Genomic DNA, 114,126 nt, shown 5'->3' on the forward strand with positions numbered 1-114,126 from the left:
ACTTCTGTTCCTGCCCCCGGTAGCGGCCTTTCCAGATGTTGGGCACCAGTTCATGGGGCAGATCATAGGGCAGCCAGCTTGTCGTCTCGGCTTCGATCCGCACCAGATTGCTGGGGATGCCGGTCTCTTCCTCCAATTCACGCAGGGCCGCATCGCGCGCGGCCTCGCCCTTGTCGACCCCGCCTTGGGGCATCTGCCAAGCGTCCTGATCCCGGTCGCGCCGCTGGCCGACAAAGATCTCGCCCTCGGCATTCACCAGCATCACGCCGACGCAAGGGCGGTAGGGCAGTTTGGCAATCTCTTCGGGGGTCATGTCAGTATCTTCTCCATTTCAAAGCGGTCCAGATATTCACCCGACCGTGCGATGCGCTCTGCCGCGATAACACGAAAGCCCATAGCCTCAAAGGCGGGCCGCGCCATCACGCTGGCATGGGTGTGCAACCGGCTCTCGCCCGCTGTGATCGCTGCCTGTTCGACCCGCCCATAAAGCGCGCGAAAGATACCCTGCCCCTGCGCCGCCGCGGCGATGAAAGCCAGATCGATATAGCCCCGCTCCCGCGTCATGAAACCGATCACCTGCCCCGCCCGTTCGGCCAGCACCACCTGCTGCCCGCCCAACTTGGCCGACCACTGCGGCCCCCGTGGTGGAGCGGGGAGCCACGCGGCACGCTCTGCTGCGCTATAGGCGCTTGTCCCATGGTGGATCGCGTCAAACATCACCCGCCCCAAAGCATCATGATCCGCCATCACCGCATCACGCAACGCCACCTCTGCCCGCACCATCCCGCACCCCGTCTTGACCTGCCGTGAGCCGCGCGGATGACGCGGCGTTTCGCGTGACTTGCCCTGCCGTTTCCGATGGTGTCACAGTGACCCAGCCCACCCAGAAAGGTAAAGCCATGTCCGACTATCCCCACCTGCTTGCCCCGCTCGACCTTGGTTTCACCACGCTGAAGAACCGGCTGTTGATGGGCTCGATGCACACCGGGTTGGAGGAGACGGGCGACTGGAACCGCGTGGCGGAGTTCTATGCGGCACGGGCGCGGGGCGATGTGGGGCTGATGGTCACGGGCGGCATCGGGCCGAACAGCGAAGGCGCGGTGGCCCATGGCGCGGCGATGATGGTCAGCCAGAAGGACGTGGACAACCACAGCATCATCACCCAGCGGGTGCATGAAGCGGGCGGCAAGATCGCCATGCAGATTCTCCACGCGGGCCGCTATGCCTTTACCCCCGAGTGCGTGGCCCCGAGCGCGGTGAAATCCCCGATCTCGATGTTCGCGCCCAAGGAGTTGGACGAGGAAGGCATCGAGAAACAGATCAGCGACATCGCCGCCTGCGCCCTGCGCGCCCGCGAGGCGGGCTATGACGGGGTCGAGATCATGGGCTCCGAGGGGTATTTCCTGAACCAGTTCCTCGTCACCCATACCAACAAGCGCGAAGACCGCTGGGGCGGCTCCTACGAGAACCGCATGCGCCTGCCGCTAGAGGTCGTGCGCCGCGTGCGCGAGACGGTGGGCGAGGATTTCATCCTGATCTACCGCCTGTCGATGATCGACCTCATCCCCAACGGCTCAACCTTTGAGGAGGTCGTGCAACTGGCCCAAGAGGTCGAGAAGGCGGGCGCCAATATCATCAACACCGGCATCGGCTGGCACGAGGCGCGCATCCCCACGATCGCCACCTCGGTGCCGCGCGCGGCCTTTGCATGGGTCACGAAAAAGCTGATGGGCAAGGTGGGCATCCCGCTGATCACCTCGAACCGGATCAACACGCCGGAAGTGGCCGAAGAGGTGCTGGCGGAGGGCTGCGCCGACATGGTCAGCCTCGCGCGTCCGATGCTGGCGGATGCCGATTTCCTCGCCAAGGCGAAGGCCGGTCAGGCCGAGCGCATCGCCCCCTGTATCGCCTGCAACCAAGCCTGCCTCGACCATACCTTCGGCGGCAAGATCTCGACCTGTCTTGTGAATCCGCGGGCCTGTTACGAGACGGAGTTGCGGATCGAACCCGCCGCAAGCCCGAAATCCATCGCCGTGGTCGGCGCCGGGCCTGCCGGCCTCTCGGCTGCCATCACGGCGGCGGAGCGCGGCCACAAGGTGACGCTCATGGACCGCGCAAGCGAGATCGGCGGGCAACTCAACCTCGCCAAACAGGTAGCCGGCAAGGAGGAGTTCTGGGGCCTCGTCGACTGGTACCGCACCATGCTGGACGTGCACGGCGTGACCGTTCAGCTTGAGACCGAAGCCACGAGCGAGGCGCTCTCAGGCTTCGACGAGGTCATCATCGCCACCGGCGTCGTGCCGCGCGACCCGCAGATTCCCGGTCAGAACCGCGACAACGTAGTGAGCTACATCGACGTGCTGAACGGCTCGGCGAAGGTGGGCCAGCGGGTCGCCGTCATCGGCGCAGGCGGCATCGGCTTCGACGTGTCCGAACATCTGGTGCATGACGGCGAGAGCAGCACGATGAACCTGCCCGAATGGATGCGCGAATGGGGCGTCACGGACCCGGGCGAACACCGCAGCGGCCTTGCCCCCGAAGGCCCGCAGCCCCCGGCGCCCGCGCGCCAGATCACCATGCTGCAACGCAAGACCAGCAAGCCCGGCAAGGGTCTGGGCAAGACCACGGGCTGGATTCACCGTGCCTCACTCACCATGCGCGACGTGAAGATGATCGCGGGCGTGAACTACGAACAGATCGAGGACGCGGGCCTGCACATCACCTTCGGCGAGGCGCGCGAGAACCCGACGCTGATCGAGGCCGACACCATCGTGCTCTGCGCCGGGCAATTGTCCGAACGCAGCCTCGCCGATGCGCTGGAGGCGCGGGGGCAGACCTGCCACGTGATCGGCGGCGCGGATGTGGCGGCGGAACTGGACGCGAAACGCGCCATCAACCAAGGCACACGTCTGGCCGCCGGGCTGTAAGTGACGGGCGGGCGCTTGGCCCCCTTGCGCCCCGCCCTAGATCGCCGCAGGATTGCCAAAACGATCCAAGGTCTCCATGCCCCTCTGCGTCTTCGACATCTATGAGGACGGCACCGCGCAGGTGCCTTCCGATGACAACCTCACCGGGCCGGGGCGCTACCGCTGGTGGCACTACGACATGGCCGATCCGGCGCTGGCACCGTGGCTGGCCGAACACCTGCCCGAGATCCCGGCGGGCGCCTTGCTGCAACCCGAAACCCGCCCGCGCTGTGACGAATATGACGACGGGCTGATCCTGAACCTGCGCGGCATCAACCTCAACGAAGGTCAACAGGCCGACCAGATGGTCTCGGTCCGGATGTGGGTGACAGATGCGGTGGTGATCACCGTGCGGATGCGCCGGGTCTTTGCCATAGATGAGCTGCGCGCGCTGGCCGCCGAGAACAACGCGCCACCCCGGCCTTCGGCCTTTGTCGAGGCGCTGGTCTCTCGCCTGACCGCGCGGGTGCAGGTCGAAGTGGCGCGGCTGGCGGATCGGACGGCCTTCTACGAGGCCGATCTAGAGGACCACAGCACCCCGCCACCGAAGGAACTGCCGGTGACCCGCCGCAGCGCGATCCGGCTGGAGCGCTACCTCGCCCCGCAGCGCCATGCGCTGGAGCGGCTAGCCACGCTGAACCTGCCGCTGGTGCCGGACGTGGACGCGATGAAGCTGCGTGAACTGGCCAACCGCACCGCCATCGTGGTCGAGGAATTGGACGCCCTGCAAGAACGCATCGTCACCGTACAGGACGAACACGACAACCAAGTCGCGCAGCGACAGGCGCGGCATGGCTACGTATTGTCCATCGCTGCCGCCGTGTTCCTGCCGCTGGGGTTCCTAACGGGGCTCTTCGGTGTAAACGTCGGTGGGATGCCGGGGGTGGACGATCCGCGCGCCTTCGCGATCCTTTGCCTTGCCATGGTCGGCCTCGCCGCCATCATGCTGGCCGTGCTGAAATGGCTGCGCTGGCTGTGACAGGCGGGGAAACGGATTGTTCTGCCGTTTCCATGCCATGAACGATCCCCGCAAAGACCACGGGACTGTCTTGCCACCGCCCCGATCCTGCCCGAATTGGCGCCCATACCTGACCGCAACAAGATCAATGCGAAGGGACAGGCAATGGACCGCCTTACGGAAATGGAAGCGTTTGCCACTGTGGTGGATCAAGGCGGCTTTACAGATGCTGCCAAGAAGATGGGGATCTCGAAATCCGCCGTTTCAAAGCATGTCTCCTCGCTTGAGGCACGTTTGGGCGCACGATTGCTGAACCGCACCACCCGCCGCGTCTCGCCCACCGAGATTGGCCTTGCCTATTACGACCGCGCCCGCCGGGTGCTGAACGACGCGGGCGAGGCTGATGCCTTGGTCACCTCGATGCAATCCGCGCCCTCGGGGCTGCTGCGGATCTCGGTCGCGACGGACTTTGGGGTGAACCACCTCTCCCCCGCGCTGTCGGAGTTCTTGCAGGACTTCCCCGATATCACCGTGAACATGGTGCTGAACAACCGCTACGTCGAGCTTATCTCGGAAGGCTTCGACATGGCCGTGCGGATCGGGGAGCTGGAAGACAGCACCCTGCGCGCGCGCAAATTGACCGAGACCACCAAACGCATGATCGCCAGCCCGAAGTATTTCGAGCAATACGGGCGGCCGGAAAAGATCGACGATCTGAACAATCACAAGCTGCTGCATTACTCGAACCAGTCTTCGGGCAACGTGTGGAAACTCACCGCCCCCTCGGGCGAGAAGCGGCAGGTGCGCACGGCGGGCTGGCTGTCGGTCAACGACGGGCAGAGCCTTTTGAACGCCGCGATCTCGGGCCTCGGGATCGCCTATCTGCCAAGCTTCCTCTACGCCGAGGCGATGGAGAAAGGTCTCGTCGAAGACGCGATCCCCGATCTGCCGCTGGAGACGCAGGGTATCTATGCCGTCTACCCGCCGGGCCGGTTCACCCAGCCCAAAGTGCGGGCGTTCATCGACTTTCTGGTGCATGAGTTTGCCGAGAAGGGGCCGGCGGACTGGTAAGGGTCGCGATTGCCACTTGGCCCGGAATCAAGCCGTAGGCGCCGGGCCATCGCCTGCCCGCCCCCCGGGTAGGCGATTTAGCGAGGCTTGGCGCGACTTCGCGAACACACACCATGGTTGAGCCATAAAGTGGCAACGCCATACCGTCGGATCGCCGACCCGCGGGCAGGCGATGACCCTTCCACAAGACCACCTTTCCTCTCCCCCACCAGCACGTTATCTCTCCCGCCATGAGCAACATGCGCGAAACCTACGCCCGGCTTGTCGCCGAGGGCAAACTGCAGGCCGACCCGGCCCAAGAAACCGTCATGGCCGAGTTCGACCGCATTCGCGATGCGCTGGCCAACCCGCCGAAGAAAAGCTTTTTCCGCAAAGCCCCAGAGCCCCCCAAGGGCCTGTACCTATGGGGCGGCGTCGGGCGCGGCAAATCCATGCTGATGGACATGTTCGTGGCGCATCTGCCAGACGTGCCTGCGCGGCGCGTGCATTTCCACGCCTTCATGCAGGAAATCCACAACGCCATGCATGAGGTCCGCAAGACCGGCGTGGATGACGCCATTGCGCCCGTGGCCCGCGACGTCGCGGAAAGCGTCCGCCTGCTGGCCTTCGACGAAATGCAGATCACCGACATCACCGACGCGATGATCGTGGGCCGCCTGTTCGAAGCACTCTTCGCCGCGGGCGTCGTGGTGGTCACCACCTCGAACCGCCTGCCTGATGACCTCTACAAAAACGGCATCAACCGCGAGGTTTTCGTGCCCTTCATTGACCTCATCAAAGAGCGGATGGTGGTCCATGAACTGGCCAGCCCGACCGACTACCGTCAAGACCGGCTGGCAGGGTCGCAGGTCTATTTCACCCCCGTCAACGCCGAAAGCCGGGCCGCGATGGACGCGGTCTGGGACGATCTTGCAGGGGCCGAGGGCGAACCGCTGACCCTACACGTCAAGGGCCGCGAAGTGACCATTCCGCAATATCACAACGGCATGGCCCGCGCCGGTTTTCACGCGCTCTGCGGCCAGCCCTTGGGCGCGGCGGATTACCTCGCGCTGGCGCAGGCGGTGCGCGTGCTGCTGCTGGACAACATCCCCTCCCTTGGCCGGTCGAACTTTAACGAGGCCAAGCGTTTCGTCACCCTGATCGACGCGCTTTACGAGGCGAAGGTGCGGCTGATCTGCTCCGCCGCCGCCGCGCCGGAAATGCTCTACCTCGAAGGTGAAGGCACCTTTGAATTCGAGCGTACAGCCTCCCGCCTGCGGGAGATGCAGGGGGAAGACTGGGGGCGCTGACCGCCCCCGACCAACCGATCAGGAATCACTGATAGGCTGCATATGCAGGTCATTGCCCTGCAGGAAAGGGTGGTAAGGCCGTTCGACCTCATAAAGCCACCACAGGCCGCCCGCGATAATTGCGAGACCTACGGCCATGAAGATAAATTGAAATTTCCGTGCATCGTCCTGATCGTGACGCGCGGACCGGCTGAAATTGCGCATGGGGACACCTCGGTCAAATTCGAAAGGGGAGACTTCCGTGGACCAAGATATACCACATCTGCACCTCGCAGCAGCGGTACACCCAAATATGGTTAATCAGACGTTTTCACGCAACACGCTACCGGCAAGGTAGAGCGAGCCGCAGATCAGCACACGCGCATGGGGTTCGCGGGCGATGATCGCCTTGAGCGCCCCGGTGACGGTCTCGGCCTCGGCGGTCTCGAACCCTACATCGCGCGCCACCTTCGCCGTCGTCTCGACAGGCAGGGACGCCGCCTCGCCGGGGATCGACACGGCGGTGAGGCTTGCAGCCTCTGCCGCCAGCGGGCGCAGGTACCCGGCAATGTCCTTTGTGTTCAACATGCCGCAAATCAGATGCGTCGGGCGTTTCGGCAGGGCCGCCAGCGTGGCCGCCAATGCCGCCCCCGCCGCGGGATTATGGCCACCGTCGAGCCACAACTCGCCCTCGGGCGCCATACGGGCAAGCGGCCCGTCTGACAGCCGCTGCATCCGTGCGGGCCACTGCGCCTGCGTCACGGCAGCCTCGCAGGCCTCTGCATCGACGCCAAGTTGGCGCAGCGCGGCCAGCGCGGCCCCGGCGTTCATGATCTGGTGGTCGCCGGGCAGATTGGGGCGCGGCAGATCAAGCAGGCCGCGCTCATCCTGATAGACCATGCGCCCGGCTTCGGGTGCGGCATGCCACTGCTGACCATAGGCCAAGAGCGGTGCCCCGAGTTTCGCGGCGTGGTCTTCGATCACCTCAAGCGCAGGATCTTCCTGCGGGCCGACCACGCAAGGGACAAGCCGCTTGATGATACCCGCCTTTTCGCCCGCGATCTCAGCCAGTGTTTCGCCCAGATATTGCTGGTGGTCGACCGACACCGGGGTGATCACGGTCAGGGCGGGATCGACCACATTCGTCGCGTCGAGCCGTCCGCCAAGCCCCACCTCAAGCAGCGTATAATCGGCAGGCACCCGCGAAAAGGCGAGGATCGCGGCGCAGGTCGTGATCTCAAAATAGGTGATCTCTTCGCCGCCATTGGCAGCATGGCATTCGTCCAGCACGGCGGCGAGGTCCGGCTCCGAGATCAACTCGCCAGCCACCCGAATACGCTCGTGAAACCGCGCCAGATGCGGCGAGGTATAGGCGTGCACCGTCTTTCCCGCCCCCTCCAGGCCTGCGCGGATCATCGCTTGGGTCGAGCCTTTGCCATTGGTGCCCGCGATATGGATCACCGCCGGCAGGTCGTTCTGCGGATTGCCCAAAGCATCAAGCAGCCGCCACATCCGGTCGAGCGTCAGGTCGATGATCTTGGGGTGCAGCGCCATCATCCGTTCAAGGATGACGTCGGATGAAGGCGTGCTCATTTCTTCTCTGGCGTGTCGGCGGGCAGATCCGCTGCGGCCTGAACAGCGGCGGCGGCCTCGGCCACCTCAAGCTCTTCGGGGGCGGGCAGGTCGCCGCGCACGGCAGGGGGCAGGCCCATCAGCATGCGGGTGATGGTGATCAACTCATCGCGCATCTCGGTCCGTTTGGTCACCCGGTCGAGCATCCCGTGGTCGAGCAGGTATTCCGCGCGCTGGAACCCTTCGGGCAGTTTCTCGCGGATGGTCTGTTCGATCACGCGCGGCCCGGCAAAACAGATCAGCGCGTTCGGCTCGGCGATCTGCACATCGCCCAGCATTGCGTAGGACGCGGTGACCCCGCCGGTGGTGGGATGGGTCAGCACGACGATGTAAGGAAGCCCCGCCTCTTTCAGCATTTGCACGGCGACGGTGGTGCGCGGCATCTGCATCAGGCTCAGGATGCCCTCCTGCATGCGCGCGCCACCGGCGGCGGAGAACAGCACCAGCGGGCGCTTCAGCTTCACGGCTTCCTCGGCGGCGGCAATGATCGCATTGCCGACATACATGCCCATCGACCCACCCATGAAGGAAAAGTCCTGCGCGCAGGCGACGATCGGCGTGCGCCCGATCTCGCCGGTCACGACCAGCATCGCCTCATGCTCACCGGTCTGCTTTTGCGCGGCCTTCATCCGGTCGGGATAACGTTTCTGGTCTTTGAAATGCAGCGGGTCGGGCGTGGGCGCCGGGACCTTCACCTCGGTAAAGATGCCACCGTCGAACAGCGCTTTGAAGCGCGCGCGGGGGCTGATGTGCATGTGATGGCCGCAGTTGGTGCAGACGTTCAGATTGTCCGCCAACTCGCGGTGAAACAGCATGGTGCCGCATTCGTTGCACTTGGTCCACAGATTGTCCGGCGTCTCGCGGCGCGAGAAGATCGAGTTGATTCGCGGGCGGACGTAGTTCGTGATCCAGTTCATTGGCAGGCCTCTGCTGTGGTTCCGTCCCAGATAATCCCCGCATGGGGAAATTGCAATCAGCGGCGTATCGCCAGCCGCGCCGCCAGCCATGAGACCAGCATCAAGGCGAAATCAACCGGCAGCCATGAACGCAACGCCGCCGCGTCATCCATCGAAAAGGGCGTGAGATAAAGCGCCAGCCCTGAAAGATCATCCGGCAGAGAGACAATGAGAATGGCCGAGACATTGTTCCACAGATGCACCGCGATGGCGGGCCCAAGCGAGCCGGAGCGCGCGGTGAGGTCCGCCATCAGGATGCCGAAAACCCCGGCCCAAAGCGCCACCATCAGCGCATTTTCCCCCGCCTCGGCAGGCAGGTAATGGCCCGCTGCGAACAGCGCCGACGGCAGCACCATCCAGACCAGCGGCGAGTTGAACCGCGCCGCGAGTTGCTGCTGCACATAGCCGCGAAAGACGATCTCTTCGGCGCTGACCTGCACCAGCACGGCCAGCAGCGACAGCGGCAAAAGCAGCAACCAGCGGCTTAGGGGCAGGTTCGGCGTCAACTCACCGCCCATGTCCCACGGGGGCAGGACCGCCAGTGCGACGCCCAGCAGCAACATCGCCCCCGAAACCGCGCGAAAACTGGGCCAGAGCCGCCCCGGCAGGCCAAAAAGGCTCCCCGCGCTGCGCCGGTGCACGATCCGCACGGTCACGGCGACGGCCATCGCCATGGTGCCAAAGCTGAACAGTAGCAGATACATCGCCTGCGGCGTGGCCCCTTTCAGAAGATCGCCATGCAGCGGGGGGGCCGCCGATCCCGCCAGCCCATAGACCGTTTGAAAGTAAAGCTCGTTCAGCGCGACATAGGCCACCACGGCCACGAACAGCCCCAAGAAAAACCGCCACAGTGCCGAGGTGCTGCGCGCGGGTGCGACAAAGGCCGCATGGGCGCTATAATCGGGCCGCCAGTTCATCAGTGGCGCCGTTCAAATCGGGGGTGGTGCTTGCAGAGCATATGCCGGGCCTTCACGCTTGCGGGCGGGCCGAACCGACCGCGCCAGAAGGTCAGAACCTATGCCCTAACACGCTGCAATACAACAGTTCCCCCGCCTCATACGCGCCAAAGCCTTGCAGCATAGCCGCCGCCCGACTATTCCATTCAAGACGTTTCAAGGAGCCCACCGATGTCCACCACGCCCCGCTTCGACAAATCCCGGCTGCCCAGCCGCCATGTGACCGAAGGCCCGGCCCGCGCGCCGCACCGGTCCTACTACTATGCCATGGGCATGACCGAAGAAGAGATTCACCAGCCGCTGGTCGGCGTCGCCACCTGCTGGAACGAAGCCGCCCCCTGCAACATCGCGCTGAACCGTCAGGCGCAGGCGGTGAAGGTTGGCGTGCATTCCGAACAGGGCACCCCGCGCGAGTTCACCACCATCACCGTCACAGACGGCATCGCCATGGGGCATGAGGGCATGCGCTCCTCGCTGGCCTCGCGTGAGGCGATTGCCGACACGGTGGAACTGACCATGCGCGGCCATTGCTATGACGCCATCGTCGGGCTGGCGGGCTGCGACAAGTCCCTGCCGGGGATGATGATGGCGATGCTGCGGCTGAACGTGCCGTCGGTCTTCCTCTACGGCGGCTCGATCCTGCCGGGCAAGGCGCCCGCTGGCGCCGACGTTCCCGAAGATTTCGCCACCCGTGACCTGACCGTGCAGGACATGTTCGAGGCCGTGGGCCGCTTCCAGAACGGCTCCATGTCGCAGGCAGCACTCGACGTTTTGGAGCGCGTCGCCTGCCCCTCCGCCGGTGCCTGCGGTGGCCAGTTCACCGCCAACACCATGGCCTGCGTGTCCGAGGCGATCGGCCTTGCGCTGCCGAACTCCTCCGGCATGCCCGCGCCCTACGAGAGCCGCGACGCCTATGCCGAAGCCTCAGGTGCTGCGGTGATGAACCTGATCGAGAAGAACATCCGCGCACGCGACATCTGCACCCGCGAAGCCTTCGAGAACGCCGCGCGCATCGTAGCCTGCACCGGCGGGTCGACCAACGCGGGCCTGCACCTTCCGGCGATGGCCCATGAGGCCGGGATCGAATTCTACCTCGAAGACGTCTGCGAGATCTTCCGCGACACACCTTACTTCGTCGACATGAAGCCGGGCGGTCAATACGTCGCTAAGGACCTCTACGACGCCGGCGGCGTGCCGGTGGTGATGAAGGAGCTGCGCAAGGCGGGGCTGCTTCACACCGACTGTCTGACCGCCACGGGCCGTTCCATCGGCGAGGAGTTGGATCGCATCGACCGCGAGGCCGACGGTAAGGTGATCCACTCGGTCGCCACCCCGATCAGCAAGACCGGCGGCGTCGTGGGCCTGAAAGGCAACCTCGCCCCTGAAGGCGCCATCGTGAAAATCGCGGGCATGGCCGAGGAAGACATCGTCTTCACCGGGCCGGCGCTGGTGTTCGAATGCGAACAGGACGCCTTCGAGGCGGTGCAGAACCGCGCCTATAAGGAAGGCGACGTTTTCGTGATCCGCAACGAAGGCCCCGCTGGCGGCCCCGGCATGCGCGAGATGCTGGCGACCACCGCCGCGCTCTCGGGTCAGGGCATGGGCAAGAAGGTGGCGCTGATCACCGACGGGCGCTTCTCGGGCGCGACGCGCGGTTTCTGCGTTGGCCACGTCGGCCCCGAGGCGGCGCATGGCGGCCCGATCGCGCTGCTGAAGAACGGCGACATGATCACCCTCGACGCAGTCAAGGGCAGCATCACCGTGGACCTGTCGGACGAGGAACTGGCCGAGCGCCGCAAGGCTTGGGCTGGCCCGCGTGCCACCAACTATGAAAGCGGCGCGCTGTGGAAATATGCGAAACTCGTCGGCCCCACCTACCTTGGCGCGGTAACACATCCCGGCGCCAAGGCCGAGACCCATGATTACATGGACCTCTAAAAGCCCCCTCGCGGCGCTTGCAATGCTTACCCTGTCCGCCTGCGAAGGCGGTCAGGGTTTTTCCTTTGGCGGCAGGCCCGCCACGCCTGAGAAACCGCTCCTGCAAACCGCTTTGGCCGGGGGCGCGGTGCAGGTGGTGTCGCCGCAGGGCTATTGCATCGATCCCAAAAGCCTCAAACGTCGCTTTGCGCTGATGGCGCGTTGCGATGCGCTTGGTCTGCCTGATGTGGTCAGCGCCGCGCCGCGCGGCATTCTCACCCTCGCGCTGATCGAAGCCGAGGCCGACGCGCCCCTGCCCACCCCGCAACAGGTTGCCGAGGCGGCAGGGCTAAGCCAGTTGCAAGAGGCCGGTAGCATCGAAGGGGCGTCGATCTTTGTGGCTCAAGGGCCGGTGCCCGCCGAGGGCATGTCCCCCCGCCATTGGCGCGGCACGGCGCGGATCGGCGGCCATGTCGCCAGTGTCACCCTCTACGGCGCGCCGCAAAGCCGCGCCATTTCCGAAGAGGGCCGCGCGCTGGTGGCAGAGCTGATCCAGCAAAGCCGCAGCAAAAGCGCAACGCCCACCGCCCCCGGCAGTTGACCGGCCTTTGTTTCCAAATCGGCAACACTGCCCGGGGACGGAAACAATCACGGGGGCTATTCATTTGAACGAAATCCCCGCCTTGCATAGACTGCGAGCAAACGAGAGGCGCAGGGCCATGGTCAACTTCCGCAGCGGTTATCTTGAGGGCAAGCTCTTTGCCCGCGCGCTGCAACGCTGGGCGGTTGCAGCCCGCAAAGCGGCCACGGCTGACCCTGCCACCCTGCGCCGCCAACGCGGCCGCGCCCGGCTGCTGCGTGCCGAACTGAACCGGCTGATCCACCGCGCCGAAGACCGTCTTGCCCTGCCCGCCATCGGGGCCAGCGGCTTCCCGAAACCACATAACGCCGATTGGGCATGGCGGCCCGAGTTGTGGCGCGGCCCGCTTGCCACGCCGGGGCTATCCTCGGTCGCGACCAAATCCAAACTGGGCAAAGAGGTAACCCTGTTCCACGATTGCGCGCAGTCGGAACTGACCCTGCGCCAATTGCGCAACCTGCGCGAGGCCGATCTGGCCCCCTTTGGCCTGCAACTCGACGTGTTCAAATTCGACGGGTCATTCCTGTCGCTGGTGGTCGATCTGCCGCCCGAGGCCATCACCGGATTGAAACGCCGCCACCTGTTCCGCATGGACACGATTGTGGAATTGGAGCACCCGCTGGAGATCTTTGCCCGGCTCAACATCCGCCACGGGCCGAACACCGAACAGATCGTCCGCGAACTGCCTGTCGGTCAGGAAAGCATCAGCGTCGAATTCGATCTGGCCTATAGCAAGCTCAACGAAAAGCGGATCGAGGCGGCATGGGTCGACCTGATCTTTGAAGGGCCGGAGATGAACCAAGTCGTGCTGCGCGACCTCACTTTTTCCCGCTCCCCCCGCGCCCAGATCTAGGACCCCGTGATGAGCCCATATGACCTGACCAAAACCGTGCTGCGCCAAGGCGTCTGGCAGGGCGTGCTAACCGCCGAAGAGGGCGCAGACACGCCGCAGATCAGCGTGACCCATGAGGGCAAGGAGGTGACGGATATCACGTTAGAGGCCGAAGGGTCCGAGGGGCGCTGGTATCTTTCCTTCCCCGTCCCGGCGGAGGCGATTGCCGATGGTGTCCAGACCCTCGTCATCACCGAAAAGGCCAGCGGGGCGCTCTTGGGTCATGTGACCCTGATCGCGGATGAAGCGCTCGGCGATGACATACGGGCCGAGATGGACCTGCTGCGCGCCGAACTCGACATGCTGAAACGCGCCTTTCGGCGGCATTGCCGCGAGACGGAATAAGCGAAACGCCGCCCCGCAGAACCGCGCCCAACAAAAAAGCCCCGCTGTCTCCAGCGGGGCTTGGTGCATCTATGTGAAAGAGATCACTCGTTCGGACCCAGAGCCGACAGACCTTTGAGGATGTCGATGGCATAGGCCAGCTGGTAATCCTCTTCGCGCAGCTCTGCCGCTTTGCGGGCCTTTTCGCGGTCGTCTTCGATCTGTTTGATCTGATCGTCGGTCAGGCTGTCATTGTTCAACCGGCCCCGCAGATCGGCTTCAGAGCGGAGGGGGCGTGCCGACAATGCGTCGTCGTCTTCCTCGGTCTCTGGCGTGACCGGAGGCTGGGCCACGACGATATCGGGCGATACGCCAAGCGCTTGGATCGACCGGCCCGAGGGCGTGTAATAGCGCGCCGTGGTCAGGCGCATGGCCCCGTCCCCGCGCAGCGGCATCACGGTCTGGACCGAGCCTTTGCCAAAGCTCTTGGTGCCGATGACGATGGCGCGGCGGTGGTCTTGCAAAGCGCCCGCGACAATCTCGGAAGCCGAGGCCGAACCGCCGTTGATTAGCACGACGATCGGCTTGCCCATCGCCAGATCACCCGGCGTGGCGTTCACCCGGTCGCCGTCTTCGATGTCGCGGCCCCGGGTACTGACGATCTCACCTTCCTCAAGAAAGGCATCCGAGACGGCAATCGCCTGATTGAGCAGGCCACCGGGGTTGTTGCGCATGTCGATGACGATGCCGTTGAGATTCTCGATGCCGCCCGCCTCTTCGATCTGCTGCTCCAGCCCTTCCTTCATCTTCGGATAGGTCTGCTCGTTAAAGGTGGTCAGGCGCAGCACGGCGGTATCGCCCACGGTACGGGCCCGCACGGCGGTCAATTGGATCGTGTCACGTACGATGGAGACGTCAAAAGGCTCCGGCTCCCCTTCCCGCACCACGGTGATCAGGATCTCGGACCCCACCGGCCCGCGCATCATCTCGACCGCGTCGTCGAGGCCAAGACCCAGCAGGCTTTCGCCATCAACATGGGTGATGAAATCCCCCGCTTCGATCCCGGCCTCAGCAGCCGGCGTGCCGTCGATGGGGGAGACGACTTTGACAAAACCCTCTTCTTGGGTGACCTCGATGCCAAGACCGCCGAACTCGCCGCGCGTCTGTTCGCGCATCTTCTCGGCGTCTTTCGGCGAGAGGTAGGACGAATGCGGATCAAGCGAGGTGAGCATGCCGTTGATGGCCGCCTCAATCAGATCGCCGGGATCGACATCTTCGACATATTGGGCGCGGATGCGTTCGAAAATATCACCGAAAAGATCAAGCTGTTCGTAAACATTGGTCGTCTTCTCGGCCTCTTGCGCCAGCAGCGGCCCGGCGATCTGAGTGGTGGCGACCACCCCCGCCACCGTGCCTGCAACGGCTGCCATCACGAATTTCTTCATCTGCTATCCATCCTTGTCGGTGCGGAACCAGTCTGCCGGATCCTGAGGTGTGTTGTCTTGCCTGACTTCTATATAGAGCGTTTCCGTCCGGTCAGTGCCAGTGGCTTCACCATTTGGTGACATCTGAGAAGTTGTGCCGCTTTCCGGCCCGCCCATCAACCCGATGGGGGTGCCACCGGCAATCACCTGCCCGGCTTGGCCGTAAACCACATCCAGCCCCGCCAGCACGAAAAGCGTGTCGACCTGCGGCTCAAGGATCACGACATTGCCCAGGTCAAGCAGCGGCCCGACATAGCGGATCGTCGCCGCCGAGGGGCTGGTGACGATGGCACGCGGGCGGGTGGCGAGGATCATGCCGGGCCGCGTCACGCCCGCCGAATCCGTCTCTCCGGCCTTGCGGATCACCAGCCCCTGCGCGGGTAAGGGCAGATCGCCCACCTGCCCGTCGAGGTTCACCGGCGCAGGCTCAACCGCGCCGGTGGTGATCTCGGACAGGCCGCTGGCAAAGCCGTCCAGCGTCTCGGTCGAGGCGATGAGGATCGCAGTGCGCACCGGATCTTCGGTAAAGCGCATCGGCAGATCGGTGCGGTTGGCCATCGCCTGATTGAGCGCGGTGCGCGCGGCCTGAAGCTCGGTCAGCCCGTCTTGCAGGCGCTGCGCCGCATCGGTTTGCAACGCGCGCAGGGTCTTGATGTCCTCATAGTCCTGCCGCAGCGCATCGGCGCGGGCGTTCAGCGCAGGCGTCAATTCAGCCAGCAACATGCCTGCGCGGGCGGTGCCCATCGGGCCGTCGGGGTGCAGCAGCACCACGGGCGACGGGTCACCGCCGATGCTTTGCAAGACGCCTAGGAACTGCGCCACCTCACCCTCACGCGCCTGAAGCTTGCGGCTGAGCTGCGCCTCGTTGATCGCGGCCTGCCGCAGCCCGGCCCGCATCGCCGCCAGCCCCGCCTCAAACGCCTGAATCGTCTCGGTCAGCGCCTTCACCCGGTCGCGCGCCCCATCGGCTTGGTCCAGCCGCGCCGATGCCGCCTCCAAGGCGGTCGCGGCCGCGCGTGCCTCCGCGGCGGCCTCATCGGCCTGCGCCTGTGCCATCAGGGGCAGACAGGCAAAAAGGACAGCCGCGGCAAGATGTTTCATGAAAGCAGGCTTTTCCCGGTCATTTCTTCGGGCTGCGGCAGGCCCATCAAATCAAGCACCGTGGGCGCCAGATCGGCCAACCGCCCGTCGCGCAGCGCCGCCCCTTCGGGCGCGCCCACCGCCACCACCGGCACGGGGTTGAGCGTATGGGCCGTATGCGCGCCGCCGGTCTCGGGGTCGATCATCATCTCGCAATTGCCGTGATCCGCGGTGACGATCATCGCGCCGCCTGCGGCCTCCAGCGCCTTCAGCACCCGGCCCAGCCCCGCATCCACCGCCTCACAAGCCGCAATCGCCGCCTCCAGATCGCCGGTATGGCCGACCATATCGGGATTGGCGTAGTTCACCACGATCAGGTCATAGCCTGCCTCGATCGCCTGCACGAATTGATCCGTCACCTCGGCAGAGGACATTTCCGGCTGCATGTCATAGGTCGCCACATTGGGCGATTTGGGCATGTTGCGGTCCTCCCCCGTGGCCGGAGTCTCAACCCCGCCGTTGAGGAAGAAGGTCACATGGGGATATTTCTCGGTCTCGGCCAGCCGGAACTGCCGCAGCCCCTGCTGCGCCACCCAATCGCCCAGCGTGTTCTTGATGTCCGGCTTGGGGTACATCGTGGTCATATAGGCGGCGTGGTCCTTGGAATATTCCGCCATGCCCATCAGCGCCGCCCATTCGGGGCGCGGGCCGGTGTCATAGGCGTCAAAGCCCGGATCGCCCAAAGCCGCCATGATTTCCCGCGCGCGGTCGGCGCGGAAGTTGAGGCAGAAGAATCCGTCGCCAGAAGCCGCCCCCGCGTAGCCCTCGATCACGCTGGCGATGATGAATTCATCCGTCTCGCCCCGCCCATAGGCCGCTTCAACCGCCGCGCGGGGATCGGAGTACCTCTCCCCTTCGCCATGCAGGATCGCCGCCGAAGCCTTGCCGACCCGGTCCCAACGGTTGTCGCGGTCCATCGCGAAATAGCGCCCCGTCACGGTGACGACCTTCACGGCCTCGGGCAGCGCTGCCTCCAGCGTCTCGAAATAGCCAAGGGCAGAGGACGGCGCCACGTCGCGCCCATCGGTCACCGCATGGATCACCACCGGCAGCCCCGCCGCATCCAGCGCGCGGGCGGCGGCGATCATATGGCTGAGATGCCCATGCACCCCCCCGTCCGAGACGACGCCCATCAGATGCGCGGTGCCGCCGGTTTCCTTGAGCTTGGCGATGAAACCCCGCAGCCGCTCATTCTCGGCAAAGCTGCCTTCTTCGATCGCCAAATCAATCTGTCCCAGATCCATCGCCACCACCCGGCCCGCGCCGATATTGGTGTGGCCGACCTCGGAATTGCCCATTTGCCCGCGCGGCAGACCCACATCGGGGCCATGGGTGATCAACTGCGCCTTCGGCCCCGCCTGCATGATCCGGTCGAAATTTGGCGTCTTGGCCAGCAGGGGCGCGTTGCCTTCCCGCACCTCGCTCAGGCCCCAACCGTCAAGGATGCACAATACGACAGGTTTGGGGGCGCTCATCAGACTGCTTGCTCCGGCTTGGTGGCTGTTCTGCGTCTTTTACCCCTTGTGGGCTGGCACTTGAACCACTTTGTGCACGAGCCCCCCTATTCCCGCGCAGAGCCCTTGCCCCGCGCGCCTGCTTTGGTCATAACGAGTGGCAACTTTCGCCTGAGCCGAGGACCAACTCCATGACCCTGCAAGCGCCCGAAACCCGCATCGTGAACACTTGGCGCGTGGCCTGCGACGGCAGCGAAGGCGCGCTTGGCCACCCGCGCGTCTGGCTGCAAATCCCCCAAGATCGCGGCTGGGTCGAATGCGGCTATTGCGACTGCAAATTCGTGCACACGGATTTCGAAGGCAAAGTCTGAGCCTTTCCGACCACCCCCTGAACACCTGAACCGACGGCACGAACCTGCCTGCGCGGCGCATTGGCGTCTGGCCGTGGGCCATGCTTCGTGGCAAAAGGGTCGCCAATCCAGCGGAGCATTCATATGACATTCGGCAAAGGCCACCACCTGCATCTGATCGACGGCTCTGCCTTCATCTTTCGCGCCTATCACGCCCTGCCACCGCTGACGCGCAAATCCGATGGCTTGCCGATTGGCGCCGTGGCGGGCTTCTGCAACATGCTGCACCGCTATGTCGAGGGCAACACCGGCCCCAACGCGCCCACCCATGTCGCCGTGATCTTTGACAAGGGCAGCCACACCTTCCGCAACGACATGTACGACCAGTACAAGGCCAACCGCGATGCGATGCCCGAAGACCTGCGCCCGCAGATCCCGCTGACCCGCACCGCGACCGAGGCGTTCAACATCGCCTGCAAAGAGCTTGAGGGCTATGAGGCCGATGACATCATCGCCACCCTCGCCGTGCAGGCCCGCGCCGCCGGGGGGCGTTGCACGATCATCAGCTCCGACAAGGATCTGATGCAGCTTGTGGGCGACGGGGTGGAAATGCTCGACGCGATGAAGAACAAGACCATCGACCGCGATGGGGTGTTTGAGAAATTCGGCGTCTACCCTGACCGCGTGGTGGATGTGCAGGCGCTGGCGGGCGATTCGGTCGACAACGTGCCCGGCGCGCCCGGCATCGGCATCAAGACAGCGGCGCTGTTGATCAACGAATACGGCGATCTGGATGCGCTGCTAGAGCGCGCGAGCGAGATCAAACAGCCCAAGCGCCGCCAGACCCTGATCGACCATGCCGAGCAAATCCGCCTGAGCCGCAATCTTGTCCTGCTGGACGAGAACACGCCACTCGACTTCACCATCGACGATCTCGAAGTGCGCGACCCCGATGCGGACCGCCTGCTGGGGTTCTTGTCCGAGATGGAATTCCGCACCCTGTCGAAACGCGTGGCCGAGGTGCTGGGCCGCGAGGCCCCGGCCATCCCCGAAGCGCCAGCGCCTGCTGTGGCGGACGCACCGCAGGTCGCGGATGTGCCCTTCGACCACAGCAAGTATGAGCAGGTCAGCGACGCCGAGGCGCTGCGCGTCTGGCTCGACCGGATTTACGAGCGGGGCTATGTCGCGGTGGACACCGAGACCACCGGCCTCAATGAGATGACCGCGGAACTGGTCGGCGTTTCGCTGGCCGTGGAGCCCGGGCAGGCCTGCTACATTCCTCTGACCCACAAAGCCAGCCGCGACGATGACCTCTTCGGCGGAGAGGGGCTGGCCCCCGGTCAGATGCCGGTCGAAGAAGCGCTGCAACTGCTGACCCCGATGCTTGAGGATCCGGCGATCCTCAAGATCGGGCAGAACATGAAATACGACAGCAAGATTTTCGCCCAACTGGGCATCGCGGTCGCGCCCATCGACGACACCATGCTGATGTCCTACGCGATGCACGCGGGCCTGCATGGCCACGGCATGGACACGCTTTCCGAGCGCTACCTCGGTCACACACCGATGCCGATCAAACCGCTTTTGGGCAGCGGCAAATCCGCCGTGACCTTCGATAAGGTACCGCTGGCCGATGCCGTACCCTACGCCGCTGAGGATGCCGATGTCACCCTGCGCCTATGGCAGCTCTTCAAGCCACAGCTGCACCGCGCCGAGGTCACCAAGGTCTACGAAACGCTAGAGCGCCCGCTGGTGCCGGTCTTGGCGCAGATGGAGCGGTCGGGCATCGAGGTCGACCGCGATACGCTCAGCCGCATGTCCAACGCCTTTGCCCAGAAAATGGCCGGGCTGGAGGCGGATATTCACGAGTTGGCGGGCGAGAGCTTCAACGTCGGCTCCCCTGCCCAGCTTGGCGAAATCCTCTTTGGCAAAATGGGGCTGCCCGGCGGCAAGAAGGGCAAAACCGGGAAATACTCCACCGGCGCGGATGTGCTGGAGGATCTGGCGACCGAACATGACCTCGCCCGCCGGGTGCTGGACTGGCGGCAGCTGTCCAAGCTGAAATCGACCTATACCGACGCGCTGCAAGACCATGTGAACGCCGACACGGGCCGGGTGCACACCTGTTATTCCATCGCCGGTGCCGCGACGGGGCGACTGGCTTCCACCGATCCGAACCTGCAAAACATCCCGATCCGCTCCGAGGAAGGCCGCCGCATCCGCGAGGCTTTCGTCGCCCCCAAGGGCAAGGTGCTGGTGGCGCTGGACTACAGCCAGATCGAGCTGCGGATTCTGGCGCATATCGCCCAGATCGACGCGCTCAAGGAAGCCTTCCACCGCGGCGACGACATCCACGCCATGACCGCGTCCGAGATGTTTGACGTGCCGATGGATCAGATGACCCCTGAGATTCGCCGCAACGCCAAGGCGATCAATTTCGGCGTGATCTACGGCATCTCGGGCTTCGGCCTTGCGCGCAACCTCCGCATTCCGCGGGCCGAGGCGCAGGGTTTCATCGACCGCTATTTCGAGCGTTTCCCCGGCATCCGGACCTACATGGACGACACCAAGGCCTTTGCGAAAGAGCACGGCTATGTACAAACGCTCTTTGGCCGCAAGATCAACACGCCCAACATCGGCGCCAAGGGGCCGCAGGCGGGCTTCGCCGCCCGCGCCGCGATCAACGCGCCGATCCAAGGCACCGCTGCCGATGTGATCCGCCGCGCCATGGTGCGGATGCCCGAGGCCATCGCCGATCTGCCCGCGACGATGCTGTTGCAGGTGCACGATGAACTGCTGTTCGAAGTGGAAAAAGGGGCCGAAGACGCGCTGATCGCCGCCGCGCGTGAGGTGATGGAGAATGCCAATGACCCGGTGGTGAAGCTTGACGTGAAGCTGATCGTCGACGCCGGTGTGGGTGCCAATTGGGCGGAGGCGCATTGATGGAAGACACACCCCTTCCCGAAGACCTCGCCCAAGCGCTCGAAGAGACCGGCGCGCAGGCCGGTTGGGACAGCTACAGCGACGCGCTGCGTGCCGATGCGCTGGCGTGGATCGACGCGGCACGGACCACGACGGCGCGGTCAAAGCGGGTGGATGACGTGGCGCGTTTTGCCGGCAAGGGGCTGCCGCCGACGCCGTTTCAGTAGGATGGAGGGCCATCGCCTGCCCGCGGGTTGGCGATCCAAGCTCAGTTCCTGCCACTTTATCTCTCAGCCATGATGTGCGGCCTCAAGGTTGCGCCCGGCCCCACCAAATCGCCTACCCGGCGGGGCGGGCAGGCGATGGCCCGGCGCCTGCGGCTTGATTCCGGGCCGGCCCCATTCTCGGGCGATGGCCCTTTGTACAAGCGTCCCCCATGCGCTAGATCATGCAGCATGACCCCAATCCTCTACTCCTTCCGCCGCTGCCCCTACGCCATGCGCGCGCGTCTCGCCCTCGCGGCCGCGCAAACACCCGTCCACCTGCGCGAAGTCGTCCTGCGCGACAAACCGCAAGCCTTCCTCGACGCCTCACCCACCGCCACCGTGCCCTGCCTCGTCACCGAAACCGGCCCCATCGACGAAAGCCTCGACATCATGAAATGGGCGCTGGCCCAGAACGATCCCGAGGGCTGGCGCGACATGCCGTCCGAAGGTCACGACTGGATCGCCCGCGCCGACGGCCCGTTCAAAGACGCGCTGGACCGCACCAAATACGCCACCCGCTACCCCGAGGCGGACCCCGAAGAGCAACGCGCCAAGGCGGCAACCTTCCTCCATGACCTCGACGCGCAACTGGGGGACTGGATCTTTGACCGCCCCACGCTGGCGGATTACGCAATCCTGCCCTTCGTGCGGCAGTTCGCCTTTATCGACCGCGCTTGGTTCGACGCGCAGGATTGGCCCGCGCTGCGCGACTGGCTCGACCGTTTCCTCGCCTCGCCCCGCTTTGAAAGCGTGATGGATAAATACCCCCAGTGGCAGCCCGGAGATACGCCGGTGTCATTCCCCTAAGGCGGTCACCCAGCCCAAGGACCGCTCCGTCGGGCCGCCCGGAAAATACTCCCCGCTGACAAAACCGTCATAGCCCGCCCGCAGCGCGGCAAAGAGCCCGTCGAAATCGACATCACCGCTGCCCGGCGCCCCGCGCTCTGGCGTGTCACCTAGCTGCACATGGCGGATCAGGGGGCGATATTCCTCGAAAACAGCCACGGCATCGCCATGGATCATCTGCGCGTGAAAACTGTCGAATTGCAGCGCCACATTGGGCGCATCTACCGCCGCCAGCAGCTCCGCCGCCTGCGCGTAATCGTTCAAGAAATACCCCGGTTTGACCTGCGGGCAGAGCGGTTCGATCATCAGGGTGACCCCCGGCGGCGCCTCTGCTGCGGCATGGCGCAGGTTCGCCACAAAAGCCTTTGCCGCCGCTGGCCCCTCGGCCTCCCCGGCCATGACATGCACCATCTGGGGCCGCAGCGCCTCCACATAGCGCCAGACCCGGCGCATATCATGGGCGAAACGCGCCTCCCCTCCCGGCAGGGCGGCGAAACCGGGCGGACCGCCCGTGTAATTCGGCGGCGGCGCGTTAATCAGGGCGAGCGTTAATCCATTGCGCAGCAAGGCGCGCTGCGTCTCTTTCGCGGGCATGTCATAGGGGAACAAGACCTCAACCGCGCCAAACCCCGCCTCTGCCGCTGCGTCGAACCGGTCCAGATAGGGCAGTTCGGACCAAAGCAGCGATAGGTTGGCGGCGGGGGTGATCGGCATTCGGGTCTTTCGGTGAGCTTACGGCAGGTCTTCCGATGGGATGATGCCAAAGAATTCCCCACCCGACCAGACACCAAACCAGCCATCGCGGTGCTGGCCCAGATCGACCAGACGGTAAAAGCTCTTGCGGTCGATCAGCGCCTCAAGATTGCGGCGCACCAGCACATAGGGCGCAGGTTCGCCCGTCTCTTCATCGCGGACCACGCGGATCGGATGGGCTGCCCCCGCCTCGGCCACATCGCCCAGATTGGTCAAAAACCGCAACTGCTGCGCCTCGCCCTCGCCCTCGGCCTCGAAATCCACGGCGACGAATGGTGCGTCTTCGACGGTGATGCCGACCTTTTCCACCGGGGTTTTGAGGAAATAGTCATCCCCTTCGCGCCAGAGAATCGATGCGAACAATTTGACCATTTCGATCCGGCCAATGGGTGTGCCTTGATAGAACCACGTCCCGTCGCGTTTGATCTGCATGTCCAGATCGCCGCAAAATTCCGGGTTCCACTTCTCAAGCGGCGGGGTTCCGCGCGCTTTTGCGGCCTTGGCGGCTTCGATCAAACTGTCTGCCGTGGGTGTCACGGTATTTTGTCCGCTCATTGGTTTTGCCATTCCCTTTGGTCGCGATACACTTACACCTGAAAGATATAACTCCGGGGAAAGAAATGTCATGGCCGAAGCGGATGATCTGATCGCGCAAATCGAAGCGCTGACCGAAAAGCTCGCCGCGGCGAAACAGTCGATCACCGGGCGGTTCGTCGGGCAGGAGCAGGTCGTCGACCTTGCGCTGACGGCGCTGCTCTGCGGTGGTCACGGGCTGCTGATCGGCCTGCCGGGCTTGGGCAAAACGCGGCTGGTTGAGACCCTCAGCACCGTCATGGGGCTGCACGGCAACCGCGTGCAATTCACCCCCGATCTGATGCCCGCCGATATTCTGGGCTCCGAAGTGCTCGACACCGCGCCAGACGGCAGCCGGGCCTTTCGCTTTGTCGAAGGGCCGATCTTTTGCCAACTTCTGATGGCCGATGAGATCAACCGCGCCAGCCCCCGCACGCAATCCGCCCTGTTGCAGGCGATGCAAGAGAAGACCGTGACCGTCGCGGGGCAGGACCGCGCGCTTGGCCAACCCTTCCATGTGCTGGCCACGCAAAACCCGATCGAACAAGAAGGCACCTACCCCCTGCCCGAAGCGCAGCTTGACCGTTTCCTCGTGCAGATCGACGTGGCCTACCCCGACCGCGCGACAGAGCGGGACATTCTGCTGGCCACCACCGGCGTCGAAGAGGGCGCGGTGCGCCCGGTCTTCACCACCGAAGATCTGCTTTCTGCCCAGACCCTGCTGCGGCGGATGCCGGTGGGCGATAGCGTGGTGGAACTGATCCTCGACCTTGTCCGCGCCTTCCGCCCCGATGAGCCTGAGGCCACCCAGCCCGTGCGCGACAGCGTCGCTTGGGGCCCCGGCCCCCGTGCCGCGCAGGCGCTGATGCTGACCGTGCGCGCCCGCGCGCTGCTGGAGGGGCGGTTGGCCCCCTCTGCCGAAGATGTGCTCGCCATGGCCCGCCCGGTGCTGAGCCACCGGATGGCGCTGAACTTCGCCGCCCGCGCAAGGGGCGAAAGCCTGCAAGGGCTGATCGACGCCACCGCCGGTCAATTGATCGGGAAAAAGGCCGCCGCGTGACCCATAGCCCCCTGTCCCTCAGAGCCAGCGCCGAGGGCGAAGCGGCCCGGCTGCCCGCCCTGCTGGCGCGGGCCGAGCATTTGGCCGGTGCCGTTCTGCCCGGTGCCCATGGCCGCCGCCGCGCAGGGACGGGGGATGATTTCTGGCAATACCGGCCGGCGCAAATCGGTGACAGCCGCCGCATGGTCGACCACCGCCGCTCGGCCCGTGGCGATCAGGAGTTCGTGCGCGAGCGCGAGTGGCAGATTGCGCAATCCGTCATGCTCTGGGTTGATCAGGGGGCCTCGATGCGCTTTGCCTCGGACAAGGCGCTGCCTGACAAAGCCGACCGCGCCCGCCTTTTGGGCCTTGCGCTGGCGATCCTGCTGTTGCGCGGGGGGGAGCGTGTGGGCCTGACCGGCACCGCCCTGCCCCCACGGCGCGGCAATCCGCAGGTGCTGCGACTGGCCGAATTGCTCTGCCAAGACGATGGCCAAGACTACGCCCCGCCCGAACATCGCGGCATGATCCCTCATGCGCGGGCGGTCTTCATCTCGGATTTCATGGGCGATCTCGACCCGGTACAGACCGCGCTGACCAAGGCCGCCGACCGTGGCGTGCGTGGCGTGCTCTATCACCTACTAGACCCGGCGGAGGAGGCTTTCCCCTTCGCGGGTCGAACAACTTTCGAAAGCGTCGGCGGCAGTCTGCGGCATGAGACGCTCAAAGCGAATGACCTGCGCGACCGCTACCTCGACCGGCTGGCGGCGCGCAAAGACGCCTTGCAGCAACTCTGTGCCCGGACCGGCTGGCGCTATGGGCTGCACCACACCGATGCCACGGCGCAGTCGGCGCTGCTTTGGCTCTATGGCGCGTTGGACGCGCGGCAGGGGAGTGCGGCATGAGCGTTTTCGGCGGCATCGGTTTCACCGCGCCTTGGCTGCTGCTGGCCCTGCTGGCGCTGCCGATCCTTTGGCTAATCCTGCGGGCAGTACCGCCCGCGCCGGTTCGCCGCCGTTTTCCCGGTGTGGCGCTGCTTTTGGGGTTGGCAGATGACGACAGCACCAGCGACCGCACCCCGTGGTGGCTACTTTTGCTGCGGATGCTGGCCGTGGCCGCGATCATCATCGGCCTTGCCGGGCCGGTGCTGAACCCGCAGGCCGAGGCGGAAGAGGGCAGCGGCCCCTTGCTGATCCTGCTCGACGGCTCATGGGCCGGGGCCAGCGGTTGGGACAGACAGATGGCCGCCGTTGACGCGCAACTCACCCGCGCCAGACGGGCCGAGCGGACGGTGGGCATCCTCAGCCTCACCGACCCGCAGGTGCCAACCTTCCAATCCGCTGATGCGTGGCGCAGCCGCCTTGCAGGGCTTTCCCCCGCGCCGTGGCAACCGGCCCCGGCAGAGCTGACCCGCGCGACCGAGATCATGGCGGCCCTGCCCGCTTTCGACACCCTGTGGTTCAGCGACGGGCTAGACTATCTCGGCCGCGATGAGTTGCTTGCCGCGCTGCAATCCAAAGGCGCGGTCGAGGTGCATCATTCCGCAGGCAATGTCATCGGCATCGCGCCCGCAGTCTACCAAGACGGCGCGATCGACCTGACCCTGCGCCGCGCCGCGCCCGGGCCGGAACGCGCGGCGGTGGTGCAGGCCCATGGCCGCGATCCGGCGGGCAAAGCCCGCGTGCTCGCCACCGCTAATGCGACGTTCGAGGCGGGCGCGACCGAGGCCAGCACCTCCCTCTCGCTGCCTGCCGAAATGCGCGCGCGGCTCACCTCTTTCGGCATCGCAGGCCAGCGCTCCGCCGGGGCGCGCAGCTTGGTCGATGACGGGCTGCGCCGCCGCGAAGTCGCCCTGATCCGGGGACGCGGGGCGCAGGAGGGGCTGCAACTGCTCTCGCCGCTGCATTACATCGAACAGGCGCTGGCCCCGAATGCTGATCTGATCGACGGCACCCTGACCGAGGTGCTGCCCGCCAACCCCGATGTGATCGTGCTGGCGGATGTGGCCACCCTCGCCCCCGCCGAGGCCGAGCCGCTGCAAGAGTGGATCGACGCGGGCGGCATGCTCATCCGTTTCGCCGGGCCGCGCGTGGCGGCGAGCGATGTCAGTCGCATCGACGAAGACCCGCTGATGCCCGTGCGCCTGCGCGCCGGGGGCCGCAGTGTCGGCGGCGCGATGTCTTGGGGGGAGCCCAAGGCGCTTGCCCCCTTCCGCAATGGGTCGCCATTCTTCGGGCTGACGGTGCCCGAAGATGTGACCGTTTCGGCCCAAGTCGTGGCGCAACCCGACCCGACGTTGGCCGACCGGGTGATCGCCGCGCTGAGCGATGGCACCCCGCTGGTCACGCGCAAAGCCGTGGGTCAGGGGCAGATCGTGCTGTTCCACGTCACCGCCACGGCGGAATGGTCGACCCTGCCGCTTTCGGGTCTTTTCGTGCAGATGATGGAACGGCTGGCCGTCTCCTCGGGTGCCAGCGCCCCCGAGGCCGAGAGCCTTGAGGGCACCACATGGACCCCGCTGCGGGTGTTGGACGGTTTCGGCAGCTTGTCGGACGCGGGCAACCTGCCGGGCGTTGCGGGGCCTGACCTGATCTCGGCCCCCGCAGGCCCGGCCCTGCCGCCCGGCATCTACGGCGCCGAAGACCGGCGGCTGGCGCGCAATGTGCTGACCGGCGAGACCGCCCTCACCCCCGCAACATGGCCCGCCGATGTGCCGCTGCGCGGCCTTGCCCTGCCGCCGGAACAGCCACTCGCCGGGGCGCTTCTGAGCCTCGCCATCCTGCTGTTGGTGGCCGATGTACTTGCTTCCCTCGCCCTTTCGGGGCTGCTGCTGCGCCGCTCTACCGGCAGCTTGGCGCTGGCTTTGGGGCTGGCCATCGCCCCGCAAATGGGCGACGCGCAAGAGAATGACCCCGAAAGCTTTGCCATACGCTCGGCCTCGGAGGTGACGCTGGCCCATGTGCTGACCGGCAACAGCGACGTTGACGAGATCGCCCGCGCCGGGCTGATCGGCCTGTCGGACACGCTCTATTTCCGCACCACGGTGGAGCCCGACCTGCCCACCGGCGTTGATCTTGAGCAGGACGAACTGGCCTTCTTTCCGATCCTCTATTGGCCGGTGACCCCCGACCAACCGCAGCCCTCGTCCGAGGCTTATGGCAAGCTGAACGACTACCTCCGCTCGGGCGGGCTGATCCTGTTTGATACGCGGGACGCGGATATCGCCAGCTACGGTGCCGCCAGCCCGAATGGGCGCAAGTTGCAGGAACTGGCCGCACCGCTCGACATTCCGCCGTTGGAGCCGCTGCCCGGCGATCATGTGCTGACGCGCACCTTCTATCTGCTGCAAGACTACCCCGGTCGCTACAGCAGCCGCGATGTCTGGGTCGAGGCTGCGCCGCCCGATGCCGAACGGATTGAGGGGATGCCGTTTCGCAACCTCAATGACGGGGTGACGCCGGTGGTGATCGGGGGCAACGACTGGGCCGCCGCTTGGGCTGTGCGCCGCGATGGCGCGCCGCTTTTGCCCATCGGGCGCGGCTTTGCCGGAGAGCGGCAGCGCGAACTGGCCTACCGCTTTGGCGTGAACCTTGTCATGCATGTGCTGACCGGCAACTACAAATCCGATCAGGTCCATGTGCCTGCGCTGCTGGATAGGTTGGGCCAATGACCGGAACCGTGCTTTTCGACCCGCTGATCCCCCTGCCGCTGCTGATCGGCCTTGCGGTGCTGGCCGCGCTCGGCCTTTTGCTGGCGCTGTGGCGCGGCCTGTCGGGCTGGGCCCTGCGGGGCTTGGCGGCAGCAGTCGTTTTGGCCGCGCTCGCCGGGCCGTCCTACCAGACCGAAGACCGCGCGCCGCTGTCGGACATCGTGTTGCTCTTGGAAGACGAAAGCGCCAGCCAACGGCTTTCCGACCGTGCCGCACAGACCGACGCGGCGGCAGAGGCGCTCTCTGCCCGCATCACCGCCCGCCCCAATACCGAGCTGCGCCGGATCACCGTCCCCGATGGGGCCGAGGATGCCGGCACCCGACTGATGACCACGCTGGCCGATGCGCTGGCCGAAGAGCCACGCGCGCGGATCGCGGGCATTCTGGCGCTCAGCGATGGCCGGGTGCATGACGCCGATCTGCCGCTCGACCTGCCCGCGCCGCTGCATCTGCTGCAAACCGGCCGGGCCGAGGACTGGGACCGCCGCCTAACCGTGCGCAACGCCCCGGCCTTTGCCATCATCGGAGAGCCGGTGACCCTGACCCTGCGCATCGACGATCTGGGGGCCGCGCCCGAGGGCGGCGGGCTGACCCAGCTTGATATCTCTGTCGACGGGGAAGAACCGCAGAGTTTCAACGTGCCGATTGGCCAAGACCTCGAACTGCCCGTCGCCCTGCCCCACGGCGGGCGCAACGTGATCCGCTTTTCCCTGCCCGAAGCCGAGGGCGAGTTGACCGACCGCAACAATGCCGCGCTGATCCAGATGAACGGTGTGCGCGACCGGCTGAGCGTACTGCTCGTCTCAGGCGAGCCGCATCCCGGCGGGCGGACGTGGCGCAATCTGCTGAAGTCCGACAGTGCGGTCGATCTGGTGCATTTCACCATTCTGCGCCCCCCCGACAAACAGGATGGTGTGCCGGTGAACGAGTTGTCGCTCATCGCCTTTCCGACGCGCGAGTTGTTCATGGAAAAGATCGACGACTTCGATCTCATCATCTTTGACCGCTACCAACGGCGCGGCATCCTGCCTGCGCTCTACCTCGACAATGTGGCGCAATATGTGCGCAAGGGCGGGGCGGTGCTGGTCGCCGCCGGGCCGGACTTTGCCAGTGCCGACAGTCTCTACCGGTCGCCGCTCGGCACGGTGCTGCCAGCCACCCCCACCGCGCGGGTGTTGGAGGAAGCCTTCCCCCCGGTCGTCACCGACATCGGCCAGCGCCATCCCGTCACCTCAGACCTGCCCGGCAAGGGCGACTGGGGCCGCTGGCTGCGTCAGATCGACGTGACGGCTGACAGCGGTGACGTGGTGATGACCGGCGCGGACGACCGCCCGCTTCTGGTGCTGGACCGCGTGGATGAGGGGCGCGTGGCGCTGCTCGCCTCCGACCATGCATGGCTGTGGAACCGCGGCTATGAGGGCGGCGGCCCGCAGTTGGAATTGCTGCGCCGTCTGGCCCATTGGCTGATGAAAGAACCCGAGCTTGAGGAAGAGGCGCTGATGGCCTCTGCCCAAGGCCGGACCATGCGCATCACCCGCCGCACCTTGGACGAGACCGTGCCCCCCGTCACGATCACCGCCCCCGATGGCAGCACGACCGAACTGCCCCTCGCCCCCGCCGGGCCGGGCCGGTTCGAGGCGGAATATACCGGCGAAGAGATCGGCCTCTACCGGCTGGAGAACGGCGATGAGGTCACCGTCATCGGCCTCGGCCCCGCCGCCCCGCGCGAGTTTGTCGAGACCATCGCCAGCGACGCGGCCCTGCGCCCGGCGATCGACAGCCTGCGCGGTGGGGTGGCACGGGTGGAGGATGGGCTCCCCCGTCTGCGCGACGTGCGCCTTGGCCGCCCCGCCGCCGGGCGCGGCTGGCTGGGTCTGACCCCGCGCGGCGCTTACGAGACGCGCGATGTGCGACAAACGCCGCTGCTGCCGGGGTGGCTGGTGCTCTTGCTCTCGGCGCTCTTCATCACCGCCGCATGGCTGCGCGAGGGCCGCCGCTAAAGCGCCCGCAGCAGCAAGCCGCCCGCCAGCGTCACCACCACCAAGCCCGCCGTCAACTCGGCCACCGCTGCGGCTTGGGCCAGCCTCGGCGATCCGGCCAGCCCGCCCAAGACCCCGGCGCGCAGACCCGTCGCGGCCAAGCCGGTGGCGATGGTGATCAAGCCGGTGCCGAGCGCCATGGCAAAGGCCCCCAAGATGCCGACCCCGCCGATCCCCATATGCCAAGTGATCACCAGCACGAAAAGCGCGCCGGTGCAGGGCCGTATGGCAATCCCGCCGATCAAAAGCAGCGCGTCGCGCAGCCTGCCCGCGCGCTGAACCTGCGCCAGACTGGGCCCGTGAGCATGGTCGCAATGGCTGCATACTTCACCGGAATGCGCCGATCTGTCCCGCCGCGCATGGCGCATCCCGCGCCAGATCAGCCAAAGCCCGATAAGGGCAATCGCGCCATAGCTCGCCGGGGCCATGATATCTTCGGTCACGCCGACCAGCGCCTCCCGCCCGAGACCCAAGAGCAGGATACCCGCATAGACCAGAACCACGGCGGTCACCGCTTGGCCCAAGGACGCCGCGAGCGCGATCAGCGAGAGCCGCAGCACTGGCACCGCCCGCGCCAACCCGTAGCCGCCGATCACGATCTTGCCGTGCCCCGGCCCCGCCGCATGGACGACGCCATAGGCAAAAGACGCCAGAAGCACCGTCCAGAACGCCGCCGTATCGCCACCCCGCGTGGCGCGCAGCCCGCTGGCGATGCTGTTTTGAAACCCGCGCTGCTGCCCTGCGGCCCAATGGGCAATGGCGTTGAACCCGCCCGACCACCACAGCGCCGCCAGCGCCAACAGGGTCGCCAATGCCGCCAGCGCTATGATGCGTCGCATGTGATCACCACTTCATTGGCCAAGGCTTCGCCGATCTCCGGCAGGCCGACATCGCTTGGATCGGTATTGGCGTCCAGCGCGCTCAAGTCCTGCTGAAGGGCGCGCAGATCGGCATTCATATCCGGCATCTTGACCCGCGCGCGGCAGGCATCGCTGCCTTGGATGGTCACTTTCTGGGTCACCTCATAGGCGGTGTAATAGGTCGGATCATAGGGTTTGATGACCAGCCCATCCGCCGAGGGAGCCGTGCCTTCGACCGCGCGCAGATGGCTGGTGATGATCCGGCCTTCGGCAAAGCGGGTTTCCACGTCCTGCGGACCCGAGAGCGCGACCTCTTCGCCCCCCTCCAGCAAGACCGTATCGCCGTTGAACCCTTCGATCCACTGCATGTCGAACCCGTTGAGAGAGGCGACTTCCGCCTGCGTCAACACGCCGTCGTAATCGGGGTCGAGGCCGCGATCCTCGGTCACCAGGAGAGAGTAGAATTCGTCATAGGCCCATGTGATCCGCAGATGGGTCAACCGCCCCTCGGCATCGACGATCACTTCGAACCCGGTATCGACGAAGATATGCGGATGCGCGCCAAGCGGCGTGGCGCAGGCGATGACAGCGGCGGTGACGAGCGGGTATTTCATGGCGCTAGGTCTACGCCCCTTCGCCAAGCGCGGCAATCGCCCGGCGGGCGGCGCACGGCGGGAAGGCGCGCATCGCCCCCTCCCTGCGGGTCAGGTCGACGGGTAGGGCCGGACAAAGACCGGACGCTCGGGCGTCGAGGCATCGGGCTGATAGGCATAGCCGCCGCTGTCGAAATCCTGCAAACCTTCCGGGTCGTTCACCCGGTGCTGCACGATGTAGCGGGCCATGGCACCGCGGGCTTTCTTGGCGAAGAAGCTGACGATCTTCGGCCCCTTGCCATCGCCCTTATCTTCCATGAACTGCGGGGTGATCACCCGCAGTTTCAGCGCCTTGAGGTCCACCGCGCCAAAGTATTCCTGACTGGCGCAGTTCACCAGAACATCGCTGCCGGTCGCCTCGGCCTGTGCGTTCAACGCCTTTGACAGGCTGTCACGCCAATAGTCATAGAGGTTGCCGCCCCGACGGGTTTTCAGCTTGCTGCCCATCTCCAGCCGGTAGGCTTGGATCGCGTCGAGCGGGCGCAGCACGCCGTAAAGGCCCGACAGGATGCGCAGGTGATCTTGGGCATAGGTCATCTCATCGGCATCAAGGCTCGTGGCCTCCAGCCCCTGATAGGTGTCGCCGGCAAAGGCCAGCGCGGCGGGGCGGGTGACCTCGGCTGTGGGGTCAGCCTCGAACGCCTGAAAGCGGTCGCGGTTGAGCCGCGCCAGATCGTCGCTCAGCCCCATCAGGCTTTTGAGATCGCCCAAGGTGAGATTGCGCGCAGTCGTCGCCAGCCGCACGGCGTCTTCCTGAAAATCAGGCTGGGTGACGGCGACATCGCGCTCGGCCCAATCAAGGCGTTTGGCGGGGGAAATAACGACGAGCATGGCAGTCTCCTTGGGGCGTTTCGGGGTGATCTAGCCCGCGTCGCGCAGAACGTCCAGAAAGGCGGGGCCAAAGCGTTCGGCGCGTTTGTCGCCGAGCAATCGTTCGATGGCCGAAGGGTCGGCGCTGCGCAGTTGCGCCACCTTTGCCAGCATCGCGGCAGAACAGCTTAGCGGCTTTTCGGTGCCCTGCGCGCCGCGCGCGAGGTCGGCTTGCACCTGCAAGAGTTGGTCATAGACATTGCCCGCCTCGCGCCCCGCCAGCTTGCGCCGCGCCTTGTGCATCGGCTGCGCCTCGCCGTTGATGACTTCGAGGAAGGCCGCGCCGTAATTTTCCAGCTTCTTGGCACCCACCCCGCCGATCCGCGCCATGGCGTCGAGGTCTTGCGGCCGCGCCTCGGCCATCTCGATCAACGTCCGGTCGGTGAAGATGATATAGGCGGGTACGCGGGCCGCCTCGGCCAGCGCGCGGCGCTTGGCCTTGAGCGCGGAGAGCAGCGGGGCGTCCTCGTCGCTGACCATGGCCTTGACCGCGGGCCGCCGGTTCGCGCCCGCCGCCTTGATCGTATCGCGGCGCAGGTTGATGCTGGCCTCGCCGCGCAGGATCGGCAGGGCGGCGTCGGTCATGCGCAGGGCGCCGTGGCGCTCGGCATCCGGGCGCACGAGGTCATGGCCCATCATCTGCCGGAACACCGCCTGCCATTCGTTGCGGCTGTATTCCCCGCCCACGCCGTAGGTCGGCAACGACTGGTGCCCGCGCTGGCGGATCTTGTCGGTCTCGTTGCCCAGCAGGATGTCGATGAGATGGCCCGCGCCAAACCATTCGTCAGTGCGAAGCATGGCCGAGAGCGCCTTGCGCACCGCTGTGGTGCCGTCGAAAACCTCCGCCGGAGTGTCGCACAAATCGCAGCGCCCGCAGGTGACCTCGGTCTCGTCGAAATAGCCCAGCAGGGTTTTGCGGCGGCACTCCAGCGCCTCGGCCAGACCCAGAAGCGCGTTGAGCCGCCCGTGGTCGGCGGCGCGGCGTTCGGGCGGGGCCAGCCCCTCGTCGATCTGGGCGCGGCGCAGGCGGATGTCGTCGGGGCCGAAAAGCGTCAGCGTCTCGGCCGGGGCACCATCGCGCCCGGCGCGGCCGATCTCCTGATAGTAAGCCTCGATCGACTTGGGCAGATCGGCATGGGCGACCCAGCGGATATCAGGCTTGTCGACCCCCATGCCGAAGGCCACGGTGGCGCAGACGATCAGCCCGTCCTCCTGCTGGAAACGACGCTCGGCGATGCGGCGGTCCTCGGCCTCCATCCCGCCGTGGTAATGCAGCGCCTCCTGCCCCTGATCGCGCAGCGCTTTGGCCAGCCCCTCGGTCTTGGCGCGGGTGCCGCAATAGACGATGCCCGACTGGCCGCGCCGCGCCCCGGCGAAGGCGAGGATCTGGTCGCGCGGCTTGTTCTTGGCGGCGAAGGCGAGGTGAATGTTGGGCCGGTCGAAACCGCGCAGGAAGGCGCGCGGCGGGGTGCCGTCGAAAAGCTTTTCGACAATCTCGGCTTGGGTTTCGGCATCCGCCGTGGCAGTGAAGGCCGCAAGCGGCACGTCGAGCGTGCGGCGCAGCTCACCGATGCGGAGGTAATCGGGGCGGAAGTCATGGCCCCATTGGCTGACGCAATGCGCCTCGTCCACGGCGATGAGATTGACGCCAACGCGGCGCAGCATCCCCATGGCGGAGCCTGCCGCCAGCCGTTCCGGCGCCATGTAGAGCAGTTTGAGCGTGCCCGCCTCAAGCGCCTCCCAAACCGCGTCGGTCTCTTCAGGTGTGTTGCCCGAGGTCAGCGCGCCTGCCGCGACGCCCGCTTCTTGCAGGCTGCGGACCTGATCGCGCATCAGGGCGATGAGCGGGCTGATGACCACCGTCACCCCCTCGCGCATCAGCGCAGGCAGTTGGAAACACAAGGATTTGCCGCCGCCCGTGGGCATGATGGCAAGCACGTTCTCGCCCTCGGTCACGGCCTCAACAATCTCTTGCTGGCCGGGGCGGAACCCGTCGAAACCGAAAACATCACGAAGAAGCGTGGCAGCGCCTGTCATGGAGAACCTGTAAGATTGTCTGCTCTTTTTATGCAGACTCCCACACTAACAAAGCGTGAACAAGGCCGGATAAGCGCGACATCGGCGCGCGGGCGGGCTGGGGCACGGGTCAGTAGAAGGCCGCTGCGTTGTTGGTCAGCACGATCCGCGCCATGGCAACGGCGATCAGCACGATCAGGGGGGCGAGGTCCAGACCGCCCATCGGCGGAATCACATTGCGCACGCGGCTATAGACCGGCTCAAGAATGCGGTTCAGCCCGTCCCAGATCTGCGCCACCAGCGGTTGGCGCAGGTTCAGCACCTGAAAGTTGATCAACCAAGACATGATGACATGGGCGATGACGATGAACCAAACGATGTTCAAAAGCAGCATCAGGATTTGGAACAGCGACGTCATGGAATATCCCCTTGGTTTGACGCAAGACAGTTAAGCGCCCCGCCCTCAAAGGGCAAGAGTGCCGTGACGTATATGCTTGACCGCGCAGCGCTTCCGCCGCAGATCGGCACCGTCACGACAAAGGAAAGCCTCATGTTCCCGATCATCCGCATGGCCAAAGACGTCATCGTCGCCGCGCGGCAGGCGCCGCTGGACAATTTGACCGACACCCATGTCAGCCACCACATCTGCTGGCCGCATGACCTCGATATCTGGATGGAGTTGAACAACGGGCGGGCGCTGTCGCTCTATGATCTGGGCCGCACCGCCATGGCGCAGCGGGCTGGGTTGATCACGCTGCTGCGGCAGAACAAATGGGCGATCACCATCGCGGGCTCCAGCACGCGGTTCCGCCGCCGCATCCGCATGTTTGAGAAATTCGAGATGCGCAGCCGGACCCTGTGTTGGGACGACAAGTTCATCTACCTTGAGCAATCCATGTGGAAGAAGAACGGCGAATGCGCGAGCCATGTGCTCTACCGTTCCGCCGTGACCGATCGTAACGGGCTGATCCCGCCGGAAAAGGTCTTGCAAGCGATGGGACGGCAGCAAGCTTCGCCTGAGGTGCCGGGCTGGGTGGCCGAATGGATCCGCGCTGATGCGCACCGCCCCTGGCCGCCGATGCAGGACGCGGCCCCGGCCCCCGCTGCGGCAGGGCCGCTTTCGGCCTGAGCCGACCGCCCTCCTCTGCCTTACCCCTTGCCCTTACTGACGCTTGCGCCTTGCGGCCTGCCCTGCTCTAACTTGAAAAAGGGCAGGCCGCGAAAGGGCGCAACATGGCACAGACAGGCGGGCGCAAGCGCATCTGGGGATGGTATTTCTTTGACTGGGCCAGCCAGCCTTACAACACCCTGCTTCTGACCTTCATCTTCGGCCCCTACTTTGCCCAAACGGCGACCAATGCGCTGGTCGAGGGCGGGATGGAGCTTGGCGCCGCGAAAGCCCAAGCGCAGGCATACTGGGGCTATGGTCTGGCGCTGGCGGGCGTCGCAATTGCGGTGCTGGCCCCGATCTTGGGCGCGGTGGCGGATTCCTCGGGGCGGCGGATGCCTTGGATCAGGCTCTTCTCGGCCATGTATGTGGTCGGCGCGGGCGCGCTGTGGTGGACCGCGCCGGGAGATTTCTCTCTGCTTTGGGCGCTGTTCTTTTTCGGTATCGGCTTGGTCGGGATGGAGTTCGCAACGATCTTTACCAATGCCTATCTGCCCGAGCTTCACCCCGACGCGGATGAGCGGGGGCGCATTTCCGGCGATGGCTGGGCCTTTGGCTATGCGGGCGGGGTGCTGGCGCTGATCGCGATGATCGCCCTGTTTCAAAGCGGCGCGAATGGGCGCACCATGGCGGGGCTGACGCCGCTTTTCGGGCTGGACCCGACGACAAAGGCCGACACCCGCATCGTCGGGCCGCTGACGGCCATCTGGTACGCGGTCTTTATGATCCCCTTCTTTCTCTATGTGCGCGACAGGCCGAAGCCCGGCGCCGTGCGCTATCGCGTGGGCGCGGGTCTTGCGGATTTGGCGCGCACCCTGCGGGGGCTGCCGAAGCATCCGTCTCTGCTGGCCTATCTCGGCTCGTCGATGTTCTACCGCGACGCGCTGAACGGGATGTATACCTTTGGCGGGGTCTATGCGCTTGGGGTGCTGGATTGGTCGATCCAAGAGATCGGCATCTTCGGCATCCTCGCCGCCATCTCAGGCGCGGTGTTCTGCGTGTTGGGCGGGCGGATCGACCGGCGCATCGGCCCGATGCCGGTGATCGTGGCCTGCTGCGCCATCCTCATCGCCACCGCCTGCCTAATCATCTCGCTGGGGCCAAATTCGGTCATGGGCGTTTCTTTGCCCGAAGGCTCCGCCCTGCCCGATATTCTGTTCTACGTCGCCGGTGCCTCTATCGGGGCGGCGGGCGGGGCGCTCCAGGCGTCATCGCGTAACATGCTGACCCGGCAGGGAAACCCCGAGCGGATGACCGAGGCGTTTGGCCTCTACGCCCTCTCGGGCAAGGCGACCTCGTTCCTCGCACCGGCGCTGATTGCCCTGACCAGCGACCTCACCGGCAGCCAACGGCTTGGCATCACCCCTGTCGTAGGGCTTTTCATCGTCGGTTTGATCCTGTTAGCTTGGGTCAAACCCAAGGGAGATTTCGCCACATGACGCTGCTTCGCACCCTCACCTCCGTGGCGCTGGCCTTTGCGCTTGCCTCTTGCGGGGGCGGCCGGACCGAGACCGACATCAGCGGTGAGAAGGTCGCCCTGCCGACCATCGGCTCTTCGGGCGGCGCATTGAGCACGGTTGAGGCCAAACGGCTTTTCGGGGCCAAGAGCTTTGCCTCCGCGCAGTCTCCGGCGGCTTTCGGCAGCTATTCCAAAGGCTGCCTTGCCGGGGCCGAGCAATTGCCCGAGACAGGTCCGACCTGGCAGGCCATGCGCCTGTCGCGCAACCGCAACTGGGCCCACCCCGAGATGATCGACATGGTTAAAAAGCTCAGCCGCAAGGCCGCGCAGCAACCCGGTTGGGAAGGCGTCTATGTCGGCGATATGAGCCAGCCGCGCGGCGGGCCGATGCTGACCGGTCACGCCAGCCACCAGATCGGGCTGGATGCCGACATCTGGATGCTGCCGCCGAAGTCCCTGAACCTCAGCCGGGCGCAGCGCGAGAATATCTCGTCGATCTCCATGCGCCGGGCGAGCGGGGCCTATGTGAATTCCTCTTGGACGCCCGCGCATCACGAGGTGGTCAAGGCCGCGGCCCAAGACCCCCGCACCGCCCGCATCTTCGTCTTCCCCGGCGCGAAGATACAGATGTGCGCCGATGAGAAAGGCGACCGCAGCTATCTGCGCAAAATCCGGCCTTGGTACGGGCATCACTACCATTTCCACATCCGCATCAGCTGCCCCAAAGGCGCGCGCGGCTGTGTGGATCAGGCCCCGCCCCCGCCCGGTGACGGCTGCGCCGATGCGCGCCAGTGGCAGGCCAATATCCTGAACCCGCCAAAGCCCGACCCGAATGCGCCCAAGGTGAAACCCAAGCCCAAGCGCGATATCCTGCTTGCGGACCTGCCTGCCCAATGCAACGCCGTTTTGAACGCAAACTGATCCGCGCCTGCCTTCCGTTCTTCCTGCTCATCGCCTGCGTGGCCCCCGCCGCGCAGACAGGGCCGGTAGTGCAGGTGGACAGCGTGCTGACATGGCGCCATCCGGCGCCGTGGTTCGGCGGTTTTTCCGGGGTCGAGGTGAATGCCGATGGCACCCGCCTCACGGCGGTGTCGGACCGGGGCCGCGTTGTGCAAGCGCGCATGCTGCGCGAGGCGGGCCGTCTGGTGTCGCTTGAGATTGAGGAGGATGCGCCGCTCAAAGATGCCGATGGCAAGCCCCTGCGCGACAAGATGCGCGATGCCGAAGCGCTGGCGCGTGACGGCAGCGGGCAACTCTACGTCTCATTCGAACACGACCACCATGTCGCGCGGCTGTCGCCCGAAAGCGGTGTCACCACCCCGCTGCCCAGACATGACGACTTTGCCAAGTTCGAGCCGAACGCGGGGATGGAGACTTTGGCCGCCCACCCCGATGGGCGGCTCTTTGCGACCCCCGAAGGCGGCGGCCCGGCCTCGGGTGATTTCCCGCTCTATGCCTTTGACGGCAGCAGTTGGACGATCACCGCAGAAATCCCGCGCCGGGGGCCGTTCCTGCCGGTGGATGCCGATTTTGCCGAGGACGGCACCCTTTACCTGCTGGAGCGGACGATCACGCCGCTGGGGTTTCGCAGCCGCATCCGCAGCTTCGACCTCACCGCGCCCGGGCTTGGCGAAGAGGCACTGCTGACCTCCGGCCCCGGTCAATATGACAACCTCGAAGCGCTCAGCACGTGGCAGGATGCGGCGGGGCAAACCCGGTTGACCCTGCTGTCGGACGACAACTTCTTCGTCATGCAGCGCAATGAGGTGGTCGAGCTGATCCTTGCCAAACCGGGTGTTGAGGGCTAAAGACCGTTCCGTCTGCGATCCCCGCAGGCCAAGTCGCCGCACCCTTGCACAAAACGGTCCACATATGACACGCACCTATCTTCCCGGCATCCTTGCCATGGCCGCCATCGTCGTGGCCTCGAATATCCTTGTTCAGTTTCTCTTTGGCCAATGGCTGACGTGGGGCGCTTTCACCTATCCGCTGGCGTTCCTCGTCACCGATGTGATGAACCGTCTCTACGGCGCCTCTGCCGCGCGCCGGGTCGTGTTGGTGGGCTTCGTCGTGGGCCTGATCTGCTCGCTCATTGGGACGCAGATCATGGGCGAATTCGGCCCGCTGGTAACGATCCGCATCGCCGTGGCTTCGGGCACCGCCTTCCTCGTGGCGCAGCTGTTGGACGTGACGATCTTTAACCGTTTCCGCGATGGCGCATGGTGGCGCGCGCCCTTGGTCAGCACCTTGATCAGCAGCGCGATCGACACAGCGCTGTTTTTCTCCATCGCTTTTTCGGCCAGCCTGTCGTTCATCCACCCCGCCACCGATGTCGCCTGGGCGACCGAGGCTTTGCCGCTGTTGGGCGCAGGCCCCGTTGCGCCGCTTTGGGTCTCGCTCGCCGTGGCGGATTGGTCGGTGAAACTGGCCATCGCACTGGTTGCGCTGATCCCCTTCCGGCTGCTGACCGCACGGCTGACCGCCCGCGCTTGATACCGGCGCAGGGGGGCCCGCCCCCTTGCCGCCGCACCGTCCAAAAAAACGCTTTGCGAATTTCAAAACCTGTGCAACGCTCAGGGTGAGTTCAACAAATGTAAAGGAGGTGATCCAGTGTCAAGAAAGGTATTGGAGCGAGGTGTCGGAACAGCCAGCGGGGTTTCCTGCTAGGGCAGCCCCTGGCAATGCAACCACCTGGTGGACGTCGGTCTAACCGATCCCCCTCCTGAAACCATTCGATTGGGCCGCTCCGCAAGGGGCGGCCCATTTCGCATTCCCCCTTCACCCTTACGGCGCGGGCTGGCATGTTGCGGGGCAAGGAGAGCCCATGCTGCACATCAACGATGACATCGCCATTCAGGATTGGGAGCTGACGGAAAGCTTCATGCGTGCCTCCGGCCCCGGCGGGCAGAATGTGAACAAGGTCTCCTCGGCGGTGGAACTGCGGTTCGAAGCTGCCACCTCGCCCTCCCTGCCGCAACCGGTCAAGAACCGGCTGCGCCGTCTGGCCGGGCGGCGCTGGACCACCGAAGGTGCGCTGGTGTTGCAATGTGACGAGACCCGCAGTCAGGCGCGCAACCGCGACTTGGTGCGCGAGCGTCTGGCCGAGATGATCCGCCGCGCCCTCACCCCGCCGAAACGCCGCATCGCCACCCGCCCGACGCTGGGGTCGAAAAAGCGCCGCCTCAAGGCCAAGAAGGTACGCGGCGAGGTCAAGGCGATGCGCGGCAAGGTCGATCCCGACGGTTAAGGATCAGCCGCGCCGCAGCAGGTAGATGTCCATGATCCAACCATGCGCCGCGCGGGCGGCGGCACGGGTGGCGATGATGTCTTCGGCAACCTCGGCCAGTGGGCCGTGGCGGATGATCTCTTCGGCCATGCCGACATAGGCCCCCCACCAGATCGTCACGCCCGCAGGCTCCAACGTCTGAAAGGCGCAGTCACCATCCAGCATGATGACCAGCGTATCGATCCCCTCCGGCCAGCCGTGATCGCGCAACTGCCGCCCGGTTGTGACCAAGAAGGGCGCGCCGATTTCATTCAGCGGGATCGCATGAGACGCGGTCAGCCCTTGCAAGGAGGTGATACCGGGGATCACGGTCATGCGCGGGGCCGGGTCGAGCCGCGCGGCGATGCGCAGGGTGCTGTCATAGAGCGACGGATCGCCCCAGACCAACAGCGCCACCCGCCGCGCCGTTGGGTGCTGGGCCATCGCCCCGCGCCATGCCTCGGCAATCGCATCATGCCAGTGGTTGACGCGCGCCCGGTAATCTTCGATTGCCGGGTCACGCACGGGCAGATCGAAGCCGACGATCTGCACCGCCTCATTGGTCAGCACCTCGTCGCATATGCTGCGCCGCAGCCCCGCCAGATCATCCTTGCCCGCGCCCTTTTGCGGGATCAAGATCAGGTCTTGCGCGTTCATCGCCCGGATCGCTTGCAGGGTCAGATGCTCAGGGTTGCCGGTGCCGATGCCGATCAAAGTGAGTTCAAGCGCGCTCATCCCGGTATCCTCGCAATCGCTTTCAGCCGCAGGCCGCCCAGCACCCGCGCATCAGGAAATTTGCCATCCGGCGATGCGCGGTAGAGGGTCACGAAACGGCGCAGGTCATCCATATCCGCCTCGGTGATCTCTCCAAACAGATAGGCCACCTTGCCCGGCGCGCGAAAAGCGATGGTCTGCGCCCGCGTGCAGCCTGACATACAGTCGATGCCTTCGACCTCCACCTCGGACAGGCCCGCGCGGACCACATCCAGAAAGCCGCCATCGGCGGTGCAGGAGGTGCAGACAAACGCCTTCACGCCTCGAACTCGGCCAATGGTCCGTAAAAGATCAGCGCGGGCGTGGTGCTGCTGGTGCTTTCCAGATGGCGCGCCAACGTTTCGATCGTGAAGCGCTGCACCTTCTCCGCCGGGGTCGAGACCGCCTCGGCCAGCAGCGCGGGCGTGTGGCCTGGCAGCCCGTGTTCGATCAAGCGCGCGGCAAGGCCCGCAAAGGTGCGTTTGCCCATATAGACCACGGTCGTCGCCATCGGATCAGCTAAGGCGGCCATGTTCACGTCGCGCGGCAATTCGCCCGTCACATCCGCGCCGGTGATGAACTGGACCCGCCGCGCGGTCATCCGGCGGGTCAGCGGGATGCCTGCGGTGGCGGCGGCGGCCGAAGCTGCGGTGACACCCGGCACGATCTCGAAAGGGATATCCGCCGCGCGCAGGGCGATGATCTCTTCCTCCAGCCGTCCGAACATGCCGCTGTCGCCGGATTTCAACCGCACGACCTTCAGCCCGGCTTCCGCATGATCGACCAGCACGCGGCTTACATGGTCCTGCTTGGGCGAGGCGCGCCCGGCCCGTTTGCCGACGCCGATCAGGTCCGCATCAGGCCGCGCGTGCTCCAAAATCGGGCCTGCGCTGAGGTCATCGAAGAGCACCACATCGGCCGCCTGCAACCGCGCCACGGCCTTGACGGTCAAGAGCTCCGGGTCGCCCGGGCCGGAGGAGACGAAGGAAACAAAGCCCCCCATCACAGCGCCGCGATCATGTGAAAGAAGGTGCCCGTGGCACGCCCGCCCCCCGCGAAATCGCGGACCGAGCCGGTCTCGGGCACTTCAAGGTCATTGGCATCGGTGATCCGCGCCAGCGGGGCGTCCGGCTCGGCAAGAATCGTAGCATAGTGGAACTCATGTCCGCGCAATTCGGCCCGCGCGGAATGGCCGGGGATCGGCGCGTTGAGGTCGGCCTGACGGTAGCCCAGATGCATCTTGCGTTTGGCGAAAGAGGTCTCCAGCCCCAAAAGCCCCGCCATCTCATGCCGGGTGCCCTCCTTGTCGATGAGGCCCGCGCCCATCGCCATATAGCCCCCGCATTCGCCGTGCACGGGGCGGGTCTCGGCAAAGGCGCGCAGCCCGTCGCGGAATTGCGCGGCAGCGGCGAGCTTGCCGGCGTGAAGTTCCGGGTAGCCACCGGGGAGCCAGCAGCAATCAGCGCTGTCGTCCGGCGCTTCATTGGCGAGCGGGGAGAAGGGCAAAACCTCTGCCCCCGCCGCGCGCCATCCGGCCAAGAGATGCGGATAGACAAAAGCGAAAGCGTTGTCCTGCGCCAGCGCGATGCGCTGCCCGGGCGGGGTGATCTGCGCCGGAGCGGGCGGGTTCTGCAACGTGCCCCGCGCGGCGGCCCGCAGGGCGGTTACATCAACATGGGCCGCGACGAATGCCGCCGCCTGCCCCAACAGATCGGGCAGGTTTTCCTGCTCCCCGGCCTGCACCAACCCAAGGTGACGCTCAGGCATTTCGATTTCCACCCGGCGCGGCAGCGCGCCGAAGACTTTGATCCCGACAGCCTCCATCCCCGCGCGCACCAGCGTCTCATGCCGGGGGGAGGCGACGCGGTTCAACACCACGCCCGCCAGTTCCACATCGGGCCGCATCTCGCGAAAGCCGAGCGCCGTGGCCGCCACCGATTGCGCCGCCCCTGATACGTCGAGCACCAGCACCACCGGCCAGCCCATCAGCGCCGCGACATCGGCGCTGGCCCCATTGCCGCAGGCGCCCGGCTTGGCCACCCCGTCAAACAGCCCCATCGACCCTTCGCCGAGGATCAACTCGGCCCCATCGGCATTGCCGACCAGCCCTTCGATTCGCGCGCGGTCCATCGACCAACTGTCGAGGTTGAAAGACGCCCGGCCCGAGGCCGCCGTGTGAAAGGCCGGGTCGATGTAATCAGGGCCGCTTTTGAACGGCTGCACCGCGACACCTTCGGCGCGCAGCGCGGCCAACAGCCCCAGCATCAAGGTTGTCTTGCCGGTGCCGGAGGCCGGGGCGGAGATCAGTAGGCCGGGCGGGATCATGAGGAAGTCTCCGGAAAGCGCGGCTCGGCCCCGACGGGGCGGAAGCGGCGGTCATAATCGGCGGCGTAAAGGCGGCTCTCGCCGAAATCCTCGGCCCCGATGGCATGGCCCACGAGGATCAGCGCGGTGCGGGCCATTTCCTCGCCCACCTCGGTGCGCAGGGTCGCAAGCGTCGCCTTGACGATGCGCTGATCGGGCCAACTTGCACGCCAGACCACGGCGACGGGGCAATCGGCACCGTAATGCGGGGTCAGTTCTTCGACGACTTTATCAAGCACATGCACCGACAGGTGGATGGCCAGCGTCGCCCCGGTGCGGGCGAAATTGGCCAGCGTCTCGCCTTCGGGCATCGCCGTGGCGCGGCCTGAGGTGCGGGTCAGGATCACCGATTGCGCCACGCCCGGCAGGGTCAGCTCGGCCGCCAGTTCCGCGGCGGCGGCGGCAAAGGATGGCACCCCGGGCGTCACGTCATAGGCGATGCCCATCTCGCGCAAGCGGCGCAATTGTTCGCCCATCGCCGACCAGACAGACAGATCGCCCGAATGCAGGCGCGCCACGTCATGGCCCGCGGCATCGGCGGCGGCGATTTCCTCCATAATGTCATCCAGCGACAGCCTTGCGGTGTTGACGATCCGCGCGCCCTCGGGGCAATGGCTCAGCAGCGCTTCGGGCACCAGCGACCCGGCGTAGAGGCAGACCGGGCAGGCCGCGATCAGGTCGCGCCCGCGCAGGGTGATGAGATCCGCCGCCCCCGGCCCGGCCCCGATGAAATGTACAGTCACGGTATCTATCCTTTCCTCTCGGCAATCGCCGCAGTGGCCATGGCATCGCCCGAAACGACGCGTTCGGCAACCAATACCGCCCCCGGCCCGGCGGCGGCCAATGCCGCGGCCTCGGACAGGGAGCCGGTGCCGAAACGGTCTTCGATCCGGGCCGATTGCGTGGGGGTTATCATGCGGGCCAAGTCTTCGGTGGTGATGCCCAGCCCCGGCACGCCCAACTCTTGCGCGAACTCGCGGAAGACGGTGGCGCGGGCCTTGGCGGCTTCGGTCACCAGCGCGTCGATCTTGGTGCCATCGGGGTTGGCCCGCGCCAGCGCGTCGCGCAATGACGCCACGCTCGCCGCGCCCCGAAATCCGATCCCGGCCATCCTCATAAAGTCACGCTCCATTGTACCACGGGCCGCAGCGGCTGCCAGCCGCGCATCCGGCCCAAAGGCGCCGCCTGCGCCAGTTCGATCCGCAATAGGGTGCCGCCATGCTCCGCTTGCAACTGCGCCAAAAGCGCCTCGGTTTCCAGCGTCACACCGTTGGCGACCAGCCGCGTGCCCGCTGGTAGCGCAGGCAGGAGGGCATCGTAAAGCGCCGCGTTGCCACCGCCGCCGACGAAGACCACGTCAGGCACAGGATGTCCCGCCCAGACCTCCGGTGCGCGGCCATGGGCGACCTGCATACGCGCGGTCAGGCCGAAATCTGCGATGTTGCGGGTGATATTCTCCACCCGGGCTGCGTGCTGCTCAAAGGCGATGGCGTGGCCACTGGCGAGGCAGAACTCAACCGAGACAGAGCCGCTACCCGCGCCGATGTCCCACAGCAAATCGCCGGGCCGGGGGGCAAGGGCCGACAGTGTCAGCGCCCGCACCGGCGCTTTGGTAATTTGCCCGTCGCTGGCAAAGCTGTCGTCCGGTAGACCGGGGGCGCGCGGCAGGCCGATGCCTTCGGGCAGGTCCACCCCGACCGCCACGGGCGCCTGCACATCCGGCAGATCAAACCCATCCGCCTGAACCGCGCGCAGCCGCGCATCGGGGCCGCCAAGTCTTTCGGCCACATGCATTTGCGCCGTACCTGCGCCCTGTTCGCAGAGGAAGCGTGCCAGTGCTGCAGGGGCATCTCCATCGCGTAGCAAGCAAATCATCCGCCCCTTGGGACGCAACACACCGCGCAATTGCGCCAGCGGTGCCGCGTGCAGACCGTGGCAGGTGACCTCCTCCAACCGCCAGCCAAGCGCATTGGCCACCAGCGAGAATGTCGAAGGCGCGGGCAGGCTGCGCCATTCGCCGGGGCCCAACGCGCCGATGATGCTGCCGCCCGCGCCGAACCAAAAGGGATCGCCTGAGACCAGCATCACCACGCGCTTGCCCCGCTCGGCCAACACCGGCTTAACTGAGAAAGGCACCGGCCAAGCCCGCCCGCGCGCGCCTGCGCTTGCCCGTTCCAAGTGACGCGGCCCGCCAAAGATCACCTCGGCCTTTGCCAGCGCCGCGCGGCTTGCCGCGGGCAAGGCATCCGCGCTATCGTCGGGCATTCCGATGATGCTGAGCCAAGGATCACCCATCATGCGCGTCCTTCTTTTGGGTGGCACCACCGAAGCCAGCGCCTTGGCGCGCGCCTTGGCCAAAGCCGGGATCGACGCGGTGTTTTCCTATGCCGGGCGCACAGACAGCCCCGTGGCCCAGCCCCTGCTCACCCGCGTCGGCGGCTTCGGGGGCGTGGCGGGGCTGGTGGCCTATCTCGAAGCCGAAGCGATCACCCATGTCGTCGACGCCACCCATCCCTTCGCCGCGGGGATGAGCAATAATGCTTTCGTCGCCTGCGCCCGGCAAGACCTGCCGCTGGTGCGGTTCGAGCGCCCCGCGTGGGAGCCGCAGGAGGGCGACGACTGGACCTTCGTGCCCGACGTCACCGCGCTGCCCGCGGCCCTGCCCGACAGTCCGGCGCGGGTGTTTCTGGCCATCGGCAAGCAGCAACTGGCGCTTTTCGCCGCGAAACCGCAGCACCGCTACCTCCTGCGCCTCGTCGATCCGCCACGCGAGCCGCTGCCGCTGCCGCGGGCGACGGTGGTGCTCGCGCGCGGGCCTTTCGATGTGGCGGGGGATACCACGCTGATGCAGACCCATGCGATCACCCATGTGGTCGCCAAGAACGCCGGAGGCGCTGGCGCGCGGGCCAAGCTGGATGCCGCCCGCAGCCTTGGCTTGCCGGTGATCTTGGCCGAGCGGCCAAAACTGCCGGGCGAGGTGGCCGCCAATGATGTGACCGAAGTGATGCATTGGCTACATCATACCGCGCTGCGCGGCGTATAGACATAGCGCCCGACCCGCCGCGTCGCGGAATTGCCGACGATCACGACGGTGCGCATATCCGCCATCTCGGGCGTCGCCTCGCACAATGTGACGGTGTTGAACGCCTCTTCCGGCGTGGTCACGGCGCGGGCGAAGGTGATCAGCCGGTCCGGCCCGCATTCGGCGCGCAGAATGTCCAACGCCTCGGCGAATTGGTGCGGGCGGGATTTGCTGCGGGGGTTGTAGAAGGCCATGGCGAAATCCGCCCGCGCGGCCATGCGCAAACGGTGCTCCACCATCGCCCAGGGCTTAAGGTTGTCGCTGAGGTTGATCGCGCAGAAATCATGGCCCAAGGGCGCCCCAAGCCGCGCCGCCGCCGCCAGCATCGCCGTGATGCCGGGCAGCACGCGGATGTCGACGCTCTCAAACGCCGGTTCCCGCTCCACCGCCTCGAACACGGCTGAGGCCATGGCAAAGACGCCCGGATCGCCTGAAGAGACCACCACCACCCGGGCACCTGCCTGCGCCAGTTGCAGGGCATGGGTCGCGCGGTCCAACTCCACCCGGTTGTCGCTGGGGTGCAGGGTCAGCCCGTCGCGCGGGGCGACGCGGGCGACGTAAGGGATATAGCCGATAACGTCTGTGGCCTGCGCCAGCGCCTCGGTCACCTCGGGTGTGACAAGCGCGTCATCACCGGGGCCAAGCCCCGCGATATGAAGAATGCCGCTCATGCCTCCGCCTCCGGTCTGCGGCCTTGGCCATGGACCAAGACGATCGCGAAATAGGGGCAATCGTCGTCAGCCACGTCAGACAGTTTCGCCACCCGCTGATCGGGCATGGTGCCACGCTCGACCAACCAAGCGTCGTCCAGCTTGCCCGCCGCCGCCAGGGCACGGCGCACAGTTGGCAGGTTGCGGCCCGTCTTCATCACCACCAGCGCATCGGCGCGTTTCATGTGATCGGTCAATTCCGCTTCGGGCAGCGTGCCCATGAGCACGGTCATCACATCATCGCCCCAAGTGAAGGGCGTATCCAGCGCGTTCCAGCAGCCCACCATGCCGGGGATCGCGGGCAGCACCTCAACCTCGGCGCGGCCCTGAAGCCGCGTGTGCAGATGCATGAAGGAGCCGTAGAAGAAGGGATCACCCTCACACAGCACGACCACCTCGTGATCTTGTGCCAGCGCTTCGAGTCGGTTGGCCCACTCTTCATAAAAGGCGACCATCTGGGCGCGGTATTCGGGCGAGTCGAACCGAAGCTCCGTGGTCACGGGGTATTCCATCGCATATTCGACCACGTCGTCGCGCAGCATTCCCTCAACGATACGGCGCGCTTGGCCCGCGCGGCCTTTCTTGCGAAAATAGGCCAGATGCCGCGCGCCGCGAATGGCACGGTCGGATTTCACGCTCATCAGTTCGGGGTCGCCGGGGCCAAGGCCCGCGCAGATAACCTTGCCCATCGTCATTCCACCCTGCTGGCCAAGGCGTTCACCGCCGCCACGGTGATCGCCGAGCCGCCCAAACGCCCCTGCACGATCATCGAGGGCACCGGCAGATCCTGCATCAAAGCCTCTTTCGATTCCGCCGCGCCGATGAAGCCCACCGGACAGCCGATGATCGCCGCCGGGCGCGGGCAATCGGGGTCTTCGAGCATGTTGAGCAGGTGAAACAGCGCCGTGGGCGCATTGCCGATGGCCACCACGGCACCTTGCAGATGGGGCCGCCACAGTTCCAGCGCGGCGGCAGAGCGGGTGTTGCTCATCTTCGCGGCCAGTGCTGGCACCGAAGGGTCGCGCAGGGTGCAGATCACCTCGTTCTCGCGCGGCAGGCGTTTGCGGGTGATGCCTTCGCTGACCATATAGGCGTCGCAGAGGATCGGTGCGCCGTCCTCCAGTGCCGCCCGCGCGGCCACGGCCATGCCTTCGGAAAAGCGGATGTGTTCCTCCAGCCCGACCATGCCCGCGGCGTGGATCATGCGCACGGCGACGATCTCTTCCTCCGGGGTGAAACGCGCTAGCGCCGCTTCGGCGCGGATGGTGGCAAAGGACTGGCGGTAAATCTCGGCACCGTCGGTGATATAGCTATGGGGCATCGGCGGACTTTCTAAGGTGAGAGGCGATGGCGGCGGGGGTCAGCCCGCGCAGATCAGGGATGGCATCGGCGCGGCCATCGTGGATGAGGTCATAGCGCTCTGGCGCGGTGGCGGTCAGGGTGAGGTCGGTAGCGCGCGGCGCGGCGCAGCCCTTGGCGCAGCCGGAGACATGTAGGCGTTGCCCCTTCGACACCACGGCGGCAAGTTGCCGGGCCAGCCCGCGCGTCTCACCCCGGCCCTGTGCACAGCCCGGCGCGCCGATACAGGCAACCACGCGCAACAGCGGGTCATCGGCGGCGGTGATGAGACCGGCCAGATCAGGTAGGCGCGGGGCACCTTCGATCAGCAGCCGCCGCCACGGGGTCAGGCGGAGCGGGCCAAGCTCGGCGAGCGCGGCAAGCGTTTCGGCCTCCATCTGCCCGAAAGCGCAGGCGACAAGCGCCCCGGCTGGGTAGAGGCCGGGGGCGGGTGTGCCCTGCCCTGTCTGACGCGGGCAGTCGAAACCGGCGGGAAGCGGCGCCCCCGTGGCCGTGGCGCGCGCGGCGCGGGGCACCCCCTGCGCGCGCACCCATTCGGCCAGCGCGATGGCCTCGGGAACCGCGGTCGCGCGGGTCACGGGCTTGGCCCGCCTAGCCCCTTCAATGCAGAGCAGCAGTTGCCCCTCCGCCGAGCGCTCGAACCGGATGTCGGCGGGATCGGCCTGCAACACCGGTTCCAACCCTGCGTCGACCGCATAGCCGAATTTGGCGGAGACATCCGGCAGCGCATGGGCCTGCGCGGCGGCAGAGAGGGCATGGCTCAGGAATTCGGTATCATCGCCCGCCTGCCAAAAGGGGCTGACCATGATGTTGCGCCGCCGCTCTGTCCGCTCATCCACGTCGATCAGCGCCAGCGCGCGCAGCGCGTCGATCAGACCTTCGTGCCGCGCGGGATCGACGCCGCGCAGTTGCAGATTGCCCCGGTTCGACAGGTCGAGCATGCCGTTGCCATAGCGCGTGGCCAGCCCCGCCACGCCGCGGGCTTGGGCCGGGGTCAAGCGCCCCTGCGGCACCCGCAGACGCACCACCAGCCCATCGCCCGAGAGCATCGGACGCAGCGCCCCGGGGCACCAGCCCTTGATCGCCGGGGCCGCGCTCACGTCACCCCGTCCAATGTGGCCGAGATCGAGTTGCGGCGGGTCAGCCAGAGGCCGGACTCGCGCAGCGCCGCGAAACGGTCGCGCATGGCTTGCAAGGCCGCGGGGTTCTCGGCCTCCATAAAGGCAACGAGATCATCGCGCCCCAGCGTGGCGTCGAAATAAAGGTCAAAGAGATGCGCAGGCACCTCGCGTGTCAGATGCGCAAAGGCAGCAAGGTTGTCGAGCGTCGCGGCCACCTCTGCCGCGCCGCGAAAACCGTGGCGCATCATGCCGCTGGCCCAGCCGGGATTGGCCGCACGGGCGCGGACGACGCGGGCGATCTCTTCGGGCATGGAGCGCGCGCGGGGGCTGCCTGCGCGGGTGTGGTCAAGGTGGTACATCGCCGGTTTCTGCGCGCCCAGATGCGCCATCGCGGCGGCAAAGCCGCCTTCGTGGCTGGCATAGTCCGAGGCGAGCAGGATATCGCTTTCGGCCAAGTCCTGCACATGAGCAAAGCCATCGGCGCGCTGCAACTGCGCCTCCAGCGCGGCGCGGTCCTGATGCGCCTCGCCTTGGGCGTTGATCGCCCATTCTGACCCCGCGAGCCACGCCTCGCCCGCCGCGGCGCGACCGGCGTCGGAATAGTCTTGCAAGGCCGCTTCCATATTCACGCCGTAAAGGCCGGGCTTGGGGCCAAAGACGCGCGGCGTGCGGGTGAGATAGGGGTTCATATCCGGCGCTTCTTCGCGTTCGGCCAATGCCGCCGCCCCGGCTTCGAAAAGCTGCGCGAGGCCGGGAAAGACATCGCGGAACAGGCCCGAGATGCGCAGGGTCACGTCGATGCGCGGACGGTCCAGCAGGGTCAGCGGGATCACCTCAAAGCCCGAAACCCGCTCACTGCCCTCATCCCATTTCGGCGCAATCCCGGCGAGATGCATTGCCATGGCGACCTCTTCGCCCGCCGTGCGCATGGTGGCCGAGCCCCAAAGGTCGATCACCAGCCCGCGCGGCCAGTCGCCATTGTCTTGCAGATGCCGTCTGAGCAATTCCTCAGCCAGTTTCACCCCCTGCGCATGGGCGGCCCGGCTGGGCACCCCGCGCGGATCGACGGCATAGAGGTTGCGCCCCGTCGGCAGCACATCAGACCGCCCGCGATAGGGTGAGCCGGAGGGCCCGGAGGTGACGCGCCGACCCGAAAGCGCGGTCAGCAGCCCGTCCCATTCGCCCTCCCCCGCGCCGAAGACGTGCAGACCATCGCCGTATTGGCTTTCCTTGATGTCGCAAACGAAGGCGTCGATCCGGGTCAGCGCCTCGGCCGAGGAACTGGCGGCGTCGAGGCCGAGGTCATCTTCCACCCCCGCCGCTTGCGCCTCGGCGCGGATCGTGTCGACCAGCCGGTCGCGGCGCGCGGGGTCGAGCCCGTCGGCGGTGGAATATTCATCCAGCAGCCGTTCCAGCCGCAACAGCCCATCGGGTGTTTCACTGTCTTTCAGCGGGGGCGGCAGATGGCCGAGCGTCACCGCTCCGATGCGCCGCTTGGCCTGTGCCGCTTCACCGGGATCGTTGACGATGAAGGGGTAGATCACCGGCAGATCGCCGGTAAGCGCCTCGGGCCAGCAATCGCCTGAGAGGGCCACCGCCTTGCCCGGCAGCCATTCGAGCGTGCCATGCGCGCCGATATGCACCAGCGCATGATGCCCCTGCGCCCGCAGCCAGAGGTAGAAGGCCACATAGGAATGCCGCGGCGTGCGGGCGAGGTCGTGATAGCTGTCTTCGCGGTCTTGCAGATCGCCGCGCTCGGGCTGCAGGGCGACCAGCGCGTTGCCGCAGGTTTGGGCCGCGAAGTGAAAGGCGCCGTCCTGCACCAGCGGGTCATCCGCCGCTGCGCCCCACGCGTCGCTAAGGTCATCGCGCAGCGCCTGCGGCAGAGTGGCCAGCGCGGCCTCATAGTCGGCAAGGGGCCAAGTGATGCGCTGCTCGGTCAGGCTGCGGCCAAAGCCAATCTGCGGGGTCACGCCATAGCCCTCACCCGCCAGCCGCATCAACATGTCTTCGACCGACGCCAGCGCATCAAGGCCGACCGCATGGGCCAGTTGATCGTCCCGCCCCGGATAGGTCGAGAGCACCAGTGCCAGTTTGCGTGTGGCCGCCGGGGTCTGCGCCAGCCGATGCCAGCCCAGTACACGGGCGACGACAGCTTCGATCCGCGCCTCTTCGGCGCGGTGGGCAAAGCGGGAATATTGCAGATCGGGGTCGCGCTTTCCGGGGCTCTTGAAACTGACAACGCCGCCAAAGATGCGGCCATCGACCTCGGGCAAGACCACATGCATCGCCAGATCGGCGGGGGAAAGGCCGCGCTCGCTCTCGTCCCAATCGCGCCGCCGGGCGGTGGAGAGGGCCACCTGAAACACCGGGCAGCCCGGCGCGTCGAGCGGGGAGGTGCCATCATCCCCGCGCCCCGAGAAAGCGGTGGCGTTGACGATGGCTACGGGTTTCATCGCCGCCAAGGCATCGTCCAGAAAGCCCCGCGCGGGATCGGATTTGAGCGAGGGTACGAAAAGCCCGATGGCGTTCAGCCCCGCCGCCCGCAACGCCCGGATCAGCGCATCGACGGGCGCGGTATCGGCGGCCAGAAGATAGCTGCGGTAAAAGGTAACCGCGACAGTCTGCCCCGCCGCGTCGGCAAGGGGGAGCACCCCTTGATCGGGGTCGTAATAGCCGCAATCCGGCACCGTTTTCGTGCCCATGACCGGCCCGGCGTAAAAGCCTGCCGCCAGCGCCATCTGCGCCAGCGCGGCCTGCGCCGCCACGGGCCCGCCCGCGTCACAAAGATGCGCAAGACGGCGCAGCGTGGAAACCGGCAAAGTCGAATGCGCGTCGAGCCCCGGATCCTCGCGCCCATCGGCGGGCAAGACGGCCAGCGCGATATCATGGCGGCGGGCGAAGTCTTGGACCTGCATGATGCCGTAGGGCCAGTAATTCTCCCCCCCGATGAGGCGGATTAGAATGCCTTTGGCCCCGGTCAGCGTCTGTTCGATGTAGTTGTCGACCGAGGCCGGGTGCCGCAGCGCCACGAGGTTGCACAGCCGCAGCGAGGGCAGCTTGCCCTCCTTGCCGCCGCCGCGATGCCAGCCTGCCGCGAAAGCGCCGAGGTCACTGTCGGAAAACGACAGCACCACCAGATCGGCGGGGGTTTGCCCCGGATCATAGGGGGTGTCGGTATCCTCCAACCCGTGGCTTTCGCGAAAGACGACATGCATGGGCGGTCAGGCTCCCAAGGTCTCGCGGATTTTGGCAAGGTCGATGTCGTCATGTTCGGCGATCACCACCAGATGCCCGGCGCGCGTGTCGCTGCCCCAAGGGCGGTCGAACTGCTGGCGCACCCGCGCGCCCACGGCCTGCACCAACAGGCGCATCGGTTTGCCCTCGACCGCGACATAGCCCTTCACGCGCAGGATGTTCTGCTTACGCGCGAGCCGCTCGATTGAGGCCACCAGCGCATCGACATCCGACACTTCCGGTATCGGGATCACCACGGTTTCGAAATCGTCATGCTCGTGATCGTCGTGGCCGTCATGATGCGAAGGGCGCGCGGCAAGGTCGTCTTCGGCGGCGGCGTTGAGGCCGAGTACCACCTTGGGGTCGATCACGCCTTCGGTCATCTCAAGGATCGGAATCTCACGCGGGCTTTCCTCTTCGATCACCTTGCGGGCTTTGGCAAGGCCATCGGGACCGGCCAGATCGGCCTTGGACATCAGCACGATATCGGCGCAGGAAATCTGATCTTCGAACACTTCGGAGAGCGGCGTTTCGTGGTCGAGGCTGTCGTCGGCCAGACGCTGCGCGTCCACGGCGGCGACATCAGCGGCAAAAGTGCCCGCCGCCACGGCTTCTGCATCGGCCAGCGCGATAACGCCGTCGACGGTGATCTTGGACCGGATCGCGGGCCAGTCGAAGGCTTTCAAGAGCGGTTTCGGCAGGGCCAGTCCAGAGGTTTCAATCAGGATGTGATCGGGGCGCGTGGGCAGGGCCATCAGTGCTTCGATGGTGGGGATGAAATCATCGGCCACGGTGCAGCAAATGCAGCCATTGGCAAGTTCGACGATATTCTCCGCCGGGCAGTCGTCGATGGCGCAGGATTTCAGGATGTCACCGTCCACACCCACGGTGCCAAACTCATTGACGAGAACGGCAAGGCGACGCCCGCCTGCATTGGTCATCAGATGGCGGATCAACGTGGTCTTGCCCGCGCCGAGAAAGCCGGTGATGACGGTAACGGGGATTTTGGCGAGATCGCTCATACGGTAGGCTCCTGCGGCAGGGTCAAAGGGGGGATACGCGCAAGGCTTTGCTTGCGAAAGATGACCGGGCGTTCGCGCCATGGCACCAGCCCGTCTTGGGTGGCGGCATAGGCGGCGGCTCCGGCAAGGATGTCGGCGGCGTCTTCCTTGGTCAAGCGGCCATAGACATAGGACCATTTGCCCGGCGCAGAGAGCGCCACGGCGGCGCCCTGCGAACAGGCGGAAAGACATTGCACCGGCACGATGGTCACGCCCTCGGGCGCGCCTGCGGCGTCGAGGGCGGCATGAAGCTGCGCGCCGGGGCGCGGGGCGTCTTCCTCCAGCACCTCACCGGCGCGGCAGGTCATGCAGACATGTAGGGTTGCGCTCATTGATCTTGTCCCATCGGGTTATGCGTGCCGGGTATGCGCTCCGGCCCGCCATGAAAAGGGGAGGCGGCGCGATTATTCAACCGTCAGCACCTCGCGGGCCGTAATCGGCGCACCGTTCACCGCCAAGGGGCGGTGGTCATTGGCGTTGAGCGTGACCTCCACCGTGACCTCGCCCTTGGGCAGGTCAGCCAGATGCAGCCACGGGCCGTAAAGCCGCCCGATCTTGGTGCCATTGACATAGACATGGGCGTGGCCCTCGCCCGGTTGATTTGCGCCGCTGGCATTCTGCGGGGCAAAGGCGAAGCCTTCGGTCTCAACAAAAAGGTTATGGCCTGACATCGGGTCGGGGGTCACGCGGATGGCAAGGCTGGGGGCCTCTTCGGCGGCCAGCGCGATGGGCTGGCCGTGCATCCGCGCGTGATCCGCGCCACCGTGATCCATGGCCACATGCCCGCCGCCGCCATGGGCGGCAGGGTCGCCGTGGTCATGGCCGTCGAAGGTCACCCCGTTGCTTGCGGCGATGGCAAAACCGATGCCACCGCCAAAGACCAATCCAATGGCGAATAGCGCCAGTGATCTGTCCATTTCTACCTCCCTCAGGCGTTCTGCGCGCCTTCACGTTGCCAAAAGAACCCGGCGAAACCGCCCAGCAACACCCAGGCGGCCAAGCCGATGCCAAGCGCACGCGCGGCGAAAAGCGCGCCGATCTCGGTCGGCACCGGGCCGCTGAAGCTCTCGGGTTCGGGTGCGCCGATGACATGGGGGGCCATCAGCAGAACCGCCGCCCCGATCCACGCGCCCCACCCCTTGCCAAATGCCAGCAGCCATAGCGCCACCAGCGCCGCCCCGGCGGTGGCGAACCACCAGATCTGCCGCGCGGTGATGTCTGCGGCGGCCACACCGGGCACTTCGGGCGCAAGGCTGAACCCCGGCGCGAGGTGGAAGGCCACGAACCCGGCGACACCCCAAAGGATGCCCCAGCGGCCATCAATCACCGCGCCGCGCTCTTCACCAAGGCTCATCGCGGCCAGAAGGATCAGCGCATAGGCGGTATAGGTCAGCATGGTGAAGATCAGGCTCAACCCATCACGGACGGCATCGAAACCGGGCAAATCGGGATGCGCGCTGACGGGGTCGGCCCCGAAATGCACCAGCGCGCCGGTCTCATAAAGCTCGGCATGAAGCAGCACGGGCTGCACGAAATAGAGTTGCAGCAGGCCGGTCAACAGGCCGGCAGAGGCCCCGGCGAACAGGGCGGAAGTCAGAAAACGTGAAAACATCGCAATGATCCTTGGGTGCGAAATGACACCCGGCGCCGCGCCAAGTGCGGGCCGAGCCATCAGCCAGCCTCAAGATGCGCCAAAGCCCTGCCCACACGGTGAAAGGCAGACGCAGGCAAAACGGCAAGAGGCGGGCATGGAAAGAAAACCAGAATCAAAGACAGCCGGACTGCGGCATGGCAGCCCGGACCCCTGTGATACCGAACGCGGCGCTTAGTGGCAGGGAAAGCCTGTCGCGTGGCGCACGTCATGGGCGGCATCATGCAGTGCTGCGGCCTGCACATGGCCGGTCAGCGCCATCAGAGCCACACCCAATACGGCGGCAAACAGCGCCGGTACGAGTTTGCTGCGCGTGGCACCGGCGGTCTTAATCATCGTCGTCATCTTCAATCTCCTTACCGTCACACCCGACGGAATCTAGCGTTTCATTTGCCTGGCAGGTCTCCTGGCTCGCGGGTCGTGGCCTTTGCCCGCCTTCCCCGTCCGAAAGGACAAGTGGCACGAGGGGCATTGGCTTACCGCTTACAGTCGCGGGGGCGGCTTCGGCTTCAGGGTCGGGCGACCCCTTACTGAATTCCCTTTTCGGTCCCACACTCAAAGGCGCTTTTCGGGACACCAAGCGCCCTCAATTACGCATTTTCGGCCCTTCCTGACAAGCCGCATTTATCGAACCTCGCGGAACCGTATGGCGCATACAGCATTTAGTAGATAAACATGGCCCAACCCCCAGTATGCGGGTTGACCCAAAAGCCACGTGCAGGGCACATTGACGGCCAGTTTCGATCAGAGGGCGGAAATTCATGAACGACAACACGGTCTCCGCCGCTCGGCAGACCCTGACCGAAGACGTTCTAGGCAAGGTCGTGCGCTATGCCCGCTTGCCGCTGTGCATCACCGACCCGACCCTGCCGGACAATCCCATCGTCTATGTGAATGACGCTTTCACCGATCTCACCGGCTATGGCTTGGATGAGATCGTGGGCCAGAACTGCCGCTTCCTGCAAGGCCCGGAAACCACGCGCGAAAGCGTCGATGCGGTACGCGAAATCCTACTGGCCCGCCGGGTCGACACGGTTGAGATCGTGAACTACCGCAAGGATGGCAGCCGCTTCCTGAACGCCCTACAACTGGGGCCGATCAATGACGAAGACGGCAATCTGATCTACTTCTTCGGCTCGCAACTCGACGTTTCCGAACGCCGCCGGGTGGAGCGGGAGCACCGGCAACTGGCCGATGACGAATTGCTGCACCGGCTACGTAATATCGTCAACGTCATGACCGCCATGGTCCGCCTGACCGCCCGTGAGGAGCCGACCCCGGCGGCCTTTGCCGATAAGGTGATCGAGCGGCTTGCCGCCTTGGGCGCGGCGCATTTCGACACGATTGGCCGCAGCGACCAGCATGAGGTGGATTTCGAGACGCTGATGGGGCCGATCATGCGGGCCTATACCTCGGCCACCGAGGATCAGATCAACCTCACCGGGGCGAATCCGCTGATCTCGCACCGCCTCGTTTCCCCCCTGACGCTGGCCTTGCACGAGCTGGCGACGAATGCGGTGAAACACGGCTCGCTCAGTTCCGATACCGGGCGGGTATCGCTGGATATCACCATCCTTCAGGAGCCTGCGCGCCTGCGGTTTGTCTGGCGCGAAACCGGCGGGCCGGAAGTCATCAAATCTCCGCGCAACAGCGGCTCGCGGATCATCCAGTCCTTGACCCGCGCGGTCGGCGGCACCCTGCGCTACGATTGGCAGCCCGAAGGGTTGATCGCCACGGCGGAGTTCCCCGTGGCCGCCCTTGGCGAAGGCTGACCGTCAGACGATCACCTGCTGCGCGGCCTGCTCTCCGACCCCGAAAACACGCTTGTAACGCGCGATCTCATCCGCCGGACCCATCGCCTTGTTCGGGTTGTCCGAGAGTTTGACCGTGGGCCGCCCATTGGCGCTGACCGCTTTGCAGACCAAACTAAAGGGCGCCAGCGCATCATTCGGCACCAGCCCGCGGAAGTCATTGGTCAGCAACGTCCCCCAACCGAAAGAGACCTTGGCCTTGCCCGCAAACTGCGCGTGCAACTCCTTGATCTTGTCCACATCCAGCCCATCGCTGAAGATCACCCGCTTGGTCGTCGGATCCTCGCCGCGGGCGCGCCACCAGTCGATGGCCGTCTGCGCCGCCGTGGCCGGATCGCCGCTGTCGACGCGGATGCCGGTCCAGCCCGCCAGCCAATCCGGCGCGTGATCGAGAAACCCCTTGGTGCCGTAGGTATCGGGCAGGATGATCCGCAGATTGCCCTCATGCTCATCATGCCAGTCCGACAGCACGTCATAGGGCGCGCGGGCAAGGGCGGCGTCATCCTCGGCCAAGGCGGCATAGACCATGGGCAATTCATGGGCATTGGTGCCAATCGCCTCAAGCTCGCGCATCATGGCGATGCGACAGTTGGAGGTGCCGGTAAAGGCATCGCCCAGCCCCTCATGCATCGCCTGCACGCACCAATCCTGCCAGAGGTAGGAATGCCGCCGCCGGGTGCCAAAATCCGCGATCGACAGGTTGTCGACCTCGCGCAGCGCTTCGATCTTTTCCCAGACGCGGGTCATGGCACGGGCGTAAAGCACCTGAAGCTCGAACTTACCCATCGGGTCGAGGGCGGCGCGGCTGCGCAGCTCCATCAACACCGCCAGCGCGGGAATTTCCCAAAGCATGACCTCATGCCACTTGCCCTCAAAGGTCAGCTCATATTGATCGCCTTTGCGTTCCAGATGATAGGGCGGCAGGCGCATGCCCTCGAACCACTCCATGAAATCGGGGCGGAACATCTGGCGCTTGCCGTAGAAGGTATTGCCGCGCAGCCACGTGCTCTCCCCCCGGCTGAGGCTGAGCGAGCGAATGTGATCGAGTTGCTCGCGCAACTCCCCCTCGTCGATCAGCTTGGCCAGCGGGATATGGGTGGAGCGGTTGATCAGGCTAAAGGTGACCTGCGTGTCCGGCTTGTTGCGGAACACCGACTGGCACATCAAGAGCTTGTAGAAATCCGTGTCGATCAGCGACCGCACGATGGGGTCGATCTTCCACTTGTGGTTATAGACGCGGGTGGCGATGTCGACCATGGGAGGTTCCTTATTGCGTGCCCCTTCATGCCAAGGGCGCGGGCAGATGGGCAAGGGGAAAGCGGCGGATCAGGCCAGCGTCACCCCCGCCGCGCGCATGCCTTCGCGGGCTTTGGCAAGCGATCCGTCCAGATCAATCGCCCGGCACAGGTCTTCGCGCACATCGACCTTGAACCCCAGCTTCGCTGCGTCCACAGCCGAGAAGTTCACGCAGAAATCCAGCGCCAGCCCCACCATGGTCAGCCGCTCGATCCCGCGTGTGCGCAGGTAGCCTTCGAGCCCCGTGGGCGTGCGATGGTCATTCTCGAAAAACGCCGAATAGCTGTCGATGTCGGGGTTGTAGCCCTTGCGGATGATCAGATCGGCGCGGTCGGTTTGCAACTCGGGGTGGAACTGCGCGCCAATGCTGCCTTGGATGCAGTGATCGGGCCAAAGCACCTGCGGGCCATAGGGCATGGTGATGACCTCATAAGGCCCGTTGTCCTTATACGATGAGGCAAAAGACGAATGCCCCGCCGGATGCCAGTCCTGCGTCAGAACCACCGCGTCAAACTCGGGCATCAGCGCGTTGATGCCGCGCAGAATCTCATCGCCCTGCGGCACTTCCAGCGCGCCGCCGGGGCAGAAATCATTTTGAACGTCGATCACGATCAGGGCATGGGTCATGGGCATTCTCCTTACCGAAAGGGGTAGGGCTGCGGATGGGGTAGGTCAATGGCACGCGCCGGATTGAGCTTTGCCGCCGAAGCGCTTATTTGACGCTCATGTATACCATCGCCGCGCTATATCACTTCACCCGCTTCGACGATCCCGCCGCGCTCAAACCCGCGCTTTTGGCGCTTTGCGAGGCGCAATCGGTCATGGGGACGCTTCTGCTGGCCCCCGAAGGGGTGAACGGCACCATCGCCGGGCCGCGCGCCGGGATCGACGCGGTGATCGCCCATCTGCGCGCCCTGCCCGGCTGCGCGGATCTGGAGTGGAAAGAGGCCACTAGCGACAAGCCGCCCTTCGGCAAGATGAAGGTGCGCATCAAGCGCGAGATCGTGACGATGGGCCAGCCCGATGTCGATCCCCGCGCCAAGGTGGGCCATTACGTCGACCCGAAGGATTGGAACGAATTGATCCGCTCCCCCGATGTGGCGGTGATCGACACGCGCAACAGCTACGAAGTGGCGATTGGCTCCTTCGAAGGCGCGGTCGACCCCGAGACCGAGAGCTTTGGTGAATTCCCCGCGTGGTGGGAGGCGAACAAAGGCCGCTTCCACAACAAGAAAATCGCGATGTTCTGCACCGGCGGCATCCGTTGCGAGAAATCGACCAACTACCTGATCGGTCAGGGGGTCGAGGATGTCTTCCATCTCAAAGGCGGCATCCTGAAATACCTCGAAGAGGTGCCCGAACAGGAAAGCACATGGGAAGGCGACTGTTTCGTCTTCGACAACCGCGTCAGCGTTGGCCACGGGCTGCGCGAAGGGCCGCATATGCTCTGCCACGGCTGCCGCCGCCCGATCCTGCCTGAGGATACGCAGCACCCTGCCTATGAGGCTGGGGTGTCCTGTCATCAATGTGTGGATGAGACCTCGGCAGAGGATAAGGAACGGTTCCGCGAACGCCAGCGCCAGATCACGCTGGCCAAGGAACGCGCGGCGCGGGAAGAGGGCTGACCGCCCGCTTCAGCGATCCGACAGCGCGAAGCCCGCATAGGCAAAGGGCATGACCGCCCGGCGAAAACGGCCCAATTCGAACCGTGCAAGCGGGGCGCGCATGGGGGCGGGATAGGGCCGCTCGGGCGTTATGCCGCGGACCAGATCGGCCAAGAGCGCACCGGAATAGCTGCCCATCGCCACGCCATTGCCGTGGTAGCACAGCCCTGCGAAGATCCCCGGCTGATCCGGCACCTGCCCCACGAAGGGCATGCGATTGCGCGCGATACAGACCATGCCCGACCAGCCATGCGGCGTTTCGACATGACGCCACGCGGGGAACATCGCCTCGAAATCCGCCCGGGCCCGGGCCAGCGCGCGCCGCTCGGAATTGGGGTTCGACATCAGCCCGCCGCGCACGCCGAACAACATACGATTGTCAGGCATCAGCCGGAAGTAATGCAGCAGATGGCGGCTGTCATAGCTGGCCTGTTGGCTGGTCCAGCCCTGGGCGGAAAGCTCGGCCTCGGTCATCGGGCGGGTCACGATCACGCTGGATTGCGTCGGCATGTAACGCGCGGCCAGCCATGGCGGCAGGTCTTCGGAGGAATAGCCATTGGTGGCGATGATCACCCGCTCTGCGCGGATGCGGCCCTGCGGCGTCGTGACCTCGAACGCGCCCTCCTGCCCTGTCACCCCGGTGGCCGGGCTGTTGTGATAGATCGCGGCCCCCGCCTCTTCCGCGGCCTGTGCGAGGGCGGTCACATATTTGCGGGGGTTGAGGCCAAAGCCAATCGGCACGGTGATCGCGCCCTCGAAGCCTGCGTTCAGCCCCTCGGCGGCCAAATCCGCCTTTTCGGTCAGCCGCGCCGTGACGCCGTAATTCTCCGCGTAGTAATCTAACCTACCGCGCATCTCTTCGAAATCGCGCGGGCGGTGGGCCAGCTGGGTTTCCCCTTGGGAATGCCTATCGACATTGGTGCCGCGGGCGGCGATGAAATCCTCCACCTGTCGGATCGCTGCCACCTCGGCCTGTCGCCAGCCAAGCCGCTCTGCCCGCCCGAATTTCCGGTCGAGCGCCGCGTCATCCAGCATCCCGCCGCCCAAGCAGCAAAAGCCCCCGTTGCGGCCCGAGGCGCCAAAGCCCACGCGCTCGGCCTCCAGCACCGTGGCCCCGACCCCGGCCTGCGCCAGATGCAGCGCGGCATTGAGGCCGGTGAAACCGCCACCGATGATCACAACATCGGCCTGCGCCGCGCCTTGCAGCGCCGGCCGCTCCGGCGCGCCATGGGTCTGATCCCACCAGCAGCCCGCACGCGGCGCTTCGGAATAGGCGAAATCCGCGTAGATACGCTTCATGCGGCGGGCCGTTCCGCCGCGCGGGCCTCCTCCTGCGCGCGCAGGCTTGAGCGTTTGCTGACCAGCGATGCGGTGATGACACCCACGGTCACGATGGCGATCATGATCGTCGAGAGCGCGTTGATCTCGGGCGAGACGCCCAAACGCACGGCGCTGAAGATCTTGATCGGCAGCGTCGTCGCCGATGGCCCGGCGGTGAAGGAGGCGATGACCAGATCATCAAGGCTGAGCGTGAAGGCCAGAAGCCAGCCCGAGATCACCGCAGGCGCGATAATGGGCAGGGTCACGAGGCGGAAGGCCTCCCACGGGGAAGAACCGAGGTCGAGCGCGGCCTCTTCCAACGAACGGTCAAAGGACACCAACCGCGAGGAGACGACGACCGAGACATAGCACATTGAAAAGGTCGTATGCGCCAGCACGATGGTCAGCACGCCCCGGTCGAGCCCGATGCCGATGAAGAGCAAGAGGAGCGACAGGCCGGTGATCACCTCGGGCATCACCAGCGGTGCGTAGATCATGCCGGAGAACAATGTCCGCCCCATGAACCGCCCGCCGCGCACCAGCACATAGGCCGCCATCGTGCCCAGCACCGTGGCGATGGAGGAGGAGATCACCGCGACCTTCAGCGTGACCCAAGCGGCGTTCAGGAAGGCTTCGTTTTGCAACAGCTCGCCATACCAGCGGGTCGAGAATCCGGCCCAGACCGTCACCAGTTTCGAGGCGTTGAAACTGTAGATCACCAGAATGATCATCGGCAGGTAAAGAAAGGCGAACCCCAGCGTCAGCGAGGTCACGTTGAACCATGTCATCCGCTTCATTGTTCGGCCTCCGCCTGTTTCTGCTGGTTGCGCTGGAAGAGGATGATCGGAATGATCAGGATCAGCAGCAGGATCACGGCAACGGCGCTCGCCACCGGCCAGTCGCGGTTGTTAAAGAACTCTTCCCAAAGCACTTTGCCGATCATCAGCGTGCCCGACCCGCCCAAAAGCGAGGGGATCACGAATTCACCCAAAGCCGGGATGAAGACAAGGAAGCTGCCCGCCACGATGCCGTTGCGCGACAACGGGATCGTCACCAGCCAGAAGGCTTGCAAACGCGAGCAGCCCAAATCCTCAGCCGCCTCGTTGAGCGACTCGTCCAGCCGGTCGAGCGCGGCGTAGATGGGCAGGATCATGAACGGCAGGTAGGTATAGACGATGCCGATGTAGACTGCCGTATTGGTATTAAGGATCTGTAAAGGCTCTGCCGTTAGACCTAACCCCATCAAGAGTTGGTTCAGCAGCCCTTCGTTGCTGAGAATGCCCATCCACGCATAGACGCGGATCAGGAAGGAGGTCCAGAACGGCAGGATCACCAACATCATCAATGTGGCGCGCCACTCTTCGGGGGCGCGGGCCATGCCGTAGGCGATGGGATAGCCGACCAAGAGCGTCAGCGCGGTCGATACAACGGCGATGCGCAGGGAGCTAAGGTAGGCTTTCCAATAAAGATCGTCGGAGGCGAGGAAGGTAAAATTCTCGAAATCCAACTGGGCGATCAGGGCGCCGATGCCGTCCTTGATCGTCGGCGTATAGGGCGGGATCGCCAGCGCCGTATCGGAGAGGGAGATTTTGAAAACGATCAGGAAAGGCACCAGAAACAGCGCCAACAGCCAGAGGTACGGGACCGCGATCAGGGCGAAACGACGCATGTTCATTGCGCCAACAAAACGCCTGCGGTGGCGCTCCATGAAATCCAGACCGGGTCTTCCCATGTGATGTCACGCCGTGCGATGCGGCGAGTGTTGGCCGTCTGCGCCTTGATCACCTGCCCGCCGGGCAGTTCGACGTGATAGGTGGAAAGGTTCCCCAGATACGCGATGTCGAGCACTTTGCCCTGTAGCGCATTGGGCGCATCCTCGGGCCTCTCGGTCGAAATGCGTATTTTCTCGGGCCGGATCGCCAGATGGGCCTGCTGCCCTTCGCTGAACGGCGCGGCAGAGGTGGCGGTCAGCGGCGGCCGCCCGTCGATCCAGTTCAGATGGTATTGATCTTGGCCAATGGCCTTGGTGCTGGCTTCGATGATGTTCACGTCACCGATGAAGTCGGCCACATAAACGGAATTCGGCGCTTCATAGATCTCGGCCGGGGTGGCCACTTGAATCACGCGCCCCTCGTCCATCACCGCCACGCGGGAGGCGACGGTCATCGCCTCTTCTTGGTCGTGGGTCACGATGACAAAGGTGGTGCCGGTGGATTCTTGAATGTCCATCAGCTCGAACTGGGTGTCTTGCCGCAGCTTCTTATCAAGCGCGCCCAAGGGCTCATCGAGCAGCAACAGTTTGGGCGCTTTGGCCAGTGACCGCGCCAGCGCCACGCGCTGCCGTTGACCGCCGGAAATCTGATGCGGTTTGCGGCGGGCGAATTTCTCAAGCCGGGTGAGCTTCAGCATCTCGGCCACGCGGGCGGCGATGGCGTCCTTCTCCATCTTGTCGCGGCGCAGGCCGAAGGCGATGTTGTCCCAGATGCTGAGATGCGGAAACAGCGCGTAGGATTGGAACATCATGTTCACCGCGCGTTTGTTCGGAGGCACCGGGGCGATGTCCTGCCCCGCTAATTCGATGCGCCCGGTGGTCGGGCTTTCGAAACCCGCCAACATACGCATCATCGTCGTCTTGCCACAGCCCGAAGGCCCAAGAAGGGCAAAGAATTCCTGCGCGTAGATATCCAAAGACAGATCGTCGATGGCGACGAATTCGCCGAATTTCTTGGTCACATTCTTAAAGCGAATGAGCGGCTTTTCGTCGGGGTCGTTCCAGGGGGCGAAGACGGTTGGGCTCACGGTTGAGAGATCCTTTGATCGGGCTTTGCTCGGGCTTTGATCGGGGTCGCGGGGCAAGAAAAAGGGGCGCGACCAGACTGGCCGCACCCCCTGTCTCAGATCAGGTACCGGACTTGATCTTGGTCCAGAGCCGGGTCACCACGCGCTGCACTTTCGGCGGGTAGGGTGTGGTGGTGAACAGGTTGTTCAGCGCCGCCTCAGAGGGGTAGATCGCCGGGTCGCCGATCACATCCTCGACCAGATGCTCCTGCGAGGCTTCGTTGCCGTTCGCATAGTACACATAGTTCGACGCGGCGGCCATATTCTCGGCGTCCATGATGAAATTCAGGAACTTATGCGCGCCCTCGGGGTTCGGCGCGTCAACCGGGATGGCCATCTGGTCAAACCACATCTGCGCGCCTTCGGAGGGGGCGTTATAGGCGATTTCGACACCGTTGTCGGCTTCATCCGCGCGGTCACGGGCCTGCAGGATATCACCGGACCAGCCCACCGCGACGCAGACGTCACCGTTGGCCAAAGCGTTGATATATTCCGAAGAATGGAACTTCTGGATATAGGGGCGGACCGGCATAAAGACCTCTTCGGCCTTGGCGATCACATCGGGGTCATGGCTGTTGGGGTCTTCGCCGATGTAGTTCAGCGCGGCAGGGATCATCTCTGCCGGGGCATCAAGGAAATGCACGCCGCAGTCGGCCAGTTTTTCCATATTGGCCGGATCGAAAACCAAGTCCCAGGAGTCGATCGGGGCATCTTCGCCCAGGATCTCTTTCACCCTGCCGACATTCACGCCGATGCCGGTGGTGCCCCACATATAGTTGATCGAATGGGCGTTATCGGGATCATATTGTTCGGTCCGCGAGGAGACCACGTCCCACATGTTTTCGAGATTGGGCAGTTTGGACGTGTCCAGCGGCTGGAATGCACCGGCTGTGATCTGGCGCTGCAGGAAGGTGCCCGAGGGGACGACCACGTCATAGCCCGACCCACCGGCCAGCATTTTGGTTTCCAGCACCTCGTTGCTGTCGAACACGTCATAGACCAATTCGATGCCGGTCTCTTCTTCGAATTTATCCAGCAGGGATTCGTCGATATAGTCGGACCAGTTGTAGACCCGGACTGTTTCGGCAGTGGCGGCACCTGCCATCAAGGTGGCAACGGCGACGCTGCTTAGTAGCACATGTTTCATTTCATACTCCCGTTAGACAGGTCGGGTTGATCCCCACCTTTCGTCAATTTGATCAAGTTTTGCCTCTTCGGGCAAGATGGTTTATGCTTTCATGCAGAATGAAATGCTGCAAGACACGGCGAAACAAGACGGAAAGACCGCTCCCATGGGTTCAGAAAAAACCGATCCGAGATTGCTTCCCGCCGCCGATGCGGCGGTCAAGACACCGATCCATCAGCATGTTTACGAACGCCTGCGCAAGATGATTCTCTTCGGCGATCTGGCCCCCGGACAGGGGGTCACGATCCAAGGTCTGACCGCCGCTTTGGATGCGGGCATGACCCCGGTACGCGAGGCCATCCGCCGCCTGATCTCGGAAGGGGCGCTGACCCATTTGGGCAACCGCCGGGTCACCGTGCCGGAACTGACCCATGCGGGGCTGGAAGAACTGGGATTCATGCGGGAAACGCTAGAGCCGGAACTGACCAAACGCGCCGCAAACCGCATGACGGATGAGCGTTTGAACGCATTGAAAGCCTGTGACAACGCGCTGAACCATGCCATCGACCGGGGCGATGTCGGCGGCTATTTGATGCAGAACTACAGCTTTCACCGGATGATTTACGACCTTGCCGAAGCGCCGATCATGGCCGCGACGGTGGACCGTCTTTGGCTGCGTTTCGGCCCCTCGCTTCGTGTGGTTTGCGGGCGCTATGGCACCAGCAATCTGCCCGATAAACATGCCGAGCTTTTGGCGGCCTTCGCCGAGGGCAATGCCGCGCTGGCGGGTGAGGTCATGGCGGGCGATGTTGCCCAAGGAATGACCCAAATTCGCGCAGCCCTCGATGGTCTGCCCGTTCCGCGTTGATTCGATTGACATGCTATAATTTGATCATATTCTGCGGCGAAGCTCATTTTTCATGCAAATAGAAGGTGCACACCCATGCCGCCCATCACGAATCACCTCCCCACCGCGGACCTTCAGGCGCTGGATGCGGCGCATCACATGCATCCTTTCACCACCAATGATGAATTGGGCGACAAGGGCGCGCGCATCATCACAAGGGCCAAGGGCATCTACCTGACCGACAGCGAGGGGAATGAGATTCTCGATGCGATGGCCGGGCTGTGGTGCGTGAACCTTGGCTATGGCCGCGAAGAGATGGGCAATGTCGCCGCGCGACAGATGAATGAACTGCCCTATTACAACACCTTCTTCCAAACGACCCATGTGCCCGCCATCGCGCTGGCCAAGGAACTGGCCGACCTCGCCCCCGGTGATTTGAACCACGTCTTTTTCGCCGGGTCCGGATCAGAGGCGAACGACACCAACCTGCGTATGGTCCGCACCTATTGGGCGCAAAAGGGCAAGCCAGAGAAGAGCCATATCATCAGCCGCAAGAATGCCTATCACGGCTCTTCGGTCGGGTCGGCCAGTCTGGGCGGCATGACCTATATGCATGAGCAAGGCGGCCTGCCGATCCCCGGCATCCATCACATCGGCCAGCCCGATTGGTATGCCGAGGGCGGGGATATGTCGCCCGAGGACTTCGGCCTGAAACGGGCGCAGGAGCTGGACGCGAAGATCGTCGAACTAGGCGCGGACAAGGTTGCCGCCTTCATTGCCGAACCCGTGCAGGGCGCCGGCGGGGTTGTCATTCCGCCCAGCACTTACTGGCCTGAAATCCAGCGCATTTGCGACAAACACGACATTCTGTTGATCGCCGACGAGGTGATCTGTGGCTTTGGCCGGACAGGGAACTGGTTCGGCTCGCAAACCATGGGGATCAAGCCGCATATCATGACCATCGCCAAGGGGCTCAGCTCGGGCTACGCGCCGATTGGCGGGTCGATTGTCTGTGACGAAGTGGCCGAGGTCATCAACGCCTGCGAATTCAACCACGGCTACACCTACTCCGGCCACCCGGTCTGCGCCGCCGTGGCGCTGGAAAACCTGCGGATTATGCAGGAAGAGAACATCGTCGCCCATGTGCAAAACGTCGCCGCCCCCGCGCTGAAAGAGGTGCTGGACAAGCTGGGAGAGCATCCGCTGGTGGGCGGGGTGAACGTATCGGGCCTGATGGCCTCCCTCCCGCTGACGCCGCAGAAGGAAAGCCGCGCGAAATTCGCCGATAGCGGCACCGCCGGGTACATCTGCCGCGAACATTGCTTTGCCAACAATCTGGTGATGCGCCATGTCGGCGACCGGATGATCATCTCTCCGCCGCTGATCATCACACCCGAAGAGATCAAGATCTTCGCCGAACGGGCGACCAAGGCACTGGATGCGACCTATGCTGACCTGAAAGACAAGGACATGCTCAAAGCCGCGTCCTAAAACATTGGGCTGCCCCCAATCGGGGGCGGCCCCTCACTCGGCGCGCAGTCGGGCCAGCAGCCGGGGGGAGGCATAGCCATCGGGCGCGATCCCCTCAGCCTTTTGATAGCTGCGCACGGCATTGACGGTCAGCGGGCCGATCTTGGCGTCGATCTTTTGCGTGTCAAAACCCGCCTTCGTCAGCAGGGTCTGCAATTCGATCCGCTCATCAAAGCTCAGCGCACGGTCTTCGCGGGGCCAGTCCTGCTGTATCTCGCCCGCGCCGCCGATGCGGTCGGCCAGATGGCCCACACCGATGACATAGGCATCCGCCGTATTATAGCGCTCGATCACCGCGAAATTCGGGAAGATCATAAAGGCCGCGCCCTGCGCGCCTGCGGGCAGCAGGATCGACGCAGGCCCGTGATCCGCCACCGCGTCGCCATTCAACGCGGTCACGCCAAGGTCGGCCCATTCCGCCGGGGTCTTGGTCACCTCCCGGTCGGCCAGCAGATAGTCGAACCCCTCCGGCAAAGCCACTTCGACACCCCAAGGCTGCCCTTCGGTCCAGCCAAAATGCTTGAGATAGGCGGCGGTAGAGGCCAGCGCATCGCTGGGGTCATCGCCCCAGATGTCGCGCCGCCCGTCGCCATCCCAATCGACCGCATGGGCGTGGAAGGACGAGGGCATGAACTGCGTATGCCCCATCGCGCCGGCCCAAGAGCCGCGCAATTGATCGGCATCGGTATCGCCCGCCTGAAGGATGCGCAGGGCGTCGAGCAATTCGCCTTCGAAAAACTCCGCCCGCCGCGCGTCATAGGCAAGCGTGGCCAGTGAATCCAGCACCCGATCCCCGCCCCGGAAGCTGCCATAGGCGCTCTCAAGCCCCCAGATCGCGGTGACGACCTCTTTCTCGACACCGTACTTCACTTCGATCTCTTCCAGCGTGCGTTGCCATTGAGCCAATGCCTTCTGCCCGTTCTGCACCCGCAAATCCGAGGTGGCGGTGTCGAGGTAATCCCAAATCGTTTTGGTGAATTCCGATTGGTTGCGGTCGCGGCGGATCACCTCCGGGTCATAGCTGACCGTATCCAATGCCCGGTCAAAGACATCCGGGTCGATGCCCTGTTGCAGGGCGCGCGGGCGGAAGTCTTTCACCCAAGCGCGCAGCCCGGCATCGCCACCGCCGGCCTCTGCCGCGGGTTCCTGCGCTACTGGCGCCGCGGCGGCCAGCACGGCCTGCGGCGCGCGCGGCGCGGGGCGCAGGGATTCAGTCGGGCCAGACCCAAAGGCCGGAGCCCCCATGCCAGCGGTCGCCAGAATGCCTGAAATCATCGCGTAGTGCCGGATCATAATCGCCTCACCTCATAGAGTTACGGCAAATCCTATGCCCGCCCCGCCCCGGTGGAAAGGGAGGGGGACGGGCATCCGCGAAGCTCCGCCGGTTTGCCGCCTCAGCGGCGGGTGCGGGTCACTTTGCGTTTGATCTTGTCCTTCTTGCGCTTAGCCTTCACGGCCTTGCCGCGCGGCTTGCTACGGCCCGCCGGGCTGCGGCGGCCCCCACCTCCGCCTTGCTTGACCTTTTGGTCTTCGATCTCAAGCAATTCCAGCGCGATGCCCCCGGTCACGGGGACCGCCTCGGCCAGCCGCACGGTGACGCGCTGGCCAATGCCGATTGTCATGCCGGTGTCCGAGCCCATCAGCGTCTGCGCCTCGGCGTCGTGGTGGAAATACTCCCGCCCGAGCGAGCGCATCGGCACCAGACCGTCCGCGCCAGTCTCGTCCAACTTCACAAAGGCACCAAAACGCGCGATGCCGCTGATCCGTCCGGTGAACTCGTTGCCCACGCGCTCCGACAGAAAAGCCGCGAGGTAACGGTCGGTCGTGTCGCGTTCGGCTACCATCGAACGCCGCTCGGTGTCGGAGATATGCGCGCCGGTCTGCTCCAGCCCCTCAATCTCTTCGGGCGTCAGCCCATCCTTGCCCCAGCCATGCGCCGTGATCAGCGCGCGGTGCACGATAAGGTCGGCATAGCGGCGAATGGGCGAGGTGAAATGCGCGTAGGAGCGCAGCGCAAGGCCGAAGTGCCCGATATGGGCGGGGCCATAATAGGCCTGCGTCATCGAGCGTAGGGTGCTGAGATTGATCAGCTCCGCGTCATTGGTCCCCGCCGCCTGATCCAGCAGCCGGTTGAGATGCGCGGTTTGCAGCACCTGCCCCTTGGCCAGCGTGAAACCCGCCGCCTGCGCCGTCTCGCGCAAAGACTCAAGCTTCTCCGGCGAAGGTTCTTCGTGAATGCGGAACAGCAGCGGAGTCTTCTTCTTGATCAACGTCTCGGCGGCAGCGACATTGGCCAGCACCATGAACTCTTCGATCAGCTTATGCGCGTCGAGCCTTTCGCGGAAGTTGACCGACTTCACCTTGCCATCCTCGCCCAATTCGATGCGGCGTTCCGGCAGGTCCAACTCCAGCGGCTGCCGCTCGGCGCGGGCGGTCTTCAGCGCACCATAGGCGGCGTAAAGCGGCTTCAACACCGGCTCCAACAGCGGCCCGGTGCGGTCGTTCGGGTTGCCGTCGATGGCGTCCTGCACTTCCTCGTAATGCAGTGAGGCGGGGGAGCGCATTAGGCCCCGGTGGAACGTATGGCCGATCTTGTTGCCCTTGGCATCAAGCACCATACGCACGGCGATACAGGCGCGCGGCACGCCCTCGTGCAGAGAGCAGAGGTCACCCGAAAGCCGGTCCGGCAGCATCGGCACCACGCGGTCGGGGAAATAGGTGGAGTTGCCGCGCTTGCGCGCCTCGCGATCCAGCGCGGAACCGGGGGTGACATAGGCGGCGACGTCGGCGATAGCGACCCAGAGCACATGGCCACCCTCGTTCTTCGGGTCATCGTCGGCATGGGCATAGCAGGCGTCGTCGTGGTCACGCGCATCCGACGGGTCGATGGTGATGAGCGGCAGGTCGCGCAGATCCTCGCGGCCCTTCAGCCCCTGCGGCTTGGCGGCATCAGCCTGTGCGATCACATCGTCGGGGAAGTCGTCGGGGATGCCATGCTGGTGGATCGCGATGAGCGAGACGGCGCGCGGCTCGGACGGGTCGCCCAGCCGTTCGACGATGCGGGCGCGGGGCGATCCCATACGCGCCTTCGGTCCGGCCTGCTCGGCCTCGACCAGTTCACCGTCTTTCGCGCCATGGGTATGGTCGGCACCGACGCGCCATTCCCGATCCGTGCCCTTGTCGATCGGGACGATCCGCCCGCCTTCGGCCGCTTTGCGGAAGATGCCCAGCACCTTGCGCGGGTTAGAGCCGATGCGGCGAATGAGCCGGGCCTCATAGTGGTGATCTTCGCCTTTCACCAGCGTCAGCCGCGCCAGAATGCGGTCACCTTCGCCAAGCGCCGGGTCACTCTCGCGCGGGATCAGCAGGACGATGGGTTCTTTGCCCTCGCCATGCCACTCCATCGGCTTGGCAAACAAATCGCCATCGCTGTCCGGCCCCGTGACCAGCAAGACCGAGACTGGCGGCAGGCGGTCGGGATCCTGATAGCTGCGCTTGCGCTTTTCCAGATGGCCCTCGGCCTCCAGCTCTTTCAGCACGCGCTTCAGGTCGATCCGCGCCGCGCCTTTGATGCCAAAGGCTTTGGCGATGTCGCGCTTGGCGGTCAGCGTGGGGTTCTGTTCGATCCAGTCGAGGATCTCGGATTTGCTGGGTATCTTGCTCATACCTCAGCAGGTAGCACGCAGCCCCCTTGTCGTCATGGCAAATCGTGAATTTCGTCCACGTCGCGCAGGGTGGCGACCTCGGCAATGCGGTAGCCCGGTAGGGTCGCGCGGCTGTCGGACAGCGCATGGGGGCCAGACCAGCGCACCCCGTCAAACAGGCTGGGCGGCGCGCGGCGGGGGAGTTTCAGCCCCACAAGCCAATAGCCGCCATCGGGCGCGGGGCCAAACACCGCGTCATGGTTGCCAAGCGCATCGAATGCCCGCGCCAGTTCCTTGCGGTTGATGCCCGGAATATCCGCCCCGATCACACAGGCCGGCCCCGGCGCGCTGCGCAGCATCCGCGCCATACGGTCACCGAGGTTGCCGCGCCCTTGCGGCCAGCGGGGCAGATGCGCGGGCCAGACGCGGCTTTGCAGCCCTTCCACATCGGGCGCCACGGCCAGCACCACCTGCCAACGGGGGTCTTCGATCCGGCGCAACAGGCGGCGGGTCTGATGGCGAAACCACCAAGCCGCGCCGACCATGCCGATGTCGCGGCCCAGACGGGTTTTCACCCGACCGGGGCGCGGCTCTTTCACCATGACAATGAGCGTTGGTTTCACGTGAAATAATTCCGCAGCACGCGCCCGTAGATGGATTTGAGCTGTTCAATATGTTCGACCCGCACATGCTCATCAACTTGGTGCATGGACTGGCCCACCAGACCGAACTCCACCACCGGGCAATGCGCCTTGACGAAACGCGCGTCCGAGGTGCCGCCGGTGGTGGAAAGCTCGGGCTTCACGCCCGTCTCAGCCTCAACCGCGCCCGCGACCAGATCGGACAGGGCGCCCGGCGGGGTGATGAAACTCTCGCCGGAGATCTTGATCTCTACATCCACTTGCAGGCCGAACTCCTCGGCGATCCTATCCGCCTCGCCCCGCAGCCAGTCGCTGAGGCTTGCGCCCGAATGGTGGTCGTTGAACCGGATGTTGACCGCGCCGCGGCATTGCGCCGGGATCACATTGGTTGCCTTGTTGCCGGTGTCGACGGTGACCACGGCCAGCGTCGAAGGGTCGAAGTGATCGCTGCCCTGATCCAACTCATGGCTGGCCAGACGATCCATCAGCCGCACCATCGCGGGCAGTGGGTTGTTCGCACGGTGCGGATAGGCTGCATGGCCCTGTTTGCCCGTCACCTTGAAATGCGCGTTCATCGAGCCGCGCCGCCCGATCTTGATCATATCGCCCATGGTCTCGGGGCAAGTCGGCTCCCCCACAAGGCAGACATCCATCCGCTCGCCGTTCTCCGTCATGTAGTCCAAAAGCGCCGTGGTCCCGTCGAGGGCATCGCCCTCTTCATCCCCGGTGATCGCCAGCACGATGGAGCCATCGGGCGGCGTGTCCTTCACGAAATCCACCGCCGCTGCGACGAAAGCCGCCACGCCCGATTTCATATCCGTGGTGCCGCGGCCATACATGATGCCGTCCTTGATCTCGGCCCCGAAGGGGGGCATCGACCAATCCGCCTCATCCCCGATGGGCACGACATCGGTATGACCGTTGAAGCCGAAGGACTTGGTGTTGCCCTTGTTACCCCAGCGGGCAAAGAGGTTGGAGATGCCGCCCCGGTCGACGCGCGTACAGTCGAAACCCGCCGCGCCCAACACCTCTTCGAGCACTTCCAGCGACCCATCGTTCGCGGGGGTGACAGAGGCGCAGCGCACCAGTTTCGCGGTGAGATCAACAGGGTCGAGACCGGACATATCGGCTCCTTTTCAGGGGTTATCGCTTGTCCGGTAACTTGTGTGGGCAAATCGCGCCAATGCCAAGGGGGCGCATTGCAATTCCCCGTGTGGGGCGCGGTTCAGTCGTAAAAGGGGGTCATCTGCGCGACGATGACCGAATTTTCCTCAAGCGCGCGCTGCATCAGGGCGCGTTCCTCGGCGTCGATCTCCTGCCCTTCGGCCTCGCGCTCTTCCAGCGTGCCGTAGCCGGTCACGTCAAGCGGGTTGGTATCAGCCTGTTTGAGGATCGCCACCGTCTCGCGCACGGCTTCGGCCTCATCAATGCCGGAGGCGAAACACATCAGCGCAGCACCTGTGGCCTTGTCGGGCAGACCGTCACCGTCCTTGCGGCCAATCTGAACCAAAAGGGTAAAGACCTGCTGGCGCGAAGGTTTCTTGGTTTTCTTGGGTTCAGACATGATAAGGGCCGCCGATTGCTTTCGGCAGCCCTAACCGTTTCACTTGGATTTGGAAAGGGGCCGCGCCCCCGCCCTTAAGTCTTGCCGCGGACCATCCGTGTGACCCAGATCAGCAGGCAGGCACCGATGACGCCCACCACCAACTGACCGAACCAACCGCCCAGCGTGCTGCCGACGATCAGCATCAAGAGCCAGTTCGCGACCAAGGCACCCAGAATGCCGAGGATGATGTTCATGATCAGACCCATGTCCGATTTCATGATCTTTTCCGCGATCCAGCCCGCAAGGCCGCCCACGATGATTGCGGCAAACCAACCGATACCCGTCATGTCGTCAATCTCCTTTAAATTCAGGTCTCAACGCCATGACGGGGTATTTGGTTCCGTTCAGTCGCGCAGCAGCTCGTTGATCGAGGTTTTGGAACGGGTCTTGGCGTCCACCCGCTTCACGATCACAGCGCAGTAGAGGTTCACGTTGTTCTTCGACGGCATGGTGCCCGCCACGACGACCGAACCTGCGGGCACTTCGCCATACATGATCTCACCGGTTTCGCGGTCGACGATCTTGGTCGACTGGCCGATGAAGACGCCCATGCCCAGCACCGAGCCTTCGCGCACGATGCAGCCTTCGACGACTTCCGACCGTGCGCCGATGAAGCAATTGTCTTCGATGATGGTCGGCCCCGCCTGCATCGGCTCCAACACGCCGCCGATGCCGACGCCGCCGGAAAGGTGCACGTTCTTACCGATCTGCGCGCAAGAGCCGACGGTGGCCCATGTGTCGACCATGGTGCCAGAATCGACATAGGCGCCGATGTTCACGAAAGACGGCATCAGCACCACGCCCGGCGCGATATAGGCCGAGCGGCGCACGACGCAGTTCGGCACGGCGCGGAAACCGGCCTCTTTCCAATCAGCATCGCCCCAGCCTTTGAACTTGCTGTCGACCTTATCCCACCAGCCGGCACCCTGCGGGCCGCCTTCTTGATGTTCCATGTCCTTGATGCGGAAGCCCAGCAGCACGGCCTTCTTGGCCCACTGGTTGACGTGCCACTGACCGTCGTCCTGCTTTTCCGCCACGCGCAGCTTGCCGCTGTCGAGCGCGTTCAGCGTCTCTTCGATGGCGTCGCGGGTCTCTCCGGTGGTTGCGGATGTGATCTGGTCGCGGGTATCCCAAGCGGCTTCGATGGCGGTTTCAAGTTGGGCGTTGGACATGGGGCAAGTCTCCGAATGATGAAAAGGCCTTTTGAGGGCTATAGCCTTGCACCGCCAAGGGTGCAATTGCCGGGCGATGAGGGGCGTGGTCATTCTGTGATCAACAATGCATGTTGACCTGAGCGGCCATCGCGCCACCTGAGCCAAGCCCTAGACCAAGGAAAGACCCGAGGATGACCGAGGAACACCGCCACCCCCTGCGCCGCGCCAATGTTGACCGCGCCAAGGCCCAAGACGCCCCCGACACGCCGCAAACCCGCGCGCCCGCCTATCGTCTGGCCTTTACCGACGACGACTTCATGTGCCGCGATGAGCTGCGCCCGGTGCGCCTGCAACTGGAATTGCTCAAGCCCGAACTGCTGCTGGATGCCCATGGCATCCAATCGACCATCGTGCTCTTTGGCGGTGCGCGCATTCCCGCACCAGCCGAGAAACACACCGCCCGCACCAAGACGCTGGCCGATCTGTCGCGTTTTTATGACGAGACGCGCACCTTTGCCCGGCTGATGACTGAAAAGTCGATGGAAACCGGCGGCGTGGAGAACGTCATCGTCACCGGCGGCGGGCCGGGTGTGATGGAGGCAGGCAACCGTGGCGCACTGGACGCAGGTGGCCATTCCATCGGCCTGAATATCGTGCTGCCGTTTGAGCAGGCGCCCAACGAATATGTCACGCCGGAGCTTTGCTTTAACTTCCACTATTTCGCGATCCGCAAGATGCATTTCCTGATGCGCGCCCGCGCGATCTGTGTCTTTCCCGGTGGTTTCGGCACCATGGACGAGCTGTTCGAGGCGCTGACCCTGATCCAGACCGGCCGCATGAACCGCGTGCCCTTCTTGCTGTTTGGGCGCGAGTTCTGGGAGAAGATCATCAATTGGGACGCGCTGGCCGATGCTGGAACGATCTCTGCCGAAGACCTCGACCTGTTCCGCTTTGTCGAAAGCGCGGATGAGGCGATGGAGGTGATCGAGAATTGGGAGACCGCCCCCGCCCGCGAACATGTGCCGGGCCGGGAAGAGGTCGAAGATCATGGCTGATCGGGCTTTGCCCGGCCCCGTCACCGGGTAAAGGTCTGGTCCAAGGCCATTTCGGCCCCTTGGACAATATCGCGCAGGATATCGGCGGCGGGACTGACCGCGCCGATCAACCCTGCGACCTCTCCAACAAAGGCGTTGGCGGTGCGGGCATCGCCCTCTGCCACCGCCGCCTGCCAACGTGGCAATTCCTGCGCCAGCGCGACGCGCAGCCCGTCAGGGTCATCATGCCAGCGGTCGGTGAACTCATTACGCAACACGCGGCCCGTGTAGCGTTTGGGCCAGTCATAGCCGCGCATGATGTCGGTCACGGTGCTCCGCAGCGTGTCATCGCCGCTGGCCTTGAGCGCGGCCTCTCGCATCGCGGGATGCACCAGCGCCTCTTCCGAAGCCCAGAAGCGCGAGCCGACGACCACACCGTCGGCCCCCAACATCAGCGCCGCCGCCAACCCGCGCCCATCCGCGACGCCGCCTGCGGCGCAAAGCAGCACCTCGGGCGCATGGCGGGCGATGTGATCCGCGACTTCGGGCACGAGGGTAAAGGTCGCGCGTTTCTCGCCGTGGCCGCCAGCCTCGGCCCCTTGGGCGACGATGATCTCGGCCCCCAGATCAATCGCATGGGCGGCATCGCGCAGGGTTTGCACCTGACAGATCAACGGCACCTTTGCCGCGCGGATCGCGGGGAGGAACTCTGCCGGGTCGCCGAAGGAAAGAAAGATCGCTGCCGGATCACGGTCGAGCGCTTGTTCCAGCGCCTGCGGATGCTCTCGCAGCTTCCAAGTGATGAAACCGCAGCCGACCGATTGGTTGCCCGCCACATCCATCTGCTCGGCGATCCAATCGCCGGCATCATAAGCCCCGCCGATCATCCCCAAACCGCCCGCGCCTGAAACCGCCGCCGCCAACCGCCCGCCTGCGGCAAAGGCCATCGGCGCTTGGATAATCGGGTGGTCGATCCCCAGCCGTTTGGTCAGCCGCGTGGTCAGCATCGCCTACCGCCCCGCCAGAATGGCATCAGCGGCCTTTTCGGCGATCATCACCGTCGGCGAAGCCGTGTTGCCCGAGACGATCTTGGGCATGATCGACGCGTCCACCACGCGCAGACCGCTTAAGCCATGCACCCGCAGATCGCTATCGACCACCGCCATCGGATCGCTGCCCATCTTGCAGGTGCCGACGGGGTGGAAAATCGTCGTGGCGATGTCGCGCGCCTTGTCGAGCAGGTCTTCGTCGCTCTGCACAGCGGGACCGGGCAGGATTTCCTCAGGCGCATAGGGGTGCAGCGCCTTGGCCGTCATGATGTGACGCGCCTGTTTCATCGCCGTGACCGCCACGCGTTTGTCATTCTCGGCGGAAAGATAGTTCAGCCGGATATCGGGCTGCACCGCGCTGTCGCGGCTGGTGAGATGGCAACTGCCGATGCTTTCGGGCCGCAGGTTACAGACCGAGACGGTGATCGCCGGGAAAGGGTGCAGCGGATCCCCCAGCTTGTCGGTCGACAGGGGCTGCACGTGATACTCCAGATCCGGCGTCTCAAGCGCGGGGTCGGACTTGGTGAACATGCCGAACTGGCTGGGCGCCATCGCCAAGGGACCGCTGCGGCGCAGGAGGTATTCCAGCCCCATCCGGCCCTTGCCCCAGATCGAATGGGTCATCGTGTTGAGCGTTTTGGTGTTCTGCACCTTATAGACAGTGCGGATCTGCAAATGGTCCTGAAGGTTCTCCCCAACGCCGGGTAGATCGTGCAGCGTGTTGATCCCCATGCCGCTTAAAAGGTCACCCTGCCCGATCCCCGACAGCTCAAGGATCTTGGGCGAATTGATCGCCCCTGCCGAAAGCAACACTTCGCTCTCGGCCTCGGCGCGCATCGCGCGGCCCTTATGGGTGAAACGAACGCCAGTCACACGCTTGCCGTCCAAGACCAGCCCATCGGTATGCGCATGGGTGATCACCCGCAGGTTGGGGCGTTTCATCGCCGGGCGCAGGAAACCGCGCGCCGTGTTCCAGCGCACCCCGCCCTTCTGATTCACCTCGAAAAAGCCCGAACCTTCGTTGTCGCCATCGTTGAAATCCGCCCGCGGCTCGATCCCGAACTCCCGCGCGCCGTCTTGCACGGCCTCCAGAATATCCCACCGCAGGCGCTGCTTGCTGACCTTCCACTCGCCCCCCGCGCGGTGCATGTCGCTGCCGCCCGCATGGTGATCCTCGGATTTCAGGAAATAGGGCAGCACGTCATCCCAGCTCCACCCGGTATTGCCCAGTTGCCGCCAATGGTCATAGTCCGCCGCCTGCCCGCGCATGTAAATCATGCCGTTCACCGAAGAGCAGCCGCCCAGCACCTTGCCCCGCGGATAGGCCAGAGAGCGCCCGTTCAACCCCGCCTCTGGCGCGGTTTTCATCATCCAATCGGTGCGCGGATTGCCAATGCAATAAAGATAGCCCACCGGCACCTTCACCCAGTGGTAGTTGTCATCCCCCCCAGCTTCGAGCAGCAGAACCCGATTGGCCGGATCGGCGCTGAGACGGTTGGCCAAGACACAGCCCGCGGTGCCCGCACCGACAATGATATAGTCATAGCGGCCCTCTAGCTGCGTCTCGTCGTTCATGGTGCTCTCTCCCGATATTCTGTCCCGCCTCCCCGGCCCGTCATTGGTAGAGCGCGCGGTGACGGGTCACAATCCCTGCCGTAAATCGCCCGGACCTCCGGGGCTTTTGCCGCAAAGCCACATTCCCGGTGCTTTGCATGCCCGCTGCAACGGTTTGTTGATTTTTTCGACCCATAGGTGAATATGGCCGGATTGGACATATTGCCCCGCGGTGCTCGATATTCTTCTCAAGGGGAAATTTCGCCGCCGTATGGTGGCCAGAAACAAAGGCTTGAATTGGTGCGGCGACCCGAAATTATACTGTTTATCGGATGCCTCGCCATCACTTTAGGGGTGTTTCTTTATAGCAGTCGCAGCAACGACATCGCCGCCGACCGGGCCTTTGATCGCATCGCCGAGGAAAGCCTGAAAAGCCTTGATGCGCGGATGCATACCTATCTGCAAAGCCTCAATGGCATCGCCGCCTTCATGAACGCCTCGGACGAGGTGACGGCCAGCGACTTCGCGCATTACGTCGATACGCTGGAGATCGACAGCTTCCTGCCCGGCATCAACGGCATCGGCTTTGTTGCCCCCGTTGCCAGAGGCACCGAAGAGGCGTTCATCGAAAAGGTCACCGCCCTGGGGATCGAGGATTTCCGCATTCACCCCGACACCGGCAATGCCGAGAAGATGGTGATCCAGTATATCTACCCCCAGGTGCCGAATGCAGAGGCCGTGGGCCTTGATATCAGCTTTAACGAAGACCGCCGCCGCGCCGCCCTGCGCGCCCGCGAAACGCGAGAGCCGAAGCTGACGCCGCGCATCCTGCTGGTGCAGGACAAAACGCGCCAGCCCGGTTTCCTGCTGCTGCGCCCGGTCTTTGCCGCCGACAACAGCCCGGCGCAGGAGACCGCCGGTTTCATCGGTTGGGTCTATGCGCCCTTTGTCGGGGCCAACCTGCTGTCCGGGCTGACCCCTGCTCAGGGAGAGTCCTATGACATTCAAGTCTACGATGGGCTGACCACGGCCCCCGAAAACCGGATTTTCGACAGCACGCCCGAAGGCATCGCCACCGGCCACCACAGCATCACCCAGACCATCGAACGCTTTGGCCGCCCTTGGACCGTTGTCCATGTCAGCACCGCCAGCTTTGACCGCGCCACCCATAGCGCGGTGCCGGAAATCCTGCTGGTCTCTGGCATCCTTCTGGCGATCCTGTTCTTCGTGGCCTTCCGCAGCCTGCGCCAGCGCAGCGCCGCGCTGAGCGAGCTTGCCGTGCTGCGCGAACGCCAGATCGACGCCCATGAAGAGGAAAACCGCGCCGTTATCGAGAACGCGGTAACGCCCATCTTTTTGCTCGACAGCAATGACCGGGTGCTCTTTGCCAACCAAGCGGCGCTGGTCTGCTTTGGCTATGGGCATGAGGCGCTCAAGGGGATGGAGTTCGGCGAACTCGTCACCGATCTGGTTGAGGATCACGACCACGAACAGGTCAACGCGGCGGGCAAGACCTGCTTTGGCCAAGACCTCAAGCTTAATCTGCAACGCAATAATTGGACCACCCACACCGGCGAACGGCGGGTGACTGCAATCGTGCGTGACCTGACCTCGGAACTGGCGGTGCAGGATGAGCTGGCGCGGAACAAGGCGCTTTATGACCTCGCCCTCGAAGGCGCGCAGATCGGGGTTTTCGACATCGACCTGCGCACCGGCAAATCCGAGGTGTCCGACACATGGCGGCGCATTCTGGGAATGGCGGATTTCGAGCGGCTGCCCGACCCGCAGGGGGAATTCCTCAAACGCGTTCACCCCGATGACCTGCCCCTGCTGACCCAGACCGATCAGGCCTGCATCTCGGGGCAGCAACAACGTTCCGTTACCGAATACCGGCTGAAGATCGGCACCGGTGAGTGGCGCTGGATGCGCTCTGACGCGGTGGTGACCGAACGCGATGAGAACGGCACCGCCCTGCGGATGGTCGGCACCCAGACCGATGTGACCGATATCGTCCACGCCCGCAACGCGCTTGAAACCAGCGAGCGGCGGTTTCGCCAAGTGCTGGCCGCGGCCCCGGTGGGCATGGCGATCTTGGGCGAAGGCGGCGTGTTCAACAGCGTCAACAGCGCGCTTTGCACCCTTTGCGGCTATAGCGAAGAAGAGCTTTTGTCGAACACCAAACTGGGCGATCTGATGCCCGAGGGCGATCTGCAAAAGCTCTACGGTGAGGTGCGCGGGCTGGTCGATTCCCGCAGTTCGCAGACCTATCAGGCCGAATACCGCATCACCCACAAGCTGGGCTATGAACGCTGGGGCCTGTTCAACGTCTCTTGGACCTACGACAAGAACGCCCGCGGCTATGTCTTTATCGTTCAGATCAACGACATTACCGACCAAAAGAAGCTGGAACAGATCAAGAGCGAGTTCGTCTCGACCGTCAGCCATGAGCTGCGCACGCCGCTGACCTCGATCAAAGGCGCTTTGGGGTTGATCGACACCACGGACAACAGCCGCTTCCTCCCCGCGCATATCCGGCTGATCGACATCGCCCGCAGCAATGCCGATCGGCTGTCGCATATCGTGAACGACATTCTCGACCTTGAGAAGATTTCATCGGGCGAAGTGCAATTCGACTTCCATGATGTCGATCTGAACAAGGTGATCACCGACTCGGTCAACGAAATGTCGCCCTTTGCGATCACCCATAACAACACCTTGGGCCTGCAACTGCCCGACAAGCCGCTGACAGTTCGGGTGGATGAAAGCCGCACCCGGCAGGTGCTGGCCAATCTAATCTCGAACGCCTGCAAATACTCCGATGCCGAGAGCGAGGTGCAAATCCGCGCCGAGCGGCTGGGGGACCGGGCCATCGTCTTTATCCAGAACACCGGCCCCGGCGTGCCGGAAAACTTCCGCCCGCGCATCTTTCAGGCCTTCTCGCAGGCTGATGGTTCCGACACCCGCGCCAAGGGCGGCACCGGGCTGGGGCTCAACATCACGCGGCAGATCATCAAGCGCCAAGGCGGCACCATCGGGTTTGAAAGCATCCCCAACGGCGTCACCGTCTTTTGGTTCACCTGCCCCATCGCCGAGGCGCAGACCGCGCAAACGCCCGCCACACCCGACGCGGAAGCGGAGGAGCGGGACACTAAGCTGCGCGTGCTGCATATCGAAGACGACATCGACTTCGCCGAGGTGATCCGCACCGGTTTGGACAGCGTGGCAGAGGTGACCAACGTCACCAACCTTGCCCAAGCGCGACAGTTGATCGGCCAGGATGAACTTGACGTCGTGATCCTTGATTGGTCCCTGCCCGACGGCGATGCACGCTCTTTGCTAGAAGATATCACCCGCCTGCATCCCGCGGCCAAGATCATCAGCCTTTCCGCAGACAACAACCGCGAACCCGACCCCCGCGTGGGGATCAACCTTGTCAAATCACGGAGCGGGATCAGCTCGGTGGTCAACTCAATTACGGGGACAACCGCCCGCGCCTCTTAACCGGCGCATTATAAACCGTGGCATTTCAGCGGAGTGACGCTAAAGTGCGACATGCCATATTATTGCCAATATGCTCTGGCATTTTGATTAAATTACAATGCACAAGTCATGCTATAGTTTTAAGCATGTCCGCTTCGGGGCGAGGAATTCCAAGTGTCGTCAAAGCCATTTACCAAGCGTACCGCCGCCACATTTTTTCTGGGCACTGCCATTTCCGGCAGCTGGTACACCGCAACATCCGCACTTTTCGCGGGCCAAATGGGGGAGGTTATCCCCGTGGTCGGTGCGATCATTCTGGCGGGGCTCACGCCCTTTGCCGCAACCGCACTGCAAGCAAACCCGCAGGCTCCTGCCGATAACTCAGATATGGAACAAAGGCTTAAGGCGTTCGACAGCCATGCCATTGTGAATATCGTGGATACGGGCGGGATGCTGGAACAGGTCAACGACCGTTTCATCGAACTGACGGGCTACACCCGCGATCAATTGATCGGCCAGCCTGTGTCGATGCTTTACCAAGAAGAGTTTCGCGAACTTGCCGAAGAGATCCGGGCCACCCTGATGGCAGGCAAGACGTGGCAGGGCGAAACCCCGCTGCGCTGCGCCGATGGCCGGGTGATCCAGACGCAGTGCACTGTGATGCCACTTTTCGACAAAAAGGGCGCTTGGGCCGGGTCGATCTCGGCCCGTACCGATGTGACCCATGCCAACGAACTTCTGGCCGAACGCGACACGGCGGAAACGCTTTATGAGTTGCGCGATGACATCTGGATCGTCGACGCCGAGACAGAGCGGTTCAGCTATATGAACCGCGTCGCCATGAGCCGCACCGGCTGGAGCAAGGACAGCTACCGCACGCAAACGCTCGAAACCCTGACCGAGGAAAGCGACAACCCGGCCCTGCTGGACGCCTGCCGCGCGCTGAAAAAGTCGGGCAAAGCGATGACGCAGTTCGACACGCAACTGTTTGGCAACCATTTCCAAGTTACGATCAAGCTGCTGCCCACCGGTGGGGCGACGGGGCGGTTCCTGATCATGCTGCATGACATTTCGGATATCATCAACGAAGAGCGGATGAAGTCGGAGTTCATCTCGATGGTCAGTCACGAGCTACGTTCGCCCCTGACCTCGATCAAAGGCTCCATGGGGCTGCTCTTGTCGCGGGCGGCGGGCGAATTGCCCAGCAAGGCGCGTGCCTTGCTGGAGATCTCTCACCGCAACGCCGACCGGCTTGTGCTGATCATCAACGACATCCTCGATCTTGAGAAAATCGCCAACGGGCGGCTGGAATTCAATCTTGAGGAAGTCGACATCGCGGAACTTCTGCACGAGACCAGCGCCGCCAATGCCTCACTCGAGCAGCGTCATGGCGTGCGCATTCAAGTCGAAGGGACAGAGGACTTGAACAAAGTCACCACGGACCCGAACCGGGTCATTCAGGTGCTGACGAACTTCCTGTCGAACGCGGCCAAATTCTCCAAACCCGGGGAGCGTGTGACCATCCGCGCCGAAGAGAATGACGACGAATTGCGCATCTCCGTGGCGGACCGTGGCCCCGGCATTCCGGCTTCCGAGCAGCACAAGGTGTTCCAGCGGTTTGCCGATCTGTCCAATTCCAACCGGGCCGACAAAGGCGGCACCGGGCTGGGCCTTAGCGTTTGCAAAGCCATCGTCGAGAATCTCGGCGGTAAAATAGGTTTTGACAGCCGTGAGGGATTTGGTACGACATTTTACTTTACCCTGCCGAAGAAAAATTCTCAGGTAGCGGCAGAGGAACCGGCCGCGTTGCTGCGCGAAGCCTCCTAGAGAGAGTATGGAATGATCAAACTGCTGCACGTCGAGGATGACGCCGATATTCGTGAAATCGCGCTGATGGCGCTTGAGCTGAGCGGCGATTTCGACGTCGTCCAATGCGAGACCGGGGAAGCGGCGCTGAATCAGGTTCAGTCCTACACGCCCGACGTGATCCTGCTCGATATGATGATGCCCGGCATGACCGGTCGCCAGACGCTTGAGAAGATGCGCGAGATGGAAAGCCTGCGCGACGTGCCCGCGATCTTCATGACCGCCCGCGCCCAGCATAATGAGATCGAAGAGCTTCGTGATCTGGGGGCGGCTGACGTGATCAGCAAACCCTTCGATCCGATCTCGCTGGCGGATCAGGTCAAGGCGGCGATGCAAGCAGGCTGAGCCGACTTGCCTTTGGCCTGCCCTTCCGGGCGGGTTTGCGGTAAATTGTCAGTAAGTTTCGGACCGGCTCAATACCGGTCGCCGCGCCCTTAGGCGTGGGCGTCGATTTCCTGCCGGCAATGGGCGACGAATCCATCCAGTTCCGAGATGATCTCGATCGGGCAATCGGCGTGATTGGAGCGCGGCCCGGCCAGATGCTCGACAATCTGCGTTTCGCATTTGCGTGCCAGACGGCCCAGCTCTTCGAAGCCGAGCGACCCGGCGCTGCCCGCGATCTGGTGCAGAATGGCCTGCGCGCTGGCCAGATTGCTTTTGATTTCGTCTACGGTGGTCCCGTCCCAGGCGGCCAACCCATGGGTTGCGATCAGTGTCTGACGCTCGTCCAGCATTTCGACAAAGCGCTGCCTGATGCGCTCTATGCCGGGAAGTTCCGCTAACATTTTAGTCATGCCTGTTGATCATTCTGCCAAAAATCATTGAGCGATCTCGTATGCGCCTCACTGGCGGCTTCTGCACTCGCATGGGCCTGCGCCAGCGCATCCATGACGGAATTGCCGCTCTTCCAGATCAGCCGCACGGCCTCTCCCGCGCTGACACGCGGGTGAACACGCTCGCCATTATTGTCGAACAATTCGGTTTGAGACAACTCAAAGTTAACCGCATCCATCAAACCGCCCATATTCGGACGCCAGCCGCTCTCCGTGACACATACGAAAGTGCCATTGCCCGCGTAGGACATCAGCACCTGATGATCGACGAGCGTATCGGACAGGATTTCGGCCACATCGGAGACAAGGCTATAGAACTCGAAAGAGGTCATCGTCGCGTGGAAGGCATCGACCTCGCGGATGGTGAAGGCAAAGGCGGTGGAGCCGAAAAGCGCGCTGCGCGACAGTTGGGCGACGTAGTTCTCCATCGCGGTATAGTCGATCACATTGTCCACGTCATAGATCGGGACCGGCTCGAACAGCTCCATATGCGTCGCCTGATCGGCGATGGTCTTGGCGGCGAAAATCTTCTTGGTCCGCTGCTGACGCTCTTTCACCATGCCTTCGACCAGTCCGATGCGGGCCTTGAGTTCGGCAATCTCGAAAGGCTTGGTGACATAGTCGGTCGCCCCGGCGGCAAAGGCCGCGTCGATATAGCGTTTGTCCGACATCGCGGTGAGCATCAAGATCGGCGTATCGGCATGGCGCGCCGAATTGCGGATGTGCTGCGCCAGTTCGATCCCATCCATGCCCGGCATCTGAATATCAAGCATGAAGCAATCAATCGGCCTGAGGTTGGGGTCACCCAACATATCAACCGCATGCAGAGCCGATGGGGCGGTCGTTAGGTCATGCGCGCCGATGATCTCTACAAATTGCCCAAGCAATTCGAGGATAATCGGATCGTCATCCACCGCCAGAATTCTCATTACATCTCTCCACAGATAAAAATCTTTGGGCCCCAAACTGGACGGACCGCTGCTTTCTTCTAATTTCTCTGGGAACTGTGGCCTAATTTTGGCGAATTCTTAGTAAATAGGCGACAAACCGGGGCACTGTTTCCATATCGGGGGAATTTGGCCCGATGAACGGCCCTGTTTACCGTTTTTTCATTTCTGATCGGTCTAGCTGCGGCACCACTCGCGGGGTGTGATTCTCTCCAATGCAAACGGCCCGACGTTTCCGCCGGGCCGCTCAAATGTCTCGTAGATTTGAGCCTTAGCCCAAGGTCGCCTTGATCGCGTCGGCGGTGACCCCCACGACCTTATCCGCTTCTTCGCGGGTCAGGCAGAAGGGCGGCGCGAAACCGATGATGTCGCCCTGGGGCATGGCGCGGGCGATGACACCGGCCTTGACCATATCGCCGACGATGGTCGGCACCACTTTGCGCGCCGGATCGAAGGGCGTACGGCCATCGCGGTCTTCGACCAGCTCCACGGCGCAGAGCATGCCTTCGCCCCGGATGTCGCCCACCTTGGGGTGATCGCCCAATGCCGCCTTCATCTGCGCATTCAGATAGCCGCCCACGTCCGAGGCATTCTCGATCAGCTTCAGATCGTCGATCAGCTTGAGGTTCGCGATCCCCGCAGCCGCGCCGATGGGGTGGGCCGAATAGGTCCAGCCGTGGCCGATTGGGCCGTTTTCATCGGTGCCCTGCTCCAGCACCTTCCACATCTTATCGCCCACGATGGAACCCGAAAGCGGCGCATAGGCCGAGGTCAGGCCCTTGGCGATGGTGATGAGGTCAGGTTTCATCCCGTAGTGATCCGAGCCGAACATCGACCCCAGACGGCCAAAGCCGGTGACGACCTCATCCGCGACCAGCAGGATGTCATGCTTTTTCAGCACCTCTTGCACGGCGGCCCAATAGCCCTCGGGCGGCGGCACGATGCCCCCGGTGCCCAGAACCGGCTCCCCGATGAAGGCGGCGATGGTGTCGGCCCCTTCGCGTTCGATCAGCGCTTCCAACTCGCCCACCAGATGGGCGGTAAACTCCGCTTCGCTCATGTTGGCGTCGGGGCGGCGGTAGTAATAGGGTGCGTCGGTGTGGACCACCTGCGCCAGCGGCAGGTCGAATTTCTTGTGAAACAGCTCCAACCCGGTCAGCGAGCCGGTCACCAGACCCGAGCCGTGATAGCCACGCCAGCGCGAGATGATCTTTTTCTTCTCGGGGCGGCCAAGGATGTTGTTGTAATACCAGATCAGCTTGACGTTCGTCTCATTCGCGTCCGACCCGCCGAGGCCGAAATAGACCTTGCTCATGCCTTCGGGCGCGCGGTCGAGGATCATCTTGGACAGGGTGATGCTCGCCTCGGTGCCATGGCCGACGTAGGAATGGTAATAGGCCAGTTCATGCGCCTGCTCGGCAATCGCCTCGGCAATCTCGGTGCGGCCATAGCCGACGTTCACGCAGTAGAGACCCGCGAAAGCGTCGAGCAATTCATTGCCGTCGCGGTCAGTGATATGGCTGCCCCTGGCGGTCTTGATCACACGGGTCGGGCTTTCGCCGCGGGCGTGCTGGGCCAGATGGGTGGAGGGGTGAAAGAAATTCTCACGGTCCCATTGTTCAAGCATATCGTTTTTCAGCATTGGTCTTTCCTTTCTTCCGGCGCGGCTTTGCGCCGTATCTTTCAAATCTTAGGCCCAGTCACGGCAGACGTATTTGACTTCCGTAAAGGCTTCGAGCCCCAGCCGCGATCCCTCGCGCCCGATCCCCGATTGTTTCGTGCCGCCAAAGGGGATCGGCGCGCCGGTCACCTTGGTGCGGTTCACCGCCACCATGCCGAAACATAGCGCCCGGCTGGCGCGGTAGATGCGGCGGGGGTCTTGGCTGTGGACATAGGCCACCAAGCCATACTCCGTGTCATTGGCCCGCTGGATCGCCTCATCCTCGCTGTCGAAAGCCGCGATGGCGGCCACGGGGCCAAAGGTTTCCTCGCGCATGATCAGCGCATCGGGCGGTACATCCGCCAGCACCGTCGGCTCAAAGAACAGCGGCCCCGCCGCGTGGCGCTTGCCACCACAAAGCAGCCGCGCCCCACGGTCAAGCGCATCTTTGACGTGTTCTTCTTGTTTGGCCACGGCTTTTTCGTTCATCAACGGGCCGATGTCGGGGTCATCCGCGCCGAGGCCCACGGTGAGCGCTTCGGTCGCGGCGGTGAACCGCGCGCAGAAGGTGGCATAGCTGTCGCGGGCAATGAAGAAGCGGTTCGCGCCAAGGCAGTCCTGACCGGAGGTGGCGAACTTGGCCTTGATCGCCTCTTCGACGGCGCGGTCCATATCGGCATCATCGAACATGATGAAAGGCGCATGACCGCCGAGCTCCAGCACCAGACGTTTCACGCTGTCCGATGCCTGACGGTACAGGAGCTTGCCGATCTCGGTGGAGCCGGTGAAAGAGATCGCCCGCACGCGGTTGTCTTCCATCCACGGTTTCACGATCTCGGGCGCCTCGCCGGTGACGACGTTGAACACCCCCTTGGGCAGCCCCGCCTGTTCGCCCAATTCGGCCAGCGCCAGCGCCGAGAACGGCGTCTCTGCCGAAGGATGCGCCACCACGGTGCAGCCCGCCGCCAGCGCCGCCCCCGCTTTGCGGGTCAGCATGGCAGAGGGGAAGTTCCACGGCGTGATGAGCGCGGCCACGCCCACCGGCTCGCGCCAGATTTCCACCTCGGCGTCGGGCAGATGCGAGGTGACGCCCTCGATGTTGGGGCGGCGGGCCTCTTCGGAATAGAACTCAAAGAAGGACGCGGCATAGTCGATCTCGCCGCGCGACTCGGAGATGGGTTTGCCCTGTTCGGCGGTCATGATCCGCGCCAGATCCTCGCGGTTCTCCAGCATCAGGTCGCGCCAGCGCCGCAGGATCGCGCCGCGCTCTTGCGGCAGAAGGCCCGACCAATGGGGAAAGGCAGCATGGGCGGCATCCACCGCGCCGCGGCTGTCTTCGGCGCTAAGCTTGGCCACCGCGCCCAGTACCGCGCCGCTGGCCGGATCGGTCACGTTGAAATCATCGCTCTGCGCCCCCGCGACCCATGCGCCATCGACATAGGCAAAGTGGCGGGCCAGTGCGCCCCGCGTCAGCGCGGGCAGACCATCGGCGGGGGTTGGGATCATCTTGGTCATCGGGCACCTCCTTGGGATGAATTGCCCCGAAGGTAAGGCAGGATGCGGCGCGGGTTTGACCGAATATCAGCCGATCGGCAGGAGGTTTTGCGGCGCGGCCCCCTGCCCGCTGGAAAAACTACGGCGGCTCAGCTTTCGCCCTCGGGCAGCAGCAGCGACAGGGGCAACGGTGCCGATTTAACCGATTTGGTGACGACATAGGTAAAGTAGCGGCTCAGCCCGGCCTGCTGATCCAACAGCGCATCCATCAGACGTTGGTAGCTGTCGATGTCGCGGGTGACGACCTGTAGCAGATAGTCAAAGCCGCCGCCCAAGGCCCAGCACTGCACGATCTCATCATGCTGCGCGATCACGGCCTCAAAACGCTGAAATGCCTCGGCCCGATGGTTGCCCAATTCGGCCTGCACAAAGACGGTGACATGCGGGGCGATGCGGCGCAGGGCGACATGGGCCTGATAGCCGGTGATGATACCCGCAGCCTCCAGCCGCGAGAGCCGTTCGCCGCAGGCGGTGGCGCTCAGGTTGACCTTGTCGGCAAGCGCGGATTTGGCGATGCGCCCCTCGCGAGAGAGGATCGACAGCACCGCGATATCGCGCTTATCGAGTTTGACAAAGCTCATATCCGCTTCATGCGAGCGCATGCCGGACTTGTCAATTGTCATGATTGTGGTGATCATCCAGATCATGACAAAATGGCGCCCAGACCCCGGAACCCTGACCCGCCCTGCCTATCGTTCACTCGTTCAGGCGATTGAAACGGCAATACAGAACGGCGTGCTCAAACCCGGAGACCGCCTGCCAACGCAGCGCCAGATGGCCTTTGACCTGTCGCTGAGCGTGCAGACCGTGAGCCGCGCCTATGACAAGCTGGTCGAGGCGGGCAAGATCGTCGGAGAGGTGGGTCGCGGCACTTTCGTGCGCGCGGCGAGCGATGAGATCTCCATGCCCTTCGTCAGCCGCAAGGCCGCCGGGCGGTTGCTGGATATGTCGATCCTGAAACCTGTGTTGGATCACGCCCATGAAGAGGCGATGCAAAAGACACTCCGCGCCATGGCCCGCTCCCTGCCCCGCGCGATGATGGGCGGGTTTCGCCAAGACCTCCGCGCCGGGGACAGCAGCAGCGCAGTGCGGCGCTGGCTCTCGCTCTGCGGGCTGGATCTGGAGGGGATGGCAGTGATCCCGACCAATGGCAGCACCAGCGCGATGACCGTGGCGATGATGACGGCGGCCCAACCCGGCGATCTGATCGTCAGCGAAGACATCGGCCATCACACCCTGCGCCCCCTCGCCCGTTTTTTAGGCATCCGCCTGCAAGGAGTGAGCGTCGACGCGGGCGGCATCTGCCCCGAGGCGCTGGAGCGGGTCTGTGCGAAAGAGCCTGTCAAAGCCGTCTACCTGATCCCGAATGGTGCCAATCCGCTGGCCTTTACCATGACCGAAAGCCGCCGCGCCGCGGTGATCGAGGTGGCACGACGCCATGACCTGCTGATCATCGAGAACCAGTCATGGGGGCCGCTGCAAGACGCGCCGCCACCGCCGATGGCAGCCATGGCGCCAGAACGGGTGCTCTATTTCACCAGCCTCACCAAATGCCTGATGCCGGGGTTGCGGGTCGGATATCTGGTGGTGCCGGACCACCTTGGCGCCTCGGCGGCCAACCGGCATATGGTGACCAGTTGGATGGCCACCAATATGATGACCGAGATCGCCGGGCGCTGGATCGAGGAAGGCACCGCCCAAACCCTGCTCAATCGTCAGCAACTGGCCCTGCGCGACCGCGCCGATTTCGCCGCCAACGTCTTTCGCGGACTCGACATGCGCACCAGTCCAAACGGGCTGCATCTTTGGTTGCCCTGTCGTGACATCTATGAAGAGGCTGAACTGGTCAAATCCATCCGCGAGAGCGGCGTCGCCGTGGCCAACGGCGCCAGTTTCGCCATCGGCCCGCCAGACCGTCACCCCGGCCTGCGTATCGCCGTCGGGGGGCAATCCTTTCCTGAATTTGCCCGCGGGATTCGCATGATCGATGCAAGATTACGCAACAGGGGTAGGGCGGAATGACTGTGAGAGCGTCTCAAATTGTCATGGATCAATATTCACATTGACATGATTGGGATCGGTTTAAATGATCTAGCAGTCAGGACATTAGTTTCGCTGCGGCCTTTGTGCTGCGCGGGCAATAAATGAAAGGGAGACAGATGGCTAATTTCAAGACCGTTATCACCGGGGGTATCCTCGCAGCCGTGACAAGCGTCGCAGGCGCGGCCTCCGCCGACACATGGCGCTATGCATTTGAAGAGGCACTGGACGAGGTGCAGGGCAAATACGCCCAGAAATTCAAGGAAGAAGTCGAAGCGAACTCCGACCACGAAGTGCAGCTTTTCCCCTATGGCACCTTGGGTGAATCCGTTGACACGATGGAACAGGCGCAGGCCGGCATCCTTCAGTTCGTGGACCAATCCCCCGGCTTCACCGGCGCGCTGATCCCCGAGGCGCAGGTCTTCTTCGTGCCCTACCTGCTGCCGCAGGACGACGAGGAACTGTTCGAGTTCTTCCGCACCTCCAAGGCCATCAACGAAATGTTCCCCGAGCTTTATGCAGAGCAGGGTCTGGAACTGCTCAAGATGTTCCCCGAGGGGGACGTTTGCATGACCACACAAGAGCCGGTCAAAACGCCCGAAGACCTCAATGAGGTCAAGTTCCGCGTCATGACCAACCCGCTCTTGGTCGAAAGCTACAAAGCCTTCGGCGCGACCCCGACACCGCTGCCATGGGGCGAAGTCTATGGCGCGATGCAGACCGGCATCATCCAAGGTCAGGAGAACCCCGGCTTCTATCTGGAATCCACCAAGATGTATGAGGTGACCGAGGTCATCACCTGCATCGGCCACAACAACTTCACCACCGCTGTGATGGCCAACAAGGATTTCTATGACGGCCTGTCCGACGCGGACAAAGAGGTTGTGCAGAACGCTTCTGACGCGGCATTCGAATACATCCTCGAATACCAGTCCGGCCTGCAGGAAAAGTCGCTGGATAACATCGCAGCGGCGAAGCCCGACATGCAGATCAACATCCTGTCCGAAGAAGAGCGTCAGCCCTTCAAAGACAAGGCCGCATCGGTCGAAGAAGCCTTCATTGAGATGACAGGCGACAGCGGCAAGGAAATCCTTGACCAATTCAAGGCAGACCTCGAAGCCGTTAAGTAAACGACTTTCTCACCCTCCGGCATCGCCGGGGGGTGACCTTATTTTGACGCGATCCATTTGAACCATCTACGGGATGACGCCGGTGACGGAAGACAACCACAGTTCGCAACTGCAATCTCAGACAGATACCACCGGCACCGATGACGCCCCCGTGGGCACCTATAAATCCACCCTCCCCGGCCCTCTGGGCACGATCGACAACGCGATCAGCTGGCTTGAGTCCGTAATGCTCGCCGCTGGGGTGTTGTTGATGGCCGCCAATACGATTGCCAACGTGGTGGGCCGTTTCGTCTTTCAAAGCTCGATCTTCTTTTCCGAAGAGCTGAACAGCGTTCTGATCATTCTCATCACCTTTGCGGGCATCTCCTATGCCGCGCGGCATGGGCGGCATATCCGCATGTCAGCGATTTTCGACGCCCTCCCCCCGCGCCCGCGCAAAGTGCTGATGATCTTCATCGCCTTTGTCACCGCCGTCTTCATGTTCGGCCTCGCCTGGTACGCGCTGCAATACATCATGACCCAAGCCGGGCGGGGCCGCCTGCTGCCCGCGCTGCAAGTGCCGGTCTGGTGGACGCTGGTCTGGGTGCCTTTCGGCTTTTTCATGACCGGGCTGCAATACCTGCTGACCGCGATCAAAAACATCATTGAACCAGATATTTACCTGTCGACCAGCGTTCTCGAAGGCTACGACGACAACGAGCGGGAGGTCTGAGCCATGGCCGTCACCATTTTCTCTGTCATGGTCGTTCTGCTGCTGCTCGGCTTTCCCATGATGATCCCGCTGATCGTGGGGGCTTTCGTCGGTTTCTATTCGCTCTTCGGCGGTTTCGGCCAGCTTGAGACGATGGTGCAGCAGATGATGGCGGGGGTCAGACCCGCCTCGCTGATCGCCGTGCCGATGTTCATCTTTGCCGCCGACATCATGACACGGGGCCAATCCGCCGGGCGGCTGATCGATATGGTGATGTCCTTCGTCGGCCATATGAAGGGCGGTCTCGCGGTCGCCACCGCCGCGGCCTGCACCATGTTCGGCGCGGTCTCGGGCTCCACACAGGCGACGGTCGTCGCCGTTGGCTCCCCGCTGCGGCCCCGGATGCTCAAGGCGGGCTACAAAGACAGTTTCGTGCTGGCGCTGATCGTGAACTCCTCCGACATCGCCTTCCTGATTCCGCCCTCCATCGGGATGATCATCTACGGCGTCGTCTCTAACACGTCGATTGCCGAACTCTTCATCGCAGGCATCGGGCCAGGTCTGCTGATCCTCGCGCTCTTCTCGGTCTATTCCGTGATCTACGCCTACCGCCACAACGTCCCCACCGAAGAGAAAGCGACATGGGGCGAGCGTGCCCGCGCGGTACGACAAGCGCTTTGGCCGCTGGGCTTCCCCGCGATCATCATCGGCGGCATCTACGGCGGCGTCTTCTCCCCGACCGAAGCGGCGGCTGCCTGCGTGCTCTATGCCATTTTCCTTGAGATGATCGTCTTTCGGGAAATCGACTTCGCAGGCATCTATGAAACCGCCAAGTCGACGGGCCTGATCACAGCCGTGGTCTTCATCCTCGTCGCGGCGGGCGCGGCTTTCTCTTGGGTGATCTCCTTCGCGCAGATCCCCCAAGCAGTGCTGACCGGCATCGGGATCGACAGCATGGGGCCGATTGGCGTGCTCTTCGTGATCTCGGCGGCCTTCTTCATCGGCTGTATGTTCGTGGACCCCATCGTCGTGATCCTCGTCTTCGTGCCGATCTTCGCACCGGTGGTGGACTCGGTCGGCCTTGACCCAGTGCTGGTCGGCACCGTGATCACGCTGCAAGTCGCCATCGGCTCGGCCACGCCGCCCTTCGGTTGTGACATCTTCACCGCCATCGCGGTCTTCAAACGGCCCTATATGGAGGTCATCCGCGGCACCCCGCCCTTCATCATCATGCTGCTGAGTGTCTCGGTTGCCCTGATCTTCTTCCCGCAGATCGCCCTGTTCCTGCGCGATCTGGCCTTTGCGAAATAAGAGGAGAGCGTCATGTTCACTCATATCCTCGCCCCCTATGACGGCTCGGTGAATGCCGACCGCGCGCTGATGAAAGCGGCAGAGATGGCCAAACTGACCGGGGCGAAAGTGACGCTTTTGACGATCTACCGGCATCATTCGATGCTGGAGGCGTCGCTCTCGATGGTGCGGGTGAACGATCCGGGCAATATCGACGATGCCATGCAGGCCCATGCGACCGAGATTATCACCCACGGCAAGCAATTGATGAAAGACGCGGGCGTCGAGAATGTCCGCGCCTTCGTCCGCTCTGGCCGCCCCGCGCGGGCGGTGACGGAATTCGCCAAGAAACATGAGGTTGACCTGATCGTCATCGGCTCGCGTGGCCTTGGGGCCACGGGCGACAGCTATCTCTTGGGTTCGGTCTCTCACAAGGTTACGGGGCTCGCGAAATGCCCCGTGCTTGTCGTCTAGGTCAAAGGAATATTCAGGTGACACCCCCTGTGCAAAGCGAGACGCTTGATTGCCGTTTGCGTGAAGATGACCCCGTGCGGCTGGGGGCGATGCTGCTGTCGACCGACATGACCTTTGAACGCGACGCCGCGCGGCTGATCGACCCGGCGCAGGCCGCGCTGCATGTGGCGCGGATCGCCTTTGAGAACCCCACCACCCCCGAACGGCTGCGCGCCATGACCCCCGATATGGCCCGCACCGCGGCGCTCTTGGTGCCGGGTATCCAGCTGTCGGCCATCGCTTTTTGCTGCACCTCGGCCTCGGTCGCCATCGGCAACCCGGCCGTGCGCGAGGCGATTGGCGAGGGGCTGCCCGGCGTGCCCGTCATCACCCCCGCCTCTGCCGCCATCGCAGGCTTTGCCGCCCTTGGCGTGACGCGGGTGGCGATGCTGACCCCCTATCTGCCGGAAACCGCCGCGCCGCTGGCCACCTATTTCAACGATCAGGGGCTAGAGGTCATGCGCAACGGGGCCTTCGCATTGGAAGACGATCGCGACATGGCGCGGATCGACGACGAAAGCATCATAAACGGCGCCGCTGCGCTGGATGGCGCGGAAGTAGAGGCATTTTTCCTCTCCTGCACCTCACTGCGCGGCGTTGACGTGATCGACCGGATCGAAGCACGGCTGGGCAAGCCCGTCGTGACCTCTAACCAAGCGCTGTGCTGGGCGTTGCAACGGATGGGCGGGCTTTCTGGCCGCCCCGATGGCTATGGCCGTCTGTTCGACTGCGACATGCCAAGCGCCCATGCACAAGGCATCATTCCGTGATCCCGGCCCCTCTGGCCGGATCGCAACATTCGGGTAACCAGACATGAAAGGGGCTGGCCTATGACCACTTATGAGGCGAATTTTACAAACAGCGAGTACCAGCGCCGGGTCGACCGAACGCGCAAGACCATGGCCGCGCGCAATCTCGATGCCATCGTCGTCAGCGATCCGTCGAACATGTCGTGGCTCTCGGGCTATGACGGTTGGTCCTTCTATGTTTACCAAGCGGTGATCCTGCCCCATGAGGGCGAGCCGGTCTGGTGGGGCCGCGGCATGGACGCGCTCGGCGCCCGGCGGACGGTCTTCATGGAGGACGACTGCATTCGCGGCTATGACGATACCTACGTCCAGAACCCCGAAAAACACCCGATGGAAGACCTCTCGGCCCTCTTGAGCGAGATGGGGTTGGAACAGGCGCGCATCGGCGTCGAGATGGACAACTACTATTACTCCGCCCGCGCCCATGACACGCTGAAAACCAAGCTGCCCAAAGCGACTTTTATGGATGCTACGGCGTTGGTGAACTGGGAACGCGCGGTGAAATCCGAGCGCGAGATCGAATATATGGAACGCGCTGCGCGCATCGTCGAGGAAATGCACGTCCGCATCCTCGAAGTCGCCGTGCCCGGCATGCGCAAAAACGATCTGGTGGCCGAAATCTATGCCACCGGCATTCGCGGCGCACAGGGGTTCTGGGGGGACTATCCCGCCATCGTGCCCATGGCCCCCTCGGGCATGGACGCCACCGCCCCGCATCTGACATGGGACGACCGGCCCATGCAGCCCAACGAGGCGACCTTCTTTGAGATCGCAGGCGCGCATCGGCGCTACCAATGCCCCCAGTCGCGCACGCTGTTCTTTGGCGATGTGCCGCAAAAATACCGCGACGCCGAAAGCGCCGTGCTGGATGCGATTGACGCAGGTCTCGAACAGGCCAAACCCGGCAACCGGGCCGAGGATATCGCCAATGCCTTTAACGCCACGCTGAACAAGGCAGGATTCGAGAAGGACAGCCGCTGCGGCTATGCCATCGGCATCAGCTACCCGCCGGACTGGGGGGAGCGCACCATCTCTTTCCGCCGTGGCGACAAGACGATCCTAGAGCCCGGCATGACCTTCCATTTCATGCCCGCGCTTTGGCTTGACGATGGCGGGCTTGAGATCACCGAGCCGATCCGCATCACCGAGACCGGCCATGAATGTTTCTGCACCACACCGCGAAAGTTGTTTGTTTCCGCATGACCAGCAATCCCATCACCCCGACCATCCCGCTCGACCAACCCGGCGCGCATCACGGTTTCCTGCGCCTGCCCTACAGCCGCGACGACAGCGCTTGGGGGTCCGTGATGATCCCCATCACCGTCATCAATGGCGGCGACGGCCCCACGGCGCTGCTCACCGGCGGCAACCACGGCGATGAATACGAAGGTCCGATTGCCTTGCAGGAACTGGCCGCCGCGCTGGATCCGGCGCAGGTCACCGGTCGCGTCATCATCCTGCCGATGATGAACCAACCCGCCTTCGCCGCAGGCCGCCGCTGCTCGCCCATCGACGGCGGCAATATGAACCGCAGCTTTCCGGGCAACCCGGGCGGCACGGTGACCCAGAAGATCGCGCATTACATCGCCACCGAACTGGTGCCGCTGGCCGATATCGTGCTGGATTACCACTCTGGCGGGCGCACGCTGGATTTCCTGCCCTTCGCCGCCGCGCATATCCTGCCCGACAAGCGGCAGGAGGCCGCCTGCATGGCCGCAATGGAGGCGTTCAACGCCCCCTACTCCATGAAGATGCTAGAGATCGACAACCGCGGCATGTTCGACACCGAGGTCGAGGAGCAGGGTAAGGTCTTTGTCACCACCGAACTCGGCGGGGCTGGGACGTCGACAGCCAAGAGCATCGCCGTCGCCCGCAAAGGCGCGCGCAACCTGCTGATCCATGCGGGCATTCTGCAAGGGGAGCCGGAGGTGGCCGAAAGCGTGATGCTCGACATGCCCGACGGGCGCTGCTTCACCTTTAGCGAGACCACGGCCCTGTTGGAGCCGCTGGTCGATCTGGGTAACGCGGTGACCGAAGGCCAGCCCATCGCCCGCCTCTGGCCCAGTGACCGCAGCGGTCAACCAGCGATCCTCGCCCATGCGCAGCTTAGCGGCATCCTGACCGCCCGGCATGTGCCGGGGCTGGTCAAGATGGGCGATTGCATCGGGGTGGTGGCGCAGGTGGTCTGAGCCACCCGCGCCCGCCTCATTCGTCGATGGGGAAGTAGCAAGCTGCCGGATGCGGTGCGCCCTCCAACGGGGGGCGCTCCTTGCGGCAAACATCCTGCACTTTCCAACAGCGCGGCGCGAAGGGGCAGCCCTCGGGGATCGCCAGCGGCGAGGGCAACTCGCCCTGCAGCTTGATCCGCTCCTTACCGCCCTCGGGGTCGGCCCGCGGCGTGGCCGACAGAAGGGCCGCCGTATAGGGATGGCGCGGATTGTCGAAAACCTCGTCCTTCGGCCCCTTCTCCACCGCGCGGCCAAGGTACATGACGATCACGTCATCGGCCACATGGCGCACGACCGACAGGTCGTGGCTGATGAAGAGATAGGCCAGATCCATCTTCTCCTGCAGGTCCACCAGCAGGTTCAGGATCGCCGATTGGATCGACAGGTCGAGCGCGGAGACCGGCTCGTCCAGCACCAGCACCTTGGGGTCGAGCATCAGCGCCCGGGCCACCGCGATGCGCTGGCGCTGCCCGCCCGAGAACATATGCGGGTAGCGGTCGTAATGCTCGGGCCGCAAACCGACCAGACGCAGCATCTCGCGTGCCTTCTCCTCGCGCTCTTTCTTGGACATGTCCTTGCGGTTGATGACCAGCGGCTCCTGCAGGATCGTGCCGATCTGCTGGCGTGGGTTAAGCGAGCCATAGGGGTCTTGGAAGACGATCTGCACATGCTGGCGCAGGTCGGCCCAATCCTCGGGCCGCACCGGCTTGCCATCGAGTGTCAGCGAGCCTGCGGTCGGCTCTTCGATCATCGTGACCATGCGCGCCAGCGTCGACTTGCCGCAACCGCTCTCGCCCACCACGGCCAGCGTCTTGCCGGGGTGCAGTTCGAAATCGAGGCCGGCCACGGCCTTCAATGTCTGGGTCTTGCGCAGGAAGCCGCCACCAACCTGATAGTGACGCTGCAGCGCGTCGGCGGTCATTACGGGGGCAGTCATGACACGGCCCTTTCATTGGTGTTGAGCGGATAGAAGCAACGCGCCTTGCCCAGTTCCTCGCCCAAGGGCGGCGGGTTCTCGGCGCGGCACTTGTCGTTGGCAAACTTGCAGCGCGGCGAGAAGAGGCAGCCCGCAGGCCGGTCAAACTGACCCGGCACCACGCCGGGGATCGTCGGCAGGCGTTTCTCGGTCGCGCGCTCGGGCAGCGCGTCCAGCAGCGCCGCCGTATAGGGATGGTGCGGTTCGCGGAAGAGTGGCAGCACCTGCTGCTCCTCGATCTTCTGACCGGCATATTGCACGCTCACGCGCTCGGCGGTTTCGGCCACCACGCCCATGTCATGGGTGATCAGCACCAGCCCCATCCCGGTCTCGTCGCGCAGCGAGGTCAGCAGGTCGAGGATCTGCGCCTGAATGGTCACGTCGAGGGCGGTCGTCGGCTCATCCGCGATCAAAAGCTTCGGCTTGCAGGCAATCGCCATGGCGATCATCACGCGCTGGTTCATGCCGCCCGACATCTGGTGCGGGAAGACCGAAAGGCGCTTTTCCGGGTCCGGAATGCCGACCTGTTCGAACAGTTCAATCGCCCGCTTGTGCCGCTCGGCCCGGTTCAGGCCGAGGTGCACGCGCAGCGATTCCTTGATCTGCCAGCCCACCGGGAAACAGGGATTGAGCGAGGACATCGGCTCTTGAAAGATCATCGCCAGATCATTGCCGACGATCTGGCGCCGGGCGCGTTTGTCCATTGTCAGCAGGTCGTGGCCGTCGAAGGTCAGTTCATCGGCGGTGACGGTGGCGGTCCAAGGCAGCAGCCCCATCAGCGCCAGCATCGAGACCGACTTGCCCGAGCCACTTTCACCGACAATGGCGAGAATCTCGCCAGTGTCGACATCCTGATCGACGCTGTCCACGGCGCGGAACTTGCCCGAGGCGGTGGCGAAGTCAACCGAGAGGTTGCGGATACGCAATAGTGACATCAATCAGCTCCGCTTCAGTTTCGGATCGAGGGCGTCGCGCAGACCGTCGCCCATGAGGTTGATCGCCAGCACGGTGACGAGGATCGCAAGACCCGGGAAGGTCACGACCCACCATGCGCGCAGGATGAACTCGCGCGCTTCGGCCAGCATGGTGCCCCATTCAGGGGTCGGCGGCTGTGCGCCCATGCCGAGGAAGCCCAAGGCGGCGGCGTCGAGGATCGCGGTCGAGAAGGACAGCGCGGCCTGCACGATGATCGGCGCAAGGCAGTTCGGCAGCACGGTCACGACCATCAGCCGCAGCGTGCTGGCGCCAACGACGCGGGCCGAGGTGACATAGTCCTTCTGCCGCTCTGAGATCACGCTGGCGCGGGTCAGGCGGACGTAATGCGGCTGCAACACGATGGCGATCGCGATCATTGCGTTGGTCAGTGATGGCCCGAGGATCGCCACCAGCACCAAAGCCAGCAAGAGCGACGGGAAGGCCAAGATGATATCCATGATCCGCATGATGATCGTATCGACCCATTTGGGCGCGAAGCCCGAGATGAGGCCGATGATGATCCCACCCGAGGCGGCGATGGTCACCACCACGATGCCCACGAAGAAGGAATAGCGCGCGCCGACGATCAGCCGCGAGAGCATGTCCCGGCCCAGAGGGTCGGTGCCGAGGATGTGGTTCCACGTCCCCCCCTCTTGCCACGCGGGCGGTTGCAGAATGGCCGAGCGGAACTGCTCGGTCGCGTCATGTGGGGCGATCCACGGGCCGAAGAGCGCCAGCACGGCGAAGATGGCAAAGATCCACAGGCCGATCACGGCCCCGCGGTTTTCACGGAAATAGAACCAGAATTCGCGCAAGCGGCCGGGGCGGTCGTGCACCATTTCGGCTTCGGCAGAGAGTGCGTCGTCCATTAGCGTTTCCTGATCTTGGGGTTGATGATGCCGTAGAGCATGTCGACGGTAAGGTTCACGACCATGACCATGACGGCGATGAGCAGTAGGCCACCCTGAACCACCGGGTAATCACGGCGGAAGATGCTATCGACCATCCACTTGCCGATGCCCGGCCAGCTAAAGATGGTCTCGGTCAGGATGGCGCCCGCCAGCAGCGTGCCGACCGAGAGGCCGATCACGGTGATGACGGGGATAAGCGCATTGCGCAGCGCGTGGATGCCGTTGATCCGGCCCGTCGACATGCCCTTGGCGCGGGCGGTGCGGATGTAATCCTCGCCCAGCACCTCAAGCATGGCCGAACGGGTCTGCCGCGCGATCACCGCCAGCGGGATGGTGCCCAGCACGATGGTCGGCAGCAGAAGGTGCCGCAGCGCCGAGAGGAAGGCACCGTCCTGCCCGGAGGCAATGCTGTCGATCAGCATGAAGCCGGTGGCATTGGGGAAATAGTAAAGAAGATCGATCCGGCCCGAGACCGGGGTCCAGCCCAAGTTGCCGGAAAAGACGATGATCAGCAGCAAGGCCCACCAGAAGATCGGCATCGAATAGCCCACCAGCGCGGTCGACATCAGCGCCCGGTCAAAGAACTTGCCCCGGTTCACCGCCGCGATCACCCCTGCGGGCAGGCCCAAGGCCACGGCGAAGATCATCGCGCAGAGCGACAGCTCCAGCGTGGCGGGGAAAAGCGAGAAGAACTCATCCCAGACCGGGCGTTTGGTCACGAAGGACGTGCCCAAATCTCCCTGTATCACGCCGGTGAAGTAATCCCAGAACTGCACATAGATCGGCCGGTCAAAGCCGAACTGCTGTTGCAGTTCGAGATAGCGTTCTTCGGAAATGCCGCGCTCACCGGCCATGACGACGATCGGGTCGCCGGGCAGCAAGCGGATGAAGGCGAATGATATCAGCGTGACGCCGATAAATGTGGGGATGAAGGTCGCAAGGCGCGACAAGACATATTTCAGCACGGGAGCACCATCAGTTCCTTCGGAAAGTTGGTCAGGGATTTGTAGCCATCTTCGGTGATCAGCACGTCATCTTCGATGCGCACCCCAAAGTTGCCGATCTCATAGAGACCGGGTTCGTTGGTGTACACCGTTCCGGCGGGTAAAGTCATGTGGTTGCCGCGCATGATATAGGGCGCTTCATGCACATCGCGGCCAAGGCCGTGGCCGGTCTTGGTGCGGATGCGGTCGGCGTAGGGCGAGGCTTCGAGCACGCCGGTCACCATATCGTCGATCTCATGCGCGGTGACGCCTGCGCGGGTGGCCTCCAGCCCGGCAAGGTTGGCGCGCAGCACAGTGTCGTACACCGCGCGCCCCTCGTCGCTGACATGGGCAAGGAAAACGGTGCGGGTGATGTCGGCGGCAAAGCCGTCCTTGCGCGCGCCGAAGTCGATCAGCAGCGCATCGCCTGCTTTGACATGGTAATCCTCACGCGCCTTGGCATGCGGGCGGGCCGAGCCGTCACCGGCGGCGACGATGGGGGCGAAGGACAGATCGTCGGCCCCTTCGGCAAAGACCATCTGCACCAGCTTCTGCTCGATCTCTTTCTCGGTCTGGCCGAGCTTCACGCTATCCAGCGTGGCGCGCAGGGCGCGTTCGGAAATGTCGATGGCTTTTTGCAGGGCCGCGACCTCGGCCTCGGTCTTGATCATGCGGGGGGCGGAGATTTCGCGCTCGGCGTCGATGATCCGCAGATCGGGCTGCGCTTTCTTCAGCGCGTGATGCACGAAGACGCGCATCACTTGGCCTTCAACGGCGAGCGAGGTGATGTTCAAATGTTGCATCAGCGCGGCGAAGGCATCGTCATAGCCCGTCTGATCGCGCCAATCGAAAACGGCCCCGTCGAAACCGACCAACTCCCAACTGCCCAGTTCAAGGTTCGGCACCAAAGCGGCGGCGGGGCCGCGGGCGGGGATCACCAGAACGAAGGGGCGTTCGTGGCTCATAAAGGCATGGTCGGCGGCGCGGGTGAAATTCGGGCCGGGCACCAGCGCCACGGCATCGACCGATAGGTCGGCGGCGATATCGGCATAGGCCGACAGGCGATCATTCAGCGAAGGAGACATGGGCTGGCTTTCGGGCTGGCGAGGTTAATAAAATGGGGACGGCACATGATGCCGCCCCCTTTGGTCAAAGCGGCAGGGTTACTGCTTCAGGCCAACTTGGTTGAAGATGTGGCCACCCAGCGGGTGCACGACATAGTTTTCAACTTCGGGGCGCATGGTCATATAGACGACCGAATGCGCGATGGTGGCCCAAGGCGCTTGGTCTTTGAAGATTTCCTGCGCTTCTTCGTAAAGCGGCGCACGCTCTTCTTGGGTCGGCAGAACCTTGGCTTTCTGGATCAGCGCGTCGAATTCCTCGTTGCACCACTGGGCGCGGTTGGATTTCTCTACACCGTCACAGCCCAGCAGAACCGCGAGGAAGTTGTCTGGGTCACCGTTGTCGCCGGTCCAACCCAGCAGCACGGCACCGTCACGGTCCTTGGACTTGGAACGCTCCAGATACTCACCCCATTCGTAGGAGACGATTTCGACATCGACGCCAACCTTGGAGAAGTCTTCCTGCATCAGCTCGGCCATACGGCGGGCGTTGGGGTTGTAGGGACGCTGCACCGGCATCGCCCAGATCTTCATCGACAGATCGCTGACGCCCTCTTCCTCGAGCATCGCCTTGGCGGCCTCGGGGTCATAGTTGTCGTCTTCGATGGCGTCGTTGTAGGACCACATGGTCGGCGGCAGCGGGTTCTTGGCGATTTCGCCGGAGCCCTGGAACACCACATCGATGATCGCCTGCTTGTCGATCGCCATGTTCAGCGCCTTACGGACATTGGCGTTGTCGAAGGGCGCGACCTGCGTGTTGTAAGCCAAGTAGCCGACGTTCAGGCCTTCTTGCTCCATCACGACAATGTCTTCGGCGTCTTTCATCGCCTGAACATCGGCAGGGTTCGGATATGCCGTCACGTGGCACTCACCCGCCTGCACCTTTTGGTAGCGGACCGAAGCGTCAGGCGTGATCGCGAAGATCAGGCTTTCGACTTTGGCCGGGTCACCCCAGTATTCGTCGTTACGCAGGTAACGGATGACCGCGTCTTTCTGGTAGGCTTGGAACTGGAACGGGCCTGTGCCGATGGGCGCTTGGTTCACCATTTCAGGTGTGCCCGCTTCCATCATCGCGTCAGCATATTCCTTGGACACGATCGAAGCGAAGTCCATCGCCATATTCGCGATGAAGGGCGCTTCGGGACGGGTCAGGTTGAAGGCCACGGTGTAGTCGTCGACCTTCTCGATGCTTTCGATCAGATCGGGCATGGACATGCCGCCGTAGTATTCCCATGTGCCGCCCGAGACGGTGTGATAGGGGTTTTCTTCGTTGCCCTGACGGTCAAAGCTGAAGATCACGTCATCGGCGTTGAAATCGCGTGTCGGCGTGAACTGGTCGTTGGAGTGGAATTTCACACCTTTGCGCAGCTTGAAGGTCACGGTCATGCCGTCTTCGCTGACTTCCCAGCTTTCGGCCAGCGCGGGCACGACTTCGGTCGTGCCGACTTTGAACTCGGCCAGACGGTTGTAGATCGGGTGGCTGGAAGCGTCGAATGTGGTGCCGGCTGTGTACAGCGCAGGGTCAAAACCCTCGGGCGAGCCTTCGGAGCAATAGACCAGCGATTGGGCCGATACCGCCGAGGCCCCAAGGGCCGCCAGCATGGCACCGGTGGCCAATTTCGTTGTAAAAGACATAATATTCTCTCTCCTGGTTGGTTTGTTTCTTGGCAGCGGGGTATCCGCCGCAGGTGATACGCCCTTACGGGCGAGACGACGCGAATGCGGTGGCGACTGCCCCTTCATTCGGACGTATTCTATTGGCGCCAGCGGCCTGTTCATATTGCATCCGCCCCACCCAAAGCACGCGGGCGGGCCTGTCGGTCTTGTTGGACCACGAATGCGGACTGCTGCCGAGGTAATGCAGGCTGTCGCCGGGCCGCATGATATGCTCCCCCCCATCGACGACCTGCGCGATCTCTCCCTCAAGGATATAGATCACCTCTTCCCCCTCATGCACGACCTCTTCCGAGGCATAGCCCGGCGGCACGTTCATGATGTAGGAGGACAGCTCATGGCCCGGGAAATCCGCGCCGATCTTCTCATATTCGATGGATGAGCCCGAAACGGCAAAGCGCGGACGCTCAGCCGCACGGGTCAAGCTGTCTTGGGTCTTTGGCGTATGGATGAAAAAACTGACATCGACCTGAAGCGCCACGGCGATCTGCGACAGGGTGCCCAGCGACGGCGTGGCCCGGCCCCGTTCGACTTGGCTGAGATAGCCCACGGACACGCCAGAGGCTTCGCCCAACTGCTGCAAAGTCAGGGACAAACGATGACGTTGCTTGCGCATACGCGCGCCAAGCGTCGATACACTGTCGCCATTGGCAGTCAGCAAATTCGCCCTCCCCGTGAACAGCGGCCCGATCTCATGCCGGGTATAGCCTTTTCATGTCTCGCTGTGTGAAATTAAAAAGGTTGAGGGTCAACAATAATTTTTTTACTGCACCGCGGCGCAGGGCGCGAGGCTGCGGCCAGTGGGGGTGGATGTCATTCTACTCAAAGGATTTTAGCTGCGCCCGGTCGATCCGCGCCAATTCAGACGCCGTCGGGTCAAGCGGGGCAAAGGAAACGCTCAAGCCGCTGGGATGCCATTCGCAAAGGGCGAATCCAGTGCCCTCCACGATACGCAGGTCGCGGGTTTCGGTCAGGTCGATGGTCGAATGCAGCCCGTTGGAAATGACCACCGGAATGCCGTGCCAATGGCTCACCCGGTTCACATGCACATGGCCCGAGAGGATGCCCGCCACGCGCTGCCCCTTCAACATCTCGGCCAAACGCGCGCTGCTCGCTGCGTCCAGACTGCCCCATGCGAGGGCGGCGGGATCAATGCGCGGCGGGTGGTGGATCACCAAGAGTTTCGCCAGATCGCCATGACGCTCAAGCGCGGCTTCCAGAAACTCAAACTGCGCGTCGTCCAGCGCCCCGGCCACCTTGCCCGGCACGCTGCTGTCCAACGTGATGACATGCAGATCGCCCTGCCGCGCATCGTGGAAGTAGGGCGCATCGGCCAACCCCGGCGCAAAGACCGCGTTGAACCCGTCGCGTTTGTCATGGTTGCCGAGGGCCATCACCAGCGGCGCTTTCAGCGGTTCCATAATCTCGCGCACAAGGGCATAGCTTTGCTGGTCGCCGTGATTGGTCAAATCGCCGCTGGCGACCACGAAATCGGGCTGGGGTTCCATCGCGTTGATCACCTCCACCACGCGGCGCAGGGTGGCGGGCGTATCACTATGCAGATGCGGGTCGTTCAGATCGGGATGCGAGATATGCAGGTCGGTCAGGTGGACGAAACGGGTCATGGGCGTACTCCTGCGGCTGTCAGCAGGGTTTTCGTATAAGGGTGCTCGGGGCTGCGCAACACCTCTGCCGCCGCACCGCTTTCCAAGGTCTTGCCATGCTGCAGCACCAGCACCCGGTCGCAGATTGATCCGACCACCGCAAGGTCATGGCTGATAAAGACCATGCCGAGGCCCAGATCATCCTGCAGGTCCATCAGAAGGTTGAGAATTTGCGCCTGTACCGAGACATCAAGGGCCGAGACCGCCTCATCCGCGACCAACAACGCGGGGCGGGTGACGATGGCCCGCGCGATGGCGATCCGCTGGCGCTGCCCGCCCGAGAACTCATGCGGATATTTGCCCGCGTCCGTGGCATGCAGCCCGACCTGCTCCAAGGCTTCGGCGATGCGGTGGGGGATATCCTCGGTCTCACCATTGGCGCGCAGCGGCTCGGCGATGGACCAGCCGATACGGCGGCGCGGGTTGAGCGAGCCGAAAGGGTCTTGGAACACCATCTGAAAATCGCGCCGCAGGCTGCGCAATTCTTGCCCCCCGAGCCCATGCAGGTCACGCCCCCGAAACAGCACCGCGCCCGCGTCCGGTCGCTCAAACGCCATGATCAGCCGCGCCAGAGTGGATTTGCCCGAGCCACTTTCCCCGACCACGCCCAAGGTCTCACCCGCCTGCAGCGAAAAGGAGGCGTTTTCCAAAGCCGTCAACACTGGCGGCGCACGCAGTAGACTTTGGCGCGACAGTTTGTAGCGGCGGGTCAGGTTGCGGACCTCTAAAAGCGGCGCGTCAGTCATGGCGCCCCTCCGTCAGCAGGTGGCAGGCGGCAGCGCGCCCCGCGTCGGTCTGCACGAAGGCCGGGCGCTGCGCGGCGCAATGAGGCAGCTCCACCGGGCAGCGCCCCGCAAAACGGCAACCCTGCGGCAGCCCATGCAGCGGCGGGACCGCGCCCGGAATGGTCGGCAGCCTGCGCCGTTTTCCTTGTGCATCCCGCCCCGCCACGCCCAGATCGGGCCGCGCGCCCGAGAGCCCCTTGGTATAAGGATGGGCAGGTGTGCCCAGCACCTCTGCCGTGCGGCCCCGCTCGACCATATCGCCCGCATACATCACCACGATGTCCTCGGTCGCCCGCGCCACGGCGGCGAGGTCATGGCTGATGAAAACCAGCGCCATCTGCCGCTCCCGCGCGAGCCGTTGCAGCAGGTCGGTGATCCGCAGCGCCACATTGGCGTCGAGCGCGGTTGTCGGCTCATCCGCGATCAGCAGCATCGGGTTGCAGGCCAGCGCCAGCGCGATCAGCACCCGCTGGCGTTGGCCGCCGGACATCTCATGCGGGAACTGGCGCAGGCGACGGTCGGGATCGGGAATGCCAACCTCTTCGAACAGGCTCAGGGCGCGGGCACGGGCGGCACTGCGTGTCAGCCCGTCATGCAGCAACATCGGCTCCATCACCGTGTCGCCCACCCGACGCAGCGGGTTCAGCGCCGCCATCGGTTCCTGAAACACCATCGCCACGCGGCGGCTGCGCAGCCTCTGCCAATCGCGCTCAGGTGCGTCGGCCATGTCCTGCCCGTCAATCCGCAGCTGCCCGGTCAACCGCGCGCTTTCGGGGGCCATGCCCATCAGACAGAGCGCCAGCAGCGTCTTGCCCGAACCGCTTTCGCCGACGACCCCCAAACGGTCGCCGCGCTCGATCACCAGATTGGCGTCGCGCAGGGCGGCGGCAGTGCCGAAATGGATCGAAAGATTGCTAAGCTCAATCATCGCGCGCGCACCAGTCGGGGGTCGGTGATGTCGCGCAGCCCGTCGCCCAGCAGGCCGAACCCCAGCACGGCCACGACGATGCACAGCCCCGGATAGATCGCCAGTTGCGGGGCGAGATACATCAGCGTCTGCGCCTCCGACAGCATCCGCCCCCAGCTCGACGCGGGCGGCTGCGCGCCGAGGCCGAGATAGCTCAGCGCCGCATCGGCGAGGATCGCCACGGCGAACTCGATGGTGGCCTGCACGATCACCGCCGCGGCGATATTGGGCAGGATGTGATCGCGGCTGATCGCGAAGCGCCCGCGCCCCGCGGCCCGCGCGGCGGCGACATAATCGCGCGTCCATATCTGGTTCGCCGAGGCGCGGGTGACGCGGGCGAAAATGGGAATGTTGATGAAGGAGATCGCCAGCACCGCATTGGTCAGCGAGGGCCCGAATACCGCCGCCAGCATGATCGCGAAGAGAAGCGCCGGAAAGGCAAAGCCCAAGTCGGCGAGCCGCATCACCGCATCCTCGACCCAGCCGCCAAGCGCGGAGGCCAGAAGCCCCAGCCCCACGCCGATGCTGCCGCCCAAGAGCACCGCCACCAGCGCCACGGTCATCGAGTTGCGCGCCGCCGCCATCAATTGCGCCACCACGTCGCGGCCCAATTGATCGGTGCCCAGCCAATGCTCCGTAGAGGGAGGCGCGAACTTGGTGGAGATCGACATCGCCTGCGGGTCATGCGGGGTCCAGACAAGCGACAGCGCCGCCACCCCGACGACGAGGCTGACCAGCAGCGCCCCCAGGAGAAAATTCGCCGGAAGCCGCTTCATGCCCGCGCCTTCAGCCGGGGGTCGATGACGACGTAGAGCAGATCGACCACGAAATTCGCCGTCACAACGATGGCGGCGAACAGCATCACCAGAGCCTGCACCGTGGGCAGATCGCGGTTGGCGATGGACTGAAAGATCAGCCGCCCCAGCCCCGGCAGGTAGAAGACGTTCTCTATCACGATGGTGCCGGTCACTAGGGCGGCGAACTGCATGCCGACGATGGTCACGATCGGCACCAGCGCATTGGGCAGCACATGCCGCCAAAGCACCCGCCGCCGCGACAGGCCGCTGGCGCGGGCGGTGCGCACGAAATCCTGCCGCATGACCTCCAGCGCCGAGGACCGCGTGACCCGCGCCAGCACCGCCGATTGCACCAGCGCCAGCGCCACCGTGGGCAGGATAAGCGACCGCAGCGCCGCCGCCGGATCGTCCCAGCCCGCAAAGCCCCCCGGCGGCAACCAGCGCAGCTTCACGGCAAAGAGCATGACCAGCAGGATCGACAACCAGAAGGCGGGCACCGCGATGCCAAGCTGGCTGAGGAACATCACCCCCCAGTCGCCGGCACGCCCATGCTGTGCCGCCGCCGTGATGCCAAGGCCCAGCGCCAGCACCAGCGTCACAAGCATCCCCGCCACCGCGAGAGAGATCGTCATCGGCAGGCGTTCGGCAATGAGTTCCGAAACCGGCACGCGGAAGGAATGGCTGAGGCCGAAGTCTCCCTGCACCGCGTTCCAGACCCACGCAAGGTAGCGCGTCATCAGCGGCTCGTTCAGCCCCAGCTGATCGCGCAGCGCAGCCAAAGCATCCTCGCTGGCGTCCATGCCAAGGATGGTCAACGCCGGATCGCCCGGCAGCACGTTCATCACGGCAAAAACCACGAGCGAGACGGCGAGCAGGGTCAGCACGAAACCGAGCGTGCGGCGGAAGAGGAAATAGGCCACGAAGTCAGGTCCAAGAGCCGCGGCACCGGGGCACCGCGGCCGTTTCAGGTCAGTCGGCGATGCTCACGTTCTTCAGCGGCATGTAGAGCACGGGCGAGGAGGACCAATAGCCTTCGACCTCCTGCCGGAAGACGCCCAAGAGAGGCAGTTGGAACAGGAAGCCATGCACCGACTGGTCGGAAAGCATCTGCTGGCCCTGTTTCAGCAACTCGTTGCGCGCCTCGGGGTCGACCTCAGTTTGGATCTTCTTCCACAGGGCGGTCATCTCGCCATTGTCGTAGCCGTAGAAATAATCCGGGCCGCGGGCGAAATTGCCCATGTCATTGGGGCTCGTGTGGGCGATGATGGTCATGTCGTAGTTCTTCTTCTTGTAGACCTCATCGATCCAGAAGCCCCATTCGACATTCTCGACCTTGGCGTCGATCCCGGCCTCGGCGAGCTGGTTCTGGATGATCTCGGCCGAGCGTGTGGCGTAAGGGAACGGCGGCACGCGCAGGGTCATGGTGGCCCCCGCAACCCCCGCCGCCTCGAACATCTCTTCGGCCTTGGCGCTGTCATGCGGATAGGCATCCGTCAGGTCGACATAGGCGGTGCCATGCGGCGGGTAGAAGCTGCCGATCGGCACGGCTTGGCCGTACATCGCGCCCTCAATGATCTCGTCACGGTCGATGGCGGTGGCCACGGCGCGGCGCACCTCGACATTGTCGAAAGGCGGCTTGGCGTTGTTCATGGCAAGGATCACCTCGCCCTCGGTCGAGCCGACGTTGACGCGGAAGCGCGGGTCGGCCTCGAACTGCGGCAGCAGTTCCGGCGCGGGGAAGCCGGGGAAAGCGTCAAGCTCCTCGGCCATCATCGCCGCGGTGGCGGCGGCCGGGTCGGAGATGAAGCGGAAGACCACCTTGTCGAGCGCCACGTCATCCGCGTTGCGGTGATCGGGGTTCTTGACCAGCGTCAGCCGGTCGCCGCGGGTCCAGCTGTCGAACTTGAAGGGGCCGGAGCCCACCGGATTGGCGTTGTTGGTCTCCACGCTCTCGGCGGCCACGATGGCGCTGTCGCCCTGCCCCATGTTGAACAGGAAGAAGGCATCCTTGTTCGTGAGCGTGATCTCGACCGTTTGGGGATCCACGGCCTTGACGCTTTCGATCGGCTCGAAAATGTCCTTCGACGGGTTCACGCTGTCTTCGCCCATGGCGCGGTCGAAGGAATAGACGACATCTTCGGCGTCCAGCGTGCTGCCGTCGTGGAAGGTCACGCCCTCGGCCAGTTTGAACGTATAGGTCAGCCCGTCTTCCGACACCTCCCAAGAAGTCGCGAGATTGGGCTGCACTTCCCCGTTCTCGGCCACGGTGGTCAGCGATTCGAAGACGTTTTGCGTCATCATGCTGTCGATGGAGGCGGTGGCATCCGCCGTGGGATCGAGCGACGTGGGCTCCTGCTGCATGCCGATGACAAGCTCGGCAGCCGCGGCGGCCGAGGCCATCAGGCCAAAGGCCAACGTCAGCGCGGGAAGGGTTTTGGAAAGGGTCAGTTCGGACATGGGGCAGCACTCCTGTGGGTCGGGGCGCGTTCGGCATCACCGCATGCGCCCTTTGTGACAGACTGCGCCGGGCGCGGCGTTCGGTCAACGGCCTTGCCGCGCCGGGCGAAAATTTCATGCAATTGCAACAATATGGCGGATTTATCCGATTGCCCGCAGGGGCAGAGGCGGACCGCGCTTCGGCCCTTTTGCCCCGCCGCAGGCGGTGCTAGCCTCAGCGCAGAGAGGGCAGAGTATGAACAATTCAACGACAGGTTTCGATTGCATCGTGATCGGTGCGGGCATAGCGGGCGCTTCTGTCGCCGCTGAACTGTCCAGCGACCGCCGGGTGCTGCTGCTGGAGCGCGAAAGCCAGCCGGGCTATCACACCACGGGCCGCTCTGCCGCGCTGTTTACGGTGACCTATGGGCCTGAGGTGATCCGCGCCCTCTCTCGTGCGTCTGCCGCGTTCTTTCACGACCCTGCCAGCCCGCATCTGGCGCATCCGCTGCTGGAACCCCGCGGCGCGGTCTTCGTCGCGCGGCAGGACCAGCAGGCATCGCTCGCCCGCACTGCCGAGGAGTTGGGCCCCCATGTCACCCCGCTGAGCGGGGCCGAGGTGGCTACGCTCGTGCCGTTGCTGCGCAAAGGCTATGCCACCGGCGGTCTGCGGGACGCCTCGGCGGCGGATATCGACGTGAACGGGCTGCATCAGCATTACCTCAAGACCTTCCGCGCCGGGGGCGGCGTTTTGCAAACCAAGGCCGAGGTGCAGGCGCTTCGCAAAGAAGGTGACTGGCAGGTCGACACGAACCAAGGCACCTTCCACGCGCCGGTGATCGTCAATGCCGCAGGGGCTTGGGCGGATGAGATCGCCACGCTGGCCGGGTTGAAACCTGCGGGCCTCACCCCAAAACGCCGCACGGCGCTGACGGTGGCCCCGCCCGCGGGCATGGTGCCGGACCGTTGGCCGATGGTGGTGGATATTGACGAGCAGTTCTACCTCAAGGCCGATGCGGGCAAGCTGCTGATTTCGCCCGCCGATGCCACGCCCTCGCCCCCCTGCGATGCGCAGCCCGAGGAACTGGATATCGCGATCTGCATCGACCGGATCGAAACCGCCTTCGACTTGGAGCGCCCGCGCATCGAAAGCCGCTGGGCCGGGCTGCGCAGCTTTTTGCCCGATGGCGATCCGGTGGCGGGGTATGATCCTGAGGGTGAAGGGTTCTTCTGGCTCGCCGGTCAGGGCGGCTATGGCATCCAGACCGCCCCGGCGCTGGCGCGCGCGGCGGCGGCACTGGTGCGAGGCGCGGAAATCCCCGGCGACATCGCCGCCGAGGGGGTCACTGAAGAAGCGCTTTCGCGGGAACGCGCGGGGCTGGCTTAACCGCCCAGACCCGCGTCCGCCTCGATCTGCTTGCGCGACTTGCGCGCCCGTTCGGTCGCCGACTTGAGCTGACCGCAGGCCGCCATGATGTCTTCGCCGCGCGGAGTGCGGATGGGTGAGGCATAGCCGGCCTGATAGATGATGTTGGCGAAAGCCCGAATGCGGTTGTTCGACGACCGCTCATAGGGCGAGCCGGGCCATTCGTTGAAGGGAATGAGGTTGATCTTGGCCGGAATGCCCTCGATCAGCTTGACCAAACGATGCGCGTCCTCGTCGCTGTCGTTCACGTCCTTCAGCATCACGTATTCAAAGGTGATCCGCTCAGAATTGCTGACCTTGGGATAGGCCTTCAGCGCCTCCAGCAGCGCCTCGATGTTCCAACGCTTGTTGATCGGCACCAGCTTGTTGCGCACCTCGTCGGTGGTGGCGTGGAAGGACACGGCCAACTGGCAGCCGATCTCGGCGGCGGTGCGGTGAATCTCGGGGACGACGCCGGAAGTCGACAGCGTGATGCGGCGGCGCGACAGCTGGATGCCTTCGGGGTCCATCGCGATCTTCATCGCGTCGCGCACGTTCTCAAAATTATACAGCGGCTCGCCCATGCCCATAAGCACGATATTGCTCAAAAGCCGGGTTTCGTTCTTGGGTGCGCCGCTCTCGGGCCATTCGCTCAGATCGTCACGCGCCACCATGACCTGACCGATGATCTCACCCGCCGTGAGGTTGCGGACCAGCTTCTGCGTGCCGGTGTGGCAGAACGAGCAAGTCAGCGTGCAGCCCACTTGGCTGGAGACACAAAGCGTGCCGCGCCCCTCTTCGGGGATATAAACCACCTCGACCTCATGACCGCCCGCGATCCGCACGAGGTATTTGCGGGTGCCATCCTCGCTGACCGCGCGGGTCACCACCTCGGGCACTTCGATCACGAATTTCTCAGCCAATTGAGTGCGGTAGCCCTTGGCGAGGTTGGTCATCGCGTCGAAATCCCGCACGCCCCACTGGTAGATCCACTGCCAAATCTGCCCCACACGCATCTTCGCTTGTTTCTCGGGCGTGCCATGGGCGATCAGCGCGTCGCGCATGGCGTCGCGGGTCAGGCCGACAAGGTTGATCGGCCCGTCGGGCAGCTTACGGGGAAGGGTCATCACGTCTTGGGTGATGGGCGCGGAAGCGGACATTTCAAAGACTCACTGGCTAGGGATGGGTCTCTATATAAGAAAAGGCGCGATTTGCAAAAGGGTTTGGCCGCCGAGGTCTGGGACCGCGCTCAATAGGTCTTCTTAGTTGTCCGCAATTCCCCGGTCGCGAGAACCGGCGCGGCATCCAGACTGTCCACGTTCAACATCGCCGCCACACGCTCCAACGACGACACCAGCTGCGCCTGCTCCCAATCGGCGAGATCCGCAAAGGCGCGGACGTAGCGCTGTTGCAGCGCATCGGGGGCTTCTTCCAGCACATCCTCGCCTTGGGTGGTCAAGGTGATGTTGGTCTGACGACGGTCCTGCGCCGAA

At 64.2% G+C, this 114,126-nt stretch carries 109 protein-coding genes and 1 riboswitch (2 of these 110 running past the window's edge); of the genes, 40 read left to right on the forward strand and 69 right to left on the reverse strand.

What is annotated here, in order from left to right; all coding sequences use genetic code 11:
- Nucleotides 1-313, reverse strand: partial view of an RNA pyrophosphohydrolase gene (locus tag J7392_RS06045; RefSeq protein WP_209216678.1) — the 5' portion only. Its footprint begins 170 nt before the window's first position; 313 of the gene's 483 nt are visible here — the first part of the coding sequence; the start codon lies at nt 311-313; its stop codon lies off the left edge, out of view.
- Nucleotides 310-783, reverse strand: coding sequence for a GNAT family N-acetyltransferase (locus J7392_RS06050; RefSeq protein ID WP_209216680.1), 474 nt, complete (start codon nt 781-783; stop codon nt 310-312). Before J7392_RS06050 ends, J7392_RS06045 begins: the two co-directional genes overlap by 4 nt.
- Nucleotides 784-899: 116 nt before the next feature.
- Here J7392_RS06050 and J7392_RS06055 point away from each other — a divergent pair, with 116 nt between their 5' ends.
- The 4 genes from J7392_RS06055 to zapE all read left to right on the forward strand — a co-directional run bounded on the left by J7392_RS06055 (nt 900) and on the right by zapE (nt 6,284).
- Nucleotides 900-2,927, forward strand: a complete 2,028-nt coding sequence (locus J7392_RS06055) for an NADPH-dependent 2,4-dienoyl-CoA reductase (RefSeq protein ID WP_209216682.1) — start codon at nt 900-902, stop codon at nt 2,925-2,927.
- Nucleotides 2,928-3,003: 76 nt separating this feature from the next.
- Entirely contained in the window at nt 3,004-3,945 is a 942-nt protein-coding gene (locus J7392_RS06060; RefSeq protein ID WP_209216684.1) for a zinc transporter ZntB, read from the forward strand.
- A 144-nt stretch (nt 3,946-4,089) separates the two neighbouring features.
- Nucleotides 4,090-4,995, forward strand: coding sequence for a LysR family transcriptional regulator (locus tag J7392_RS06065; protein WP_067261147.1), 906 nt, complete (start codon nt 4,090-4,092; stop codon nt 4,993-4,995).
- 230 nt (nt 4,996-5,225) lie between these two features.
- Nucleotides 5,226-6,284, forward strand: coding sequence for a cell division protein ZapE (gene zapE, locus J7392_RS06070; RefSeq protein WP_209216686.1), 1,059 nt, complete (start codon nt 5,226-5,228; stop codon nt 6,282-6,284).
- 18 nt (nt 6,285-6,302) lie between these two features.
- Here zapE and J7392_RS06075 read toward each other — a convergent pair whose 3' ends face one another.
- The 4 genes from J7392_RS06075 to J7392_RS06090 all read right to left on the reverse strand — a co-directional run bounded on the left by J7392_RS06075 (nt 6,303) and on the right by J7392_RS06090 (nt 9,768).
- The gene (locus J7392_RS06075) at nt 6,303-6,488 is read right to left on the reverse strand and encodes a hypothetical protein (RefSeq protein WP_168612943.1); all 186 of its coding nucleotides are present in this window, start codon (nt 6,486-6,488) and stop codon (nt 6,303-6,305) included.
- A gap of 96 nt (nt 6,489-6,584) precedes the next feature.
- The gene (locus J7392_RS06080; RefSeq protein WP_209216688.1) at nt 6,585-7,856 is read right to left on the reverse strand and encodes a folylpolyglutamate synthase/dihydrofolate synthase family protein; all 1,272 of its coding nucleotides are present in this window, start codon (nt 7,854-7,856) and stop codon (nt 6,585-6,587) included.
- The gene (gene accD / locus J7392_RS06085; RefSeq protein ID WP_209216690.1) at nt 7,853-8,812 is read right to left on the reverse strand and encodes an acetyl-CoA carboxylase, carboxyltransferase subunit beta; all 960 of its coding nucleotides are present in this window, start codon (nt 8,810-8,812) and stop codon (nt 7,853-7,855) included. Before accD ends, J7392_RS06080 begins: the two co-directional genes overlap by 4 nt.
- Before the next feature lie 56 nt (nt 8,813-8,868).
- Nucleotides 8,869-9,768: a CPBP family intramembrane glutamic endopeptidase gene (locus J7392_RS06090; protein WP_209216692.1), complete on the reverse strand. Its 900-nt coding sequence runs from the start codon at nt 9,766-9,768 to the stop codon at nt 8,869-8,871.
- Nucleotides 9,769-9,978: 210 nt separating this feature from the next.
- On the opposite strand from J7392_RS06090, the gene ilvD reads away from it, so the two are divergent.
- The 4 genes from ilvD to J7392_RS06110 all read left to right on the forward strand — a co-directional run bounded on the left by ilvD (nt 9,979) and on the right by J7392_RS06110 (nt 13,601).
- Nucleotides 9,979-11,745 (forward strand): dihydroxy-acid dehydratase, encoded by a 1,767-nt coding sequence (gene ilvD, locus J7392_RS06095; protein ID WP_067268045.1) that lies wholly within the window; start codon nt 9,979-9,981, stop codon nt 11,743-11,745.
- The gene (locus tag J7392_RS06100; protein ID WP_209216694.1) at nt 11,726-12,325 is read left to right on the forward strand and encodes a hypothetical protein; all 600 of its coding nucleotides are present in this window, start codon (nt 11,726-11,728) and stop codon (nt 12,323-12,325) included. The genes ilvD and J7392_RS06100 overlap by 20 nt, the downstream gene beginning before the upstream one ends.
- Nucleotides 12,326-12,443: 118 nt before the next feature.
- Entirely contained in the window at nt 12,444-13,217 is a 774-nt protein-coding gene (locus tag J7392_RS06105) for a DUF6478 family protein (protein ID WP_209216695.1), read from the forward strand.
- A 9-nt stretch (nt 13,218-13,226) separates the two neighbouring features.
- Nucleotides 13,227-13,601, forward strand: a complete 375-nt coding sequence (locus J7392_RS06110) for a hypothetical protein (RefSeq protein ID WP_209216697.1) — start codon at nt 13,227-13,229, stop codon at nt 13,599-13,601.
- Between the two features lie 83 nt (nt 13,602-13,684).
- Here the strand turns inward: J7392_RS06110 and J7392_RS06115 are convergent, their stop codons facing one another.
- From J7392_RS06115 to gpmI, 3 genes are read right to left on the reverse strand one after another with little or no spacing between them, the layout of a single operon-like run.
- Nucleotides 13,685-15,025: a S41 family peptidase gene (locus J7392_RS06115; protein WP_067268037.1), complete on the reverse strand. Its 1,341-nt coding sequence runs from the start codon at nt 15,023-15,025 to the stop codon at nt 13,685-13,687.
- Nucleotides 15,026-15,028: 3 nt separating this feature from the next.
- The gene (locus J7392_RS06120; protein ID WP_209216699.1) at nt 15,029-16,165 is read right to left on the reverse strand and encodes a peptidoglycan DD-metalloendopeptidase family protein; all 1,137 of its coding nucleotides are present in this window, start codon (nt 16,163-16,165) and stop codon (nt 15,029-15,031) included.
- Entirely contained in the window at nt 16,162-17,679 is a 1,518-nt protein-coding gene (gpmI, locus tag J7392_RS06125; protein WP_209216701.1) for a 2,3-bisphosphoglycerate-independent phosphoglycerate mutase, read from the reverse strand. The genes J7392_RS06120 and gpmI overlap by 4 nt, the downstream gene beginning before the upstream one ends.
- 170 nt (nt 17,680-17,849) lie before the next feature.
- Between gpmI and J7392_RS06130 the strand changes: the two genes are divergently transcribed.
- From J7392_RS06130 to J7392_RS06145, 4 genes are all read left to right on the forward strand, one after another.
- Nucleotides 17,850-18,029 carry a zinc-finger domain-containing protein gene (locus J7392_RS06130; protein ID WP_067622513.1) on the forward strand — a complete coding sequence of 60 codons (180 nt, stop codon included), beginning with the start codon at nt 17,850-17,852 and terminating at the stop codon, nt 18,027-18,029.
- Nucleotides 18,030-18,152: 123 nt separating this feature from the next.
- Nucleotides 18,153-20,951: a DNA polymerase I gene (gene polA / locus J7392_RS06135; protein ID WP_209216703.1), complete on the forward strand. Its 2,799-nt coding sequence runs from the start codon at nt 18,153-18,155 to the stop codon at nt 20,949-20,951.
- Complete coding sequence (locus J7392_RS06140; protein ID WP_209216705.1) at nt 20,951-21,157, forward strand: YdeI/OmpD-associated family protein; 207 nt, start codon at nt 20,951-20,953, stop codon at nt 21,155-21,157. Before polA ends, J7392_RS06140 begins: the two co-directional genes overlap by 1 nt.
- 228 nt (nt 21,158-21,385) lie before the next feature.
- Nucleotides 21,386-22,003, forward strand: a complete 618-nt coding sequence (locus J7392_RS06145; RefSeq protein ID WP_209216707.1) for a glutathione S-transferase — start codon at nt 21,386-21,388, stop codon at nt 22,001-22,003.
- Here the strand turns inward: J7392_RS06145 and J7392_RS06150 are convergent.
- Both J7392_RS06150 and J7392_RS06155 read right to left on the reverse strand, forming a co-directional pair.
- Complete coding sequence (locus J7392_RS06150; protein ID WP_209216709.1) at nt 21,992-22,756, reverse strand: TIM barrel protein; 765 nt, start codon at nt 22,754-22,756, stop codon at nt 21,992-21,994. The two genes, J7392_RS06145 and J7392_RS06150, sit on opposite strands and share 12 nt — an antisense overlap.
- Nucleotides 22,757-22,774: 18 nt before the next feature.
- Nucleotides 22,775-23,350, reverse strand: coding sequence for a DUF1285 domain-containing protein (locus tag J7392_RS06155; RefSeq protein ID WP_209216710.1), 576 nt, complete (start codon nt 23,348-23,350; stop codon nt 22,775-22,777).
- Between the two features lie 70 nt (nt 23,351-23,420).
- On the opposite strand from J7392_RS06155, the gene J7392_RS06160 reads away from it, so the two are divergent.
- The 4 genes from J7392_RS06160 to J7392_RS06175 are packed head-to-tail and all read left to right on the forward strand — an operon-like array spanning nt 23,421 to nt 30,116.
- Nucleotides 23,421-24,428 (forward strand): MoxR family ATPase, encoded by a 1,008-nt coding sequence (locus J7392_RS06160; protein ID WP_209216712.1) that lies wholly within the window; start codon nt 23,421-23,423, stop codon nt 24,426-24,428.
- A complete protein-coding gene (locus tag J7392_RS06165; protein WP_209216714.1) occupies nt 24,425-25,312 on the forward strand; it encodes a DUF58 domain-containing protein in 888 nt (295 codons plus the stop codon). Before J7392_RS06160 ends, J7392_RS06165 begins: the two co-directional genes overlap by 4 nt.
- Entirely contained in the window at nt 25,309-28,077 is a 2,769-nt protein-coding gene (locus tag J7392_RS06170; RefSeq protein ID WP_209216716.1) for a DUF4159 domain-containing protein, read from the forward strand. Before J7392_RS06165 ends, J7392_RS06170 begins: the two co-directional genes overlap by 4 nt.
- Nucleotides 28,074-30,116, forward strand: a complete 2,043-nt coding sequence (locus J7392_RS06175; RefSeq protein ID WP_209216718.1) for a hypothetical protein — start codon at nt 28,074-28,076, stop codon at nt 30,114-30,116. Before J7392_RS06170 ends, J7392_RS06175 begins: the two co-directional genes overlap by 4 nt.
- Here J7392_RS06175 and J7392_RS06180 read toward each other — a convergent pair.
- The 5 genes from J7392_RS06180 to J7392_RS06200 form a co-directional block, all read right to left on the reverse strand.
- Entirely contained in the window at nt 30,113-30,994 is an 882-nt protein-coding gene (locus J7392_RS06180) for a hypothetical protein (protein WP_209216720.1), read from the reverse strand. The genes J7392_RS06175 and J7392_RS06180 overlap by 4 nt on opposite strands.
- Nucleotides 30,979-31,629 carry a DUF1007 family protein gene (locus tag J7392_RS06185; protein ID WP_209216723.1) on the reverse strand — a complete coding sequence of 217 codons (651 nt, stop codon included), beginning with the start codon at nt 31,627-31,629 and terminating at the stop codon, nt 30,979-30,981. Before J7392_RS06185 ends, J7392_RS06180 begins: the two co-directional genes overlap by 16 nt.
- A gap of 90 nt (nt 31,630-31,719) precedes the next feature.
- Nucleotides 31,720-32,499, reverse strand: coding sequence for a peroxide stress protein YaaA (yaaA, locus tag J7392_RS06190; protein WP_209216725.1), 780 nt, complete (start codon nt 32,497-32,499; stop codon nt 31,720-31,722).
- Between the two features lie 30 nt (nt 32,500-32,529).
- Nucleotides 32,530-34,575, reverse strand: coding sequence for a DNA helicase RecQ (gene recQ, locus J7392_RS06195; RefSeq protein WP_209216727.1), 2,046 nt, complete (start codon nt 34,573-34,575; stop codon nt 32,530-32,532).
- A gap of 109 nt (nt 34,576-34,684) precedes the next feature.
- Nucleotides 34,685-34,972, reverse strand: coding sequence for a YggT family protein (locus tag J7392_RS06200; RefSeq protein WP_067267829.1), 288 nt, complete (start codon nt 34,970-34,972; stop codon nt 34,685-34,687).
- Between the two features lie 132 nt (nt 34,973-35,104).
- Here J7392_RS06200 and J7392_RS06205 point away from each other — a divergent pair, with 132 nt between their 5' ends.
- The 6 genes from J7392_RS06205 to arfB all read left to right on the forward strand — a co-directional run bounded on the left by J7392_RS06205 (nt 35,105) and on the right by arfB (nt 40,428).
- Entirely contained in the window at nt 35,105-35,683 is a 579-nt protein-coding gene (locus J7392_RS06205; RefSeq protein WP_209216990.1) for an acyl-CoA thioesterase, read from the forward strand.
- A gap of 104 nt (nt 35,684-35,787) precedes the next feature.
- Nucleotides 35,788-37,161, forward strand: coding sequence for an MFS transporter (locus J7392_RS06210; RefSeq protein ID WP_209216728.1), 1,374 nt, complete (start codon nt 35,788-35,790; stop codon nt 37,159-37,161).
- Complete coding sequence (mepA, locus tag J7392_RS06215) at nt 37,158-38,102, forward strand: penicillin-insensitive murein endopeptidase (RefSeq protein WP_209216730.1); 945 nt, start codon at nt 37,158-37,160, stop codon at nt 38,100-38,102. Before J7392_RS06210 ends, mepA begins: the two co-directional genes overlap by 4 nt.
- Nucleotides 38,075-38,989 carry an esterase-like activity of phytase family protein gene (locus tag J7392_RS06220; protein WP_209216732.1) on the forward strand — a complete coding sequence of 305 codons (915 nt, stop codon included), beginning with the start codon at nt 38,075-38,077 and terminating at the stop codon, nt 38,987-38,989. Before mepA ends, J7392_RS06220 begins: the two co-directional genes overlap by 28 nt.
- 64 nt (nt 38,990-39,053) lie before the next feature.
- Entirely contained in the window at nt 39,054-39,674 is a 621-nt protein-coding gene (locus tag J7392_RS06225) for a queuosine precursor transporter (RefSeq protein ID WP_209216734.1), read from the forward strand.
- A 331-nt stretch (nt 39,675-40,005) separates the two neighbouring features.
- The gene (gene arfB, locus J7392_RS06230; protein WP_209216736.1) at nt 40,006-40,428 is read left to right on the forward strand and encodes an alternative ribosome rescue aminoacyl-tRNA hydrolase ArfB; all 423 of its coding nucleotides are present in this window, start codon (nt 40,006-40,008) and stop codon (nt 40,426-40,428) included.
- A 3-nt stretch (nt 40,429-40,431) separates the two neighbouring features.
- Here the strand turns inward: arfB and cobF are convergent, their stop codons facing one another.
- Genes cobF through cbiT form a run of 7 tightly spaced genes read right to left on the reverse strand, consistent with a single transcriptional unit; the run spans nt 40,432 to nt 45,858 of the window.
- The gene (gene cobF / locus J7392_RS06235) at nt 40,432-41,181 is read right to left on the reverse strand and encodes a precorrin-6A synthase (deacetylating) (protein WP_209216738.1); all 750 of its coding nucleotides are present in this window, start codon (nt 41,179-41,181) and stop codon (nt 40,432-40,434) included.
- The gene (locus J7392_RS06240; RefSeq protein ID WP_209216740.1) at nt 41,178-41,480 is read right to left on the reverse strand and encodes a DUF1636 domain-containing protein; all 303 of its coding nucleotides are present in this window, start codon (nt 41,478-41,480) and stop codon (nt 41,178-41,180) included. The genes cobF and J7392_RS06240 overlap by 4 nt, the downstream gene beginning before the upstream one ends.
- Complete coding sequence (gene cobA / locus J7392_RS06245; protein ID WP_209216742.1) at nt 41,477-42,202, reverse strand: uroporphyrinogen-III C-methyltransferase; 726 nt, start codon at nt 42,200-42,202, stop codon at nt 41,477-41,479. Before cobA ends, J7392_RS06240 begins: the two co-directional genes overlap by 4 nt.
- Nucleotides 42,202-43,524 carry a cobyrinate a,c-diamide synthase gene (locus J7392_RS06250; RefSeq protein ID WP_209216743.1) on the reverse strand — a complete coding sequence of 441 codons (1,323 nt, stop codon included), beginning with the start codon at nt 43,522-43,524 and terminating at the stop codon, nt 42,202-42,204. Before J7392_RS06250 ends, cobA begins: the two co-directional genes overlap by 1 nt.
- On the reverse strand, nt 43,521-44,306 hold the full coding sequence (gene cobM / locus J7392_RS06255; RefSeq protein WP_209216745.1) for a precorrin-4 C(11)-methyltransferase: 786 nt from the start codon (nt 44,304-44,306) through the stop codon (nt 43,521-43,523). The genes J7392_RS06250 and cobM overlap by 4 nt, the downstream gene beginning before the upstream one ends.
- Before the next feature lie 5 nt (nt 44,307-44,311).
- The gene (locus J7392_RS06260; RefSeq protein WP_067267847.1) at nt 44,312-44,680 is read right to left on the reverse strand and encodes a cobalamin biosynthesis protein; all 369 of its coding nucleotides are present in this window, start codon (nt 44,678-44,680) and stop codon (nt 44,312-44,314) included.
- A complete protein-coding gene (gene cbiT, locus J7392_RS06265; RefSeq protein WP_209216991.1) occupies nt 44,677-45,858 on the reverse strand; it encodes a precorrin-6Y C5,15-methyltransferase (decarboxylating) subunit CbiT in 1,182 nt (393 codons plus the stop codon). Before cbiT ends, J7392_RS06260 begins: the two co-directional genes overlap by 4 nt.
- On the opposite strand from cbiT, the gene J7392_RS06270 reads away from it, so the two are divergent.
- Complete coding sequence (locus J7392_RS06270) at nt 45,857-46,606, forward strand: cobalt-precorrin-6A reductase (protein ID WP_348540690.1); 750 nt, start codon at nt 45,857-45,859, stop codon at nt 46,604-46,606. The genes cbiT and J7392_RS06270 overlap by 2 nt on opposite strands.
- On the opposite strand, the gene cobJ is transcribed toward J7392_RS06270, so the two are convergent.
- The 10 genes from cobJ to J7392_RS06320 all read right to left on the reverse strand — a co-directional run bounded on the left by cobJ (nt 46,582) and on the right by J7392_RS06320 (nt 56,129).
- Nucleotides 46,582-47,316 carry a precorrin-3B C(17)-methyltransferase gene (cobJ, locus tag J7392_RS06275; protein ID WP_209216749.1) on the reverse strand — a complete coding sequence of 245 codons (735 nt, stop codon included), beginning with the start codon at nt 47,314-47,316 and terminating at the stop codon, nt 46,582-46,584. The two genes, J7392_RS06270 and cobJ, sit on opposite strands and share 25 nt — an antisense overlap.
- Nucleotides 47,313-48,044, reverse strand: a complete 732-nt coding sequence (locus J7392_RS06280; protein WP_209216992.1) for a precorrin-2 C(20)-methyltransferase — start codon at nt 48,042-48,044, stop codon at nt 47,313-47,315. Before J7392_RS06280 ends, cobJ begins: the two co-directional genes overlap by 4 nt.
- Nucleotides 48,045-48,046: 2 nt before the next feature.
- A complete protein-coding gene (locus tag J7392_RS06285) occupies nt 48,047-48,676 on the reverse strand; it encodes a precorrin-8X methylmutase (RefSeq protein ID WP_067265689.1) in 630 nt (209 codons plus the stop codon).
- The gene (gene cobG, locus J7392_RS06290; protein ID WP_348540686.1) at nt 48,666-49,814 is read right to left on the reverse strand and encodes a precorrin-3B synthase; all 1,149 of its coding nucleotides are present in this window, start codon (nt 49,812-49,814) and stop codon (nt 48,666-48,668) included. Before cobG ends, J7392_RS06285 begins: the two co-directional genes overlap by 11 nt.
- The gene (cobN, locus tag J7392_RS06295) at nt 49,811-53,053 is read right to left on the reverse strand and encodes a cobaltochelatase subunit CobN (protein WP_209216751.1); all 3,243 of its coding nucleotides are present in this window, start codon (nt 53,051-53,053) and stop codon (nt 49,811-49,813) included. Before cobN ends, cobG begins: the two co-directional genes overlap by 4 nt.
- Before the next feature lie 6 nt (nt 53,054-53,059).
- Complete coding sequence (cobW, locus tag J7392_RS06300) at nt 53,060-54,094, reverse strand: cobalamin biosynthesis protein CobW (RefSeq protein WP_209216753.1); 1,035 nt, start codon at nt 54,092-54,094, stop codon at nt 53,060-53,062.
- Nucleotides 54,091-54,465, reverse strand: coding sequence for a DUF1636 domain-containing protein (locus J7392_RS06305; protein WP_209216755.1), 375 nt, complete (start codon nt 54,463-54,465; stop codon nt 54,091-54,093). Before J7392_RS06305 ends, cobW begins: the two co-directional genes overlap by 4 nt.
- Before the next feature lie 72 nt (nt 54,466-54,537).
- On the reverse strand, nt 54,538-55,050 hold the full coding sequence (locus J7392_RS06310) for a hypothetical protein (protein WP_209216757.1): 513 nt from the start codon (nt 55,048-55,050) through the stop codon (nt 54,538-54,540).
- An 11-nt stretch (nt 55,051-55,061) separates the two neighbouring features.
- Complete coding sequence (locus J7392_RS06315) at nt 55,062-55,745, reverse strand: CbtA family protein (RefSeq protein WP_209216758.1); 684 nt, start codon at nt 55,743-55,745, stop codon at nt 55,062-55,064.
- A 213-nt stretch (nt 55,746-55,958) separates the two neighbouring features.
- On the reverse strand, nt 55,959-56,129 hold the full coding sequence (locus J7392_RS06320) for a CbtB-domain containing protein (protein WP_082849519.1): 171 nt from the start codon (nt 56,127-56,129) through the stop codon (nt 55,959-55,961).
- A 33-nt stretch (nt 56,130-56,162) separates the two neighbouring features.
- Nucleotides 56,163-56,380, reverse strand: a riboswitch (cobalamin riboswitch).
- A gap of 165 nt (nt 56,381-56,545) precedes the next feature.
- On the opposite strand from J7392_RS06320, the gene J7392_RS06325 reads away from it, so the two are divergent.
- On the forward strand, nt 56,546-57,556 hold the full coding sequence (locus J7392_RS06325; protein WP_209216759.1) for a PAS domain-containing protein: 1,011 nt from the start codon (nt 56,546-56,548) through the stop codon (nt 57,554-57,556).
- A 3-nt stretch (nt 57,557-57,559) separates the two neighbouring features.
- Here the strand turns inward: J7392_RS06325 and pncB are convergent, their stop codons facing one another.
- Both pncB and pncA read right to left on the reverse strand, forming a co-directional pair.
- The gene (pncB, locus tag J7392_RS06330; RefSeq protein ID WP_067265706.1) at nt 57,560-58,852 is read right to left on the reverse strand and encodes a nicotinate phosphoribosyltransferase; all 1,293 of its coding nucleotides are present in this window, start codon (nt 58,850-58,852) and stop codon (nt 57,560-57,562) included.
- A 69-nt stretch (nt 58,853-58,921) separates the two neighbouring features.
- Entirely contained in the window at nt 58,922-59,518 is a 597-nt protein-coding gene (pncA, locus tag J7392_RS06335; protein WP_209216760.1) for a bifunctional nicotinamidase/pyrazinamidase, read from the reverse strand.
- A gap of 98 nt (nt 59,519-59,616) precedes the next feature.
- Between pncA and J7392_RS06340 the strand changes: the two genes are divergently transcribed.
- Nucleotides 59,617-60,516, forward strand: a complete 900-nt coding sequence (locus J7392_RS06340) for a rhodanese-related sulfurtransferase (RefSeq protein WP_209216994.1) — start codon at nt 59,617-59,619, stop codon at nt 60,514-60,516.
- A 9-nt stretch (nt 60,517-60,525) separates the two neighbouring features.
- Here the strand turns inward: J7392_RS06340 and J7392_RS06345 are convergent, their stop codons facing one another.
- The 5 genes from J7392_RS06345 to J7392_RS06365 all read right to left on the reverse strand — a co-directional run bounded on the left by J7392_RS06345 (nt 60,526) and on the right by J7392_RS06365 (nt 65,860).
- Nucleotides 60,526-61,854, reverse strand: a complete 1,329-nt coding sequence (locus J7392_RS06345) for an FAD-binding oxidoreductase (protein ID WP_209216761.1) — start codon at nt 61,852-61,854, stop codon at nt 60,526-60,528.
- Nucleotides 61,851-62,672, reverse strand: a complete 822-nt coding sequence (locus J7392_RS06350) for an ABC transporter permease subunit (RefSeq protein ID WP_067265716.1) — start codon at nt 62,670-62,672, stop codon at nt 61,851-61,853. The genes J7392_RS06345 and J7392_RS06350 overlap by 4 nt, the downstream gene beginning before the upstream one ends.
- The gene (locus J7392_RS06355) at nt 62,669-63,544 is read right to left on the reverse strand and encodes an ABC transporter permease subunit (protein WP_168613629.1); all 876 of its coding nucleotides are present in this window, start codon (nt 63,542-63,544) and stop codon (nt 62,669-62,671) included. The genes J7392_RS06350 and J7392_RS06355 overlap by 4 nt, the downstream gene beginning before the upstream one ends.
- A 2-nt stretch (nt 63,545-63,546) precedes the next feature.
- Complete coding sequence (locus tag J7392_RS06360) at nt 63,547-64,674, reverse strand: ABC transporter ATP-binding protein (RefSeq protein ID WP_209216762.1); 1,128 nt, start codon at nt 64,672-64,674, stop codon at nt 63,547-63,549.
- Nucleotides 64,675-64,774: 100 nt separating this feature from the next.
- On the reverse strand, nt 64,775-65,860 hold the full coding sequence (locus J7392_RS06365) for a polyamine ABC transporter substrate-binding protein (protein WP_209216763.1): 1,086 nt from the start codon (nt 65,858-65,860) through the stop codon (nt 64,775-64,777).
- A 145-nt stretch (nt 65,861-66,005) separates the two neighbouring features.
- Between J7392_RS06365 and J7392_RS06370 the strand changes: the two genes are divergently transcribed.
- Together J7392_RS06370 and J7392_RS06375 are read left to right on the forward strand one after the other, a co-directional pair.
- Nucleotides 66,006-66,707, forward strand: a complete 702-nt coding sequence (locus J7392_RS06370; protein ID WP_209216764.1) for a GntR family transcriptional regulator — start codon at nt 66,006-66,008, stop codon at nt 66,705-66,707.
- 75 nt (nt 66,708-66,782) lie between these two features.
- The gene (locus J7392_RS06375; RefSeq protein ID WP_209216766.1) at nt 66,783-68,177 is read left to right on the forward strand and encodes an aspartate aminotransferase family protein; all 1,395 of its coding nucleotides are present in this window, start codon (nt 66,783-66,785) and stop codon (nt 68,175-68,177) included.
- 33 nt (nt 68,178-68,210) lie between these two features.
- On the opposite strand, the gene J7392_RS06380 is transcribed toward J7392_RS06375, so the two are convergent.
- The 7 genes from J7392_RS06380 to dapD form a co-directional block, all read right to left on the reverse strand.
- Nucleotides 68,211-69,509: a lytic murein transglycosylase gene (locus J7392_RS06380; protein WP_209216768.1), complete on the reverse strand. Its 1,299-nt coding sequence runs from the start codon at nt 69,507-69,509 to the stop codon at nt 68,211-68,213.
- A gap of 101 nt (nt 69,510-69,610) precedes the next feature.
- Entirely contained in the window at nt 69,611-71,881 is a 2,271-nt protein-coding gene (gene rnr, locus J7392_RS06385; protein WP_209216770.1) for a ribonuclease R, read from the reverse strand.
- 32 nt (nt 71,882-71,913) lie between these two features.
- On the reverse strand, nt 71,914-72,483 hold the full coding sequence (locus J7392_RS06390) for a TIGR04282 family arsenosugar biosynthesis glycosyltransferase (RefSeq protein ID WP_209216771.1): 570 nt from the start codon (nt 72,481-72,483) through the stop codon (nt 71,914-71,916).
- Entirely contained in the window at nt 72,480-73,625 is a 1,146-nt protein-coding gene (gene dapE / locus J7392_RS06395) for a succinyl-diaminopimelate desuccinylase (protein WP_209216772.1), read from the reverse strand. The genes J7392_RS06390 and dapE overlap by 4 nt, the downstream gene beginning before the upstream one ends.
- A gap of 101 nt (nt 73,626-73,726) precedes the next feature.
- Nucleotides 73,727-74,065, reverse strand: coding sequence for a hypothetical protein (locus J7392_RS06400; RefSeq protein WP_067261079.1), 339 nt, complete (start codon nt 74,063-74,065; stop codon nt 73,727-73,729).
- A 74-nt stretch (nt 74,066-74,139) separates the two neighbouring features.
- Nucleotides 74,140-74,394 carry a GlsB/YeaQ/YmgE family stress response membrane protein gene (locus J7392_RS06405; protein ID WP_067261077.1) on the reverse strand — a complete coding sequence of 85 codons (255 nt, stop codon included), beginning with the start codon at nt 74,392-74,394 and terminating at the stop codon, nt 74,140-74,142.
- 57 nt (nt 74,395-74,451) lie between these two features.
- Nucleotides 74,452-75,279, reverse strand: a complete 828-nt coding sequence (gene dapD / locus J7392_RS06410) for a 2,3,4,5-tetrahydropyridine-2,6-dicarboxylate N-succinyltransferase (RefSeq protein WP_209216773.1) — start codon at nt 75,277-75,279, stop codon at nt 74,452-74,454.
- Nucleotides 75,280-75,452: 173 nt separating this feature from the next.
- Between dapD and J7392_RS06415 the strand changes: the two genes are divergently transcribed.
- Nucleotides 75,453-76,316: an LOG family protein gene (locus tag J7392_RS06415; protein ID WP_067622333.1), complete on the forward strand. Its 864-nt coding sequence runs from the start codon at nt 75,453-75,455 to the stop codon at nt 76,314-76,316.
- A gap of 20 nt (nt 76,317-76,336) precedes the next feature.
- Here the strand turns inward: J7392_RS06415 and J7392_RS06420 are convergent, their stop codons facing one another.
- Entirely contained in the window at nt 76,337-77,302 is a 966-nt protein-coding gene (locus J7392_RS06420; protein WP_209216774.1) for a nitronate monooxygenase, read from the reverse strand.
- 3 nt (nt 77,303-77,305) lie between these two features.
- Nucleotides 77,306-78,919, reverse strand: coding sequence for a GMC family oxidoreductase N-terminal domain-containing protein (locus tag J7392_RS06425; protein ID WP_209216775.1), 1,614 nt, complete (start codon nt 78,917-78,919; stop codon nt 77,306-77,308).
- A 279-nt stretch (nt 78,920-79,198) separates the two neighbouring features.
- On the opposite strand from J7392_RS06425, the gene J7392_RS06430 reads away from it, so the two are divergent.
- From J7392_RS06430 to J7392_RS06440, 3 genes are all read left to right on the forward strand, one after another.
- On the forward strand, nt 79,199-82,399 hold the full coding sequence (locus J7392_RS06430) for a CHASE domain-containing protein (protein ID WP_348540687.1): 3,201 nt from the start codon (nt 79,199-79,201) through the stop codon (nt 82,397-82,399).
- Between the two features lie 153 nt (nt 82,400-82,552).
- A complete protein-coding gene (locus J7392_RS06435) occupies nt 82,553-84,205 on the forward strand; it encodes an ATP-binding protein (protein ID WP_209216777.1) in 1,653 nt (550 codons plus the stop codon).
- A 12-nt stretch (nt 84,206-84,217) separates the two neighbouring features.
- Nucleotides 84,218-84,589 (forward strand): response regulator, encoded by a 372-nt coding sequence (locus J7392_RS06440; RefSeq protein WP_067261066.1) that lies wholly within the window; start codon nt 84,218-84,220, stop codon nt 84,587-84,589.
- A gap of 89 nt (nt 84,590-84,678) precedes the next feature.
- Here J7392_RS06440 and J7392_RS06445 read toward each other — a convergent pair whose 3' ends face one another.
- The 5 genes from J7392_RS06445 to J7392_RS06465 form a co-directional block, all read right to left on the reverse strand.
- Nucleotides 84,679-85,038, reverse strand: coding sequence for an Hpt domain-containing protein (locus J7392_RS06445; protein WP_209216779.1), 360 nt, complete (start codon nt 85,036-85,038; stop codon nt 84,679-84,681).
- Nucleotides 85,035-86,006, reverse strand: a complete 972-nt coding sequence (locus J7392_RS06450; RefSeq protein WP_209216781.1) for a response regulator — start codon at nt 86,004-86,006, stop codon at nt 85,035-85,037. The genes J7392_RS06445 and J7392_RS06450 overlap by 4 nt, the downstream gene beginning before the upstream one ends.
- Nucleotides 86,007-86,295: 289 nt before the next feature.
- The gene (locus tag J7392_RS06455) at nt 86,296-87,666 is read right to left on the reverse strand and encodes an aspartate aminotransferase family protein (protein WP_209216783.1); all 1,371 of its coding nucleotides are present in this window, start codon (nt 87,664-87,666) and stop codon (nt 86,296-86,298) included.
- A gap of 48 nt (nt 87,667-87,714) precedes the next feature.
- Nucleotides 87,715-89,199 carry an NAD-dependent succinate-semialdehyde dehydrogenase gene (locus J7392_RS06460; protein WP_209216784.1) on the reverse strand — a complete coding sequence of 495 codons (1,485 nt, stop codon included), beginning with the start codon at nt 89,197-89,199 and terminating at the stop codon, nt 87,715-87,717.
- Nucleotides 89,200-89,327: 128 nt separating this feature from the next.
- Nucleotides 89,328-89,861 carry an Lrp/AsnC family transcriptional regulator gene (locus J7392_RS06465; RefSeq protein ID WP_231886306.1) on the reverse strand — a complete coding sequence of 178 codons (534 nt, stop codon included), beginning with the start codon at nt 89,859-89,861 and terminating at the stop codon, nt 89,328-89,330.
- Between J7392_RS06465 and J7392_RS06470 the strand changes: the two genes are divergently transcribed.
- From J7392_RS06470 to doeB, 8 genes are all read left to right on the forward strand, one after another.
- Nucleotides 89,839-91,260, forward strand: a complete 1,422-nt coding sequence (locus J7392_RS06470) for a PLP-dependent aminotransferase family protein (protein ID WP_247744477.1) — start codon at nt 89,839-89,841, stop codon at nt 91,258-91,260. The genes J7392_RS06465 and J7392_RS06470 overlap by 23 nt on opposite strands.
- Nucleotides 91,261-91,397: 137 nt before the next feature.
- A complete protein-coding gene (gene dctP, locus J7392_RS06475; RefSeq protein ID WP_209216786.1) occupies nt 91,398-92,408 on the forward strand; it encodes a TRAP transporter substrate-binding protein DctP in 1,011 nt (336 codons plus the stop codon).
- A gap of 73 nt (nt 92,409-92,481) precedes the next feature.
- Nucleotides 92,482-93,120 (forward strand): TRAP transporter small permease, encoded by a 639-nt coding sequence (locus J7392_RS06480; protein ID WP_197470835.1) that lies wholly within the window; start codon nt 92,482-92,484, stop codon nt 93,118-93,120.
- A 3-nt stretch (nt 93,121-93,123) separates the two neighbouring features.
- Nucleotides 93,124-94,410: a TRAP transporter large permease gene (locus tag J7392_RS06485; RefSeq protein ID WP_209216788.1), complete on the forward strand. Its 1,287-nt coding sequence runs from the start codon at nt 93,124-93,126 to the stop codon at nt 94,408-94,410.
- Nucleotides 94,411-94,422: 12 nt separating this feature from the next.
- Nucleotides 94,423-94,863 (forward strand): universal stress protein, encoded by a 441-nt coding sequence (locus tag J7392_RS06490; RefSeq protein ID WP_067262549.1) that lies wholly within the window; start codon nt 94,423-94,425, stop codon nt 94,861-94,863.
- Between the two features lie 17 nt (nt 94,864-94,880).
- Nucleotides 94,881-95,672 (forward strand): aspartate/glutamate racemase family protein, encoded by a 792-nt coding sequence (locus tag J7392_RS06495; RefSeq protein ID WP_067262551.1) that lies wholly within the window; start codon nt 94,881-94,883, stop codon nt 95,670-95,672.
- 60 nt (nt 95,673-95,732) lie between these two features.
- The gene (doeA, locus tag J7392_RS06500; protein WP_209216790.1) at nt 95,733-96,914 is read left to right on the forward strand and encodes an ectoine hydrolase DoeA; all 1,182 of its coding nucleotides are present in this window, start codon (nt 95,733-95,735) and stop codon (nt 96,912-96,914) included.
- Nucleotides 96,911-97,900: a N(2)-acetyl-L-2,4-diaminobutanoate deacetylase DoeB gene (gene doeB, locus J7392_RS06505; protein ID WP_209216792.1), complete on the forward strand. Its 990-nt coding sequence runs from the start codon at nt 96,911-96,913 to the stop codon at nt 97,898-97,900. Before doeA ends, doeB begins: the two co-directional genes overlap by 4 nt.
- Nucleotides 97,901-97,916: 16 nt before the next feature.
- On the opposite strand, the gene J7392_RS06510 is transcribed toward doeB, so the two are convergent.
- The 13 genes from J7392_RS06510 to J7392_RS06570 form a co-directional block, all read right to left on the reverse strand.
- Nucleotides 97,917-98,876 (reverse strand): dipeptide ABC transporter ATP-binding protein, encoded by a 960-nt coding sequence (locus J7392_RS06510; RefSeq protein WP_209216794.1) that lies wholly within the window; start codon nt 98,874-98,876, stop codon nt 97,917-97,919.
- Nucleotides 98,873-99,850 (reverse strand): ABC transporter ATP-binding protein, encoded by a 978-nt coding sequence (locus tag J7392_RS06515; protein ID WP_209216796.1) that lies wholly within the window; start codon nt 99,848-99,850, stop codon nt 98,873-98,875. The genes J7392_RS06510 and J7392_RS06515 overlap by 4 nt, the downstream gene beginning before the upstream one ends.
- A 3-nt stretch (nt 99,851-99,853) precedes the next feature.
- Entirely contained in the window at nt 99,854-100,759 is a 906-nt protein-coding gene (locus J7392_RS06520; RefSeq protein ID WP_067262561.1) for an ABC transporter permease subunit, read from the reverse strand.
- Nucleotides 100,759-101,766 (reverse strand): ABC transporter permease subunit, encoded by a 1,008-nt coding sequence (locus J7392_RS06525; RefSeq protein ID WP_209216797.1) that lies wholly within the window; start codon nt 101,764-101,766, stop codon nt 100,759-100,761. The genes J7392_RS06520 and J7392_RS06525 overlap by 1 nt, the downstream gene beginning before the upstream one ends.
- Nucleotides 101,760-102,869 carry a Xaa-Pro peptidase family protein gene (locus J7392_RS06530; RefSeq protein WP_209216799.1) on the reverse strand — a complete coding sequence of 370 codons (1,110 nt, stop codon included), beginning with the start codon at nt 102,867-102,869 and terminating at the stop codon, nt 101,760-101,762. The genes J7392_RS06525 and J7392_RS06530 overlap by 7 nt, the downstream gene beginning before the upstream one ends.
- A gap of 78 nt (nt 102,870-102,947) precedes the next feature.
- Nucleotides 102,948-104,540, reverse strand: a complete 1,593-nt coding sequence (locus tag J7392_RS06535; protein ID WP_209216801.1) for an ABC transporter substrate-binding protein — start codon at nt 104,538-104,540, stop codon at nt 102,948-102,950.
- Nucleotides 104,541-104,604: 64 nt separating this feature from the next.
- Entirely contained in the window at nt 104,605-105,240 is a 636-nt protein-coding gene (locus J7392_RS06540) for an XRE family transcriptional regulator (RefSeq protein ID WP_331618826.1), read from the reverse strand.
- Between the two features lie 157 nt (nt 105,241-105,397).
- Nucleotides 105,398-106,204, reverse strand: coding sequence for a metallophosphoesterase (locus tag J7392_RS06545; RefSeq protein ID WP_209216802.1), 807 nt, complete (start codon nt 106,202-106,204; stop codon nt 105,398-105,400).
- Nucleotides 106,201-106,989, reverse strand: coding sequence for an ATP-binding cassette domain-containing protein (locus tag J7392_RS06550; protein WP_209216804.1), 789 nt, complete (start codon nt 106,987-106,989; stop codon nt 106,201-106,203). The genes J7392_RS06545 and J7392_RS06550 overlap by 4 nt, the downstream gene beginning before the upstream one ends.
- Entirely contained in the window at nt 106,982-107,956 is a 975-nt protein-coding gene (locus tag J7392_RS06555; RefSeq protein ID WP_209216806.1) for an ABC transporter ATP-binding protein, read from the reverse strand. Before J7392_RS06555 ends, J7392_RS06550 begins: the two co-directional genes overlap by 8 nt.
- A complete protein-coding gene (locus J7392_RS06560; RefSeq protein ID WP_209216808.1) occupies nt 107,953-108,771 on the reverse strand; it encodes an ABC transporter permease in 819 nt (272 codons plus the stop codon). The genes J7392_RS06555 and J7392_RS06560 overlap by 4 nt, the downstream gene beginning before the upstream one ends.
- Nucleotides 108,768-109,712, reverse strand: a complete 945-nt coding sequence (locus J7392_RS06565) for an ABC transporter permease (protein ID WP_209216810.1) — start codon at nt 109,710-109,712, stop codon at nt 108,768-108,770. Before J7392_RS06565 ends, J7392_RS06560 begins: the two co-directional genes overlap by 4 nt.
- A 49-nt stretch (nt 109,713-109,761) precedes the next feature.
- Nucleotides 109,762-111,249, reverse strand: coding sequence for an ABC transporter substrate-binding protein (locus tag J7392_RS06570; RefSeq protein WP_209216812.1), 1,488 nt, complete (start codon nt 111,247-111,249; stop codon nt 109,762-109,764).
- A 235-nt stretch (nt 111,250-111,484) separates the two neighbouring features.
- Here J7392_RS06570 and J7392_RS06575 point away from each other — a divergent pair, with 235 nt between their 5' ends.
- On the forward strand, nt 111,485-112,615 hold the full coding sequence (locus tag J7392_RS06575; protein ID WP_209216814.1) for an FAD-dependent oxidoreductase: 1,131 nt from the start codon (nt 111,485-111,487) through the stop codon (nt 112,613-112,615).
- Here the strand turns inward: J7392_RS06575 and rlmN are convergent.
- Both rlmN and J7392_RS06585 read right to left on the reverse strand, forming a co-directional pair.
- A complete protein-coding gene (rlmN, locus tag J7392_RS06580; protein ID WP_209216816.1) occupies nt 112,612-113,793 on the reverse strand; it encodes a 23S rRNA (adenine(2503)-C(2))-methyltransferase RlmN in 1,182 nt (393 codons plus the stop codon). The genes J7392_RS06575 and rlmN overlap by 4 nt on opposite strands.
- A gap of 89 nt (nt 113,794-113,882) precedes the next feature.
- Nucleotides 113,883-114,126, reverse strand: the final stretch of a protein-coding gene (locus J7392_RS06585) for a MarR family transcriptional regulator (protein WP_209216818.1). 257 nt of this gene lie beyond the right edge of the window; the window shows 244 of its 501 coding nt (coding positions 258-501); its start codon lies beyond the right edge, outside the window — the gene reads right to left on this strand; it ends in the stop codon at nt 113,883-113,885.

It is taken from the genome of Sulfitobacter sp. R18_1, assembly GCF_017743915.1.
GTDB classification, from domain to species: Bacteria; Pseudomonadota; Alphaproteobacteria; order Rhodobacterales; family Rhodobacteraceae; genus Sulfitobacter; species Sulfitobacter faviae.

Coding starts and splice junctions, on each gene's coding strand:
- dctP (WP_209216786.1), top strand. CDS start 91,398: ATGGCTAATTTCAAGACCGTTATCACCGGGGGTATCCTCGCAGCCGTG.
- J7392_RS06405 (WP_067261077.1), bottom strand. CDS start 74,394: ATGACGGGTATCGGTTGGTTTGCCGCAATCATCGTGGGCGGCCTTGCG.
- J7392_RS06060 (WP_209216684.1), top strand. CDS start 3,004: ATGCCCCTCTGCGTCTTCGACATCTATGAGGACGGCACCGCGCAGGTG.
- J7392_RS06455 (WP_209216783.1), bottom strand. CDS start 87,666: ATGCTGAAAAACGATATGCTTGAACAATGGGACCGTGAGAATTTCTTT.
- J7392_RS06065 (WP_067261147.1), top strand. CDS start 4,090: ATGGACCGCCTTACGGAAATGGAAGCGTTTGCCACTGTGGTGGATCAA.
- J7392_RS06510 (WP_209216794.1), bottom strand. CDS start 98,876: ATGACTGCCCCCGTAATGACCGCCGACGCGCTGCAGCGTCACTATCAG.
- rlmN (WP_209216816.1), bottom strand. CDS start 113,793: ATGTCCGCTTCCGCGCCCATCACCCAAGACGTGATGACCCTTCCCCGT.
- J7392_RS06120 (WP_209216699.1), bottom strand. CDS start 16,165: ATGAAACATCTTGCCGCGGCTGTCCTTTTTGCCTGTCTGCCCCTGATG.
- cbiT (WP_209216991.1), bottom strand. CDS start 45,858: ATGGGTGATCCTTGGCTCAGCATCATCGGAATGCCCGACGATAGCGCG.
- J7392_RS06155 (WP_209216710.1), bottom strand. CDS start 23,350: ATGAGCGGACAAAATACCGTGACACCCACGGCAGACAGTTTGATCGAA.
- J7392_RS06320 (WP_082849519.1), bottom strand. CDS start 56,129: ATGACGACGATGATTAAGACCGCCGGTGCCACGCGCAGCAAACTCGTA.
- J7392_RS06130 (WP_067622513.1), top strand. CDS start 17,850: ATGACCCTGCAAGCGCCCGAAACCCGCATCGTGAACACTTGGCGCGTG.
- J7392_RS06340 (WP_209216994.1), top strand. CDS start 59,617: ATGTATACCATCGCCGCGCTATATCACTTCACCCGCTTCGACGATCCC.
- recQ (WP_209216727.1), bottom strand. CDS start 34,575: ATGACAGGCGCTGCCACGCTTCTTCGTGATGTTTTCGGTTTCGACGGG.
- J7392_RS06450 (WP_209216781.1), bottom strand. CDS start 86,006: ATGAGAATTCTGGCGGTGGATGACGATCCGATTATCCTCGAATTGCTT.
- J7392_RS06515 (WP_209216796.1), bottom strand. CDS start 99,850: ATGTCACTATTGCGTATCCGCAACCTCTCGGTTGACTTCGCCACCGCC.
- J7392_RS06175 (WP_209216718.1), top strand. CDS start 28,074: ATGACCGGAACCGTGCTTTTCGACCCGCTGATCCCCCTGCCGCTGCTG.
- J7392_RS06260 (WP_067267847.1), bottom strand. CDS start 44,680: ATGAGGATGGCCGGGATCGGATTTCGGGGCGCGGCGAGCGTGGCGTCA.
- J7392_RS06545 (WP_209216802.1), bottom strand. CDS start 106,204: ATGACCCGTTTCGTCCACCTGACCGACCTGCATATCTCGCATCCCGAT.
- rnr (WP_209216770.1), bottom strand. CDS start 71,881: ATGAGCAAGATACCCAGCAAATCCGAGATCCTCGACTGGATCGAACAG.
- J7392_RS06490 (WP_067262549.1), top strand. CDS start 94,423: ATGTTCACTCATATCCTCGCCCCCTATGACGGCTCGGTGAATGCCGAC.
- J7392_RS06560 (WP_209216808.1), bottom strand. CDS start 108,771: ATGAAGCGGCTTCCGGCGAATTTTCTCCTGGGGGCGCTGCTGGTCAGC.
- zapE (WP_209216686.1), top strand. CDS start 5,226: ATGAGCAACATGCGCGAAACCTACGCCCGGCTTGTCGCCGAGGGCAAA.
- J7392_RS06145 (WP_209216707.1), top strand. CDS start 21,386: ATGACCCCAATCCTCTACTCCTTCCGCCGCTGCCCCTACGCCATGCGC.
- J7392_RS06150 (WP_209216709.1), bottom strand. CDS start 22,756: ATGCCGATCACCCCCGCCGCCAACCTATCGCTGCTTTGGTCCGAACTG.
- J7392_RS06350 (WP_067265716.1), bottom strand. CDS start 62,672: ATGAAGCGGATGACATGGTTCAACGTGACCTCGCTGACGCTGGGGTTC.
- J7392_RS06185 (WP_209216723.1), bottom strand. CDS start 31,629: ATGAAATACCCGCTCGTCACCGCCGCTGTCATCGCCTGCGCCACGCCG.
- J7392_RS06365 (WP_209216763.1), bottom strand. CDS start 65,860: ATGAAACATGTGCTACTAAGCAGCGTCGCCGTTGCCACCTTGATGGCA.
- J7392_RS06220 (WP_209216732.1), top strand. CDS start 38,075: ATGCAACGCCGTTTTGAACGCAAACTGATCCGCGCCTGCCTTCCGTTC.
- gpmI (WP_209216701.1), bottom strand. CDS start 17,679: ATGAGCGCCCCCAAACCTGTCGTATTGTGCATCCTTGACGGTTGGGGC.
- J7392_RS06310 (WP_209216757.1), bottom strand. CDS start 55,050: ATGGACAGATCACTGGCGCTATTCGCCATTGGATTGGTCTTTGGCGGT.
- pncA (WP_209216760.1), bottom strand. CDS start 59,518: ATGACCCATGCCCTGATCGTGATCGACGTTCAAAATGATTTCTGCCCC.
- polA (WP_209216703.1), top strand. CDS start 18,153: ATGACATTCGGCAAAGGCCACCACCTGCATCTGATCGACGGCTCTGCC.
- pncB (WP_067265706.1), bottom strand. CDS start 58,852: ATGGTCGACATCGCCACCCGCGTCTATAACCACAAGTGGAAGATCGAC.
- J7392_RS06170 (WP_209216716.1), top strand. CDS start 25,309: ATGAGCGTTTTCGGCGGCATCGGTTTCACCGCGCCTTGGCTGCTGCTG.
- doeA (WP_209216790.1), top strand. CDS start 95,733: ATGACCACTTATGAGGCGAATTTTACAAACAGCGAGTACCAGCGCCGG.
- J7392_RS06425 (WP_209216775.1), bottom strand. CDS start 78,919: ATGAACGACGAGACGCAGCTAGAGGGCCGCTATGACTATATCATTGTC.
- J7392_RS06570 (WP_209216812.1), bottom strand. CDS start 111,249: ATGTCCGAACTGACCCTTTCCAAAACCCTTCCCGCGCTGACGTTGGCC.
- cobF (WP_209216738.1), bottom strand. CDS start 41,181: ATGAGCGCGCTTGAACTCACTTTGATCGGCATCGGCACCGGCAACCCT.
- J7392_RS06075 (WP_168612943.1), bottom strand. CDS start 6,488: ATGCGCAATTTCAGCCGGTCCGCGCGTCACGATCAGGACGATGCACGG.
- cobA (WP_209216742.1), bottom strand. CDS start 42,202: ATGGGGGGCTTTGTTTCCTTCGTCTCCTCCGGCCCGGGCGACCCGGAG.
- dapD (WP_209216773.1), bottom strand. CDS start 75,279: ATGTCCAACGCCCAACTTGAAACCGCCATCGAAGCCGCTTGGGATACC.
- cobN (WP_209216751.1), bottom strand. CDS start 53,053: ATGCATGTCGTCTTTCGCGAAAGCCACGGGTTGGAGGATACCGACACC.
- mepA (WP_209216730.1), top strand. CDS start 37,158: ATGACGCTGCTTCGCACCCTCACCTCCGTGGCGCTGGCCTTTGCGCTT.
- J7392_RS06535 (WP_209216801.1), bottom strand. CDS start 104,540: ATGTCTTTTACAACGAAATTGGCCACCGGTGCCATGCTGGCGGCCCTT.
- J7392_RS06460 (WP_209216784.1), bottom strand. CDS start 89,199: ATGACCAAGATGATCCCAACCCCCGCCGATGGTCTGCCCGCGCTGACG.
- J7392_RS06520 (WP_067262561.1), bottom strand. CDS start 100,759: ATGGACGACGCACTCTCTGCCGAAGCCGAAATGGTGCACGACCGCCCC.
- J7392_RS06105 (WP_209216695.1), top strand. CDS start 12,444: ATGGTCAACTTCCGCAGCGGTTATCTTGAGGGCAAGCTCTTTGCCCGC.
- J7392_RS06550 (WP_209216804.1), bottom strand. CDS start 106,989: ATGACTGACGCGCCGCTTTTAGAGGTCCGCAACCTGACCCGCCGCTAC.
- J7392_RS06470 (WP_247744477.1), top strand. CDS start 89,839: ATGCCGGACTTGTCAATTGTCATGATTGTGGTGATCATCCAGATCATG.
- J7392_RS06305 (WP_209216755.1), bottom strand. CDS start 54,465: ATGAGCGCAACCCTACATGTCTGCATGACCTGCCGCGCCGGTGAGGTG.
- J7392_RS06315 (WP_209216758.1), bottom strand. CDS start 55,745: ATGTTTTCACGTTTTCTGACTTCCGCCCTGTTCGCCGGGGCCTCTGCC.
- J7392_RS06400 (WP_067261079.1), bottom strand. CDS start 74,065: ATGTCTGAACCCAAGAAAACCAAGAAACCTTCGCGCCAGCAGGTCTTT.
- J7392_RS06050 (WP_209216680.1), bottom strand. CDS start 783: ATGGTGCGGGCAGAGGTGGCGTTGCGTGATGCGGTGATGGCGGATCAT.
- J7392_RS06280 (WP_209216992.1), bottom strand. CDS start 48,044: ATGGGCAAGGTTATCTGCGCGGGCCTTGGCCCCGGCGACCCCGAACTG.
- J7392_RS06440 (WP_067261066.1), top strand. CDS start 84,218: ATGATCAAACTGCTGCACGTCGAGGATGACGCCGATATTCGTGAAATC.
- J7392_RS06345 (WP_209216761.1), bottom strand. CDS start 61,854: ATGAAGCGTATCTACGCGGATTTCGCCTATTCCGAAGCGCCGCGTGCG.
- J7392_RS06140 (WP_209216705.1), top strand. CDS start 20,951: ATGGAAGACACACCCCTTCCCGAAGACCTCGCCCAAGCGCTCGAAGAG.
- J7392_RS06110 (WP_209216697.1), top strand. CDS start 13,227: ATGAGCCCATATGACCTGACCAAAACCGTGCTGCGCCAAGGCGTCTGG.
- J7392_RS06445 (WP_209216779.1), bottom strand. CDS start 85,038: ATGACTAAAATGTTAGCGGAACTTCCCGGCATAGAGCGCATCAGGCAG.
- J7392_RS06555 (WP_209216806.1), bottom strand. CDS start 107,956: ATGATTGAGCTTAGCAATCTTTCGATCCATTTCGGCACTGCCGCCGCC.
- J7392_RS06080 (WP_209216688.1), bottom strand. CDS start 7,856: ATGAGCACGCCTTCATCCGACGTCATCCTTGAACGGATGATGGCGCTG.
- ilvD (WP_067268045.1), top strand. CDS start 9,979: ATGTCCACCACGCCCCGCTTCGACAAATCCCGGCTGCCCAGCCGCCAT.
- J7392_RS06160 (WP_209216712.1), top strand. CDS start 23,421: ATGGCCGAAGCGGATGATCTGATCGCGCAAATCGAAGCGCTGACCGAA.
- J7392_RS06575 (WP_209216814.1), top strand. CDS start 111,485: ATGAACAATTCAACGACAGGTTTCGATTGCATCGTGATCGGTGCGGGC.
- J7392_RS06100 (WP_209216694.1), top strand. CDS start 11,726: ATGATTACATGGACCTCTAAAAGCCCCCTCGCGGCGCTTGCAATGCTT.
- yaaA (WP_209216725.1), bottom strand. CDS start 32,499: ATGCTCGTCGTTATTTCCCCCGCCAAACGCCTTGATTGGGCCGAGCGC.
- J7392_RS06325 (WP_209216759.1), top strand. CDS start 56,546: ATGAACGACAACACGGTCTCCGCCGCTCGGCAGACCCTGACCGAAGAC.
- J7392_RS06465 (WP_231886306.1), bottom strand. CDS start 89,861: ATGACAATTGACAAGTCCGGCATGCGCTCGCATGAAGCGGATATGAGC.
- J7392_RS06370 (WP_209216764.1), top strand. CDS start 66,006: ATGGGTTCAGAAAAAACCGATCCGAGATTGCTTCCCGCCGCCGATGCG.
- J7392_RS06285 (WP_067265689.1), bottom strand. CDS start 48,676: ATGCCCCATAGCTATATCACCGACGGTGCCGAGATTTACCGCCAGTCC.
- J7392_RS06200 (WP_067267829.1), bottom strand. CDS start 34,972: ATGACGTCGCTGTTCCAAATCCTGATGCTGCTTTTGAACATCGTTTGG.
- cobJ (WP_209216749.1), bottom strand. CDS start 47,316: ATGAGCGGCATTCTTCATATCGCGGGGCTTGGCCCCGGTGATGACGCG.
- J7392_RS06485 (WP_209216788.1), top strand. CDS start 93,124: ATGGCCGTCACCATTTTCTCTGTCATGGTCGTTCTGCTGCTGCTCGGC.
- J7392_RS06055 (WP_209216682.1), top strand. CDS start 900: ATGTCCGACTATCCCCACCTGCTTGCCCCGCTCGACCTTGGTTTCACC.
- arfB (WP_209216736.1), top strand. CDS start 40,006: ATGCTGCACATCAACGATGACATCGCCATTCAGGATTGGGAGCTGACG.
- doeB (WP_209216792.1), top strand. CDS start 96,911: ATGACCAGCAATCCCATCACCCCGACCATCCCGCTCGACCAACCCGGC.
- J7392_RS06355 (WP_168613629.1), bottom strand. CDS start 63,544: ATGCGTCGTTTCGCCCTGATCGCGGTCCCGTACCTCTGGCTGTTGGCG.
- J7392_RS06415 (WP_067622333.1), top strand. CDS start 75,453: ATGACCGAGGAACACCGCCACCCCCTGCGCCGCGCCAATGTTGACCGC.
- J7392_RS06210 (WP_209216728.1), top strand. CDS start 35,788: ATGGCACAGACAGGCGGGCGCAAGCGCATCTGGGGATGGTATTTCTTT.
- accD (WP_209216690.1), bottom strand. CDS start 8,812: ATGAACTGGATCACGAACTACGTCCGCCCGCGAATCAACTCGATCTTC.
- J7392_RS06090 (WP_209216692.1), bottom strand. CDS start 9,768: ATGAACTGGCGGCCCGATTATAGCGCCCATGCGGCCTTTGTCGCACCC.
- J7392_RS06115 (WP_067268037.1), bottom strand. CDS start 15,025: ATGAAGAAATTCGTGATGGCAGCCGTTGCAGGCACGGTGGCGGGGGTG.
- J7392_RS06420 (WP_209216774.1), bottom strand. CDS start 77,302: ATGCTGACCACGCGGCTGACCAAACGGCTGGGGATCGACCACCCGATT.
- dapE (WP_209216772.1), bottom strand. CDS start 73,625: ATGTCCGGTCTCGACCCTGTTGATCTCACCGCGAAACTGGTGCGCTGC.
- cobW (WP_209216753.1), bottom strand. CDS start 54,094: ATGAGCGATCTCGCCAAAATCCCCGTTACCGTCATCACCGGCTTTCTC.
- J7392_RS06530 (WP_209216799.1), bottom strand. CDS start 102,869: ATGTCTCCTTCGCTGAATGATCGCCTGTCGGCCTATGCCGATATCGCC.
- J7392_RS06375 (WP_209216766.1), top strand. CDS start 66,783: ATGCCGCCCATCACGAATCACCTCCCCACCGCGGACCTTCAGGCGCTG.
- J7392_RS06205 (WP_209216990.1), top strand. CDS start 35,105: ATGTTCCCGATCATCCGCATGGCCAAAGACGTCATCGTCGCCGCGCGG.
- J7392_RS06180 (WP_209216720.1), bottom strand. CDS start 30,994: ATGCGACGCATCATAGCGCTGGCGGCATTGGCGACCCTGTTGGCGCTG.
- J7392_RS06480 (WP_197470835.1), top strand. CDS start 92,482: ATGACGCCGGTGACGGAAGACAACCACAGTTCGCAACTGCAATCTCAG.
- J7392_RS06380 (WP_209216768.1), bottom strand. CDS start 69,509: ATGATCCGGCACTACGCGATGATTTCAGGCATTCTGGCGACCGCTGGC.
- J7392_RS06250 (WP_209216743.1), bottom strand. CDS start 43,524: ATGATCCCGCCCGGCCTACTGATCTCCGCCCCGGCCTCCGGCACCGGC.
- J7392_RS06225 (WP_209216734.1), top strand. CDS start 39,054: ATGACACGCACCTATCTTCCCGGCATCCTTGCCATGGCCGCCATCGTC.